We start from the raw sequence: 97616 nt of genomic DNA, 5'->3' as shown, positions 1-97616 counted from the left end.
TGTGTCTTCTACAACATCATGTAAAAAACCGCAAGCGACACTGACCGCATCCAACTTTAGCTTAGCTAAAATCCCTGCCACTTGAATCGGATGGATGATATAGGGCTCCCCTGATTGGCGAAATTGCCCTCTATGTCGATCTACTGCATAGAATAGAGCTTTTTGAACCAAGACAACATCTTCTGATGATAAATACTTTCTAGTAAGAGCGACCACTTGATCGCCCGTCAAATTCACTTCTTTTGGCATATTCTCTCTCCAGTTCTTCCTACCATTTTATCACTTTTAAGGCAATATGAAAACAAGGAAACACAGAAGAATGCAAAGCTTCTGTGAGAAATGGTCGATTTTTTTCAAACTGCGATTACATATAAGCCATATCCAGTAAATAGCAATTACCCTAAGTTTAGAAAAAGCCCGCCTTAAATAGGCGGGTTGTGATGAAAGAGGTGATGCTTTTCTGCATGTAGCATATCTCCGATAAATTCAACATAAGCATAAATGAGATAGCAAGCTGATACAACACCTAAAATAGCAATAAACAGCTCAAATAAGGTAGATAAAGACATGATGAACCTCCTCTCCTTACCAAGCAAAAGCAGTTTTCGCAATCTAGCCAGCAGATTTGTTTCCGTGCTTCCATCCTTTCTAGCCAAGCTAGATATTTCACTTATATTATACCAAAGTTAGGAGTTAAGAACAATAAAGACCAGCCCTATTAATGAAATTTTCCGACTACATCAACTCTGTCAGTACACTGACTGCACTGAGTGCGTAAAGTGGAGCTGTCTCTGTCCGCAAGATACGTGGACCCAGTCCTGCAAGTATAGCTCCTGCCTCTTCCAATGTGGCAATTTCTGCTGGAGACAGACCGCCTTCTGGACCAAAGACAAATAAAATTCGACTTCCTTTTTTAAGTCCTGTCACAGCCTTGACCAAAGCAGCAGACTCTCCCTCTTTGGCAGATTCCTCATAAGCTACAATGACGCAGTCAAACTGACTCAAACAATCTAAAAAATCAACTTTCTTCTCAAAAAGTCGGACTTCTGGAATCAGATTGCGCTTGCTTTGCTCGGCTGCTCCCAAAACAATCTTCTCTAGTTTGTCTGCTTTTTTAGCAAGTTTCTTACCATCCCACTTGGTAACAGACCAGTCGGACGGAAAGGCCCAGATAGCAGCTGCACCCAGTTCCGTCGTTTTCTGAGCTACCCATTCCAGCTTGTCTCCTTTGGGAAAGCCAGAAGCAACCGTCACATGAATCGGCAGCTCCGCGTTGTCTGGTAATTCTTCTACCAGATTCAACACATGGCGCTCCCTATCCGAAACTCTTGCTAGACGTTTAATACCATCCTCAAAAACCAGTACTACCTCATCATCTTCTACCAAACGCATAACAGAAAACATATGCTTGAGGGTATCTTTATCTCTGATAATGACAGGATTTTCAACCTGTCCTTTCACAAAATACTGCTGCATCTAACCTCCTATCACTCCTGAAATCTCCTTGGTTTTCTTAAAGACACAGGCATTCCACTCGCCCTGAATCATGTGGGTCTCAAGGAAAAATCCAGCAGCTTCTGCTGACTCCCGCACCAGATTCCATTTCTCAGAGATAATTCCGCTCATAATCAGGTAGCCCTCATCCTTAAGCAAACGGTAAGCATCATCCGTTAGATTTACCAAAATATCCGCCAGAATATTGGCTACAATGACATCAGCCTCGATTTCCACACCTCGGAGAAGGTCCCCCGACGCTACATGGATGTTCTCCATGTCAGGATTGAGCTCAATATTCTCCTGAGCCACGCGCACCGCCACCTCATCCAAGTCGTAAGCATAGATGTCCTTTGCACCCAAGAGAGAGCTAGCAATAGAGAGAACACCAGAGCCAGTCCCTACATCCAACACTGTTTCTCCGCCACGCAGAATCTGCTCCAAAACAAAGAGGCTCATCTTGGTTGTCGGGTGAGTACCCGTACCAAAGGCCATACCGGGATCCAGCTTGATAATCTTCTCTCCAATAGTCGCCTCGTAATCCGTCCAAGACGGCACAATCGTCAAGTCATGGGTAACACGGGCTGGCTCAAAATATTTTTTCCAATTGTCCGCCCAATCTTCCTCTGCCAGCTGCTGAGTGGTTAACTGGGTTTCTCCAATCTCCAAACCAAAATCCCTCAACTGAGCCAAATACTCTTTCACTTCCTGACGAATCATTTCAAGGTTCACTGTTTCTGGGTAATAAGCCGTAATGGCAACCGTATTCAGCTGCTTTACCTGAGGCAGCACCTCCCCAAAAGGACCAGCTTCCCCCAGATAATCCGCACTGTCATCAATCGCCACACCTTGACTGCCTAGGTCAATCAGAATATTACTGACCGCTTCTTCCGCCTCACGGCTGACCGTGATAGTTAGTTCTTGCCAAGTGTTCATGTGTCATTCCTTTCTTTTAATACTCTTCGTCATATAAACCATATCCATGCCCTCTTGCTCTGGTTCAGTATGCGTTTGATGATAGCCGCATTTTTCATAAAATTTGACCATAGGCTCATCTTGGAAAACCGTACACAAATCCCACTGAGTAATCGTAGGAAATCTTTTCTCTAGCAGGCGAATCCCTTCGTAGCCATAGCTTTTTCGCTGATATTGAGGCAAAATCGCAGCTGTACCAAGCCAACCTTTTGTTCGCTCATCGTTGGTTTGCAAGCGAAGAAAGCCAACAATTTCTTCGTCATCTTTGACAAAATAGTAAAAACTATTAAGACGTTCCACCAACTTCCACCTAATCCGCTCCCTATCTTCCAGATAAGGATCATACTGGTCATGATATTTTTCGTAGACAGCTTTAAAACTAACACGTTGAATACTGATAATGGTTTCTAAATCTGTAGCTTCTGCTTGTTCTATATGAATCATCTCTGCACCTCCAAATAATCTCCCAATCTACTTTTTAACTGTGAGATGACGTTTTCATCCGCTAATAATTCTTCTATATTTACTAATTTGTAGCCTTGTCCTTCGTCACCAAAGACAATCTGATCTATCAGTTCTTGACAGATAGAAGCCACCATGAAAACAGAAACTTTCTCAGGATGAACAAAGCCTTGATAACATTTGACCCATGTAATGGATTCCTCTTTGAGTTCAATGCCCAGCTCCTCAAAGACTTCTCTTCTAATGCACTCAAAAGGTGTCTCGTCCTTTTCTCTCCCACCGCCGGGAAAATCCCACATATTGGGATAAGGAATAGTGGGAATATCGTCTCTTAAAATGGTTAAAATTGTATCGCCATGCAGCAAAGCAATTTTACAGCCTGAGAAATCAAACGTTTGATACAAAACAGTCATATCACTCATTCTTCCCTACCTCCGTAAAATCAGTGATCTTCTTAGGCACGCTTGTATTTCAGTATCTAGGATAGGGATAAAAGTCCGTCTCTTTCAAATCTGCTCTGGCTTTTTCAAAAACTTTATTATTCCAGACAATTTCAAATTCCTCTGCCGCTGGATCTGCCAGAAAGTCCATGAGAGCATCTAATCCCTCTTCGGCCGTCTTCTTCAAGAAGTCCACAAAGTAGGTCAGGAATTCACGAGACAGGCCTTTCTTTGGCTCATAAGGAACAACTGTTAGATAATCCTCTGTTTCAAAGTGAGACTTAGCAGGATTATAAAAGAGAACGCTTTCTTCAAAGAAAATGTCTTCTGTGCTACTTTCTCCATCCACATCTAACAGTTCGATGCCATTTGCATTTTGTACTTCTAAGAGAAAGGACACTTCTACGGCATGATTCTTCTTATCCCAGTTTATCTCATAGTCAAATGGAAAACATTTCTCCATTTCTTCATTTAATATATCCAAAAATCCATATTTAACCATAGCCAGCCTCTCTCCAATCCTTTAAAATGTGTTAAAATAGATACAACTATAGTAACATAAATCAGAACAGTTGAAAAGAATACCAGTAAGGAGGAAAACGTATGCCAGACAATTTAGCGATTCGTATGCGGCCTAAAAATATCAATCAGGTCATCGGTCAGAAACATCTGGTTGGCGAAGGAAAAATCATTCGTCGCATGGTGGAAGCCAATCGCCTGTCTTCCATGATTCTCTACGGTCCACCAGGGATTGGCAAGACTTCCATTGCTTCAGCCATCGCTGGTACTACAAAATTTGCTTTTCGGACCTTTAATGCCACCGTTGATAGTAAGAAGCGCCTGCAAGAGATTGCGGAAGAAGCAAAATTCTCTGGTGGTTTAGTGCTGCTGTTAGATGAGATTCACCGCTTGGAAAAGACCAAGCAGGACTTCCTCCTCCCTCTTTTAGAAAACGGTCTGGTCATCATGATTGGCGCCACAACAGAAAATCCCTTTTTCTCTGTCACTCCCGCTATTCGCAGCCGGGTACAGATTTTCGAGCTGGAACCTCTGACAAATGATGATATTAAACAAGCCATTCAAACAGCCCTGACGGACACCGAACGAGGTTTTGATTTTCCTGTCCAGCTAGATGATGACGCTCTGGATTTCATTACCACTTCCACCAACGGTGACCTGCGCTCAGCCTTTAATTCTCTAGATTTAGCAGTTCTCTCTACCAAAGAGGATACTGAAGGGGTTCGCCATATCACTCTCGATATTATGGAAAACAGCCTGCAAAAGAGCTACATCACTATGGACAAAGACGGAGACGGTCATTATGACGTCCTGTCCGCCTTACAGAAGTCCATCCGCGGGTCTGATGTCAATGCCAGTCTCCATTATGCAGCTCGCTTGATTGAAGCTGGAGACCTTCCCAGCCTCGCACGACGCCTGACGGTCATTGCTTATGAAGACATTGGTTTGGCAAATCCCGATGCTCAGATTCATACAGTGACCGCACTTGAAGCCGCTCAAAAAATTGGGTTCCCAGAAGCTCGCATCCTCATTGCCAACATTGTCATTGACCTAGCACTTTCTCCTAAGTCCAACTCTGCCATAGTAGCTATAGATAAAGCTCTTTCTGATTTGCGACAAAATGGAAACTTACCTATCCCCCGCCATCTACGAGACGGTCACTACGCTGGTAGCAAGGAGCTGGGAAATGCGCAAGATTACAAATATCCACATAACTATCCTGGTAATTGGGTGCAGCAAGACTACCTTCCTGAAAAAATTAAAAATGCCGATTATTTCACTCCGAACGAAAACGGGAAGTACGAACGAGCCCTTGGCATGACTAAAAATAAGATTGAACAACTCAAAAACCACTAAAAAATCGTGGTATCGTTTGCAAAAAATCAATTTTTTCTCTTGAATTTTTCAAAAATTGTGGTATCATAATTATAGAAACGCTGTGGTGTACGACTTCACACTTAAGTGTTGACCGACTATTTTTTGTATTATTAGGGAAACAAAAGACTTCTAACAGCTTGCAGGCCGTTTCACGCGGAAGCAGCTTCAGTTAGAGCGAGTTGCCCACCTGCTTAATTGCGCGGGTTCAATACAAATCGTGAAGGTCCGGCACCAATACAGCTTTTTCTGTTGCCTCCTTAGCTCAGTTGGTAGAGCAGTGGACTCTTAATCCATGGGTCACAGGTTCGAGCCCTGTAGGGGGCATCTAATATTTACATACAAAAGCCTATCATATAGGCTTTTTTACTTACTCTCAACTATTTTTGCCCCATCATTTGCCCCACTTTTAAATCTATCTTTTCTTTTTGAATCAAATTACATCTTAACAAATAGTGTAAAGCCAGTTACTTTTGCTTTGATGCCATACAATATTTTCATGTAGAGAAGACAAATTTTATCTTCTCTTTTTATTTTCAAAATGATAAAAACTGATTTTCTTTTCATGAATCAGACTGAAATTTCCAAATTGTCCATTTATTTTATTGACATTTCCTATAAAAAATGTAGAACACTTCTATTATCAAACTATACTATATAGGGGGAGTATTGATATGAAATTTTCTAATTGTTTATTGCTATTCCTTGCAGGAGTTGTTTTTGTCCTTTTAGCACTTTTTCTATTTACAAACCCAGTAGCTAATCTTGTTGCTTACAGCTGGTGGATTGCATTTGGTTTATTGGTTGCTTCTATAGTGGCTATTTTAAGCTATTTCTCTGTGCCAAAAGAGCTTCGCTCACCTGTTTATCTTTTCCAAGGGATTGTTAATCTTCTCTTAGTTCTTTACCTCGTTGCCTATGGCTTTGTGACCCTGCCGGTTGTCATTCCAACTGTTTTAGGAATTTGGTTAATTGTAGAAGCCATTATAGCTTTCTTTAAAGGCAATCGTCTGGGATTGATTTTCCCTATTATTGGCAACCATATCATGTGGATAGCGTTGCTTGCATTTTTACTAGGTCTAGTGATTCTGTTCAATCCAGTAGCTACAAGTGTCTTTGTCGTTTATGTCGTTGCCTTTGCATTTTTAATTGCTGGTTTTACCTATATCGTTGATGCCTTTCGTAAATAATCTCGCTGCCATTTTGGGCATATTAAAATAGCTGGGAAGTTACATTCTCAGCTTTTTCATATCTTATTTGTCACTTTTTCGCATTCCATTCAGCATAGAATTGATCTAAGTATTCTTCCAAAAAACGATGCCTGCCCATGGCTAATTGCTTGGCATAATTTGTATTCATCAAATCTTTTAACTTCAACAACTTTTCATAAAAATGTAGAATTGCTGTTCCTTTATTGCTTCGATATTCTTCTACCGTCATATCTTCTCGTGGTCGCAAGGCAGGGTCATGAATGGGTCTGCCCGTATGTCCAGAATAAGCCATAGCTCGCGCTATTCCAATCGCTCCAATCGCATCCAAACGGTCAGCGTCTTGAACAATTTTCCCCTCCAAAGTGCTGACATTCTTCTGTTGATGACCACCTTTAAATGACATCGTTGAAATAATATCCAGCACATGAGCTATTTCCGCATCTGAAGCCTGATGATTCTGTAGCCATTGCTCAACCTTTTGCAAGCCCACCTCTTCATTCTCATTTAATTTCCCGTCAGCTATATCATGCAGCAAGGCAGCTAGCTCACAAATAAAAGCATCTGCTTGTTCTTGTTTGGCAATTTCTACAGCATTGTTCGTGACACGCACAATATGCCACCAGTCATGCCCGCTCATCTCGTCTTTCAGTTCAGCATAAACAAAATCTCTCGCTTCTTGAAGAATTTTCGCTTGTCTATCCGTTATCATCTGTCACCCTTTTTATTTATATACACAAAAATCTCGAAGCGATTTCGAGATTTTTTGATTGAACTCACTTTTCAAGCCCAATCGTTTTCATTTTTTGTTGAATTTGTTGATACACCTGATTCCAGTCATTTGGATTTGCAATATCTAAATCATCCGTTGCAATTCTCATTTTAGGACTATAATTGTAATCTTCATACCAATTTTGATAATGCTTGTAAAGCAGCTGATAGTAGTCAGCGAGCCCATTTTCTTCATTTGGTTGCTCATAATCGCGACCACGTTTTTTGATATTGTTCATAATATGATCGAAACTTCCGTCTAAATAAATCAACAAATCTGGCGCCTTCTTAGGCAAACCTTGGATTTCTTCCATCATATTGTCCAAAAGTTCCAAGTAGATATTGTACTCTTGCTCACTAATGCTACCTTTGAGGGTATTGATGTAAGTAAACAGAGCATCTTCATAGATAGAACGATCTAGAATATTGTTGTCATCATGATAAGCCGCTTTGATCATTTTAAAGCGTTTATTTAGAAAATAAATCTGCAAAGCAAAACCATACTTATCAGGATCTTCATAATACTTATCCAAAATAGGATTTTCTTCTACAGGCTCAAAAAAAGGCTGTGTTCCTAATTCCTCGGCTAATCGATAAGTGTAAGTCGTCTTACCTACCCCAATCATGCCCGCTAAAATAATCACTATCTTCCTGCACCTCCAAAATCTATCTAATATCAGGTCATCAGCTTCAGTAAAAACACCATATATTGTGCTAAAAAAAATAATAACACAATATATTGATGGCGTCAAGATATAAAACTTCTAAATGTACAAACAAAAATAACTTTGTACAAAGAAGCACGATTAGCTCTAATACAAGCATTATTTTTAGGATTCTCCATTTGTGACAGTAAATTTGATATGCGAATAATCTTTTTCTAAATCTTTTCCTTTCAAAAAAGCCGTCGCATCTTTTTTAATCTGAATGAGGTCAATTCCTTGCGCTTGTGCTGCAAATACACAACCACAATAACATTGGCGGTAAATGTCGTACTCCTCGCACATTTCGACTGAGCGCTTATAGCCTTGATTTTTCTTGAAATCACTAGGAAGATACTGCGTTGCATAAACTTTCTGTACTTCAATTCCAACGCTATTGATTGTCTGCGAATTTTTATGAGGGCTGATTGTCAAGGCACTTCCAAAATAGTCAAATCCCAAATCAACCGCCACTTGTGCCGTTTTATCCAAGCGATAATCATAGCAAACTTTACAACGATCGCCACCTTCCGGCTCTTCTTCCAAACCGTGTACTGTTCGGAAAAATTCTTGTGGCTCATAGGGGGCTTCTAAATATTGAACATGATTACCAGTATTTTCATTGAAATCGTGAACAAATTTTTGGGCAACATAGGCACGGCGTTGGTATTCTGCTTTGGGGTGAATATTTGAATTGGCAAAATAAACCGTCACGTCCGCATACTGGGTTAAATACTCCAGCGTATAAGTTGAGCAAGGTGCACAGCAGGTGTGCATCAAAATCGTAGGACGCTTCTGGTCTGCTTCCCAAACTTTGACCATTTTTTGCATCACGCGGTCGTAATTGATCTTTTGATTGGGATTCATCTTGCTCAAAACGTCTTCAACATCAATCATCGTTCTCTCCTTAGAAATGTATCACTATTTTACCACAGAAAGAGAGTGGAGACAAATGGACAAAAGAGAATGGCTTTTTCAAACAGCATTAATTTATCAAGCAAGAAAAATAAAGTTCTGGTTCTTTTGGCTCTCTTTGTATTGATTGTACATGTACCCAGCTAAAAACTTTAAAAAAAGTGAGTTTGGATTTATCAAATCCAAACTCACTTCGCTTTTTATATCCTTCAAAAGCGCGTTTGCGCTTCAACATAAAAGCAATCTCGTGCAACATTAAACATCGTTAAGAGCTGTATGAGAAAAACAAATCTTCTCTTATTCATCAAATAATTCGTTGATTTTCTAGCTTGTTTTACTCTTTAAACTCTCTATATCTTAAATTACATCATCCCGCCCATCATACTTGGATCCATTGCTGGAGTTGGACTGGCTGGTTCTGGTTGGTTAGCAACAACTGCTTCAGTTGTTAAGATGAGGCTCGCTACTGAAGCTGCATTTTGAAGGGCAGAACGAGTAACCTTGACTGGGTCAATAATCCCAGCATCAATCATGTTCACCCATTCACCTGTAGCAGCATTAAAACCAGTTCCAGCTTCCGAATTTTTCAAGCGGTCAATGACGATAGAACCTTCAAATCCTGCATTCAAAGCGATTTGGCGAACAGGTTCTTCTAACGCACGAAGAACGATGTTGCGACCAGTTGCTTCGTCACCTGACAACTCTAGCGCTTCAACGGCACTTAAAACATTGACAAAGGCTGTTCCACCACCTGAGACAATTCCTTCTTCAACAGCGGCGCGAGTTGCATTGAGGGCATCTTCAATGCGGAGTTTCATTTCTTTGAGCTCTGTTTCTGTTGCAGCACCAACTTTGATGACAGCCACACCGCCTGACAATTTCGCTAAGCGTTCTTGGAGCTTTTCACGGTCAAAGTCAGACGTAGAACTTTCGATTTGGGATTTGATAACACCCACACGGTTTGCAATCGCTTCGGCATCACCAGAGCCTTCAACGATAACAGTGCTATCTTTGTCCACAGTCACTTTTGAGGCTTGTCCAAGCGCTTCAATCGTTGCATCTTTCAATTCCAGACCAAGATCTTCTGTAATTACTGTACCACCAGTCAAGATAGCAATATCTTCTAACATTGCTTTACGACGATCCCCAAATCCTGGTGCCTTCACAGCGACTACATTGAAAGTACCGCGGATTTTATTCAACACAAGAGTTGGAAGAGCTTCACCGTCTACATCATCTGCGATAATCAAAAGCGGACGGCTTGTTTTCAAAATACTTTCCAGCAAAGGAAGAATTTCTTGGATATTAGAAATCTTCTTATCTGTAATCAAGATATATGGATTATCTAAATCAGCAACCATTTTTTCATTATCTGTTACCATGTATTGAGAAAGATAGCCACGGTCAAACTGCATACCTTCCACAACATCAAGCTCTGTTTCCATTCCTTTTGATTCTTCAATAGTGATGACACCGTCGTTGCCAACTTTTTCCATAGCTTCAGAGATGTATTCTCCGACTTTTTCACTGCGTGATGATACGGCTGCAACTTGCGCAATGGCTTCTTTATTAGAAACCGGAACAGAATTTGCTTTTAAGGCTTCAACAGCTGTTGCAACAGCTGTTTCAATACCACGACGAATGCCGATTGGGTTTGCACCAGCCGTTACATTTTTGATTCCTTCACGGACAATTGCTTGCGTCAACACAGTCGCAGTAGTTGTTCCGTCACCAGCGATATCATTGGTTTTTGATGCAACTTCTGACACCAACTTAGCTCCCATATTTTCAAAATGATCTTCGAGTTCGATTTCTTTTGCAATGGTTACACCGTCGTTTGTGATGAGTGGTGAGCCAAATGATTTTTCAAGAACGACATTGCGTCCTTTAGGGCCTAAGGTTACTTTAACGGTATCTGCCAAAATATCTACACCACGCACCATGGCGCTTCTTGCATCTGCTGAAAATTTAATATCTTTTGCCATTTTTACAATTCCTCTTTCTATAAATTTTTATTTATTCAACAATCGCTAAAATATTTGCTTCATTGACAACGAGGTACTTTTCTTCGCCGTCTTTGACTTCAATTCCCGCATGGCTTTCAACGAGAACGGTATCACCAGCTTTTACGCTTGGAGCAACGAGTTCACCGTTGAGTGTACGAATTCCATCCCCGACAGCTACAACTTTTGCTGTCTTTGTTGCGTCTTGTCCTGCACCTGCAATGACAAAACCACCAACTTTTTGTTCTTTTTCTTCTACTTTTAAGACCACACGGTCGCCTAATGGTTTAAGCATTTGTTTACCTCCAATATCTTGTTTTAGCACTCTACAAGTGCGAGTGCTAATATTTACATTTTCTATTGTATCACTTGGTCAGAAATAGTCAAGAAAAAAACTCTGTCAAACGACAAAGTTTTTAGGGGGAAAGCAAATAAATTTTTATCGAACCAATCTTAATTTTTCTTCAAAATCATCAATGACTCTTTGAAGATTCAGTCGTCCTTTGTAAATACCATAACCAAAGACAAGCATGGCTAATATTCCCAACACTGCTAGGATTATTCCAAGAACAAAGGCAATGAGATTGGTTTGACAGAAGAAATAGATCAGAACAAGACCGATACTAGCAATAGTAAAGAAGAGACTAAACCAACGTCCGAGATTTTCAATCATGTGTTTTTGATATTGAATTTCCGTTTCATATCCTTGAATCAATTCTTGTTCTGTCATAATTTTCTCCTATTTTTAGTATTTCAATCCTGGGTTGAAGAATCCAACCAATACACCAAGGAAGGCTACTACAACGAGAAGTAACATTACTTTAATTGGTGAAAGGTTTTTCTTCGCCATCAACCACCAGCAAAAGACGATAAACAAAGCTGTCAATAGACCTGGATAGACACCGTCTAATTGATCTTGTAGTACCAAGAAAGCTTTTCCTGAAGAGTCTTTCAATTTGAAAGCTGTCTTAACAGGTACCCATGTCGCTGCAACAGCACCGATAACCATACCACCAATGATAGAAACAGACTTACGGATAGCTTGTCCTTGAGGTCCGACAAGAAATTCAACTGCTTTGTCACCAAGTTCATAGCCTTTAAAGTAGGCAAATTTCATACCGAAGTAAGCGAGCAAGTTCCAAACAACGATATAGAAAATTGCACCAAGTGGTGAGCCACCATTTGACAAACCGAGAGCAATACCTAGTATAATCGGAATCAAGGTACCAACAATCAGTGAATCACCAATCCCTGCAACAGGTCCCATCAGACCAGCACGAAGACCGTTGATTGTTTCATCATCTACTCCATCAGCCCCATTCGCACGCGCTTCTTCTAAACCTGCTGTAATCCCTACAATCAATGCACCTAATTGCGGCTCCGTGTTAAAGAATGCGGTGTAGGTGTGCATTGCTTTTGCTTGATCTTCTTTTTTAGAATATAATTCTTCCACGATTGGCAGCATTGAAGCTAGGTAGCCAAATGTTTGCATGTGTTCTTGTGAGAAGCAAGTTAAGTTCCCATAATACCAATGATGGAAAGATTTTCCTAATGTTTTTTTCGTTAATTTAACCATTTTAAATATCCTCCTCATCGTCGTCATCATCAAAACTTGCACTTGAAGCTGCTTGTGCTCTTACATTTTTAGCCATTTGAATTTCATAGAATAATACTGCGAAAATCAATGAAATTACTGCACAAGATACAAGGTTAAGTCCTAGTGAAGCTGCTAAAGTAAATCCAACAAAGAATGGAATGAAATCAACAGCTTTTTCAACGATTTGTTTTAAGAGGATGGCAATTCCGACACATGGAAGGAGAGAGCCGACTGTAAAGAGGGTTTTCATTGGAATACCATCCAATGGAAGAGCTGTTTTTAAAGCAGTAACCGCATCGGCACCTAATTTACACATAATAAGCGTTGGAAAGAATGAGAATACTAAATGGGAAATCCATGGGAAGCCCCAGTCTACCATGTACAGGCGTTTAAATTCACCTTTTTCAACAGCTTTCCAACCAATATGTTGCCAAAGCAAGTTCATAGTAGCGGTACCATAGAAAAGAACTGTACCGACTGTACCAACGAGTGTTCCCATTGATTTAGCCAAGTTAGCAGCGTCTGCAGAGTCAAGTGATAGTCCTTGCGATTGAATGGCAACCATTGCCAGAGGAATCCCAATATAAGAAACCGCACGCACGTCAGCTGAAACCGTACCACCAGGTGTTACCAAAGCGATATAAACGAGCTGCATAGCAACCCCACAGATGATACCTAATTTCACATCTCCTAGGATCAGTCCTGAAACTAAGCCACCTACAAGTGGGCGTCCAAGAGTATAGTTACCAATAGAAGTACCACCTAGGCCAGGCATGGATGATAGACAGGCAAATAACCCTAGTAAAGCGGCTTGAAACCACGAAATTGTCATAATAAAGCCTCCTTAATGCTTATTATATTTTGTTAAAAACCAAATTTAGACTTGAAATCGTCCCAATAGCCAATAGACACATCTGGTAAGAGTTGGAATTTTACTTTATAGCCAGCTTTTTGAATTGCTTCAAGCGCTTCAGCTTCTTCCTGTGTAATGGATTGGTTGTTTCCTAATTTAGTAGCGCCTGGACGATCATTAGCTGGACCAACAATGATTTCTTTGACATCACCAGGAACAAAACCCTGATCAACTAGTATTTCTTTCATGTCAATTGGATTTTTAGTAATCAAGAAATAGCGACTATCGGAATCCAATACCTTTTGTGATTTTTCTTTCCATGCTTCTTTTGTCCAAACGAATGTTTTTTTATCAGAAGCTGCTTTGTAGGCTTGTTTCAAAACTGTATTTCCTGCTGCAGCATTATTGACAGCAACTAAGCCGTCACAAGGATATTCTTTTGCCCAACGAGTTACTGTTTGACCGTGAATCATACGGTCATCAATACGTATAAATGAAATTGTCATGATAAATCTCCTTTTTAATCTTTTTTAAATATCGTCTTCATCCTCTTCGTCACTAGCAACTACATCAAATTTTTGCAGCGCTGCGGATGCTTCTGAGAGAATGGCTTGTGCCAATTCTTTTCCTTCCAACATATCTTTCATCACTAAGCCTGTGAGTGCCATTGTCAAATTGAGACCACCAAGTACGACTGCAGTGTTTAACTTGCCAAGTTCTGATAAAACATTGCAAGCTGTTGTCAAAGGGCTTCCTCCGACAATATCTGCTAATACCAAAACCGTATCTTCTGTTCCCAGATTTGCTAACGCTTGACGAAAGTCAAGAGCGAAATCATCAACGGATTTGCCCTCTTTCAGACCTACTGCAATGACTTGGTCGGTCTTATCCCCAGCGAACATCCTCAAAGAGCTTTGCACACCTTCTGCTAGTCCACCATGACTGACTAGTACTAGATATTTCATGTTCTTTCCTCCTTCATTTCCTAGCCTTATTTTACTAAATCTGGAACCGGTTTCACATTGTCAAATGTCACTTTGTAAAGATGACATTTGTTAGTTAAAATATGACAAATGTCATATAGTTTTTCAAAAGAAAAATAGGCAGCTTTGAGCTCAATCTCTCATCTGACTATTTTGATATTTATTCTTCGTTAAATCTCTATTTGCCTGTTTCTTCTATTTCCCTTTGAATGCTTGGTAAGATACTGTCTATTTCATTGTTTTTGAGAGCATTTCCTAGTAAATAATCTAGGCGTTCCAAAGAATGATAATCTAAGTCTCTGCTAATATCTAACACCGAATGCTTCATCATATGATCCAGTCGTTGCGATGTCAGCGAATCCAGTCCAAAGTCATCTGCCTGTAAAATCTTTTTCGTCTGACTGCTTTTAACAACTGATAACAAGACTGATGTCCCCTGCGACTTTTCAAATAGTTCTTGCTGATTTTTTTGATTTTGACACAATAATTTCATAAATTCCCAAGCTAATTTATCCTGTTTTGTCTTTGAAGACATAGCAAAAAGAGATGTTTTCACTTGGGTCGCAGGAATGCCCGCTTTAGCGGCCGGCATAGGAATGCAGGTCCAAGAAAATCTAGAATATTTTGCCACATGGTAGGGATAGGGTTTGTAGGTTCGATATTGAGCCAAACTCATTGGATAAAAGGCGACCTTACCTTCATCAAAATCATTTGACGTTACCTTGTACCGTTGATTTAATGAATCCAATTTACTGATAAAGGAGAGTGCCTGATGCATTTCTGCGCTATCAACATTGACACCACTTTGATTTCTCAGATGACCATTATAAGCTACTAAGGCCTGCTTCCAGGTATAATCCGTAATACCATACTGGTCAATCAGACCGTCCCCGTTTGTGTCCTTTGTGACTTTTTGACAAATCGCATACAAGTCTTCTAAAGTCCAATTAGAGTCAGGAATCGAAACTCCTTCCTTTTCCAGTAAATCCTTATTGACACACATCATGACAGGATTGCTTTCAATCGGTAAAGCATAGCTATGCCCTTGATATAGTCCTGCTTGGTAAGAAACCGGATAGTAAGCTGCAACGTCTTTTTTACTGAGCAAAGAATCTAAGGATTTGAAGGCACCAGAAGCCGCTAACATCGAAAAATCATTTTCAGGAACCATAAACACATCTGGCTGTTCACCTTTTAAAATTTTTTCAGCTAGCCAGCCGTCGTAATCTTTCTTAGGAATACCACTCTCATAGACCACTCTAACTTGTGAATGTGACTTTTCAAATTGTCGAATAATATTGTCTAATATTCTATTTTCACGGCTATTTGGGACATCCCAGCTGCTGCCTGCATACACTCCAATTCGCAACATTTTCTTCTGAGTAGATGTCCATAAAACAAAGCTAAGGGGCACTAAAAGGAGAGCCGAGATGAACATCGTCAAATACCTCATCCGCCACTTCATTTGTCATTGTCCTTACTAAAATCACGTTGGGTAACACCTGTCTGCACAGCCCAAATAGCTAATTGCGTGCGATCTCGCAAATTTAATTTCGTCAGAATGCCTGACAAGTAATTCCGCACTGTCCCTTCAGACAAGAACAACTTCGCTGCAATTTCCTTGTTTGATACTCCAAAGCCAATCTGCTGAATAATCTTCCACTCAGTCTGACTCATGTCTTCTACATTTTCTTCCGCAACAGAAATTGCAAAATTCGACTGCGCCATTTGTGAAAAGATTTTAAACACTTTGCTAGCAATGTTCGGATTAATCATAGCTCCGCCTTTGTGAACCGTTTGAATAGCTTGATACAATTCTTCAGTAGAAACTCCTTTTAAAATGTAACCAGAAGCTCCGTATTTCAATGCTGAAAAAATGAAATCATCGTCATCAAAAGTTGTTAAAATGATAATTTTGATATCTGGATAGTGCTCCTTGACCGCTTTTGTACAGAGAACGCCATCCATAACAGGCATTCGAATGTCCATCAAAATCACATCTGGATGTATATGGTGAAGTTTTTCGAGCACTTCCTTACCGTCACCGACTGTTCCCACCACTTCAATATCTGAATGAGCCGATAAAATAATTTGTAAAGACTCACGAATCAAGGCTTGATCATCTGCAATTAAAACTTTAATCATTCTTTCCTCCTATTTTCGGAATTTCAATATGAGTATAGAAACCGTTGCGATTTTCAAAATGAACACTCCCACCAATAATCGCCAAACGCTCCTGCATTTGTTTGAGACCATAACCATAGTGAAGCTCGTCAAAGCCGACCCCGTCATCTTGAATGGTCATGATATAATTTTCTTTTTCCAATAATTCAATCCAAATCGTCTTGGCGTGTCCATGCCGCACCGAATTTGTAATGGATTCTTGAATCACCCGAAAGACAATATCTTCTTTTGCAACATCCAAATCAATCGTGTCCCATTCATAGAGAAAATGGATTTCTAAATTAGAAATGGCTTCGTACTCTCGAATAATTTTAAGCAGTGCTTCTTTTAAACTATTGTTTTCTAGAGCGCCAGGACGCATTTTATTGAGCGAGCCTCGCACATCGCGGATACCGTCTCGCACAACCACAGAAACATTTTCCAACTGCTCCTTAGCACGATTTTTGTCAATATCCACCAATACTTTAACCGCATCAATCCCAGCTGAAATTCCTGTCAAAGCATGCCCTAATGTATCATGGATTTCTCTGGCAATCCGCTTTCTTTCACGGTCTTCCGCAATTTTTTCAGATAAGGCTAAATAACTATTCAACTCGCGATTGGCTTGTGCCGCCATCCGCAATTCTTCTTCAATATGATGTTTTTCGGTCATCGCAGATAAAATATAGAATAGTAGAGAAATCATAAAGACAACTAGATTCAGTGAAAAGAGAAAATTCTTTCCAAAAAGGAGAGCCATGCGAATCGATTCTGGACAAAAGCGAATGTAGGTATCTAACGAAGGCAATTTGACAAAAAGCGACATTAAATCATAGTTGGATAAGAGCAACATGGTAAAACTCAAAATGATAAAGGAAAACCAGTATTTCCGATCTTTTGAGGTGTTAAATTCTTTGGAACCATAAAAAATATCTGCAAAAACTAAGAGAATCAGACCATTATAAGAAGAATGCAAGACAGAAAAGATAACTAACATCAGCAAAATCTCAATAATAGTTACTTTATCATAAACGGATAGCTGATTTGGATGCTTCTCACGGTAATAAAAAACCAACAATAAGCAAGCATAAAAAGCAATAGACATCCAAAAGCTAAAACTCGGCGATCCTGGTATAGCATCTAAACGTCCTAACAGTGAATGAGCATATCCTTTTGCCACTACATAATTCGTTGCAAAAAGATAAATAGAGGCATTATAAACAATGGCAATAAAATTGATGACCATTAAAGCAATCTTGCTATAAAAAATACTTTTATTTTGTCTCATTATTGCCACCCTGTAATTGTATATTGAGCGATATTCTCTTTATTTACTAAATGAACAGGAATGAGATATTCCTCTTTGTAAGCTTGATGTTTCATCATGCGCTCAATCACTTCTGTCACCTTTCTGCCCATTTGAATCGGAGACTGAGCAACCGTCCCTTGAATATCATTGGTATTTGCCAAGAAATTTTTAATATCAGGTGAGCCATCTACGCCATAGATTGCAATCTTGTCTGTCACACCTTGATCTTTTATAGCCGCAAGAGCTCCGATAGCTGCACGATCATTTAAAGACATGACCACATTAAATTGCATCCCTTCATTCAGGGCTTTTTTTACTTGAGGCATACTTTCTTCTGTTTGCCCCAATGTCTCTCGCTCAGAGACCACCTGATAAGCAGGATGCCCTTTAATCGTGTCTAAAAATCCTTGAATTCGGTCCATCGCAGACACAGCGTTATGATGTTCCAATAGTAAAATCTTCGCACTTGACAATCGTTTCATCATATCGTTTGCTATCAACACACCGGCTTGATAATTGTCTGACACAATAGTAGTATCAACTTTAGCATCTTTGCTAACAGGTGCATCCACAACAATAATCTTGATTCCCGCTTTTCTGGCTTTATTTAAAGAAGTCAGAATCTTTGGACTGTCACTCTTAACTGGGTTTATAACAATCACATTTACTCTTTCTTGAACAAAATAATCAATCTGCTGACTTTGCTTGTCTTCGTCTAATTCTGGGTCCCGCACATAAAGTCGACTTCCTTGTTGATTGGTTTTTTTCTCAATTTCAGCATTTAAGGTTTTATAAAAATCATTGTTCATCGTCATATAGGTCGCTCCTATCTTGACTTGCTTGCTATCTGATGAATTCCCTTTTACATAGAGGAAAACTAAGCCAGCCAATACAAGGACAAACAGAGAAAATAATAGATATTTACGATAATAGCGACATTGCTTTTTTCCCTTACCTACTCCCATTTTTTCTCCTTATTAACACCAGTCTCAAACAGAAAACTCTGTTTTATCTAGATTTATTATATTATATTTATACAAAAAAGCAAAACCTCGTCAAGAAAAAGCAGTGTAAGAAACTTGAAAAATTCCCCTCACTTTCTTGTTTTTAAGCTCAAATTGAAATCAAATACAATACCTTCTCAGACTGTTAACTTCTATCTTGCGCATGTTATTCGTACTTTGTTGAAAGCATAAAATGTTGACTTTTTCGCTGACTAGAGACAAATAGACTGGATGTTGTCCAGCCTAGCTTGTCTTTATTAAAATGGCAATTCCTCTTCTTCCAGAACCAAGTCTGCCAAATCTGCACCAGCATTATTCTCACGAAGAGCTCGCTGTGCACGGCTTTCTAATAGCTGAAAGCCATTGCAAAGTACTTCTGTAACATAGTGGGTAACATTGTCCTTCTCATAGCGGCGAGTGCGAAGTTCACCATCTAGCGAAATCAAGCTACCTTTACTTGCATAACTTGCTAAGGTTTCAGCTAACTTGCCCCAAACAACGACATTGACGAAGTCTGCTTCTCGTTCGCCATTTTGCCCTTTGTAGCGACGATTGACAGCAAGGGTTGCACGCGCCACAGATTTATCATTAGCTGTTTTGTTTAACTCTGGTGTATTCACCAAGCGACCGATTAAAATTACTTTATTATACATTTTGCTTTCCTCCTAACTATTTATTCGTAAGAGAAAAGAAAAAATCGTGAAAATTCACGATTAAAAACTAATTTATTGCTTACCCTTGCCAATGCTTAGCTGGATCAAAGGCTGTTCCTACTACTTCTGAACTTGCTAATTCAATAATCCCACGTTTTTGCGGAGCATTGGGCAATTGTAATTCACGAGGGCTGCACATCATACCAAAACTCTTTTCTCCACGCAACTCACCAGGAAAAATCAAGTTTCCTTTTGGCATCATAGCACCCGGAAGCGCCACAATCGTCTTGAGACCTACTTTAGCATTAGGCGCACCTGCTACGATTTGAACCACTTTATCTGCTGCTACTTTTACTTGACAAATATTAAGGTGATCACTATCTGGATGAGCTACCATTTCCACAATTTCACCTACTACAAATTTTGGGGAAAGATCATTGACTAATTCTGGTTCAAAACCTGCTTGGCTCAATTCTTGATTCAGAATTGAAATTTCTTCATCTGTCAGAAAAACTTGCCCACGTTCGGTAATATTAAAAAGATTAGAAACCTGAAAAATATTCCAAGCAACTGTTTCTCCATTGTCCAAACGATAAATACGCGCTACGTTTCCCTTGCGTTCAGCAGCTAACTTAACTCCTTGACCGTCTGCAACAATCACCATCAGCACGTCTCCAACGTGCTCTTTATTATATGTAAAAATCATTATTTCTCCTATATGTTCAGTTTAACTGGGCTAAAAATTCATTGATTTGCGTCTTCGTTTTTCGCTCGCGATTAACAAAACGACCAAATTCTTGTCCATTTTCTAGGACTACTAGGCTAGGAATCCCATACACATCCCACTTTTTGGCAACTTCCATATAATCGTCACGATTGACCTCAACAAAGGTAAAATCAGGATTTTCTGCTTCAATCTCAGGCAAAAAAGGTTTAATAAAACGACAATCTCCACACCACTCGGCTGTGAAAAAGAACACAATCTTTCCTTCGCGTTTCACAAATGATGCCAATTCTTCTATATTTGCTGGAATCATCATTGTTCTTCCTCATAGGTCAATTCACCGTTTTCATACACAAATGTGAGGTGTCGATTATCTTCATACACCACACCACCAACCAATCGATGCTCATCTGACTTGTATAATTGCACATATAGTGTGGCAATATCGCCTAGCTCAGACAAACTTTTCCGAATTTCAGCAACTAATTGCTCACGCCACTCAGCTTCTTTTCGTTCGTCCAACGTTTTTTTAGTCGCATAAGCTGCAATCCCTACTCCCGCAAGTGCAGCCGTTGTTAATAGAATCTTTTTAGCTTTCATGACAATATTTTAACACAAAAGATAAATTGGGACAAATCGAAACACTACTGTTTTTTATCTTTGAATGCTACCCAACTATGATAGAAAATGATAAAATAAGAACAGAAAGAAGGTTAATGATGTCAGAATTATTTTCAAAAATCAAAGAAGTAACAGAAATTGCTGCCGTTTCAGGGCATGAAGCGCCTGTTCGCAATTATTTGCGTAAAAAAATCACTCCTCATGTAGACGAAGTCATAACTGACGGCTTAGGAGGCATTTTTGGAGTGAAACATTCAGAAACTGTTGATGCACCGCGTGTCTTAGTAGCTGCCCACATGGATGAAGTTGGCTTCATGGTGAGTGAAATCAAACCCGACGGAACTTTCCGAGTCGTTCAAATCGGAGGTTGGAATCCACTGGTTGTCAGCAGCCAACGCTTTAAATTATTTACTCATACAGGAGACGAAATTCCTGTTATTTCAGGCTCCATTCCACCGCATTTGACACGTGGAACAGGTGGACCAAGTCTACCAAGGATTGAAGACATCGTTTTTGACGGTGGGTTTGCTGATAAAGCGGAAGCTGAAAGCTACGGGATTCGTCCCGGTGACACGATTGTGCCAGACAGTTCCGCTATCCTCACAGTCAACGGCAAAAATGTCATTTCTAAAGCTTGGGATAATCGTTACGGCGTCCTCATGGTAAGTGAACTGGTTCAGGCACTTTCTGGACAAAAACTTGACAACGAACTCTATGTTGGGGCAAACGTCCAAGAAGAAGTTGGCTTGCGTGGTGCTCATGTTTCAACGACTAAATTTGACCCAGAAGTTTTCCTTGCGGTGGACTGTTCGCCTGCTGGCGACATTTACGGAGATCAAGGAGCTATTGGAGAAGGGACTCTGATTCGTTTCTTTGACCCAGGTCACCTCATGTTGCCAAATATGAAAGATTTCCTTCTAACAACGGCAGAAGAAGCAGGCATCAAGTATCAATACTACTGTGGCAAAGGTGGAACTGATGCCGGCGCCGCTCATCTCAAAAACGGTGGTGTGCCTTCTACAACAATCGGTGTCTGCGCACGTTACATCCACTCTCATCAAACACTCTACGCAATGGACGACTTTCTACAAGCTCAAGCTTTCTTACAAGCTCTTGTTAAGAAATTGGATCGTTCAACCGTTGATTTGATAAAAAACTATTAAAAAATGCATATTTGAAAAGGCTGTAGACAGTGATGTCTCAGCCTTTTTCTGCTCTCGTTTTTTCACTTATTGTTTAATCCCATTAACTTACGTAATTCGGGGATTCGTTGCAACTGTGGGACAATGAGCATTGTCACAACTACTCGTAAAGGAATTTCAAAAACAGACCATGCCCGAGTAGCGTATAGTGCAACAAAGGGTACTCCATATTGTAAATGGAGAGCTAAGGGCGTTAAGGTAAAGGTCCCTACTCCCATAACAGCGACAGTTGCTAGTGTCACCCAAAGCCAGTCTTTCTTCCGTTCAAATCGTAATTCTTTGCCATAAAAGAAATAACCATAGAGAATACCTTGCAAGGCTTCAATCAATGTAAACCAGATAATGAATGGTTGCCCCTGACTCAAAAAGAAAAAGGAAAGCATATCATATACGGCAGAAACCAGACCAGATAAAATCGGACCAGCGACACTTCCCATAAGGGTATAACCAATGAAAGCTGGGCTCAGCTTCAACAAACGAGGGATGACAAAGATTGAAAACTTCTCTAAGACAAAGCAGAGAGCTACAATCATAGCAAGGGCAACCAAAAGTTGCACCGACAACTTAGGCGAGTTTTTTCTCATATTCGCTCCTTTTCTTTCGGGAGCCGTCAAAATGACAGCGGATGCAATGGTCTACCGCACAAATGTTTCGTTGTATGGCAACATCCCATCCATACACACTTAACGCAGACCACTTACTCTGTGCAAATGAATTGCTCTTTCATTCTATCACATTTTAACTATTTAGAAAACCTCCTTTTACCTATCGCTTATTAGATATTTTCTCACATTTGCAAGGAAATAGAGAGAGCCTGTGATGAGCAGCAGCTCTCTCTCTCCATGCTTGACTTTTTTGTATTGCTCCAAATAAGGCAACCACTCTACATATGCTAACTTTTCTCGCTTTGCCAAACCTTGCATTTCTTCTGTTGAAAAACTCCGTGAATCCTCAAATGTAGTGAGAAATAATTGAGATTTGGAAACAGTTTTTAACAAAGCAACCATTTCATCCAAGACCTTGGTCTGAATACAAGAAAATAAAATGTGCTTTTGATAATCTGGGAAATAGCTTTCTAGGGAAGCTATCAGAGCTTTCATTGCATGAGGATTGTGCGCACCATCTAGCAAAATCAACGGTGCATTTGTAATTTTCTCCAAGCGAGCAGGCCAATACGTTCGTTTCAATGCCCGTCGCACCTCATTTTCACTCAACAATGATAAACCTTTCACGCTGCAATATTGATCACACAGTTCAATCGCCAGTCCCGCATTTTCAACCTGATGAATGCCCAAAAGAACAGTTTGATAGTCTTCTTTCTGCCGAAAGGCATTGGAAAAGAGGAAGTTTTCTCCCTCTTCTAAAACTTGCACAGACTCCACCTGATAATCTTTCCCATAGCGGACATGAGAAGCCTGATGTTGCTGAGCAATAGTGTGAATAACTGCCAGTGCTTCTGAAGAAATCTTGCCTGTCACCACTGGTACCCTCTCTTTGATAATACCTGCCTTTTGCACTGCAATGTCTGCCAGTGTGGTACCTAAAATAGCCATGTGATCTAGTCCGATTGTCGTAATAGCTGTCAAATCCGGTTGACACACATTAGTACTATCCAATAAACCACCCAGACCTACTTCCATTATGACCACATCTACCTCTTGCTGGCAGAAATAATCATAAGCCAATGCTGTGATAATCTCAAACTCTGTTATTTCCTGCAATATCGTATCATCTGCCTGCTTTTTTAATAACTCTTGATAAGATTGCAATAAAGAATAAAAGTCTTCGTCTGAAATAGGCAAGCCATTGACTGCAATTTGCTCATTATAATGAGTAAGATAAGGCGATGTAAATGTTCCAACACACAACTTCTTTACTTGCAATAGCTGACGTAAATGCGCAATCGTTGAGCCTTTTCCATTGGTACCTGCAATGTGAATGACCGAGATTTGTAAATGAGGATTACCTCGCAATGCTAATAGTCGTCTTACTCGTTCTAAGCCTAAATGCGGCTCTTTTGTTTGGTATTGGTGCAACCATCCTAACTGTTCTTCCTTTTGTATCATTGTCCTTCTCATCCAATCTATAATGCTCTCATTTTATCATAGAAGTGGGATTTCTACAAAAGGAATTTACCAAAAAATGATCAAGAAAAGAAGAGAAAAGCTATTGCGCACCAAATGACTGAAAACAGAGAATTCCAAACGAGGAAGCGGCTTGGGAATAAAGAGCGAAAACAGAAACCCTAAGCCCGTATAAACGATAAAACAAGCCAAGTCAGCTGGATTTCGTAAAAGGATAAATAACAAACTCCCTATCACAAAACTCGTTCGTGCTTGGTCTTTTGAAACTAAAAAATGAATAATAAATGACCATACTTCAGGCACCAGAGCTATCACATCAACACCCAACAAAAAAAGAGAGGAGTGGATGAATAGGCTCATAAATAATTGTTGACTTTCTGAAACAGTTGCCGCCCCTTCTAAAATCATCAGATAAACTCCTATCGCATTGATAAACACCATCATGAGATAAGATAATCGCAGTAGAGGCCAATAACGAGCCGTTAAGATTTCTGATTTAAAATCTGTTAACTCTCTGGAAAAATAGCGAAAATAAAGCAAGCCACAAGAAAATAGAATGAACAAAAATACAAAACTTGACTGCTGAAAGGTCAATGTTTTGGACAACGGCGTCGTCAGCAATACCAAGGCAATCTGTGTCAGAACGATTAGCAAACTCATTTGAAGAATATTTTTTATCTTTCTCATTTCAACTCCTTTTTCTACCTTTTTAGTATAAAATATTTCAAAGGTTTCCTCAGAAGATGCCCTAAAAAGTTATTTTTTATCTTCAAATAGTAAAAAATGAAAGCAAAATAAAATACATTTCCCTCAACAGTCCTTCTTTGTCCCACACCAACAAGTCAATGCAAAGTACCAACTCAAAAAAACAGGCAAAATCTCTTTTGGATTGTCTCCAATTAAGATTTTTCCTGTTTTTTGAATGATAATTTAGCTCTTGTTTTAGATCTATTTATTTATCTTCCTTCGTTAAAATTGCAAGTGTTTCAAGAAGATTGTCAACATGCACTTCAATGGTATCACCTGTCGCTTTAATTTTGACTTCAACGATGCGGTCAGCAGCTTTTTTCCCGATCGTCACACGGATTGGTAGGCCAATCAAGTCACTATCGCTGAATTTCACACCAGCGCGTTCATTACGATCATCTGTCAAGACCTCGTAGCCAGCTTTGAGCAGCTCCGCTTCTAGTTGTTCTGTCAAAGCAAGAGCTTCTTCATCTTTGACATTTACAGGGATTAGATGCACATCAAATGGTGCTAATTCTTTCGGAAAATTGATTCCCCAGACATAGCGATAATCTCCTTTTGGTGTCTTATTGACAAAGAGACGAGCGTGTTGCTCCATAACAGCTGATAAGAGGCGACTGACACCAATACCATAGCAGCCCATTACGACAGGAACTGCACGACCATTTTCATCTAAAACAGTCGCATTCATGCTTTCTGAATAACGAGTTCCTAATTTAAAGATATGTCCAATTTCAATGCCGCGTGCAAATTTCAAAACGCCTTGTCCGTCTGGTGAAACTTCTCCTTCACGCACCTCGCGAATATCTACATATTCTGCTGTGAAGTCTCGCCCTGGATTGACACCTGTCAAATGATAACCGTCTTCATTCGCACCAACAACTGCATTGCGAACGTCCTCCACCTTGCGATCTGCGATGATTTGAACATTTTCTGGAAGATGAACGGGTCCAAGAGAACCAAAGTTTGCACCAAACAGTTCACGAACTTCTTCTTCGCTTGCCGGTTCAAAGAAATCAGCACCCAAATAATTTTTCAACTTCACTTCATTCAGTTGATCATTTCCGACAAGCAGAGCCACGATAGGCTTTTCGTCAGCAATGTAAACCAAGGTTTTGATTGTTTGACTTTCATCAACATGAAGAAAAGCAGCGACTTCATCAATTGACTTGCAATCTGGGGTTTCTACACGCGTTAATTCCTCTTCTGCTACAACACGATTGCTTGGTTTGTATTCATTTGTTGCCATTTCAAGGTTTGCAGCATATCCTGACTCACTCGAATAAACAACAGTATCTTCACCAGACACCAACCAGCTCGTCAATTCTTCTTTTATCGCTTCTTGTACGTCTGTCGGAATTTCATCAAAGCTAGTGACTGACTTGTCTAGAACAACCCAGCGCGTAAGGTCGATACGGTCAGGTGTAATGGCCATAAATTCTTGGCTATCCTTTCCACCCATAGCACCACCGTCACCGATAATCCCTTTGAAATCAACCTCACTTCGTGTAAAAATATTCTCGTAGGCCGTCTTATACTCATCGTAAGTCACATCTAGGCTATCATAATTAGCATGGAAGCTATAACCGTCTTTCATGATAAACTCACGTGTCCGCAATAAGCCATTTCGAGGACGCTTTTCATCACGGTATTTAGCCTGAATCTGATAAAGATTAAGCGGTAATTGCTTATAAGATTTTACAGAATCCCGTACAATTGCGGTGAATGTTTCTTCATGAGTGGGTCCCAAGATAAAATCTGAACCTTCGCGATTTTTTAATTTATAAAGATCTTCACCGTAGGTATCATAACGACCTGATTCACGCCAAAGGTCGGCACTAAGGAGGGCTGGAGCTAACATTTCGACCGCACCGATTTTTTCGAATTCTTCTCGCATGATTTTTTTTACTTTTTCAATCACGCGATTAGCCAATGGTAAGTAAGAGTAAACACCTGCTGAAATTTGGCGGACATAGCCCGCACGCAGCATAAGTGCATGACTGATGACTTGTGCATCACTAGGCATTTCACGTAGTGTTGGGATTAACATTTTACTTTGTTTCATAAATTCTTCCTTTTATTTATTATTTAGAATTCACCTTTTAAAAGAAGGTTCTCATAATATCATTCCAGGTCACCGCAATCATTAGGAGTACCATAACAGCGACACCTGCCAACGTGACATAGGTTTCTGTTTCCTGTTTCAATGGCTTGCGACGAATGGCTTCAAGAAGATTGAGCACACTCTTTCCACCGTCAAGCGCTGGGATAGGAATGAGATTAAAAATACCAATATTTAGAGATAGCATAGCTAATAAAGCGATAACACTTTCAATTCCGCCTTTAGCAGCGTCACTACTGGCTTTGTAAATCGCCACAGGACCGCCTAGTTTATTGATGTCTGGGTGGAAAATTAAATTTTTTAAAGCGTCAAAGATGCGGAAACTAGCGTTCCAAGCCATGCTAAACCCACCCGCGATCATAGACGGAAAATCTGATTTCAAGCCCGGCATCACTCCTAATAGATATCTTCCTTGCTCTTTTTTAGGCTTAACTGTCAGCTCTCGAACTATATTTCCGCTTTTAACCGTCACATTTAGTTCTGACTGCCCTTTACTGTTTTTCGTCTCAGACTGAACAGCTTGAGTCAAATCCGACCAATTCTTGATTTCTGCTTGACCAACTTTTAAAATCTGGTCGTTATTTTTTACACCAGCTTGTGCCAAGGCACCGTCCTGTAAGACACGAATGTGATTTGTATTGGGATTGGCAACGCCACCCTGCATGAAAATCAACAACAGAAAAGCTACAATCCCCAAAATGAAATTGTTCATCGGTCCTGCAAAGTTGGTAATGAGGCGCCCACCTAAACTAGCATTTTGATACTGCACATCAAGCGGAGCAATCCGAACCTCTGTACCGTCTTCTTCTACGATTGTTGCGTCATGGTCAACCGCATAGGTCTTTTGTTCATCTAGTACCAAACCAGTGATTTCAAGCTTATCTTCCAAATCAAAGCCTGTCACATTCATGGGCAAAGCGGTTTGATCAATTTTCTTGCCCGAAAGGTTGATTCGGACGACCTTACCTGCTTCATTTAAAGTCAAACTAGCAGGTGTTCCGGTTTTAATCTCGGTCGAATCTTCGCCCCAACCAGCCATACGAACATAGCCACCCAGCGGTAACATCCGAATGGTATACGCCGTACCGTCTTTTCCGATATGAGCAAAAATTTTCGGGCCCATTCCAATAGCAAACTCCCGCACCAAAATGCCCGATTTTTTCGCAAAATAGAAATGTCCAAACTCATGAACAACTACAATAATTCCAAAAACAATGATAAAGGTGATAATTCCTATAATACCAGACTGCATTACACCAACCTTTCTACTTTCTGACATGATCATCTTACTGAATTGCACCCAGCAAATCAAGATTACTTCACTCGGCTTAAGATTTCCTTATAAAGTTCATTCACAAAGAGACTGGGATGAACGCTCCCCAGACTCTTACAATATATTATTTTTACAACAAAACGCAGTGGTGAGAAACTCTGTTAACTTTAGTCAATTTAGAGTTCCTATGCACAATTGATTAGGTACTTTAGTGCCAATCAATCACTGTCGAGTGGCAGTTCTAATCCCTTACTAGGGAAAGAACAACAACTATCCTAGTCAACTGTGCAGAGGGGAGTAACAAAATAAACTTCTTGCGAAATATTGATTTTTTATCTCATCTTCTCAGATTTCATTTTTCTGTGAGTGATTACAAAACAATCACGTTAGTCTGTCCCACTTCATTTTACCATTCTCATTAGAACAATCCAAAGAAATGCATCAAGGGAAAGACAAACAGCATGCTGTCAAAACGATCTAACACACCACCATGTCCGGGTATAAATTTACCAGAATCTTTGACTCCAAAATGGCGCTTAATCGCACTTTCTACCAAATCCCCAAACTGTCCTGCAATACTAAAGAATACTGTGGAAAGAAGCATGACAAACATATGATGAGGTGCGGCAACGTTTCTATCAAACAACATAAAAATAAATGTTACAAGGACTGCTGAAGCAATGCCTCCTAGGCTGCCCTCAACAGTTTTATTTGGTGAAACATGAGGAGCTAAGCGACGTACGCCATATCTCCGTCCGACCAAGTAAGCTCCGCTATCCGTTGCCCAGACGATAAACAAGGCTAAGAGCACTTTGTCAAAACCAGCTACCCGTGCATCTAGCAAAGCATTGAAGCCAATTCCCACGTAAAAACTCGCAGCGATTGGATAAGCCGCATCTTCAAAACTGTAATTTTTCCCTAGAACAGTTGAGCCTAATAGAAGAAAAACAACTAAACTATAGGCCACAACATTTCCATCTACCGGCAAAAATTTCAAATAGTTTTCGAGTGGAATCGTCAGCACAAAACCTGCTAACATGGCTAAGACACCTTCTAGTGTGGTACTTCTCAGCCCTTTCATTTGCAGCAATTCATGAACACCCAACATGGCTAGAAGCCCCATTCCAATTTGCAGAAGAGCGCCTCCTATCATCAAAACTGGAATGAAGATAGCAAGTGCCACTCCGCCAAAAATAACACGTCTTTGTAAATCCTTATCCATAAATTCTCCTACACACCGCCAAATCGACGATTTCGTTTACTATATTCTTCAATAGCTGCTTTCAAAGCTTTCTCATCAAAATCCGGCCATAAAATGTCTGTAAAATACAGCTCACTATATGCACTTTGCCAAGGTAAGAAATTACTCAAACGCAATTCTCCGCTCGTTCGAATGACCAAATCCGGATCGCGCAATAATCGAGGTAGACTGCTGGTTTGTAGATAATTGGCAATTATCTCTTCATCAATCTCGCCCGGACTGAACTTGGCGTCTAACACATCTTGAGCAATCATTTTAACCGCCTGAACAATCTCAGCACGACCACCATAATTCAAGGCAAAATTCAGAATCAAGCCTGTGTTGAGCCGCGTTAATTCTTCTGCTTTGCAAAGCGCATCATACGTTGCCTTAGGCAGCCGCTCCGTATCCCCAATCATTTGAATTTTTACGTTATTTCTATGCAACTCAGGCACATAACGGTCGTAAAATTCAACCGGCAAGTTCATGATAAAGCTGACTTCTTTTTCAGGACGCGACCAATTTTCTGTGGAGAAAGCGTAAACCGTCAATACTTGGACACCCAACTCTTTAGCTGCAATGGTAACGTTTTGCAAAGCTTCCATTCCAGACTTGTGTCCGAAAACGCGCGGCTGCATTCTCTTTTTAGCCCAACGACCATTCCCGTCCATAATAATACCGATATGTTTTGGTATTTGTAACGGAACTTCAATTTTTTCTTTTTTCTTAAAACTAAACATCTGCTTGTTTTCCTAATAAAGTTTTACATTTCATTATATCATAAATCCTCTAAAAATGGGATTTATGCTAAATTTCAGATAAAAAAGAAGCCGAAACATAAAAATTTTAGCTCCAACTTCTTTTTCACATTATTTTACGATAAAAATTAAATGCTTTATCTTTTTTAAATTCCTATTCTGCTAAGGGAATATTTATTACTTGGTTAGCTTGGGCGTCAAAATAGCTAATTGACAACGTCAAAGTAGTAAAAGAATTATTCTTAAAAGTTGTAAAAGAAACCTTTCAAACAAAAATAAAAAGAACTGGAGAAACTCCAATCCCTTTTTCTAGCTTAAAACACTACTATTCTTCTTCAATAGCTGTATCTTCTGACATATCAACACTTCCGTCTGCACCAGCAACTGCTGTGATTCCCTCTGTGAGAGGTAATACGGTCTTGATAGCTGTTAATTCAAATGTCAAGTAAACACCGTCTACATCAAGGACAACTGTTTTCTTTTCAGTATCGACTTCATCAACCGTACCATACAAGCCACCAATCGTAATGACTTCATATCCTTTTTGTAGTTTGTTCAAGCTTTCCATCCGTTTGTCTGCTTGTTTCTTTTGAGAACGTTGCATGAAGAACATCAAGCCCATCATCACAACCAACATGATTAAAATTGAAAAACCGTTACCCATTTTAGTCTCCTTTAGATTTCATATATTATCTACTATAGCAGATTCCTAAAGAATTTACAAGGAAGGGCTGAAATTTCTAAAAGGATTCCTCCTTAAACCTGACTAGCAGCGAATTCTTTTGACAGTATGCTCTGCTTTTTCCAAAAAGCGTAAAAAGTCAGCATAAGCGATATTGAGCGTTGTTGTATTGACAAAAGGATGAAAACCCACGGTCAAGTTCGGATCAACCTCCCGTCCACAATCAGCTGGACTTTCTTTTCCTTATCAAAAAGCAGCCCAAAGGGTGTAACCGCACCTGGCTCTACCTGTAAAAGCTCCTCCAGCTCCTTATCATTGGCAAATGATAATCGTTTTTCATCAAGGATTTCTGCCAAATGCTTGATATCTGCCGTTTTTTCGTCCCGCAAAATGACCAAATAAAATTGACGTCCCTTTTTATTTTTCAAAAAGAGATTTTTGACCTGTTGCCCCGGTAAGACAATTCCTTTTTCAGCTGCCTCAATAACGGAAGAAATTGGTTCATGATCCAGACGATTATAAGAAATTTTCAATTCATCCAACAGCTGATAAATCATACTTTCCTTTGTCATCTTCACACCTCCGAGATAAAATTTCCTATTTTCATTATAGCATTTCTAGTTAGAAAAACCGAAGCAAAGCAAGCCTCGGTTCTTCTTGATAGTTACTATTTCAAATTTTTCACAACTTCTACAACATGAGCAACGGTGAAGCCATATTCTTCCATTACCTTAGCAGCTGGGGCAGAAGCACCGAATTTGTCAATACCGATAACAGCTCCGTCAAGTCCGACATATTTGTACCAAGACTGGGTTGCAGCCATTTCGATAGCAACACGGCGACGAACTGCATTTGGTAAAATTTCTTCTTTGTAAGCAGCGTCTTGTGCATCAAAGATGTCTGTTGACGGTACGCTGACAACACGAACCTTTTCTCCTTGTACTTCCAACTCTTTAGCAGTTGCAACAGCTAAGTTAACTTCAGAACCAGATGCCAGAAGAATTGTATCAAAACCATTTGCTGTTTCATATACAACATAAGCTCCTTTCGCCACCTTGTCAAAGTCAGTTCCAGCTTCAATTGTCAAGTTTTGACGTGTGAGAACCAAAGCTGTTGGAGTTGTTTGACTCTTGAGTGCCAAGTACCAAGCAGCCTGTGTTTCACGTGCATCTGCTGGGCGCAAGACATTAAGGTTTGGAATTGCACGAAGACCTGCTAAGTGCTCAATTGGTTCATGAGTTGGACCATCCTCACCAACTGCAATTGAGTCATGCGTAAAGACATAAGTCACAGGTAAGCCTTGAAGGGCTGATAAGCGAACAGCCGCTTTAACATAGTCTGAGAAGACAAAGAACGTACCGCCATAAACACGAAGTCCTCCGTGAAGTGCCATACCATTCAAAATAGTACCCATAGCAAATTCACGCACACCGAATTGAATATTGCGGTTAAGACGGTGGGCATCATCTTGCAAGCCATCTTCTTTGATGTAAGTCATATTAGAATGAGCGAGGTCAGCAGAGCCACCAAGGAAAGTTGGGAGAACTTTTGCGGCAGCATTCAAAGCATCTTGGCTAGAATTACGAGTAGCTTGTGAAAGACCTGTTTCTTTTACTGGGAAATCTTCTGGTTTGATCTCAACTGGATCTTTTCCAGCAATAATGGCAGCAACTTCATCAGCTAAGTCAGGATAGGCTTGTTTGTATTCTTCAACGAGTTTTTCCCAAACATCATAGGCAGCTTTGCCGCGTTCTGCAACATTAACCCGATAATCTTCGTAGACTTCTTCTGGAATTTCAAATGGTGCGTAATCCCAAGCAAGAGCTTTGCGAGTAGCGGCTGCTTCTTCTGCACCAAGAGGAGCTCCATGAACAGCATTGGTTCCCTGTTTATTTGGCGAGCCATAGCCAATGACCGTTTTGACTTCAATCAAGGAAGGTTTGCCAGAAACTTTTGCGGCTTCAATCGCTGCATTGATCGCTTCCAAGTCTGTTCCGTCTTTAACCAAAGCTGTGTGCCAACCGTAAGCATTGTAACGGTCACGAACACTTTCTGTAAAGGAATCTTTCGTTTCTCCGTCCAAATTGATGTCGTTTGAATCATAGAGAACGATGAGCTTATCTAGCTTTTGCAGTCCAGCATAAGAAGCTGCTTCAGCAGACACACCTTCCATTAAGTCCCCGTCACCACAGATGACATACGTATAGTGGTCAAAGATCGTATAGCCTTCACGGTTATACTTAGCAGCTAGGAAACGTTCTGCTTGCGCAAAACCAGTTGCCATAGAAATTCCTTGACCAAGTGGACCAGTGGTCGCATCTACACCAGCCGTGTGTCCAAATTCTGGATGTCCAGGCGTCTTAGAACCCCATTGACGGAAGTTCTTGATTTCGTCCATTGTGACATCTTGAAAACCAGACAAGTGAAGAAGTGCATAGAGCAACATAGACCCATGACCTGCTGACAAGATAAAACGGTCACGATTGAACCAATTTGGTACTTCTGGATTCACACGCATTTGCTTGGTAAACAAGTCATAAGCCATCGGTGCTGCACCCATGACAACACCTGGATGCCCAGATTTTGATTTTTCAATAGCATCAATTCCCAAAAAACGAATGGCATTGACAGATAAATTTGACATTGAATTCTCCTTTTATAATACTACCCTTTCAGTAGCAATTATTCTACACTATCATTATATGAAAATTATCCGCATATCGCAATGTATACGGATAATTCCCACTTAATTTTTTATAGTAAAACCTTGAATTGAATGTTTGAATCATGCTCAAAGCAATCATCAAAGCCACGTGGGTGATGATATTCAATCCTGTCTTTGTCTTGCGGATAGGTATATTTACCACCGACTTCCCAAATGAATGGATGGAATTGGTATTGCAAGCGCTCTTTGCGCATTTTCCAGAGGGCAAGAATCTCATCTGTCGAAGCCATGAAGTTAGACCAAATATCATAATGAACTGGAATAATAACTTTGGCACGCAGATTTTCAGCCATACGAAGCAAATCAATCGAAGTCATCTTATCTTGAATACCGATTGGGTTATCACCATAGTTATTAATAGCCACATCAATCTTGAAATCTTTTCCGTGTTTGGCAAAATAATTTGAGAAGTGCGAATCTGCACCATGATAAATCGTACCGCCCGGTGTTTCAAAGACGTAGTTAACTGCCTTACGCGCCATTTCTTCGTCAGTTACAGCAAGCCCTTTCAGCTCACCGTCTCGAGCATCCGCACCGTCAACTGGAAGTGTCACTAAGCAGGTCCGGTCAAAGGATTCCACAGCTGTTCTACAATCATAGGAAACTGCCCACTTCTCTGGAAAATTATGCTTTTGTAGCTGAATCATCTGTTGCTTCCTCAATGACTAATTCACCATCTTTCAGGTCAGCTAAGAGATGTTTCACATCCAAATGATCCAGATGATAATCTGTTACTTTGTCACGGATTTGTTGTTCAATCACACGGCGAAGCGGACGAACACCCATGACTTCATCGTAACCTTCTTCTGCTAGATAAGCTTTTGCGGCATCTGTTACCGTCAGAGTGATGTCTTTCTTAGCAAGCGTTTGGTTGACTTCATCCAGCATCAATTCTACAATTTCAGCCAAGTCTTCCTTACCAAGGTGTGAGAATTCAATAACCGCATTGAACCGGTTCAAGAATTCTGGACGGAAGTATGGTTTCAACCGATCCATAATTTTCATATCCTTTTCCTCATCACCAGTAAAGCTTTCATAGCCAAATCCTGCGTTAGAAGTAGCAATAATAACTGTATTCTTAAAGTTGACAGTATTTCCTTGACCGTCTGTCAAACGTCCATCGTCCAAGACTTGCAATAACAGCGTGATGACTTGCGGATCAGCTTTTTCGATTTCGTCCAGCAAAATGATCGAGTATGGATTGCGACGAACACGTTCTGTCAATGTATTGCTATTGTCGTCGTAGCCCACATAGCCAGCTGTTGTACCAATCAACTTCGACACAGCCGTGCGGTCAGAGTATTCAGACATATCCAAACGAATAATCGCGTCTTTTGTACCGAACATATCAAGCGCTAATTGTTTTGCTAGTTCTGTTTTTCCGACCCCAGTTGGTCCGACAAAGAGGAAGCTACCAATTGGACGATTGCCTTCATCAAAACCTGCACGATTTCTCCGAATAGCACGTGCCACCGCTTCAACCGCTTCATTTTGTCCAATGACTTTGGTCTTTAAGCGCGCATTCATCTCTTTCAAGCGCTCAATATCGCTGCTGCCCATTTGAGAAACAGGAATACCCGTCATGCGTTCTACAGACTCTGCCACATCATTGACAGTCGCTGTCACTTTCATATCTTCCGTATGATTTTCAATTTTCTTTTCCAGCTCTTCAATGCGCATCTTGGCATTCAAAGCCGTTTCAAAATCTTCTTTTTCAACAGCAGCTTCTTGTTTGGCCTTTTGCTCTGCGATTTCACGTTCTACTGCATGCACATCTGTAACGGGGTGTTGAGCTGCTAAGTGAGCCGCTGTCACATCCACTAGGTCAATTGCTTTATCTGGCAAACTGCGTTGCGGAATATATTGAATCGAATAATCCACAGCCGCTTTTAACACTTCATCTGGCAAGATAACATTGTGGTGTTTTTCGTACAAATCACGAATTCCTTGCAAAATCTTATAAGTATCCTCTGCAGACGGAGCATTTACTTTTACTTCATTGAAACGGCGAGCCAAAGCCGCATTTTTCAAAATGGTATTGCGGTATTCATCTTGCGTCGTCGCACCAATCACAGTTAAATCCCCGCGAGAAAGAGCTGGTTTCAAAATGTCTGCCAAACCTTTAGAGCCGCTGTCTCCACCTGTGCTTCCAGCACCAAGGATTTGATGAATTTCATCAAAGAAGAGAATGACATTGCCGGCTTCTTTCACTTCAGACACCAAATTTTGAATATTTTCTTCAAAGCTACCGCGATATTGCGTACCTGCTTCTAATCCAGAAATATCTACAGAAATAATTTCCTTATTTTTAATAGCAGCAGGGACATCGCCGTTGACAATCGCTTGTGCCAAACCTTCGACAACTGCGGTCTTACCAACCCCAGCATCTCCGACTAGCACTGGATTATTCTTCGTCCGACGAGACAGAATTTCAGCTGTTTCTTGAATTTCCTTATTGCGCCCAATAACGGGATCTAACATATCTTGCCGCGCTTCTTCTGTCAAATTGCGACCCAATTTTGCTAAAATGCCATCTTGTTTTGGAGCACCTGTTTGTCCCTGCATTTGCGGATTTTGATTTTCTACTGCTTGTTTCGGCAGTTTCCCCGTTGCTCGGTATTGTGCAAATTCTTCTGGTGTTACTTCACGTCCATTGATGAGATAACGCCGATTTTCACTATTAAAACCGCCCATTCTTCCCATCAATTGATTGAAAAGATTATCCATATTATCAAAGTTGTTGTAGTTGTTATTCATATCTGTACCTCATTTGTTATTTTACATAATTTTAATCCTCTCCCAAAATAGAGATGAAATCCTTTTAACTGAACACAGCTAATAATTTCATCTTGTTTGAGCGAGTGTAACGGACTTTCTTCCCGTTTACAAATGTAATTATATACTACAACAACAAAAAAGTCAATAGATTTTTAGAAAAAATTTACATAATTTTTGCGTTTTTATTTTTTAAAATTGCTTTAATATTAGTCTTTCTAGTTTAAAATTTTATATTTTACATAATTTTTTAAAATCAGACTTCTACTTTATCTCAATGGAACAAAAAATCACCAAGTCAACACTTGATGATTCTTCATAGGTATTATTCAACTGTCACAGACTTAGCTAAATTCCGTGGTTTATCTACGTCAAGTCCACGATGCAAAGTTGCAAAATAAGCAATCAACTGTGTTGGCACGACCATAGAAATTGGTGATAAATATGGATGAACAGACATTAAAACAATATCGTCTCCTTCTTTTGCTACATTTTCTTCTACAACGGTCAAGACATTTGCACCACGCGCCACCACTTCTGATACATTCCCACGAGTATGACTGGCCAATTGCTCATCGGACGAAATTAAGGCGATTACTGGCGTACCGTCTTCAATCAAGGAAATCGTTCCATGTTTTAACTCTCCCGCAGCAAATCCTTCACACTGGATATAGGAAATTTCTTTTAATTTCAAGCTGGCTTCCATGGCAACATAATAGTCTTGCCCTCGACCAATATAGAAAGCATTGCGTGTTGTAGCGAGCAGATCACGCACTTTTTCGTCAATACTGTCTTTTTCAGATAGCGTAGCCTCAATGGCTTGCGCCACAATGGATAATTCATGCACTAAATCAAACTGCTTTGCTTTTTCATTGCCATTGGCATCGCCAACTGCTTTCGCAAGGAATGCTAGAGTCGCAATTTGTGCTGTGTAGGCTTTTGTAGAAGCAACTGCAATCTCTGGCCCTGCATGAAGTAACATCGTGTGAGTCGCTTCACGAGACAAAGTTGAACCCGGTACATTGGTCACCGTCAAACTTGGAATTCCCATAGCATTAGCTTTGACCAAAACCTGACGGCTGTCGGCTGTTTCGCCAGATTGGCTGATCAAGATAAACATTGGTTTCTTGCTAAGCAATGGCCATCTGTAGCCCCATTCAGAAGAAATCCCCAATTCAACCGGTGTGTCTGTCAATTCTTCCAGCATGCGCTTGGTCGCAAAACCAGCATGATAAGAAGTTCCAGCCGCCAAAATATACAAGCGATCGGCTTCTTGAACAGCTTTGATAATAGCTGGATCTACTGAAATTTGCTCATTCTCATCCGTATAGGCTTGGATGAGTTTACGCATCACGGTTGGTTGCTCATCAATTTCCTTCAACATGTAGTAAGGATAAGTGCCTTTACCAATGTCAGACAAATCAAGCTCTGCTGTATAACTTTCACGCTCAACAGGATTGCCATCATAATCTTGCACTTGGACACCGTCTTTTGTCACAATAACCAATTCTTTGTCGTGAATTTCCATAAATTCACTTGTTTCACGGATCATTGCCATAGCATCCGAGCAGACCATATTGTAGCCTTCTCCTAAGCCAACCAAAAGAGGGGATTTATTTTTGGCAACATAAACTGTATCTGCATCTTCTGCATCCATCAAAGCAAAGGCATAAGAGCCTTCGATAATATGAAGAGCCTTTTTGAATGCTTCAAGAACTGATAAATTCTCTTCCTCAACAAATTTTCCAATCAAGTGAACCGCAATTTCTGTATCCGTTTGACCTTTCAAGTCATGTCCAGCAAGATAAGTGTTCTTGATGTCTAGATAATTTTCAATCACACCATTATGCACCAAAACAAAGCGTCCCGTTTGAGAAGTATGCGGATGCGCATTGCTTTCGCTTGGTTTTCCATGCGTTGCCCAGCGTGTATGTCCAATACCAGCAGTTCCAGCCACGTCAATCCCGATTTTTGCACGAAGATCAGCTATGCGACCAACTGATTTCACCAAACTAGATGTTTTCCCATTAGTCACAAAAATCCCAGCCGAATCATAACCCCGGTATTCTAATTTTTCTAGACCTTGCATTAAAATATCTGTTGCATTTCGATTTCCAACAACTCCAACGATTCCACACATACTATTATTTATAGCAAACAACTTTCAGAAGTCTACTATCTCCTCCTTCGTTTTATAAATTGGTATAGTCTAATCATAACTATCCAAAACAAGCGAAGTCAGTATATAATTTTATTATGAATTTGTCAACAAGAAAATTGGTATAGTTCAAAAAGAAAGTATAGAGGAAATCAAAAGACTTTTAAACAGCTCATTCTCCTACCTGTACGGTTGATTCAGACATCTTTATTCACATATTATATTTCAGGAACATTAGGCAATCACTTCATCAATATTTTTGCTAACTAGAAATGAAAAAGACTGGATTACCCCAGCCTCTTCTAAAATATTATGACTTGTAAATTCCAAGTTTTATTTTTGGTTTTTGAATCGCTCAACATCACGTGCAATGACTAATTCTTCATCTGTAGGAATAACAAGTACTTTCACCTTAGCAGCATCACTTGAGATGATACCTTCAGCTCCACGTACATTTTTTCCCGGTAAAATATCACAACCAAACCAAGATAGACCTGAAATAACAGCTTCGCGCACCTCATCAGAATTTTCTCCGATGCCAGCTGTAAAAATAATCGCATCCGCACCATTTAAAACAGCAAAATATTGACCGATATGTTTTTGAATGCGATCAACAAAAATGTCAAAAGCCAGTTTACAATTATGATTGCCTTCATGCATTCCTGCAATAATGTCGCGCATATCACTTGATGTTTCAGATACTCCTAGAAGCCCAGACTGTTTGTTTAAAATATAATTGATGTCTTCTGGTGTATTAAAATCTTCTGTATGCTCTATCAAATAAGGAATGATAGCCGGGTCAATATCCCCTGTGCGAGTTCCCATCATCACGCCACCTAGCGGAGTAAAGCCCATTGAAGTATCTACAGAAATTCCTTTATCAACCGCTGTAATAGAAGCGCCATTCCCAATATGACAAGTAATTAGCTTCAACTCTTCAAGTGGCTTACCAAGCGTTTTGGCGGCTTCCTTGGCAACATACTGATGACTTGTACCATGAGCGCCATATTTGCGAACCTTGTTCTCCGTATAGTACTTAGTCGGTAATGGATAACGATAGGCTTTTTCTGGCATTGTTGTATGGAAAGACGTATCAAACACAACGACACTTGTAATGTCTGGCAACAATTCTTTAAAGGCACGAATTCCTGCTGCATTTGCTTTGTTATGAAGTGGTGCAAGAAGCGCTAATTCTTCTACTTTTTGAATCACTTCTTCGCTATCAACAAGTGCAGATTCTTTAAAGTATTCACCACCTGCAACGACACGATGTCCAACACCTGTGATTTCTTCATAGGATTTGATAATACCAAAGCGCATCAAGTCATCTAACAAAATTTTTACAGCTTGCGTATGATCATCAATATCTAAAATTTGCTTTTCTGCACGACTATCAAATTTTACTGTTGAAATGGAGTCCTTGAGACCAATCCGTTCAATCAGCCCTTTGGCAATAACCTTTTCAGCTGGCATTTCGTATAATTGCCATTTTAGACTTGAACTTCCAGCATTGATTGAAATTGTTTTTGACATAAATTACCTCTTTTAAGCGTTTTCATTTATTATATCAAAAACTTGTTTAAATTTCACTTTCTTGGCTCCAATTTTGAAACTTTTCGCTAAATGTCAATAAATCCGCTTGATTCTGCAAATCAGATAAAGCATAAACAAATGGTTGGATAGCTTGTTCATCTTGCTTTTTCAGTACAAAAATTGTTTTAGCGTATGCTGCATTTCCAAAAAGAGACTCTGGTAACGCAATCATTGCAACTATTTGTGCATGCTTTTGTAGCCATTTCTTCAATAAATCACTTTGCGAACTAGTCAATAAATCATTCGGTGCAAGGAAAATAGCATAACCATCCGATTTGAGATACTTGAGCGATTGTTCCATTAACAAATGATGAGCATAAGTATGCTCCTGTCTACTAGCCACTTCATAGCGCATCGCAATGTTATCATCAGGATAAAAGCCAACTGGTAAATCACTGATAATCACATCGCTTTCTTTCAATACTTGCGGACGCACTGCATCACCTTGCACAAAACTAACTTTTGCATCCATCACATCTGCGATACTGGCTGATATATCAATTAGCAGATCGTCCAATTCCAGTCCTAGATAATCCACATTTTTCTTTGTATTATTGAGAATGGTCTCTGCTAAATTCCCCATTCCGCTACCAATTTCCAAAATATCAATGTGTTCTTTTTTACTCAATTGGTCAATGAGAAAAGTTAAGATAAACCCGATAGAATCTGGAGTAAATTGATGATTGGCTTGCAAAGGCTCTGTTTGAGCTGCTTTCATCAGCAAAAATTGGTAGGCTCGACGCCATTCTTCTTTACTTAATTTCAACGCTTTCAGTTTTTCATTGTTCTGCCGAACACTATCTAGTTCGATATCCCCGTCCAAATAGCTGCCATTTTGCTCTATCAAAGCATCATAAAAGCTCGTTAAAAGATCATTTTGGATTTCTTGGACATTTTCTAACAAGAGCGTATAAGCCTGTTCAATTTTTTCAAAATTCATAGTATCCTCCGCTCCCTATCATACCAAAATTTAGTTTTTTTTGCGAGTGTACTCTGTTACATGCACACCATTTATTTATTCAATCTTTTATCCATCTGCTTTTCTTTTTCAGCTGGAAAAGAAAATTGATAACGGCGACCAGTCTTCATTGTTACTGTCAGGATGAGCTCTTTCTCACTCTTTTGGTCTCGGACATACCCTTTATCAAATTCCCTTTGCTTAGAATTTTCGTTAGCTAGAAGAGCCATTGCATAAGCCTGTATTCGTTCTCGGTTTAGGGTGAAATTCCTATGATTAGCAGTTTGCCGATGAAGGTAAAATTGCAAAAGCAAGCTAAAAACTGCCGCCATAAAGAGTGCATAGAGCATAATGCCCGCTTTAACTTTCTGTTTCCACACGATAGACAAACTCCCTTTCCAATCCTCGCCTAAACGTCAGTCTAACATGAATCAGCTCATTTTTCTGTGAGATTTCTGCTTTTTTTACATCATAAACCATCGGCTGGTAACCTTTCCCATTCGCATTGGTTTTTCTGAAATCCTGTCCACTTGACTTTCCAAATGCAATCACCTTGCCGTCCTGTTTCATATATAAACGATTATTCTCCACCTTTTCAAATGAAGAACGAGCCAACTCTGCTTCTAGTTGATCTGCAAACAAAAGCCATTCTCGTTGTTCACTGTGTTGACGAGCTTGGACTTCAGAAGCTAGAAGGCGCGTCATAGATTGAAACAGCAACACACTTCCACTAATGACAAAGAGGGCAATCAGAGCCTCTAAAAGGGTAAAAGCTTTCACTTTATTTGCCTTGAACACCGAGAATCAGCTCCTTCCCATGATAAATCTGAATACCTTGTTGACTTGTTTCAACACGCACTTCAATACCGTTCATTGTCAGATGACTTTGCTTTGTTTGCAAAGCCATTTTAGCTACCCTTAAAACTTCTTCTTCTCTAAGCAAGTCATTTTCTGCTTTTCGAGACTGGTGAATTTGTCCCAACAACAGGGTCACAATTGTCGCAAAAACAGCCAAAGCCAGCAGCGCCTCTAATAAAATCGTTCCTTTAACGTGTTGTTTTCTTAAATTTCCCATTTCCTAGATATAATTGATACGTAATTGTCTGCTTTTTTGTCTGAAAGACAATCTTTCCGAGCGATGAATTGCCTCCAGCCTTATCAAAATGAAGCGTCAAATCTTCTGGCGCTTGAATCGAGCGAGGAACCGCCAAATGGTTGTAACCATTGGAAATCCTCTCGCGAGAAAAATTCATGTCCAACTGAATTTGAGCTGAACTACTCAACTTCTGACTTTCCCGATAAAAATGCTCAAACTCCAGAAAGAAAATCTTCTCTTCCACCTGTTCAAAAGAAGAACGAACAGAGCCCGACACCGCAAGCAATAAGAAACTCGTTATAAATAATGTCAGCAAACTTTCCAAAAGCGTAAATCCCTTAATCTGCAACAGAACGAGCTTCTTTTGTATGTTTCGCATAGTAAGCCTTATAAGATGCTGCCTGCTTGTCTGTAATCGTGCCTTCGTTGACTAATTTTGAGAGTGTCGCTTTTTCATTGGTGTGATTGACCTCAAACAGCTCCGCTTGGCTTTCCACAACTTTTACCACCGCTGCATTTCCTTTTTCCGTTACAGCTTCTTTTTGCTTGGTCAAATTCGGTACAAATAAGAGCATCAAAACACTGATGATAAGAAGTACGACTAACATTTCTACTAAAGTAAAACCTTTAACCTTCAAACTTTTTAATTTTTTCATAATTGAACCTCCATATTTTGATAAATTGGCAGCAACATGGCTGCATACAACAATACAATCATTAGAGCCACAAAGACAAACACTAGTGGTTGAATGACATTCATCGCTTGATGAACACGTTTAAAAAATGTCTCCCATGTTTTTTGGGCATAAACTTCTAATTCACACCCCAATTTGGATTTCACTTCACCGTATTCAATTATCAAGCCCAATTCCTTTTTAAAAAACGGATAATATTTCACTACTTGTGAAAATTCCTGACCATTTTGCAACGCAATTTCTAAATCTTTTCCAATTTCTTGAAACATAGCAGAGCGTTGCCCTTGCATCATTTGAAAAATCTGACTAAGTTCTAAACCTTGACCAATCATATTCCCCCATTCTCTCGCATAATAAGCTGTCAAATAGGTTTGAATAAAAGTTCCACAAAAAGGAAGTCGAGCCAAGAAGCTAAACACTACTATTTTTGAGCTTTTTCTAAACCAATAAAAACCTATCGCTAACAAAACAAGGACTACTACTAGTGAACCCAGAAAAATTTGCGGCAACTGACTAATCAGCTGCGTTGCACTATTTTGGCGTTCTAACTGCGGAAGTAAATAATTGCGCAGCCCTAACATAATGAATACTAAAAAAATAAGTAAAATGAATGGATAAGTGGCTACCTCAATTAACTTTTTCTTGACTTTTGAGACATTTTCCAAGTATTCCTCAATCTTAGTCAGGCTGAGTGAGAGATTCCCATGTAGCTCTGCCAGTGAAAGCTGAGTGACAACACTATCTGAAAATCCTAAACTAGCCATAATTTCTGAAAAAGGTTTTCCTGTTGCTAAACCCTCTTTCATCTTTTCCACATAGGTTTTTTCTAGGAGGGCACTCCGCTTCAAAAAATCAATCATTTCTGCTAAATGAAAGCCGCTAGAAAAAAGATTATTCAGCAACTCTACGACTTTTTTCTGCCTAACTATGGATAATTTTTTCCGTTTCTGCCTGCTCAAAAGTGACATGTCCTGCTGCATAAAGCTGATCAATCTGCTTATTCCAGTCACTTGGCTCATGCTCTTGATACCTTTCACTGACAAAATCCACTATTCCTCCTTTCGCAATTAACCGTTGGTAGCAAATTCCTTGCAAAACAATTTTCAGCTCTGCTTCTGTCACTCCCAACTCCAGCAACCGTTCATAGACACCTCGTACGCTTTTAGCATGAATAGTTGAAAAAACAGTCACTCCCGTTAAGCTAGCTCGAACAACTGCCCTTGCTGTCTCCGCATCACGAATCTCTCCGATAATCAATAAATCTGGTCGATGCCGAAGAGAAAGTTTAATCAAACTTTCATAAGTTAAACCAATCGCTTCGTTCAGCTGCAGCTGTAACATCCCTGCTTGTTTGATTTCAACCGGATCTTCAATTGACATGATTTGCTGATCGGCAAAACGCTCTTGAGCCAACTGGTGCATGAGAGTAGTTTTACCACTTCCTACCGGTCCCGAAAAAAGATAAAGCCCTCGTTGTTTGAAGCGTTCTTTTAACTCTGGGATTTGAGCAAACCAAAACTTCAACTCTGCCTCTTCATCATGCAATAAACGAATCACCAGACTTTCGTATCCACGATAATCCCCTACTGTTGACAGTCGTAATGACGTTTTCTTATCACCATATTGATAATCACAAGATCCTAACTGGCTTCTACGTTTTTCGCCGACATTCATCCCAGCGGTAAACTTAAAATGACTAATTACTGCTGCCATCTCTTCAAATGCATACTGTTGGATAAAGCGCCGTTCATCTCCAATTCGCATGTATAGCTCATACATATTTTCCCTTGGAACAAAATAAATGTCCTGAGCCTGCTCTTTTTTAGCTTGGCAAATAATAGCCTGTGCAATGTTTTGAACCATATCTCCTCCTCACTTTATACTATTCGCAGAAGAAAATAAAAAATGGTGAAAAAATCACCATTTTGCAAATTATTTAAATGTTAGAGAGCAGGCACGATGTTCCTCTTCACTATTTTGTTTATTGTAACCCGGCTGCATTTTTTCTTTGGGAATAACAGTATCATTTTCTAACAGAGCGAGAGAATGATACTGCTGAACAGAGTCGCCACATTCCTCGCACCAACGCAAATCTCCTGCATCCCAAAAAATAGACATCAAATCACTTCGACTTTTGTAGAAAGGAAAAGCATCTGCCAACTTCAGCCATTGGAGTTTATAATATTTTAAAGCAGCATAATAGTTATCAAAATGCTGTACTGATACGATATTAGCTTCCCAGCCATCGAAAAACCACCACGGTTCATCTTTGCCATACATTTCAATAACACGATACACCTGCTTCACCTCCCTTTGTTCTGTTTATTATACCGAAAATGTCATAATTTTCAATAAATATGCTCCATTATACAAGTTTTTTCGCCATTTGCTCAAAACTGTAGAAAAAAGTGTCATTATTCTGATTAGTCGTTTTTCATTCATCAGATAAGAAAACGAGACTTTTTCTAAGCCTCGCTCCCAATTTATTAATACAAATCAAGATAGTTATCTACTTCCCATTGGGAAACAAAAGTGGCATAGCTTGCCCATTCGATGCGTTTTGCTTCTACAAAACTTGTATAAATATGGTTCCCAAGTGCAGCTTTTACAACTTCATCTTCTGTCAGTGCTTTCACCGCATTATGTAGAGTAGAAGGAAGGTCTGTAATACCCGCTTCTTTGCGCTCTTCTGCTGTCATGACATAGATATTTTCTTCAATCGGAGCAGGTGCTTCAATTTTATTTTCAATCCCATGAAGTCCAACTTCAAGAAGAACAGCCATAGCAATATAAGGATTAGCCATTGGGTCAACAGAACGCAATTCCAAACGTGTTCCCATACCGCGTGAAGCTGGCACGCGAACAAGTGGAGAACGATTCCGTCCTGCCCAAGCAATATACACAGGAGCTTCATAACCCGGAACCAAACGTTTATAAGAGTTGACAGTCGGGTTCATGATAGCTGTATAATTGTAAGCATGCTTAATCAGACCACCAAGGAAATAATAAGCAGTTTTTGATAATTGCATGCCATTTGGATCTTCTGGATCAAAGAAAGCATTCTGACCGTCTTGATTAAAGAGCGACATGTTACAGTGCATACCTGAACCAGCAATACCAAATTTTGGTTTTGCCATAAAAGTAGCGTACAAACCATGCTTGCGGGCAATTGTCTTAACAACCAGCTTAAACAACTGAATCTTATCACAGGCACGGAGAACTTCATCGTATTTAAAGTCAATTTCGTGCTGACCGATAGCTACCTCATGGTGACTGGCTTCTACTTCAAATCCCATTGTTGTAAGGACATTAACGATTTCACGGCGAGTATTGTCAGCCAGGTCAGTCGGAGCAAGGTCAAAATAGCCACCCTTATCATTTACCTCAAGAGTTGGATCACCATTCTCATCAAGTTTAAATAAGAAAAATTCTGGCTCAGGACCTAAATTAAAGGATTTGAATCCTAATTCTTCCATGTGACGTAAAGCGCGTTTCAAATTTCCACGCGGATCCCCTTTAAAAGGCGTTCCTTCCGTCGTATAGACATCACAAATCAATCCTGCGACACTTCCATTTTCGTCTCCCCAAGGGAAAACAGTCCATGTATCCAAGTCGGGATACAGGTACATATCTGACTCATTGATACGCACAAAACCTTCGATAGAAGAACCATCGAACATCACTTTGTTGGATAAAACTTTATTCAGCTGTTCATCTGTCGCTGGAATTTCAACGTTTTTCATCGTTCCCAGAACGTCTGAAAACATCAAACGGATAAAGGTAACATTTTTTTCTTTCACTTCGCGACGAATGTCAGCTACTGTAATTGGCATGAGTATCTCCTTATGAAATTTAAAAAAATTGATATTGGTCAATGCATACGACCAAATGGTGGAAGGGAAGAAGCAAAGCGACCTTGTTGTAAAATGTCTTTATGAAGGGCTCGACGAACGTCTTTCTCACTCACCGGCTTCTTGTATTTCGCTTCGCGCTCGGCATATTTTCGCTTAATCGCAGCAATATTGTAACCTTCTGAAATGTAATCTTTAATCTCCAACAAGCGATCCATATCATTTAATGAATACATGCGGCGATTTCCTTCATTTCGATCAGGCTTGATCAATTCTTGATCTTCATAATAACGAATCTGACGTGCTGTCAAATCCGTCAATTTCATAACGCTACCAATGGGAAAAACAGCCATATTGCGACGAAATTCTTTTTCCTTCATTGCAAATTCCTTTCTTATGCTCTATTATAATCTGAAAAAATTTCTATGTCAAGAACCCATGTTATATTTTCTGACATTATTCTTCGTTTTTTAATTTCAATACTTTCCGCAAGCGATCCACATCAGAATTGACCAGCATGGCAACGAAAACCCCCATGAAAGTCTCAAAGACACGTGCAAATACATATAAAACCGTCTCTCCTGTTGGAATAGATAAAGTAATAATCAGCATGGCAGAAACACCACCAATCACTCCCGCTTTGTTGTTCATAGCAACATTTGTCATAATCGTTAACATCGTACAAATAGGAACGACCAGTAAGGTCACCCAAAACTGCTCATGAAACAGGTTATTGATGAGAAAGAAGAGCAAGGCATACAAACCACCAATACTATTTCCTAAAATACGAGAGGTTCCAAAATGGACGCTCTTATCAAAATCTTCACGCAAACTGAAAACAGCTGTCAGAGCACCAATCTGCAATCCTTTCCAACCAAAAAGCCCAAAGATAAGAAGAACAATAAAAACCGCGACCCCCGTTTTAAAGGTTCGCATTCCTAATTTAAATTTCGACTTATCAAACTTATACTTTTTAAAATAACCCATTCACGCATTTCCTTTTACCTTTATTCTAACATATTTTAGAGAAAAGATAATAATGATTACAAGAAATGAAAACAATTTCTTTTCATTCTAAAAGGTTGAAGCTTGTGCCACAAATCCTAACTGCAACCTTCAAGTACTGCTGTGAGCAATCAGCTACTGCAGTCATCATTTATGATTACATAAATTTGAGACTGGAAATTTTTTGTTCCAGTCTCCTTTAGAATTATTGTTCCGTAAGTGCTGCAAGAGCTGGCAGTACTTTATCTTTACCTCCACTGATTTTCTTAGCTCACTTCGTTTCGCAGAAAATCTAGCGTGTGCACTAGAAAAGAGCTGACATCTAGCTCTTTTCATCTACTTATAGCGCAATAGCTGAATGGCAGTTCACTTCGCTAAGCTCGTGACCAACCTATTCAACCTTGCAGGGTTCAACTCTTCCAGTGGATGAGTTGAAGTTGTCCCCTAAAAATCAGAAATGAGACTCAACGAAATCATAGATCTCTGACTGACCGCCTTATTTTTCTGTAAGAGCAGCCAATCCTGGCAATACTTTACCTTCAAGAAGCTCCATGCTTGCGCCTCCGCCTGTAGAAATCCATGAGAATTTGTCTGCACGACCAAGGTTGATAGCTGCCGCTGCTGAGTCACCACCACCGATAATAGATTTCACGCCTGGTTGTTTCACGATAGCATCCATGACACCGATTGTACCAGCTTGGAAGTCAGGATTTTCAAAGACACCCATTGGACCATTCCAAACAACTGTTTTCGCACCAGTTAATTCTTGGTCAAATTTAGCGATTGATTTAGGACCGATATCCAAACCAAGGAAGCCAGGATCTACTGCTTCACCGTCAGTATCTTTCACTTCAGTGTAGTCCGCAAAAGCATTTGCTTCTTTCGAGTCAACTGGCAAAATCAATTTACCGTTTGCTTTTTCAAGCAGAGCTTTTGCAACCTCCAACTTATCTTCTTCTACAAGTGAGTTACCGATTTCGATACCTTGTGCTTTGTAGAAAGTATACGTCATACCACCACCGATAAGCACTTTATCAGCTTTTTCAAGAAGATTTTCGATAACACCAATCTTGTCTGATACTTTAGAACCACCAAGGATTGCTACGAATGGACGAACTGGATTTTCAACAGCTTCTTTGATATAAGCAATTTCGTTTTCAAGAAGGAAACCTGCAACTGCTTTCTCAACGTTTGCTGAGATACCTACGTTAGATGCGTGAGCACGGTGAGCTGTACCAAATGCATCATTTACAAAGATACCGTCTCCAAGGCTTGCCCAATATTTACCAAGTTCTGGATCGTTTTTAGATTCTTTCTTGCCGTCAACATCTTCAAAACGAGTGTTTTCAACAAGAAGAACTTCACCGTCTTTAAGGGCATTGATAGCTGCTTCAAGCTCTGCTCCACGAGTTACTCCTGGAAGGAAAGCAACATCTTGACCTAATTTTTTAGCTAAATCAGCCGCAACTGGTGCAAGAGATTTTCCTTCTTTATCAGCTTCTTCTTTCACACGTCCAAGGTGAGAGAAAAGAATAGCACGTCCACCATGTTCAAGGATATACTTGATTGTTGGAAGAGCAGCTGAGATACGGTTGTCGTTTGTGATAACTCCGTCTTTAAGCGGCACATTGAAATCAACGCGAACAAGGACTTTTTTGCCTTTCAATTCAACGTCTTTAACAGTAAGTTTTGCCATGTTACAAAAACTCCTTTTTCTATTTTATACGAAACTATTATATCATATTTTCTAAAAGTTTTCTTGATATAAAGAAAGTTTTCACAAAATAATTTGACTAAAATATGAAATCTAAATACGAAAGAGCCGAGAAGGCTCGACTCTTTATTATTCTACTGGAGTAGTTTCTTCCACAGGTTCTGTTACGGTTGTATCTTCGATAATTTCGACTTCATTGACAGCTTGCGGTTCAAGGTTACGGTAACGAGCCATACCTGTACCAGCTGGGATGATTTTACCAATGATAACATTTTCCTTGAGACCAAGCAAGTGGTCTTTCTTACCACGGATAGCCGCGTCTGTGAGGACACGAGTGGTTTCTTGGAAGGAAGCAGCTGACAAGAAACTATTTGTTTCAAGAGATGCTTTAGTAATTCCCATGAGGACTGGGCGAGCAGTCGCAGGAACACCGCCTGAGATAACTACATCTCGGTTAGCATCGGTAAAGTCTGTAATATCCATGAGTGTGCCCATAAGAAGATCAGTATCTCCCGGATCCATGATGCGCACCTTACGAATCATTTGGCGAACCATTACTTCAATATGCTTGTCACCGATTTCTACCCCTTGACTGCGGTAAACTTTTTGCACTTCAGCTAGCAGGTAAGTCTCAACAGACAAGACATCACGAACAGCCAATAAATGTTTCGGTTGGATAGAACCTTCTGTTAATGCTGCCCCGCGAGAAACTTGGTCACCTACAGCCACTTTCATACGAGCTGTAAATGGTACAACGTATTCTCCTTCACCGGTTGCACCCTTGACAAAGACTTTCTTAGTCCGAGTAGAAGCATCTTCTTCAATTGCAGTCACTTCGCCTTTAACTTCAGTAATAACTGCTTCCCCTTTCGGATTGCGGGCTTCAAAGATTTCTTGGACACGAGGAAGACCTTGTGTGATATCGGTATTAGAGGCAACACCACCCGTGTGGAAAGTACGCATTGTAAGCTGTGTACCAGGTTCACCGATAGATTGGGCAGCAATCGTTCCGACTGCCTCACCGACTTCAACCGCATCACCCGTTGCCAAGTTGATACCGTAACAACGACGGCAAACTCCATGACGTGTATTACATGTAAAGACAGAGCGAATAGTGACTTCTTCGACACCAGCGCTAACAATCTCATGCGCCATATCTTCTGTAATCAATACGTCTGGACCAACGATGACTTCGCCTGTTTCAGGATGTTTAACAGATTTCTTCGTATAACGACCAATCAAGCGTTCTTCTAATGGCTCAATCATTTCTTTACCATCAGTAATTGAGCGGATAACAAGACCACGATCGGTTCCACAGTCATCTTCACGGATAATCACATCTTGCGCCACATCAACCAAACGGCGAGTCAGATAACCTGAGTCAGCTGTTTTAAGGGCTGTATCAGTCATCCCTTTACGAGCACCGTGAGTAGAGAAGAACATTTCCAAAACAGACAAACCTTCACGGAAGTTAGATAGAATAGGCAATTCCATGATGCGGCCATTAGGAGCGGCCATCAAACCACGCATACCAGCAAGTTGTGAGAAGTTAGAAATGTTACCACGGGCTCCAGAGTCCATCATCATAACGATTGGGTTCTTAGAATCTTGGTTGGCAACCAAACGTTTTTCCAATTTTTCACGAGCTGCACGCCATTCAGCAGTAACTGCATTGTAGCGTTCATCGTCTGTAATCATACCACGGCGGAATTGTTTGGTGATTTGTTCCACACGTTTGTGAGACTCTTCGATAATTTCTGCCTTATCTTCAACGACCGGAATATCAGCAATCCCTACTGTCAAGCCTGCTAACGTTGAATGATGATAGCCGAGATCCTTCAGACGGTCAAGGAAAGCAGATGTTTCAGTTGTACGGAAACGTTTGAAGATTTCAGCAATGATATTTCCAAGATTTTTCTTCTTGAATGGTACATTTAATTCTAGCTTACTGATAGCTTCTTTGACATCTTGACCAGATTCTAAGAAATACTTAGCTGGCACACCTTCTGCCATGTTTGAAGCATTTGGCTCTTGCAAATATGGCAATTCATCTGGCATGATATCATTAAAAAGAATCTTACCCACTGTTGTCAAGAGGATCTTGTGTTTTTGATTTTCTGTCCATGGTTTGTTTAAACTATCCGTTGCAATCCCAACACGCGTATGTAAGTGAACATAGCCATTACGGAGAGCCATTACAGCTTCATCACGGTCTTTAAAGACCATTCCTTCTCCTTCACGACCAGCTTCTTCCATAGTCAGGTAGTAGTTCCCCAAGACCATATCTTGTGAAGGGGTTACTACTGGCTTACCGTCTTTTGGATTGAGGATGTGTTCGGCTGCCAGCATGAGAATCCGTGCTTCTGCTTGAGCTTCTTCTGACAAGGGCACATGGATAGCCATTTGGTCTCCGTCAAAGTCGGCATTATAAGCCTCACACACAAGTGGGTGCAAACGAAGAGCCTTCCCGTCAATCAAGACTGGCTCAAAAGCCTGAATCCCTAATCTGTGAAGTGTCGGTGCGCGGTTAAGGAGCACTGGGTGTTCTTTAATCACATCTTCTAAAATATCCCAGATGCGTTCATCATTCCGTTCCACCAAGCGTTTAGCAGCTTTGACATTTTGCACAATATCACGCGCGACAATTTCACGCATGACAAATGGTTTGAAGAGTTCAATAGCCATTTCACGTGGCACACCACATTGGTACATCTTGAGTGTCGGACCTACCGCAATAACCGAACGTCCTGAGAAGTCAACCCGTTTTCCGAGCAAGTTTTGACGAAAACGTCCTTGTTTCCCTTTGAGCATGTGGCTCAATGATTTGAGCGGACGGCTTCCTGGTCCAGTAATAGGACGACCACGACGACCATTGTCAATCAAAGCATCAACCGCTTCTTGCAACATCCGCTTTTCATTTTGCACGATGATTCCAGGAGCATTTAGTTCCAAAAGACGTGCCAAACGATTATTCCGATTGATAACACGACGGTAGAGATCATTGAGGTCAGAAGAGGCAAAACGTCCACCGTCCAACTGAAGCATTGGACGTAAGTCTGGCGGAATAACTGGCAAGATGTTTAAGACCATCCATTCTGGCTTGTTACCAGATTTTTGGAAGGCATCTAAAACATCCAAACGACGAATAGCCTTGACACGTTTTTGACCAGTTGCCGTTTTTAATTCATCTTTGAGCTCTGCAATTTCTTTTTCCAAATCTACTTGTTTCAAGAGATCTTGAATTGCTTCAGCACCCATTTTTGCAACAAAGGAACCTTGACCATATTCTCGTAAGCGTTCACGATATTCCCGCTCTGTCATAATGGATTTATGCTCAAGTGGCGTATCTTTTGGATCAATCACCACATAAGCTGCAAAATAGATGACTTCTTCAAGAGCACGAGGGCTCATGTCCAAGGTCAAGCCCATTCGGCTTGGGATTCCTTTAAAATACCAAATATGAGAGACAGGTGCTTTCAACTCAATATGTCCCATACGTTCACGACGAACTTTGGTACGAGTTACTTCAACACCACAACGATCACAAATGATTCCTTTATAGCGAATCCGTTTATATTTTCCACATGCACATTCCCAGTCTTTCGTAGGACCAAAGATGACTTCATCAAAAAGTCCTTCGCGTTCTGGTTTTAGTGTGCGGTAGTTAATTGTTTCAGGTTTCTTCACTTCTCCATAAGACCAAGAGCGGACTTTACTAGGAGAAGCTAGGGTGATTTGCATACTTTGAAAACGATTTACATCAACCACTATTTCTTACCTTTCTTTATTATCTATTGAATCAGTTCTTATTCTTTCCCTTCAGCATCAAAAGCGGCTTTTGCTTCTTGTGCTGCTTTTTCACGTGCTTTTTCAAGATCGTCTACATGAATCACATCATCATCCATGCCTTCATCCAAGTCACGAAGTTCGACTTCATTGTCGTCTTCATCAAGGACACGCATGTCAAGACCAAGTGATTGCAATTCTTTTACAAGGACACGGAAGGATTCTGGAACACCTGGTTTTGGAATGGGCTTACCTTTGGTAATGGCTTCATAAGCTCTCAAACGACCATTGATGTCATCTGACTTGTAAGTCAAGATTTCTTGAAGGACGTTAGAAGCACCGTAGGCTTCAAGAGCCCAAACTTCCATTTCTCCAAAACGTTGTCCACCAAACTGCGCTTTACCACCAAGAGGTTGTTGCGTAACGGTTGAATAAGGACCAACAGAACGGGCATGGAGCTTATCATCAACCATGTGGTGGAGTTTGATCATGTACATGACACCAACGGATACACGATTATCAAATGGCTCACCAGTACGGCCATCATAAAGGATTGTCTTAGCATCGCTATCCATGCCAGCTTCACGAACGGTTTCCCAAAGATCATCTGAGCTAGCCCCGTCAAAGACTGGCGTTGCAATGTGGATACCAAGGTTGCGAGCAGCCATACCGAGGTGCAATTCCATAACTTGTCCGATATTCATACGTGACGGCACCCCAAGAGGATTCAACATGATATCAACTGGTGTCCCGTCTGGAAGATACGGCATATCCTCAACTGGAACAATGCGGGAAACAACCCCTTTGTTTCCGTGGCGTCCGGCCATCTTATCTCCAACGCGGATTTTCCGTTTTTGAGCGATATAAACACGTACCAACATGTTGACACCGGATTGCAATTCATCACCGTTCGCACGAGTAAAGATTTTCACATCACGGACAACACCTGCACCACCGTGTGGTACACGAAGGGAGGTATCACGCACTTCACGAGACTTATCACCAAAAATTGCATGAAGCAGGCGTTCTTCAGCGGATAAATCTTTTTCACCTTTCGGCGTTACTTTACCGACAAGAATGTCGCCTTCTTTTACCTCAGCACCAATGCGGATAATTCCCATCTCGTCAAGGTCTCTCAAAGCATCTTCCCCGACGTTTGGAATTTCGCGCGTGATTTCTTCAGGTCCAAGTTTTGTATCACGTGTTTCTGATTCAAATTCTTCCAAGTGAACAGATGTGTAAACATCGTCTTTCACTAAACGTTCACTCATGATAACGGCATCTTCAAAGTTGTAACCTTCCCATGTCATATAAGCAACGATTGGATTTTGTCCAAGCGCCATTTCACCTTTTTCCATAGAAGGTCCATCTGCGATAAAGTCACCTTTTTCAACTGTATCGCCAACTTTTACCAGCGTGCGTTGGTTGTAAGAAGTACCTGAGTTAGAACGGCGGAATTTCGTAATATGATAGACATCAAGCGAACCGTCTTCACGACGAACTTCAACTTTGGCTGCATCAGAATACACAACTTTACCGTCGTGTTGGGCAATAATCGCCGCACCAGAGTCATGAGCTGCTTGGTATTCCATACCAGTACCAACATATGGTGCATGCGGATCAATCAACGGTACCGCCTGACGTTGCATGTTGGCACCCATGAGAGCACGGTTTGAGTCGTCATTTTCAAGGAAAGGAATACATGCTGTCGCAACCGCAACTACCTGTTTAGGCGACACATCCATGAAATCCACCTGATCTGAAGGAAATTCTTGGTTATTCCCTTGGTGACGTCCCATGACAATTGCTTCTGCAAAACGACCATCTTCTGTTAATTTAGAATTTGCTTGCGCTACGATAAATTCATCTTCTTCGTCCGCTGTCAACCAAACGATTTCATTAGTGACCAGACCTGTTTCCCGATTCACTTTACGATACGGCGTTTGGATAAATCCATATTTATTCAAGTGCCCATAAGAAGACAAGTTATTGATCAAACCAATGTTTGGTCCTTCAGGTGTTTCAATTGGACACATACGTCCATAGTGGGTGTAGTGCACGTCACGCACTTCATATCCAGCACGGTCACGAGTCAAACCACCAGGTCCCAAGGCTGACAAACGGCGTTTGTGAGACAATTCAGACAGTGGGTTGTGTTGGTCCATGAACTGAGACAATTGAGATGAACCAAAGAATTCTTTAATCGCTGCTGTGACTGGGCGGATATTGATGATTTGTTGCGGTGTCAACACTTCATTATCTTGCACACTCATGCGCTCGCGAACATTACGCTCCATACGAGACAATCCAAGACGTACTTGGTTAGCAAGCAATTCACCAACGGCACGAATCCGACGATTTCCCAAGTGGTCAATATCATCCACACGACCAAGTCCTTCAGCGAGGTTCAAGAAGTAATTCATCTCAGCCAAAATATCTGCTGGCGTAATCGTATGAACACGATCTCCCGGGTTAGCATTACCAATAATAGTTACCACACGATCTGGATCAGTTGGCGCCACTACTTTGAATTTTTGAAGAACGACTGGATCTGTCAACACGGCTGCATCATTTGGAATATAAGTGATTTTATTCAAATCACCGTCCAAGTATTCTGCAATACTATCAATGACATTACGCGTCATAACCGTTCCAGCTTCAACCAAGATTTCACCTGTTTCTGGATCTACCAAAGGCTCTGCAATCGTTTGATTTAACAAACGTGTTTTAATGTTTAATTTTTTATTGATTTTATAACGACCAACTGCCGCCAAGTCATAACGATGTGGATCAAAGAAACGAGCGACCAATAGACTACGTGAGCTATCAGCTGTTTTAGGCTCACCTGGACGAAGACGTTCATAGATTTCTTTCAGCGCTTCATCTGTACGTGAATCCATTGGATTTTTGTGGATATCTTTTTCAATCGTGTTGCGAACGAGATCGCTATCACCGAAAATATCAAAGATTTCATCATCACCAGAGAAACCAAGTGCACGAACAAGTGTCGTAAACGGAATCTTACGGGTACGGTCAATCCGAGTGTAGGCAATATCTTTTGAGTCCGTTTCCAACTCTAACCAAGCTCCACGGTTTGGAATGACGGTGGAACCATACCCAACCTTCCCATTTTTGTCTACTTTATCATTGAAGTAAACACCTGGAGAACGAACGAGCTGTGATACGATAATCCGCTCACCACCGTTGATGATAAATGTTCCCATTTCTGTCATGATTGGAAAATCGCCAAAGAAGACCTCTTGCGTCTTGATTTCGCCGGTTTCTTTATTGATTAAACGGAAAGTCACAAAAATAGGTGCAGAATAGCTGGCATCATGGATACGTGCTTCTTCTAAAGTGTATTTAGATTCTTTAATTTCATAACCAACAAACTCTAGCTCCATTGTATCTGTAAAGTTTGAGATAGGAAGTACATCTTCAAATACTTCTTTCAAACCATGGTCAAGAAAATCTTTGAACGAATCTGTCTGGATTTCAATCAAATTTGGTAAATCAAGAACTTCCTTGATTCTTGAAAAACTACGACGAGTACGGTGTTTCCCGTATTGAACTTCATGTCCTGCCAAGTTTTTTACTCCTTCTTCTTTCTACATTCTCTATTACATGATAGAGTAGCAATTTTCATTTGTCCTTTTTGAGTAATTTTCAGAATCTTTAAGTTTTGATGACAAACGACAAAAATCCCAAAAACAGACACAAAAAGAGCAGCTAAATCTGACTTTAAAAGTATGATTTAACTGCTGTAAGCTTTATATGGACAATATTTCAAATAAAGCAGACGACAAATTATTAGTAATATTATACCTTATTTAACTCTGCTTTTCAAGTTTTTTACTTACTGAAAGTGTTTTTATTTAGCGTCCACCTAAAAGTGCTGCCCAAGCTTTTTGATAATCACTATCTGTACCACCGATTCCAAATTTATAGGTGGTCATCGGAGCACCGTTTTTCGCCCAGTAACTAGTAACTGTCTGTCCGGTCAGGTTCATACTGCGACCATTGACTGTTACTGTGCCAGCTCGTTCACCCGTCGCTTTAAGAACATTAGACTTAATGACACTAGAGTCTAGGTTGAACTTATCACCAACTCCCCAAATATTTGGGTCGGCTTGATAAATTGCATTTACTAGTTGAGCCATATACTGCGCATTATTATTGTAACCCGTCAAAGCTGCCATTGAAGCATTATTGTCATGACCGATCCAACCACCTAACGTTAATTTAGGAGTGGATACCATGAGCCACATGTCACCATTGCTGTTGGTCGTACCCGTTTTTCCAATCCAATCAGCACTAGCTAAACCGCTATTAATCTGCGTTAAACGAGATTTGAAGGTCGTCGTAGCACCCGAACTCAATACCCCACGCATAAGACTTTGCATAATCGTCGCCGTTGCCTTAGAGTAAACCTGAACAGGTTTTGCTTTATGTTCATAGACAACTTTCCCGTTTTTTGTCGTAATCTTTTCAATCATATAGCGCTCTTGGTATGCCCCATTATTGGCTAAAGTTTGGAAACCATTGGTGTGTTGGGCGACAGATACTTCAATACCTCCTCCCATTGGCAGACTTTCAATATCATAATTTTCAATTTGATAGCCCATTTTCTCCATGTACCCTTGAACATTAACTCCTTTGTCACGAAGCAATTTATAGGTCCAATAAGCTGGAATGTTCCAAGAAGTATTCAAAGCTTCCTGCAAATCCATCATGGCTGTACCACGGCTATCTACGTGCATAATTGGCTCACCGCTAGAGAAATTTGCAGGGTAGTTAGACAGCATGCTGGCACTTCCCATAAGCCCTTGGTCTATGGCAATACCATAGGCTAAAATCGGCTTAATGGTTGAGCCTGGTGAGCGCTCTGTATCAAATGCATGGTTGTTCTGGTTAGAAGCATAATCACGTCCTCCAACAAACCCCAAAATAGCTCCTGTACGATTATCCATGAGGACATTTCCAGCTTCGACTACACCTGTTCCATCATCTAAGACACTACCAAAATTAGCTACTGCATTTTGCATTGCATTATGCACATTCTTATTAATAGTTGTGGTGACAGTGTAGCCGCCTTCACTCAACTCTTTCGCAGCTAGTTCTCTGTAAGCTTTCACTGTTGCATCATTTTTCAACTCTTGCTGTGAAACATTGTCACGTTTGATTAAGTAATCATACATTGCTTTTTGAGCTTCTTTCATCGCAACGTAATATAGATAGTCATGTGTTCTTGCTGAAGTCGTATCACTTGGTAAAAAGTCTCGTTTTAAATCATAATCTTTATACAATTGGTACTCGTCTTTACTAATCGCACCTGTCCGGTACATATTGTAAATAACATTTTTCGCACGATTGAGACCAAAAGTCATATCTTTAGCACTTTTCAGGCTACCGTCAGCTGCATAAGGAGAGTAAACAATCGGACTTTGTGGTAAACCGGCAATAAAAGCTGCTTGAGGAATTGTCAATTTGCTGGCAGGAACTCCAAAAATTCCTTGTGCAGCTTCTTCCACACCAGCAATATTTTGCCCTTTGTTATTTCTCCCAAACGGTGCCACATTCAAATAAGTCGTTAAAATATCGTCTTTGCTCATGTAGCGTTCTAAAGCCAGCGCATCAATGATTTCTGATGCTTTACGACTAAAGGTTGGAGCATCGCCGACAACTTGTTGCTTGATTAACTGTTGTGTTAAGGTAGAACCACCACTTGAGGAACCAATCCCTACAACAGAGCCTAGTGTTGCCCGCAAAACAGCTTTCGTAACAACCCCATGATGCTTGTGGAAATTTTCGTCTTCCGTAGCAATGACTGCTTTTTTTACATTAGCAGAAATAGATTTGCTAGCTACTGATATTCTTAGTAAATCACTATCAATTGCTGAAATTGAACTACCATCAGCATATTTTAATTCAGAAATAGCCGAGATGTCTTGGATTTTTTTGATGAGCTCTTCTTTTTTAGGAGTTTCAACCTTATCGAAGATTCTTGCACCATAACCCAATGCAATACCTCCACCAAACAAGCACCCTAAAAAAACAAGCACAAAAAAGACATTTGATAATAATTTCAGAGTACGAAGGACAGTTCCACCAATACTCAAAATTGTCCAGTTTTCCTTTTTATTTTTGCTAGGACGATCTGTTTGAAAAAGTTTCTCAAACAATTGTTGTATTTTTTCTAAAACTTGTTTAAACATTCTTTCTCCTTGGGCTTTCTGTGCCTATTATAGCAAATTTATGAAACTTCTGACAACAAGAAAGGCAAGCCTTGGCTGAAATCATTGTTTTTTTCATTATTTTTGCGATTTTACTATATTCTAGTGCTTGTTTGTGATACAATGTTACAATAACTAGAAATTTTATAAAGGAGAGACAGATATGCACATTTTTGATGAGCTAAAAGAACGTGGTCTGGTTTTTCAAACAACTGACGAAGAAGCGTTGCGCAAAGCCTTAGCGGAAGGAAATGTTAGTTTTTATTCTGGCTATGATCCAACAGCTGACAGCCTGCACCTCGGTCATCTTGTACCAATCCTTGTCATGAAACATTTACAGTTGGCAGGTCACAAACCCTACGCTCTCGTCGGCGGTGCAACTGGCTTAATTGGCGATCCATCATTTAAAGATACCGAGCGGAGTTTACAAACAAAAGACACAGTTGAGAGCTGGGTACGGAGCATTCAAGCGCAAGTATCTCGTTTTCTTGACTTTGAAAATGGTGACAACAAGGCTGAAATGGTCAACAACTACGACTGGTTCTCTGATATTAGTTTTATTGACTTTCTGCGCGATGTCGGAAAATATTTCACCGTCAACTACATGATGAGTAAAGAATCCGTAAAAAAACGAATTGAAACAGGGATTTCTTATACCGAGTTTGCTTACCAAATCATGCAAGGCTATGACTTTTTTGAGCTAAATCGCCAATACGGTGTCACTTTACAAATCGGTGGTTCTGACCAATGGGGCAATATGACTGCTGGTACTGAATTGCTTCGTCGGAAGGCAGACAAAACAGCTCACGTTATTACAGTGCCCCTTATCACAGACGCAACCGGTAAGAAATTTGGTAAGTCAGAAGGCAACGCTGTATGGCTCAATGCTGATAAGACCAGTCCTTACGAAATGTACCAATTCTGGATGAATGTCATGGACGCTGATGCCGTTCGTTTCCTTAAAATTTTCACTCTTCTTCCGCTTGATGAAATCGAAGAAATCGGGAAACAATTTGAAGCAGCTCCACATGAACGTTTGGCACAAAAAATCTTGGCGCGAGAAGTCGTTACACTCGTGCATGGCGAAAAAGCCTACAAAGAAGCACTCAATATCACCGAGCAGCTTTTTGCCGGAAATATCAAAAATCTTTCTGTCAAAGAGCTGAAACAAGGGCTTCGCGGCGTCCCAAATTATCAAGTGAAAGCAGATGACAATCTCAATATCGTAGAACTTTTGGTAACGGCTAGCGTTGTCAATTCTAAACGCCAAGCGCGTGAAGATGTCCAAAACGGTGCTATTTATGTCAATGGCGATCGCATTCAAGACCTTGACTATACATTAACGGACGCTGACAAATTGGAAAACGAACTCACCGTTATCCGTCGTGGTAAGAAAAAATATTTTGTTTTGACTTACTAAATAGGAAAAAGAGCAATCAACTACTACATCGTTGGTTTATTGCGCTATATACTTTGAAGCTGGAGACTTTTCGCTCCAGCTTCTTTTCATTCTCACTTAGCAAAAAGCATATTGTCATAGTGCTTGTTTTAGCTCCAACCGCTTTAAAAGTGTGGTTCATTTTAAAATTCCCTTTCTTTATCTACTTGTCAAAGCATTTCTCACATGTTACACTAGTCAGAGAAATTTATGAAAGAGAAAACGCATGAAACCCAAACTTAAACGCTTTGAAACGGCTAAGCTTTTTTCTTGCCCTTTTTGTCAGCAAGCCTTGTTTTTATCAGAAAATAGTCTCAAATGCAAAAATAAGCATTCCTTCGACTTGGCAAAGTTTGGCTATGTCAACTTGGCTCCACAGGTGAAGCAATCAAAAGACTACGATAAATCCAACTTTCAAAATCGACAATTGATTCTCGAAGCAGGATTTTACCAGCCAATTTTGAAGAAATTACTAGAAATTTTATCATCTTTACCACAACATGGTAATCTGCTGGACATTGGTTGCGGAGAAGGCTATTATGCTCGAAATTTGCAAGCACAATTACCAGATAAACATATCTATGCATTCGATTTGTCAAAAGAGTCTATTCAACTAGCAACCAAAAGTGACCACAGCCTGACGGTAAATTGGTTTGTTGGAGATCTGGCGCACATCCCTATTCAAGATGCTAGCATGGATATGATTTTAGACATCTTCTCTCCTGCCAATTACCAAGAATTTCAGCGCGTCTTGCAGAAAAACGGCTTGCTCATTAAGGTTATTCCTAGCAGCCAACACTTGCAAGAAATTCGTAGTATCGTTGCCGAGCAATTAACAAACACAAATTATTCCAATCACAAAATCATTGAGCATTTTGAAGAAGCCTTTACCATTACAAATTCTTATGACGTTGCAGCTACTTTCAACTTGAGAGAAAACGAAAAAGCGGCACTTCTTCATATGACACCGCTTCTTTTTAATATTGACATTGATAAAATAGATTGGTCACCATTAACTGACATCACGATTGCTGCAAAGATTTTAGTTGGTCAACAAATATAAAGCAAAAAGAGGTGAAAACAGATTGCTGCGAGATACAGCAGTCTATTCAACCTCTTTTTATACGCCTCGATTAAAAGCTAACCAAATCATTCCCAAAGCTAAAACAATATAAGCAATCAACGCCAATAACCGTTGTCCCACTTGATAAGCTCTTCTTTCCCCGCGGACTGGGAAAATAACAGCACAGAGAGCGCCTCCGACTGCACCACCTAAGTGACCTGCCAGACTAATTCCCGGTGTCAAACTCAATACCAAATTCATAACTAGAAGAACTAAGTATGACTGGCCGAGTTGCTGAATGTAAGGATTTCGCACCGCGTAGCGCAAAGTAATAATAGCACCAAAAATCCCAAACAAAGATGTAGAGGCACCTGCAGCCACAGCACTTGGAGTGAAAAAGAAGACAAAGACATTTCCTAAAATACCAGACATCAGATAAAGAAACAGAAAATTCCACGAGCCAAAAATATGCTCAGCTTGTCGTCCGATAAAATACAGCGTAATCATATTCATCACAAAATGCTCCAAGCCGATATGAACAAAAATCGCCGATACCAAGCGCCAAATCTGACTTGGAAAATATTGAATCGTTCGACCATTCATTGCCCCAAATTCATAAATCGTTTGGGTACTAGCATAATTAAAGCCACGCAACAGAAACATTGCTAGGAAAACTCCTGTCGTGATAAGCAACAATAAGCTCGTTACTGGATAACGTTTATCATAAATTTTATTCACAAATCAATACCTCCTGAACGGGAATATCACAATCATCTGGTTGAAAATCAACTAACTGGTAAGGATAAATTGTACTTACTGTCATCCCTTTAAAATCAGCCAAATAGCGGTCATAATAGCCACCTCCATAGCCAATACGATAGCCTTTTTTGTTAAAAGCAACACCTGGAACATGAATCAAATCAATATGAGATTTTTCCACCGTTCGTTCACTTCTTGGTTCCCAGATACCAAAAACAGTCAATTCCAAGTCATTTGGATTATAATCTACAAAAGTCATGCGCCCTTCGGGATAAGTCTTAGGGACCAAAACCCGCTTGCCATCTGCTTGAGCCTGCCTGATGAAAATCCTTGTATCAAACTCGTGTGGCAAAGATAAATAAGTAGCAACTGTTCTAGCTTGTTGATAAGCAGAAGATTCCAGCAAGTACTGAGTGAGCAAAGCATCTCTCTGCTGTTTTACTATCAATTCCTGCTCTTTCATTTTCCTGACTATAGTTTTGCGCAAATCTGCCTTCATTTATCTTCTCCTCGATCAGAAATATTATCAACATTCCCAGCCCATTATTCATTAACTTTTGCACTTAAAAACTTCCCAAATTTTTCAATAGCAAAAGGCAGCGCTGCTTCATCTGGCGCCATTTTAGGATGATGAAGTGCGTAAGGACTATCAATTCCCAGCCAGAACATCACACCCTTGACTTTACTGAGCAGATAGCCAAAGTCCTCACCGGTCATTGCAGGTAAAATATCAATCATGTGCACACCGTTCTCTTTTTGGAAAAAATTCATGCATTGAGCAGCTAATTCTGGATGATTTTCCACAGGAAGATAACCGCCTTGTTTCAGCTCCAACTCAAGCTCTACACCAAAAGACTGCGCTACTCCTTCAGCGATTTCCCGCAGGCGTTTTTGAGTGAGCAAATTCATCTCCTGCGTCAACGTTCGAATGGTTCCATGCAAAAAAGCAGTTTCAGCAATCACGTTATTCGTTGTTCCAGCATGGAATTCACCAAAGGTGACGACAGCTCCTTCAATCGGATCTACATTGCGACTCACAATGGTCTGAACCTGAGTGATAAAATAGCTAGCTGCTACCAAAGCGTCATTAGCATTATGCGGAAATGCAGCATGACCACCCTTGCCCTTAAAAGTTAATTTAACTTCACAAGTCCCTGCAAAAAGTGTACTAGTATTCGTAGCAATATCTCCTACCTTGAGGTCAGGTCGCACATGAAGCCCATAAAATTCATCTGGCAACCAATCGCCAAAGGCTCCATCTTCATACATCAGCATGCCCCCAGCTTCATTTTCCTCAGCTGGTTGGAAAAGAAAAAGTAGATTATTCTTAGGCTGCTCAGTAGTTAATTTCTCCAACAAACCCAGAGCGATTGTCATGTGCATATCATGCCCACAGGCATGCATACGTCCCTCATGTTGACTAGCAAAGGCAAGCCCTGTCTCCTCAACAATCGGCAAACCGTCAATATCTGTCCGCCAGCCAATCGTCTTAGTAGGTGTACTGCCTTTGATAAAGACTAAAATTCCCGTACGCCAGGTCCGAATCTCAACGAAATCCAAGCCAGCAGTCAACTCATCAATTATTCTCATCAGATAGGCATGAGTCTTATACTCTTCCAGTCCAATTTCCGGAATTTGATGCAAGTCTCGGCGAATTTTTTGATAATCAATCATACATTTCCCTCTTTAAAGTGTCCGAAGAGCGTCTTCCAATGCTGTTTTCTGCTGGGTTTGTTCATCAATTTTCTTAATCACACGCGCAGGCACACCGGCTACAACAACATTTTCTGGCACATCTTTCGTCACAATAGCCCCTGCAGCGACGACAGAACCATTGCCAATCTGCACTCCTTCAATAACGACAGCATTGGCCCCTATCAAGACATTGTCCCCCACTCGGACAGGATCTGCGCTGGCAGGCTCAATGACACCGGCAAGAACAGTCCCAGCACCCACGTGGCTGTTTTTTCCAACAATAGCTCGACCACCCAAAACGGCTCCCATATCAATCATCGTTCCAGCACCAATTTCAGCTCCGATATTGATAACAGCTCCCATCATAATCACAGCATTATCACCGATTTCCACCTGGTCGCGGATAATAGCTCCTGGCTCAATCCGAGCATTGACCTCACGCTTGTCTAACAGCGGTACGGCAGAATTTCGAGCATCCTGCTCCACCACATAGGTTTTATTCTCTTCTAGGTTAACCAAAAGAGGTTTAATTTCCTCCCAGTCACCAAAGAGAACATTGCCCAATTTGACAACTGAATTCGGCACTTCGCCCGCTAGTTTTCCTTCAAAAGTCACTTTTACATTTGTCTTTTTCTTAGCATCCGCTATAAACTGAATAATTTCCTGAGCAGTCATTTTAGTCGCTGTCATAGACATCCCTCGCTTTGATTTAGTATTAAGGGTTATTATAACATAAAATCAAGCATTTCATCATATGAAAGCAAAAGAGAGTGGGACAGAAATCAGTAGTTTCGTAGAAACTTGATTTCATCGTCCCACCTCCGCACGGTTGAGTAGGGCTGTAAAAGTTGATTTATCAACGTATTAGAGTCCACTCAACCACTGCGTCTTATAATTCTAACTATATAAAACAAAGGAAGCTGGGCACTTTTGTCTCAGCTTCTTTCGTTAAATTTATTGGATGTTCTTCAACATATTTTCGATGTGCTCAATAGATTTTTCACGTCCAAGCAGGTAAATGGTGTCTGGTAATTCTGGACCGTGCATTTCGCCTGAAACAGCGATACGAATTGGCATAAAGAGGTTTTTGCCTTTGATACCCGTTTCTTTTTGCACCGCCTTGATTTGTGGGAAGATATTTTCTGACTTGAAGTCTTCATCACTCATAGCTTCCAATTTTTCTTTGAATGCTTTCAAAACAGTCGGTACCGTTTCGCCTGCCATAAACTCTTTTTCTTCTGCCGTTAGCTCTGGGAAATCTTCAAAGAAAAGGTCTGTGAGCGGTACGATTTCATCTACAGACTTCATTTGTGGTTTGTAAAGTTCAACTAATTTTTCAGCTTTGTCAGTCAAACGACCAGCCGCTTCCAAGTAAGGTTTCGCCATATCAAAAATGGTTTCAAAATCCGCATTTTTAATGTATTCATTGCTCATCCAGTCTAATTTCTTTTGGTCAAAAGCAGCCGGAGACTTGCTGAGACGATGTTCATCAAAGAGTTGGATCAATTCTTCACGAGAGAAGATTTCATTTTCACCGCCAGGATTCCAGCCAAGGAGGGCAATAAAGTTGAAGACGGCTTCAGGCAGGTAGCCTTTCTTACGGTAATCTTCGATAAATTGAAGCGTGTTTGTATCACGTTTGGACAATTTCTTACCCGTTTCGGAATTAATAATCAAGGTCATGTGACCAAATTGTGGCGCTTCCCAACCGAGCGCTTCGTACACCATGAGCTGCTTAGGGGTATTGGCAATGTGGTCATCTCCACGAATGACATGGGAAATTTTCATCAGATGGTCATCCACCACAACCGCAAAATTATAAGTTGGATAACCGTCTTTTTTCTGGATAACCCAGTCACCACCGATGTTGCCACCTTCAAATTCAATCTCACCTTTGACAAGATCGTTCCACTTGTAAATACCAGATTCATTGACCACAAGACGGACTGTTGGAACAATGCCTGCTGCTTCACGATCTGCGATATAAGCTGCTTTTTCATCTTCAGACATTCCCAGATATTCATTGATGTAACGAGGTGTTTCTCCAGCAGCTTCCTGACGCTCACGCTCTGCTGCCAGCTCTTCCTCCGTCACATATGATTTATAAGCCAAGCCTTTTTCAAGTAACTCATTGATATAGCTTTGGTAAATGTCCAAACGTTCAGACTGGCGATATTTTTCATGCGTTTCTGGACTCTCATCCCAATCAATTCCTAACCAACGCAGATTTTCCAACTGCGAACGTTCCCCGTCTTCCACATGGCGTTTACGGTCAGTATCTTCAATCCGAATGATAAAAGTTCCGCCGTAGTGACGAGCGTAAAGATAATTAAAGAGCGCAGTCCGCGCATTCCCAATGTGTAACAGTCCCGTTGGACTTGGTGCATAACGCACACGAATTTGATTCGCCAATTGTATGTCTCCTAATTTTTATCTTATATTTTCAACAGGAAAAACCTGTTTTTATTTCAAACGTTACTATTATACCACATAGTTGTCGAAAAGAAATAACAGAAACGATGAAACTTTATTATTCTTCCAATCATTTACAGAATTTCCTTAGCAATGTAGAAGCCACCGTCTGTCTCACCTATCAATTCACCGCTCAGTTACACTGACTTACCCAAACACCTTCTTCAACACTTCACCAATCGTTGTTACACCAATAACTTCAATAGTTTCGGGAATGTTCAATCCGTTCAGAGAGTTTTTAGGAGCGTAAACTTTGGTGAAGCCTAGCTTAGCAGCTTCATTAATGCGTTGCTCAATGCGATTAACACGGCGGATTTCCCCCGTCAGACCGATTTCTCCAATAAAACATTCTTGTGGATTCGTTGGCAAGTCTTTATAACTAGAAGCAATTGCGACAGCAACAGCTAAGTCAATGGCTGGCTCATCCAATTTGACACCGCCTGCTGACTTTAGGTAGGCATCCTGATTTTGCAATAATAGCCCTGCTCGCTTTTCCAAAACAGCCATAATCAGACTGGCGCGATTAAAGTCCAATCCTGTCGTTGTCCGCTTGGCATTGCCAAACATGGTCGGCGTCACCAAAGCCTGCACTTCCGCAAGGATTGGACGCGTCCCCTCCATGGTCACCACGATAGAAGAGCCTGTTGCTCCATCTAAACGCTCCTCTAAGAAAAGCTGGCTAGGATTGAGCACTTCAACCAGACCACCTGACTGCATCTCAAAAATGCCGATTTCATTCGTAGAGCCGAAGCGGTTTTTGACCGCCCGCAAAATACGAAAAGTATGCTGTCGCTCACCTTCAAAATAAAGTACCGTATCCACCATGTGTTCCAAGGTTCTAGGTCCAGCCAAGGTACCTTCCTTGGTCATATGACCCACGATAAAGGTGGCAATATTGTTGGTTTTTGCCAACTGCATCAGCTCCGCTGTCACTTCTCGTACTTGCGAAACCGAGCCTTGCACACTAGAAATTTCTGGCGATAGAATCGTCTGAATGGAGTCTATAATCAAGAAATCTGGCTTAATTTTTTCAATCTCAGCACGAATCTGATGCATATTGGTCTCGGCATAAAGATAAAACTCACTGTCAATATCGCCTAATCGCTCCGCACGCAACTTAATCTGCTCAGCAGACTCTTCCCCACTGACATACAATACCGTTCCCTTGTGAGAGAGTTGGGTTGAAACCTGCAATAAAAGTGTCGATTTCCCAATACCGGGATCTCCTCCGATTAGAACTAAACTTCCTGGCACCACGCCGCCACCCAAGACGCGGTTAAACTCATCCATATCTGTCTTGGTACGGTTGACATTGATAGAAGTCACCTCCGCTAACTTCATCGGTCGACTTTTTTCACCCGTCAGCGAAACACGCGCATTCTTAACCTCTGTAACTTCTACTTCTTCGACAAAAGACGACCAAGCACCACAATTCGGACAACGCCCCAGATACTTGGGCGAATGGTATTCACAATTTTGACAAACAAATGTCGATTTTTTCTTGGCTATGATAGATTCCTCTTTCTTAATGCCCAGTGCTTCCAAAACCACCTGTCCGCACACCATCTGCTTCATCATTATCAGCAAGCAAAAACGGCGCAAAGACAGCTTGAACGATACGGTCTTCCTCTTCTAAAACTACTTCTTGCTCTGTAATGTTCTGCATTTGCGCAAAGATATGACCTTCATTTCCCGGATTGCCATAATAATCCCCGTCAATAACGCCCACAGAGTTAATCAAAACTAATCCTTTTTTACGTGGATTAGATGAACGATCATAAAGATAAAGCACTTCACCAACCTGCATATAGGCCTTGACACCTGTTGGCACTAATTTAATCTCTTTTGGCGCAATCACTGTACGCTCTGCCACTTTTAAGTCATAACCAGCCGCATGAGCCGTCTCACGCTTTGGCAGTAAATTTTTATTTTTAAAGCTTGAAACAAGCTCAAAACCACGAATTCGCATATTTTTCTCTTTTCTACATTTGCTTCCCCTATTATACTAAATTCGTAAACAACACGCAAAATGCAGGTCATTCTTCAACCTGCACTTTTGAAGTTATTTCAGTTCATTCAAAAATCGAATGACTTGCTCGTTGGCATCCACCTCAGCTTTCACTCCAAAAGGAACAATTGCTCTTGGGGTAGCATGTCCAACATTTAAGTTATATAAAATAGGAATATCTGTATCAATGACATCAAGCAGGATTTGTTTATATTCTCCATAATAAGTTTCATCCATTGGTTTTCCAACAAGTACACCATTTAAAACAGAAAAAATCCCTGTCGCCTTTAAGGCTTCTAGCATTTTTCGATATAAAATTGGTTCTGGTTTTTCCTCACTGGTTTCCAACAAAAGAATTTTTCCTGCCCACTCTGAAAGACTAGGAAAGAGCTGGTATTGAGCACACAGTTCAATGGCACCTTCATATCTTTCATCAAATATCTGATAGAGCGACTCCAAACAGCCTCCTAAAATTTCCCCTTCAAATGTTGCCTTCCCTTTCAGCAATTCAAAACCTTGATTTTCATGACGAATCCGTTTCGTTCCTAAGGCTTTTTCACTAAAATCCGTCCTCTCATCATACCAGACATTGCTCGGTCTAATTTCTGAGATAGTCCCTGTTCCAATCAGTTCCTTAAAATATGAAAGCGTATAAGGCAGCATTTCTTCCTCTAACTCACAAACATCAGCAAGAAATGACTGACCATAAAAAGTTTTCATTCCCAACTTATGAAGCATGAGGTGATTTATAGTGGTGTCTGAAAAACCTAAAAATACTTTCTGATTCACAACCTTTTTTAACTGTTCATCTTCAAACAAATAGGGTAACAATCGATACGTATCATCTCCACCAATAGCACATAAAATCATATCAATTGAAGGATCTTCAAAAGCTTGAATCAAATCTTGCGCTCTCGATTTAGGATGGTCTTTCAGATAATCCATTCCCTTTTGTGCATACTCTAAAAACGTCACTTCAAGTCCCAAGTCTTTTAAACGCTTTAATCCTAGATCAACCTCATGCCTAACGAAACTTTCTCCTATAATCCCGCTTGATAGACTAACGATTCCAACGTTCTTTATCATCCTATTTCCTCCCTTACTGATAATTTGAATCATTATATCACAAAATACAATCAACTAAAATGCTAAATGACCAATATTCACAAAACAAAACATACTAAGATTAGGAGTGAGGAAATCTCCGACGGGAGATGGTACTCACTGCTTTTTCTTTATGTTAAAGTAGAGGTGTCTTGTTAAGTCGAGGGTCTTTTTGACGCTAGATGTCGTACACAAAACTGGCAAGACACCTGTTTTAGGAAGAATGTTATCAAAGTATGTGGGACGCTTGACGTCGTGTATTGAAAATGACATCACTAAAACAAGGAATCATTCAAGACAAAGAGGTAATATCATGAGGGTTGTTTTCGGAATTGATGTGAGCAAGGCAAGTTCAGAGGTAGCGATTTTAGTGAATGGGGAGAAAGTTCATGACTACACCATACCCAACGATACCATTGTATTTGCACGTCTCTTGAGCGATTTAAAAACCATTCAACTCCCTGAAATCATCTTTGAGGCACTGGGGTCTATTCACGGCGCCTTCAGGCATTTCTGGAGGAGAATAACTATGCTTATACACGGCTCAATCCTCTGGAAGCTAAGAAGCAATTGGATAGCCTGCGAGTTCGTAAAACGGATAAGATTGACGCTGAAAAACTAGCACAATCTCAATTTGTGCTCAATCGTAAGCCAACCCATGTTCAAGAGGAGGTTTATCAAGATTTGCGGGATTTGAGTCGTTTCTATCAGAATCTGACAGAGGATACCGTTCGTACTAAGAACCGCCTTCACAAAGTACTGCAAGTGACCTTCCCAGAAATAGAGTCTATTTTATCAGCGCCAACAGATGAACAATACTGGCAGCTGGTGAGGGCATTCCCAAGTAAAGCTTTCGCCCTGGAGATGTCTGAGATGGAACTGACTGCCATCATTCGGCAGTCTACAGCCAAACGCATCTCTGACAAGCGTGTCGCTTATCTGGTGGGGAAACTCATTGAACTAGCCAAACAGTCTTATTGTGCTACCAAGAAAACCTCTCCAATAATCGAAGAGGTTCGTTACTATGCAGGAGAACTCCAACGATTGACCGAACGCAGACAGACTATCTTAGACAAAATGGTAGAGCTGGCCAAACCTCTACCAGAATACGAGATTCTTCTCTCCATTCCTGGTATCGCTGAAACAACAGCCACCTCTATCATAAGCGAATTAGGAGATATTCGCCGTTTTCAGTCTGCCAATCATATTGGAATTGATCTGAGGCACTACGAATCTGGAAACTTTCTGGCTCAAGAACACATCACCAAGCAGACTTTTATGAGAAACGAAAAAGACAATCGCAGACGACTTCAACTAAGCCTCATACGATTGCCTCAATGCATCGCCTCATAAGGACAATGTATTACCTCATTACGCATAACAAACTTTACGATTACACTTTAACCCAAAATCATTAAAGCCGTCTATGCTCTATTATTGTAACACCTTACAAAAAATTTCGCTAGGTATGGTATTGATTTTGTGTACTCTTTTTCCAATCAAAAGAGCCGAAAAGAGCTAGGATAAACTATTAAAATCAAATCAATCATCAATTCTTTGACTGAAAAACATTGAATTGCTTGACAAATGGTAGAAAAATAACTCCATAATCTCTGCAGTGGTGTTACCCACTACAGAAATTATAGAGCCAAAAAAGTTTGGAACTCCCCATCCCAAACTTTTTTACATCCCAAATCCTGTCACTGTCACTCCTAAAAGACGCACACCTTTTGTCTGCTCGTCCAAGCTATCATAAATCTCATGTGCAATGCGCTCAATCTGCTCCGCATCTTGCGTTCTTGTCGCTAAGCTCTGCCTTTTTGTCAATGTTGAAAAATCCGCATAGCGAATCTTCAGAACAATCGTCCTACCAGACTTTCCATGTTTTTTTAAGCTACGAGCTACCTTTTGTGATAAAAGGGTCAGCTCCTTTTTTATGTCGTCTTCGTTATGGAGCAATTTCCCATAAGTTCTTTCCTTGCCTATAGACTTACGAATACGGTTGACTTTTACTGGTGAATTGCTGATTCCTCTTGCTTTGCGATAAAGGTCAAATCCAAATCGACCAAACAAGTCAATCAAGGTCATCTCAGGAATTTCTAATAAATCTGCTCCTGTATAAACGCCCATATCATGCAGCTTTTCCACCGTCTTTTTTCCAACACCGTAAAACTTTGCCACATCCATTTGAGAGAGAAAAGATTCTGCTTCTTCTGGCAAAACAACTGTCAAGCCGTGAGGCTTTTCATAGTCACTAGCCATTTTTGCCAAAAATTTATTGTAGGACACACCAGCTGAACTGGTCAAATGAAGCTCTGTCCATATCTCGTGCTGGATTAGCTTGGCTATCTTGACAGCAGATTTCATACCTAACTTATTTTTGGTCACATCCAGATAGGCTTCATCAATACTGATTGGCTCAATCACATCTGTATATCGTTTAAAAATGGCTCGAATTTGCTGGCTGACTGCCTGATATTTTTCATAATTTCCCGAAATGAAAACCGCCTGTGGACAACGCTCATAAGCTTCTTTGGAGCTCATAGCTGAGTGAACACCAAAAGTTCGTGCCTCATAATTGCAAGTCGAAACAACGCCTCGTCCGCCTGTCAAGCGAGGGTCAGCTCCGATGATAACCGACTTGCCTTTTAGTGCTGGATTGTCTCTTTCTTCTACGGAGGCAAAAAAGGCATCCATATCAATGTGAATGATTTTCCGAGACGTATCATTGATTAAGGGAAAAATTAACATCAATACAGCTCCTTTCTTGACTCTTTTCTTTTCTCCATTATACAATTTTTATCATTTTTTCCAAAATATTTGAAAATATGCTGATTTTTTCAAAAATATAATACAATTTACGCTGATTTTTTAATCTGTATTATAAAAGAAAGTACTTTTATGACCAGATTCCATTTGTGGAAACGATTACTATATGATATACTTATTTTATAAATGTAACAGATTTGTGTTACTAGAAAGATACAAGAGGAAAAAAACATGGTTGTTAAAACTGTTGTCGAAGCACAGGATATTTTTGACAAAGCCTGGGAAGGCTTCAAAGGGGAAGATTGGCGCGAAAAAGCTAGCGTATCTCGTTTTGTACAGGCAAACTACACTCCTTATGACGGAGATGAAAGTTTCTTAGCTGGTCCAACTGAACGCTCTCTTCACATTAAAAAAATTATCGAAGATACAAAAGCACATTATGAAGAAACACGTTTCCCAATGGATACACGTGCTACTTCAATCGCTGATATTCCAGCTGGATATATTGACAAAGATAATGAATTGATTTATGGTATCCAAAATGATGAATTGTTCAAATTGAACTTCATGCCAAAAGGTGGTATCCGTATGGCGGAAACTGCTTTGAAGGAACATGGCTATGAACCAGATCCTAAGATGCATGAAATCTTCACAAAATACGTAACAACTGTAAATGACGGTATTTTCCGTGCCTACACAACAAATATCCGTCGTGCACGTCACGCACACACTGTAACAGGTTTGCCAGATGCTTATTCACGTGGACGTATCATTGGTGTTTACGCACGTCTTGCTCTTTACGGTGCAGATTACTTGATGGCAGAAAAAGTCGAAGATTGGAATGCTTTGACAGACATTGATGAAGAAACTATTCGTCTTCGCGAAGAAGTCAACCTTCAATACCAATCATTGAAAGAAGTTGTCCGCCTGGGTGACCTTTACGGACTTGATGTTCGTAGACCTGCAATGAATGTAAAAGAAGCTATCCAATGGGTGAATATCGCTTTCATGGCTGTCTGCCGTGTCGTAAATGGTGCTGCTACTTCTCTTGGACGTGTGCCAATCGTTCTTGACATTTATGCAGAACGCGACCTTGCTCGTGGTACTTTCACAGAATCAGAAATCCAAGAATTTGTTGATGATTTCGTCTTGAAACTTCGTACTGTAAAATTTGCTCGTACAAAAGCATACGATCAACTCTACTCAGGTGACCCAACCTTCATCACAACATCTATGGCAGGTATGGGAAATGATGGTCGTCACCGTGTGACAAAAATGGACTACCGTTTCTTGAATACACTTGACAATATCGGTAACTCACCAGAGCCAAACTTGACAGTTCTCTGGACTGACAAACTTCCTTACTCATTCCGTCATTACTGCATGCACATGAGCCACAAACACTCTTCTATCCAATACGAAGGTGTAACGACAATGGCAAAAGACGGCTATGGCGAAATGAGCTGTATCTCTTGCTGTGTGTCACCACTTGACCCAGAAAATGAAGAACAACGCCATAATATCCAATACTTCGGTGCTCGTGTAAACGTGTTAAAAGCTCTTCTTACAGGTCTTAACGGTGGTTACGATGATGTTCACAAAGATTACAAAGTATTTGACATCGAACCTATTCGTGATGAAGTCCTTGACTTTGATACTGTTAAGGCAAACTTTGAAAAATCGCTCGATTGGTTGACAGATACTTACGTAGATGCATTGAATATCATTCACTACATGACAGATAAGTACAACTACGAAGCTGTTCAAATGGCCTTCTTGCCAACCCATCAACGTGCTAATATGGGATTTGGTATCTGTGGATTTGCCAATACAGTTGATACATTGTCAGCTATTAAGTATGCGACAGTCAAACCAATCCGTGACGAAAATGGTTATATCTACGACTACGAAACTACTGGCGAATACCCACGTTGGGGTGAAGACGATCCTCGCTCAAACGAATTGGCCGAATGGTTGATTGAAGCCTACACAACTCGTCTGCGCAGCCACAAACTCTACAAGAACGCTGAAGCAACTGTATCACTTCTTACAATCACTTCTAACGTTGCCTACTCTAAACAAACTGGTAACTCACCGGTCCACAAAGGGGTATACCTCAACGAAGATGGTTCAGTGAACTTATCTAAATTGGAATTCTTCTCACCAGGTGCGAACCCATCTAACAAAGCTCGTGGTGGTTGGTTGCAAAACCTTAACTCACTAGCCAGCCTTGACTTTGGCTATGCAGCAGATGGTATCTCTCTCACTACACAAGTTTCACCTCGTGCTCTTGGTAAGACTCGTGAAGAACAAGTGGATAACTTGGTCACAATTCTTGACGGTTACTTTGAAAATGGAGGACAACACGTCAACTTGAACGTTATGGATCTTAAAGATGTCTATGATAAGATCATGAATGGTGAAGATGTTATCGTTCGTATCTCAGGTTACTGTGTCAATACCAAATACCTTACTAAAGAACAAAAAACTGAATTGACTCAACGTGTCTTCCACGAAGTGCTTTCAATGGATGATGCCCTTAGCTAATTCAATTCTATTCTCAAAAACCAGTTGGAAATTCCAGCTGGTTTTCTTCTTTTTTATGCTATAATAGAGATATTGTTAGTTAAAAGAAAAGGGTGTACAGATGGTGGAGAAAAGAGATGTAGAAAGGGAAGACAAATTTAATCTGACTGTTGATGTCCTGATGTTAGCAGGTACGCTTCTGCTTCAAAGTGGTTCTGAAATTTATCGGGTTGAAGATACCATGATTCGGATTGCTCATTCTCAAGGAATTATGGATTGTAATGCACTCGCAATGCCAGTTGCCATTTTCTTTTCAATTGAAAACACCAATATTTCGCGTATGAAACGGATTACTCACTCAAATTATAATATTGAAAAAGTATGTGATGTCAATCAAGTATCACGTGAACTGGTTAGTGGAGATATCACTCTTGAAGAAGCGTTTGAGAAATTAGCCCAGCTAAAAAAGAAAAAAGCGCCTTATACAAATAAACAGCTAACGCTAGCTGCTACTATTAGTGCCCCTTTTTTCTCTATCATGTTTGGTGGCAATCTCTATGATGCACTCGGAGCTGCTCTTGCGACCTTCTTTGGCTTTGCCTTTTCTCTTTCGGTCAATAAATACGTGCGCATTCCTTTTGTCACAGCTTTTGCCGGAGCTTTTATTTTTGGTCTGCTGGCACAGATCTGGGCGCGCTATTCTGGCTTTCCTTCCAGTGCGGACTTAATCATCGCTGGTGCTGTCATGCCTTTTGTTCCCGGTATTGCTCTGACCAATGCCGTGCGTGATTTGATGACCAATCATCTCAACTCCGGAATGAGCAAAATCTTTGAAACGCTGTTGATCACTTTGGCACTCGGAGCTGGCACTTCCGTAGCTCTCGTCTTAATGAAATAAAAGGTGAATCCATTGACTGTCTTACTACAAGCTGCAGCAAGTTTTCTTGCAATTGTAATGTTCTTAATCGTTTTAAATGTTCAAAAAAGCATGCTCATTCCAGGAGGAATCCTTGGAATGTTCATCTGGCTTTTGTATTATGTATTAAAAGGTCCAACAAATGTGATTATTGCTACGTTTATCGCAGCTATTATCGGATCTTGCATTAGTCAAGTGTTGAGCATTCTCTACAAAACGCCTGCGGTCGTCTTTATCTTGGCTATTTTGGCTCCTCTGGTTCCGGGCTACCTTTCCTATCGTACAACCGCCTTTTTTGTCACTGGAGATTATAGTCATGCTATGGTTAATGCTACCTTGGTAGTGATTTTAGCCTTGGTCATTTCAATTGGAATGGCAAGTGGCACGGTGGTGCTCAGACTCTACCATTATCTGCAAAAACACCGTTCTTCGTAATTCAACAAGAACAACTAAACTGTCTAAAGCCCTTCTTATCTTAAGATGGCTTTTTTCTCAGTTTCCACTTGAATTATGATAAAATGGAATAGAATAAGTTTGATATCAAACCGAAAAATATATAGAGGTAATGATGAACATTGGAATTGATAAAATTGGCTTTGCGACAGCCAATTACGTATTAAAATTAGAAAATTTGGCAGAAGCGCGTAACATTGACCCGGAAAAACTAAGCAAGGGACTTTTACTAAAAGAAATCAGTGTCGCCCCAGTCACAGAAGATATTGTAACCATGGGGGCGAGTGCAGCAGCATCTATTTTGACCAACGAAGATAAACAGGCTATTGACATGGTGATTGTGGCCAGTGAATCTGGAATTGACCAAAGCAAGGCTTCTGCTGTTTTTATTCATGGTTTGCTTGGAATTCAGCCATTTGCGCGTAGTTTTGAAATGAAAGAAGCATGCTATAGTGCTACTGCCGCACTGGATTATGCAAAACTACACGTTGAAAAACATCCAGACTCAAAGGTCTTGGTCATCGCTAGTGACATTGCCAAATACGGGATTGGAACACCGGGCGAGCCAACACAAGGCGCCGGTTCGATAGCTATGCTCATCACTAGTCATCCACGAATTCTAGCCTTCAATGAGGACAATGTCGCTCAAACACGAGACATCATGGACTTTTGGCGACCAAACTATTCGACAACGCCGTTTGTCAATGGCATGTATTCTACGCAACAGTATTTAGATAGTCTAAAAACAACTTGGGCAGAGTACCAAAAGCACAATCAAGTGTCCTTAAAAGATTTTGCAGCAGTTTGCTTCCATTTGCCTTATCCTAAATTAGCTTTAAAGGGTATGAAAAAGATTATGGATAAGAGTTTGCCAATTGAGCAGCAAGAGCAACTACAAGCGAATTTTGAGCAATCCATTCTTTACAGCCAAAAGGTAGGGAATATCTACACGGGCTCCCTCTTTTTAGGTCTCCTTTCCCTACTTGAAAATAGTACGACACTCAAAGCAGGTGACCGCATTGCGCTCTTTAGCTACGGAAGTGGAGCTGTATCAGAAATCTTTAGTGGGCAGCTCGTAGCAGGCTTTGAGCAACAGCTTGAAACCAATCGTATGGAAAAACTTGACAGCCGAACGACTCTGAGCATTCCAGATTATGAGAAGGTATTTTTTGAAGAAGCAAAACTAGATGAAAATGGCTCTGCTAGCTTCACAGGCTATGAAAATCAAGACTTTGCCTTAGCAAAAATCGTAGAACACCAACGTACATACATCAAGGTGGAAAAATAATATGAAGATAAGTTGGACGGGCTTTTCAAAAAAATCGCTTCAAGAACGTTTGCAAATTTTAAAAGACTATCACTTACTAAACGAGGATAATCAAACAAACCTTGAGCATAATCACATGCTCCCTCTATCAACAGCTAACCAAATGAGCGAAAATGTTTTGGCGACATTTGCTCTGCCCTACTCTTTCGTTCCTGATGTTGTGGTAGACGAGCAAGTTTATCAGGTACCTTTCGTAACAGAAGAGCCCTCTGTCGTTGCGGCTGCCAGCTTTGCAGCAAAAATTATTAAGCGCTCTGGGGGCTTCAAAACGACTATTCACAATCGCCAAATGATTGGACAAGTTGCTCTCTATCAAGTAGCAAATATCGAAGTAGCTATAAAAAATATCCAAAACCACAAGCAAAAATTGCTAGAGCTGGCCAATCAAGCACACCCATCAATTGTCAACCGCGGAGGTGGTGCGCGTGATTTACGTGTAGAATGGCTAAATGACGAAGCTGAATTTTTAGTCGTTTATCTAACAGTTGACACCCAAGAAGCTATGGGCGCCAATATTCTCAATACCATGCTAGAAGCGTTGAAAACACCATTAGAAGAGTTGACTGACGGTGAAAGCCTGATGGCAATTCTATCAAATTATGCAACAGAAGCCTTGGTAACTGCCACCTGTGAAATTGATATTCGTTTTCTCAGTCGAAATAAATCAGAAGCCATTGACATTGCTAAAAAAATCGTGCTAGCAAGCCAATTTGCCAAGCAAGACCCATATCGTGCCAGCACCCACAATAAAGGCATTTTCAACGGAATTGACGCTGTCGTATTAGCAACAGGAAATGATTGGCGAGCGATTGAAGCAGGCGCGCATGCCTACGCTAGTAGAAATGGTTCCTATCAAGGATTAACTACTTGGTCAATCAAGGAAGCCACTCAAACGCTCTGCGGAGAGATTACTCTTCCTCTTCCCATTGCTACAAAAGGGGGCTCCATTGGGCTCAACCCTACGGTGGAAGTTAGCTTCGATTTGCTAAAACAACCAACCGCCAAAGAGTTAGCCAGTATTATTGCGTCTATCGGCTTAGCGCAAAATTTTGCAGCTCTAAAAGCGCTGGTCAGCACCGGTATTCAGCACGGTCACATGAAGCTACAAGCCAAATCTCTAGCTCTTTTAGCAGGAGCTAAGGATACAGAAATCGCTCCTCTGGTTTCTCAGCTCATTTCTGAGAAACATTTTAGTCTCAAAAGAGCACAAGAAATTTTAGAAAACATTCGTCAAAAATCATAGAAAAAAAGAATCCGATAAGTGAAAAAACTCATCGGATTTCGTTATTTAGTTGACCTTGTGCTTCTCGCAAACGTCTATACAAAAGATAAGGCACTTGTCTTAGCTCTCTCAAATTTTGGCAACCAAGTGCACACATAATCAAGCACAAATCTTCTTTCCAACTGTTTACAATCGTGATGACTTCATCCACCGAATGCGTTTCAATCAATTCTAACATGGTGCGTGAAAGTCCTACAGCCTTAGCTCCTAACACAAAAGCCTTCACCATATCAAGCGGCTGCCGTACGCCACCACTCACCAAAATATCCATTTTATCCATCATCGGCTGAGCATTTAGTAAGGCTTGGAGTGTCGATTGCCCCCAATCATTGAGATAGTCTCGATTGCCACCGCGCCTGTTTTCAATATAGGCGAAGCTCGTTCCGCCACGACCAGAAAGATCAACCGTTCGAATACCGAGGTCATAAGCAGTTTCGATCGTTGCCAAATCCATACCAAAGCCAACCTCTTTCAACACTACCGGGACTGTGCTTTGCTCAGCATAATCTTTTAAATGTGCTCGCCAAGTTTTAAAAGAGCGTTCTCCTTCTGGCATGAGCAATTCTTGCATGAGATTGACATGCACTTGCAAAAAAAGAGGATGAAGGTCTGTGATTGCCTGCTGCCCTGAGGAATACGGCTTATCCAGTCCAATATTCGTTGCAAGGAGCAGGTTTGGCCTATCTTGCTTGACAGTATATGAGTCATCTGTTGGATTATTCAAGGCAGCACTGTAAGAGCCTGTGACAAAAAGAATACCGCAAGCTTCTGCAACTTGTGCCAAGCGCTGATTGATGCCCTTCCCTTTCTCACTTCCACCTGTCATAGCATTGATGTAAAACGGAAATTCCCAATCTCTGCCTGCAAACTGCGTCGTCAAATCAATCTCGTCCAAATCATACTTAGGAAGCGAGCAATGAATAAGCTCCATGTCATCAAAACTATTATAAGGCGAATCGTACTCAAGCGCATATCTTATGTGTTCGTCTTTGCGATTTTTATTCATCCATTCCCCACCTTTCCTTATATAAAAGGTCAATTCCTGCCCCCCGCCAACGTTCCACTAAAATTTGACTATCTGTCTCGCTAAATGACAATGCTATGCCGCAGTCACCACCGCCAGCACCGCTACTCTTTGCCACACAGTCCAATCCTTGACTGGCTCTTTTTAAAGCTCTCAGTTTTTCATTGTAAATAGCGGGGCTAAGTTCCGCCAATAGGTGGCTAACCTTTTCTAGGCTTTCTTTCATAATTTCTTTCTCACCAGCAAGCAGCGCCTTCTCCAGTCGAAGAACTTCTTCTTGTGTTTGTGTTAGAAAACTGGATGAAATTGCTGATTTGACCTGATTGATAAGATCTCTAGAAATAGCTGGTTCTTTTGTCCAGCCTACAAAAAAATCAAATGTAAGTTGTGGTTGGATTCTCCGAATGACAGTTCCCCAATCCTGAGCTAATATACTTTTTAAGGGCGACTCATTGATCTGCTCCGCTATTCTTTTGCGGTCAAAAGATTGGTAATAAATCAAATCTTCATAAGCGATACAAGCCACATCTCCCATTGAGCCATTGTCCCCACGTTTAAGAAGGACATAGGCTGCCAGCTTAAAGGTTTCCTCAGCAGATAACGCCAGACCATACAAGGCCGTTATTGCTCGTATGGTTAAAACTACGACACTCCCACTAGAGCCAAGACCAAATTTTTTTCCATCTTGCTCCATTTTTCCAGTAATGGTTAAGAAAAAGGGACGTAGTGAAATGGATCGACTTTGTAAAAACTCATTCATAACAGCAACTGTATCCTGAATGAGACTGTACTCATCATCAGGTGTCAAATCCACAGTATGGTCAAACATATCTGAAAACAACTGATAACGTTCAGCAAAATGAATTTTTCCCGTCATATAAATCGGAATATTTTTCAGAATCGCGCCTTGTCCCGCTGTCAATACAGAGTATTCCCCTGCCAAATACAATTTCCCACATGTTCTTACTGTTTTAGTCATCTGGCAATTCCTTCGTTTTAGAGACAATGAGGCGGTATTTTGCTGCAAATATCGGCACCAAATGCTCCAAATCTTCTTCCAAACACAGCACTTTTACATTTGGTCCTGCATCCATGGTGAAATAACAACGCTCTCCTTGACTGCGTAATTGTTTGATGAAGTCCATTGCTTCATAGCTTTTTTCGGTCAGGTAAGAAAACGCTGGCGTTGCTGTCTGAGTGGTAGCATGCATGGCAAGCGCATTTTTTTCTGTTAATTCTCCCACCTTAGCAAAATCATTGTTAGACAAATAAGTCAACATGGCTTTATAATCTTCTTCGGACTGTCTCACCCAATCACTAAATATCGTGGAGGTTTCTGCACAGCGTTTCATTCCCTCACGACTTGAAATCGGCTTTTTCTGATCATACAAAACCAGCATTATCATCGCTAATTTCAAATCTGTCTTTACTGGATAAATCTCTCCGCTATCCTTGTCCCAAGCTGCAATCGGTCCATAAAAACTCCGTGAGGAAGACCCAGAAGCTAATTTTGCTTTTTGTACTTGCTCTTTTGTGGACAAGTGCAATTCAAAAAAGTCATTACAAGCCTTAACAAGCGCAGACAAACCGCTTGAACTAGATGAAAGCCCCGCTGCTGTCGGCATATTATTTTTTGTATCAATTCGTACAAAACCAGCTCCTTGAGGACGAAAACGATCTACAATATTGCTCATTTTTTTATGTTCAGCTTGATCTTGCAGAACACCATTGATGTAAAATTCATCTGACTGGGCACTCACTGGTAAGCTAGACAGAGTTGTTTCTGTGTACATATTTTCCAAGGTCAAAGAAATACTGCTCGTTGCAGGAATTATCTTGACAGTATCTTTCTTACCCCAATATTTGATAATGGCAATATTGGCATAAGACCGCACCTTTACAGACTTTCGATCCATGTGTTTACCGCTCCTTTCTCCCTCAATAAATCAGCCAAACTGACAGCCTTTTCTTTGCTCGCCACTAGAGCGATAATGCAGCCACCTAGACCACCACCACTCATTTTCGCACCAAGCGCTCCATTTTCTTGCGCTGTGGCAACAAGTCGATCGGCTTCAGGGCAACTCACGCCTAGATTTTTTAAGCTGAGATGAGCTTCTGACATGGCTATCCCGATTCTCTCTAAATCTTTTACTTTCAAAGCTTCTTCAACTTCATTGGTTAATTTTCCAAGCTGATGAAGATGTGGCAAAGCGGTCATTCCGAGTTGCTCAACTTCTTGGATAGCTTCCCGTGTATGCCCATAAATCCCTGTGTCTGCAATCACAAGATAGGCTCCGAGATTCGTCTCAAATTCTGAAAAACCAACATTTTTGATGAATTTAATAGCACGATCGCTCAAGCAAGTCTTAGCATCTAAACCACTCGGATTCATGTGGGCAATCATCTCTGCCCGATTGGCTAAAATCTCCAGAGTTTCCCTATCCAAGTCCTGTTCATAATAATCAAAAACAGCTCGAATCGCAGCAATACTCACTGCCGCAGAAGAACCCATTCCGCGTTTTTCAGGCACCATGGACTCAATCTCACAGCGAATATAAGCCTCTTGCACCCCTAGAAATTCCAAAGAAGCAAAAACCGCCATAGAAAGGGTATCTTCCTCATACAAAATCCACGCATGATCTGATGGCAAAATGCGACCAGTCACTTCAATATTAGTTAAAGGTAGAGCCAAAGCAGGGTAGCCATAGACAACGGCATGCTCCCCTATCAAAATAATCTTACTATGTGCCCGACCAACACCTACTTTTTTTGTCATAGTCTCTCTCTACATCACAATACTTCATCTATTATTTTAATATAATTCATAGAAAAAAGCGATCGTTAGTAGTCAATTCCTTTTATATTCCAAACTAATTTATTTCAACTTTTAAAACAGCGAAAAAGAGCAGGAAATCCAGCTCTTATCCTAACTGTCTTCATTTTACAGATTTTGTTTAATCAAATCCATGAGCTCATTGCGGTCTAAAATCCACTGCGCACGTTCGTCTTTCTCATACGTTCGGTTGGAAAGGAAGATGACCGCTTTCTGCTGTAAACGATTAAACATAATAAACGTTCCAGTATAGCCTGTGTGCTGCAACCACTCTTTGTCTAAATCCCAAGCAAGACTGCGTGTTTTTCCAATCTCCTTTGAGAAATTTTTTGTCAAAGTTGCTGCAAAGTTATCCTGTAAATAATGCTCCAAAAAGAGCTCCAAATCCCGAACTGTCGAAAACAAGCCTGCACTACCAGCATGTCTGCCCAACACATGCGCTTTGGGGTCATGTACAACTCCCGCCTTTACACCGCGAACCGTTGGCACCGCTTGCGCAACAGGTCCAAACGCTGTTTCTTTCATACCCCAAGGCTGAAAAATTTTCCGCTCAAAAATGTCACTCAAAGAAGAATGAAAAATTTCTTCTACCATAAAACCCAGCAATAAAAAATTTACATCAGTATAACGAAAATGCTTGTTATCAAGCACTTTCAAATGATTTAGCGCCTCTTTCAATTCGACCGCATTGAGTGCATCTCGATTGGGGATAAAGGGATCTAGCCCTGATGTGTGAGTAGCCAGCTGACCTACCGTGACAGAATTGTCATGAAAAGCGGGATAATATTGTGTTAGCGGTGCATCTAAATCTAGTTTTTCCTCATGGAATAGAACAGCCAAAATCGTTCCGACACCCACAACCTTACTGACGCTCGCTAAGTCATAGACCAGTCCTGCTTGAGTCTTCTCGCCTCGCTCAGGATTGCTCTCACCAAGATAATATTCTTTCCACTCTCCACGAGTATACAAAGCTAAGCTAGCTCCAGGATAGATTTGCTGTGCTATCTGTTCTTCGACTTTTGAGAGAATCTTGCTTGAACTCATACTGCTTCAATCCAAACTTCAATTTGGCTCTCATCTTTGGTCAGGAAAAATTTGCCCGATTTAGGTATAAAATTTTCTCTTCCTTGAAATAAATCACGCAATGCTTCCACATCAAATTGCTCAACTATAAATTTAATCATTGCCAAATCCCAAGTTTGAGTACTCTCCGTCAGCAAATCTGGTCCGCTTGCTGGTGAGAATGTTAGAATAGACTGATTTCCTAGCCATTCCTGATAAAAAGTGACTGCTTTTTCCTTATCTGGAGCATTGATATGAATCTGCTCTATAGTAAATTGACTGAGCCCAACAAAATCCTCTAGCGGCGTAAATGCTGGTGCAATCATCACTCTCTGCAAGGTTGTCCAATCTTCCTCGCTATGCAGTAAAAACGTATCTCCTTCCGGCGAAGTTGCTTCAAAAGCATAGCCATTATCACCTTGGTAAAGATAATCAACTTTGCTGCCACGCGCTAAAAGTGCTTCAATTTCTCGTGAATCGGCTACTTTAATAACAATTTTCGCTAATTTCTTAGTCCCAACAACTTTGCGAGTGCGCATACTGGGCGACTCCTCTAGCTGCAATTTTTCAACTTTTGTCTGATCTCCAAGGCTGACAAAAGCTCCTTCCTCTAGCAAATTTTTCATTCCTAAAGTTTGACAATAAAATGCAAGATTGTTTTTTCGATTATTGATTTTTAATACTGGTATCGTATTTACAATTTTATTTGTTGAACACATAAATTCCTCCAAGCCTTTCTATTTTAAATAATTTTTGTGTATTTTACAAATATTTATGTAAAAATAGAAAAAATTGTGCTATTACTGATAAATATTTTGTGCCACTACCAGCTCATTTGCCGACTCAACTTCATATTGAAGGTAAGACTGATAAGTTCCCGGCGCAATAATCCCACGCATATCTAAAATGGCTGTTCCAGCCTGTCCGATAATGCTATCGGCTAGCAGACAACAATTAGTAGACAGGATAAAATAAGTCTTAAAACGACTTGTTTTAAACTTATATAAACGAGCATTCAACTCATGCTTCAATTTATAAGCATACGTGCGCTTACCATCTTTCAAATTCGCCGGTGGATCCCACACTTCCAACAACTCATCAATCTCAGCCAACCGTTTCTCCACAGCTAGCTTTTGCTCATCTGTCAAAGATAACCCATAACCAAACAAGGTTTTTTTGCTTTCTTCTTTGCACAAGTCAATATAAGCATCTTTATCCACTTTAAACAAAACACCGTCTCCGATCGTACCAAACAAGCGCTCTGAAAAGACATCATAACTGCCATAAGAAATAACTTTTCCTTGATAGCAAATATCAACGTGACCAATCATCCCAAAAAGATTCTGGTCTGACGTATGGATCAGCACCTCTAAGTCAACGGGCTTTTCCTCGTCTCGGACACGACTATAAACCTTTTGTGGTTTCCTTTTTTCACCTTGCAAAAAACGATTAAAACGATTCAGTTGCTCTGCTGGGAAAAAGGCAGCGATAATGATAGGCAGGTTAATCCGAATACGGCGTCGAAGTTGTTTTTTCTCCACATCGGTGTTGAACATAAGACCGTCTCGAACGTTAGAAAAGCCTAGTAATATCAGATAAATACCAACAATCAAAAATTGCATCCTACCGTCCGTGCTGGGAGAAAAGACAGGTGTCAGGCCAATCCCACCATAGAGCAAGGTATCAAAAAGATAACGAAAACCACCTTTTAACTTATTCTGCCGATAAAGAAGATATGTAATACCATAGATTGCCGCTGTACACAGCTGATAACAGCCCAATATAATAATGACAATATTGACTGGCAGATTGCTGGCACGGTTAAGAAAGCCAACAACCAGCCCTACCAAAACATGGAGGAGGGCAGAACCAAGACTGATACGATTTTGCTTCACTAAGAAACGGAAAAAAAGATTGATAACTCCGACAAATAAAAAGTAAATGACCAATAAATCTAGGGCAAATTTTGTAAAATCAACACCGTTTGCAATAATAATAACGCCAAAAAGGATCGCCAAAATACCGAACAATAGAGTCCGTCTCCCACTTAGTTTATCTAATTCCATTTCATCTCTCCCAAATAAAAGGTAGGAATGAGACAAAAATTGCTACTTTGAAAAAAATCAGTTTTGCTGTCTCACTCCCATTACTGTTGTTATCCTTACTCTTTAGTATAGCATTTTATCTTAGCAAGCGTCTAGTCACTTATCCATTTTTTCGTTCAATCTTATCTCTTCGTTATCAAAAAACGGCTCGTAACGAACCGTTTCTTTTTTGACAACTTATCCATAAATTATCTTGTAAAGTGCTACTGCAGCAATACCGGCAAGAATTGGAGATACGACTGGCACCCAAGCATACCACCATTTTGAATCTCCTTTGTGCTCACCAAGAACTGATTTTGGAAGAATGAAATGAAGAATACGTGGACCTAAGTCACGTGCAGGGTTCAAACCTGGACCTGTAGGACCACCAAGTGACGTTACCAATGCCATGACAAGGAAACCAAGTGCTAAGTGGGCAACAGCAAGTCCGGCATTGATGTGAGAACCAATTGCAACTTTTCCTTGGATTTGAGTAGCATCCACTCCACGAGTAGCAGCATATTTAACAACTTCTGCACCAAAATAGTTTTTGGTCATGGCCATTGCTGCAAAGAACAAGATAAATGAACCAATAAATTCATTGACAAAGCCATTTATCATAGAAGCAGCATGTGATTTCTTGCTTCCGTCATCCGTATTTACAATAGTTGAGAATGATCCCAAAATCGCATTAGAATTTGTTGTTTGCAAATAGTAAGGGCGGTGACTTGCTACTACTAACGCTTGTCCAAATATCGCTCCCAATAATTGTGCAATAATGTAAGGCGCAACTTGTGCCCAAGGGAAGTATCCGCTAATCGCAAGTCCTAGTGTGAATGCAGGATTGATATGATTCCCTGATACATTTCCAAACATAAGAGCAGGAATCATAACCCCCATACCATAACCAACTGCAATCACCAACCAGCCACTTTGATGACCCTTTGTTCCCTTTAATTCAACGTTGGCAACAGCCCCGTTCCCCAAAATAATGAGAATTGCCGTTCCAAGAAATTCTGTGATATATTTCACAGTCCATGTGACATCCATTTTTATTCTCCTCTTTAATTAAAAAAATTTTAGACAAATCCTATTTTATCAGTTACAATGGATAATGTAAAGGTTATTTTTTGACAAAGTGTAAAAAAGGAGTAAAAATATGCGCTATAATCAGTATAGTTATACACCAGAAACAAACAAAAAAATGCTGGCTGAAATGGAAAGCATTGGATTTTCTTTCCACCCAGAGTATTCTGATAAAGAAAATTTAGAGACTTTTGTACGTAGAACTTTTTTTAATTATAAAAATACAGACTATGCTTTAAAGTCTTTGGTTGCCAATTCAAATACAGACTTACTCAGCTTTTTTACGTCCAATCAGGAATTGACAGCAGAGATTTTTTATACCATTATTTTTCAATTGCTGGGATTTGTGCCCTTTGTTGACTTTGACGATGTAGAAACATTCCGCAAGGACGTAAACTTTCCCATTACCTATGGAAATTTGCTCGAAAACCTCTATCAATTGCTCAATACGCGCACCAAAAACGGCAATCTCTTGATTGATAAGTTGGTAAGCGAAGGCTTGATCCCTGAAGACAATACCTACCACTATTTCAATGGTAAAAGTCTTGCGACCTTTACTAGCCATAATGCTATCCGCGAAGTGGTCTATGTGGAATCGCGCGTGGATACCGACGAAGATGGGCTGCCTGATTTGATTAAGGTCAGCATCATTCGTCCTCATTTTGATGGACAAATTCCTGCTGTCATGACTGCTAGCCCTTATCACCAAGGAACCAACGACAAAGCCAGCGACAAAGCACTTTATAACATGAATGTGAATTTGGTTAAAAAAGAGGCCGGAAAAATCACCGTCCATGACTCTGAAGTTTGCTTGGTTGAACCACAAGGTCAAGCAGTATTGGTGGAGCAAGCAGAAGAAACACTCGGTCATATCGGAACTTATACACTCAATGACTACCTTCTTCCTCGTGGTTTTGCTAATTTATATGTATCAGGTGTGGGAACCAAGGACTCTGAGGGGCTTATGACGAGCGGAGATTATTATCAAATTGAAGCCTATAAAAACGTTATTGATTGGCTCAATGGTCGTTGCCGTGCTTTCACAGACCATACCAGACAGCGAGAAATCAAAGCCACTTGGTCCAATGGAAAGGTTGCTACGACAGGAATTTCTTACCTTGGAACCTTGTCAAATGGACTGGCTACGACTGGCGTAGAAGGGCTGGAGGTTATTATTGCCGAAGCTGGAATTTCTTCTTGGTATAATTACTATCGTGAAAATGGCTTAGTGACAAGCCCCGGCGGCTATCCCGGTGAAGATTTTGACTCTTTGACAGAATTAACTTACTCACGCAATCTTCTAGCGGGCGAACGTCTTCGTCACGATGCCGAGTATCAAAAGAGCCTCAAAACATTAAAAGCAAATTTGGAGCGCGAAACGGGTGATTATAATCAATTTTGGCATGACAGAAACTATCTGATTCACGCGCACAAGGTCAAAGCCGAAGTCGTCTTCACTCATGGCTCCCAAGACTGGAATGTCAAGCCGCTCAATGTGTACAACATGTTCCACGCCCTGCCACAAGACATCAAAAAACATTTATTTTTCCACAATGGCGCTCACGTTTACATGAACAATTGGCAATCCATTGACTTTCGTGAATCTATGAATGCACTTCTCAGCAAGAAACTGCTGGGCTACAATTCCCACTTTGAATTGCCAACTGTGATCTGGCAAGACAATAGTCAAGCACAAAGCTGGTTGTCACTAAAGAATTTCGGCAATCAAGAGCACTACACTCATTTCAATCTAGGTAGTACTACTCAAGATATTCAAAATGCTTACTCTGAGACGGACTACAAGCGTTTCAGCAAGACCTATCAAACCTTCAAAAATGAACTCTTTGATGGAAAAGTCAATCAAGTGACCGTTGACTTCACCTTAGAAAAAGACCTTTTCCTTAACGGTCCCGCTAAGCTCAATCTGCGCCTAAAATCCAGTACCGATAAAGGCTTGATTTCTGCACAGCTATTAGATGTTGGACAAGCTAAACGCCTCACCCCAATTCCTGGCGTCCTTGCACCAAAAGTCATGGACAATGGTCGCGTTTATATGCTGGATCATTTAATGGAATTACCTTTCAAAGAGACACCGCATCGCGTTGTGACAAAAGGATTTCTCAATCTGCAAAACCGCAACGATTTGCTAACAGTTGAAGAAGTCACACCAGACCAATGGTTAGAATTTTCTTTTGAATTGCAACCAACCATTTACAAAATGAAAATAGGCGATACACTTCGCCTTGTCCTCTACACAACCGACTTTGAGCACACCGTCCGCGATAATACCGACTATCATTTGACCATTGACCTAGCAAACTCTAGCTTAGATGTGCCAGATATGATAAAATAAGATAATAACTATCGAATTTTAAGGAGAACCCAAACAATGATGAATATGCAATCGATGATGAAACAAGCACAAAAATTGCAAAAACAAATGGAAAAAGGGCAAGCCGAGCTTGCGGCGACAGAATTTGTTGGCAAATCCGCTCAAGATCTCGTGGTCGCAACTCTTACAGGTGACAAAAAAGTCGTCAAAATCGACTTCCAAGAAGCTGTTGTCGACCCAGAAGACTTAGAAACTTTATCTGACATGACAACTCAAGCTATCAACGCTGCCCTCGTAGAAATTGATGCCGCAACTAAGAAAAAATTAGGTGCCTTTGCAGGTAAAATGCCGTTTTAAAACAAATCTCAAAAAACTCACCCCCTCCTAATTCAGCTAAGAGGGGGCTATTTTATGTAAAATTAAAGAAATCAAAGGCTTTATTAAGGAGTAAGTCTGTATATTTTGGATTGTCTTTCAGCTCTTTAATGGAACTTTGCACCAGTTGAACATCATCCGTTATGATACCGTCAACATTCAAGCGGAAAGATTTTGCAATGCTGTTTACATCGTTGACCGTCCAATCATAGAGCAATTTATCTGCTTGCCACAACTTAGAAACAAAGTTTTCATCCAAAAAGAAGCAAGAATATTGATATTTTTTGCGACTTTTTCTTTCATCACATCTTTCATTCTATAAAAAAATCTCAGTTTCTTCAACCGAGATTCTCTCTATCGTCCAAACAATCTTGCAAAAAAACCTTTCTGCTCTTGTGCTTGCACTTTTTCTTTAGCTTCGTCCAATTCTAATAGCAAAGTTTCACGCTCACTCATGGCCTTAGCAGTCAATTGCTGCTGCTGGTCTAATTGCTTGTCTTTTTCAGCAATTTGCACATCTTTCACGCGCAATTGCTCATCTTTTTTAGCTAATTGAGCATCTTTTGCTTTTAACTGGTCATACAAACGCACAATTTCTGCATTTTTCTCATCTACCAAAATTTCCATGAGCTCACGTTGCTTGACATCTTCGCTGACCGGTTCATCTTCAAAAATCGTCTTTTTGTAAATTTCTTCCAGCTTTATCAAACCGCTGCGCGTCACAACGGTGACCCCTTTTTCATTCTTGTCGGTATCTTCGGGCGCAAGAGTTTTGACCCGATTGTTCATCGCCTGACGGCTAATCCCTAAAATCTCGGCTAGCTCGCTGACTGTCTTTTCAATTGCCATAATTTCCTCTGAAACTTTTTCTAGATATATACCTAAATCTTATCATATCAAGGCTTAACTGTCAAATTCGCTCTGGATTTCAAGGAATTTCATCACATTTATGATACAATAAATTTGACATATTCATTTAAAGAAAGAAGCACAATGAACCATTTTGATACAATCGTGATAGGCGGAGGACCAGCTGGTATGATGGCTGCTATTTCCAGCTCCTTTCATGGACAAAAGACACTGCTCTTAGAAAAAAATAAACGCTTGGGTAAGAAGCTCGCTGGAACTGGTGGCGGACGCTGCAATGTGACGAATAACGGCACTTTAGAGGATTTATTAGCTGGCATACCAGGAAATGGGCGCTTTCTCTACAGCGTCTTTTCCCAGTTTAACAATCATGACATTATGAATTTTTTCACTGACAATGGTGTTGCACTCAAAGTAGAGGATCACGGGCGCGTTTTCCCAACAACAGACAAATCTTTTACAATTATTGAAGCATTAGAACGGAAAATGAAGGAGCTAGGCGTCACCATCATGACCCAGACGGAAGTAGTTTCTGTAAAGAAAAATGCGGATTGCTTTATCATCAAGTCAAGTGAGCGCATTTGGAGCTGCGATCGATTGATTGTCACAACAGGTGGAAAATCTTATCCTTCAACTGGCTCTACTGGCTTTGGCTATGAGATTGCGCGCCATTTCAACCATACAATAACAGAGTTAGAAGCTGCAGAAAGCCCACTTTTGACAGATTTTCCACACAAGGCTTTACAGGGGATTTCATTAGCCAACGTCACCCTTCGTTATAATAAACACATCATTACCCATGACTTGCTTTTTACCCACTTCGGTTTGTCAGGTCCTGCCGCATTGCGGCTCTCCAGTTTCCTCAAAGGCGGTGAAACCATTTATTTAGATGTCTCACCACAGTTTTCTGCGGAAGATTTGGCAGCATTTTTAGAAAATAACCGAGAAAAATCGCTCAAAAATAGCCTCAAACAATTACTTCCTGAACGTCTGGCAGACTTTTTCGCGCAGCCATTCCCTGAAAAAGGCAAACAATTGACTGGAAAAGAAAAAGAAGAGCTCATTCAACAGCTCAAAGCTCTACCGATTCCTATTACAGGCAAAATGTCTCTAGCCAAATCTTTTGTGACCAAAGGCGGTGTCAGTCTTAAGGAAATCAATCCCAAGACTTTAGAAAGCAAACTAGTTCCTGGGCTTTATTTTGCTGGCGAAGTGCTGGACATCAATGCTCATACTGGTGGATTTAATATTACAGTCGCTCTCTGTACTGGCTGGGTCGCTGGAAGTGTGGAATACTAAAAATAGAGCAGATGCTACCATGCAGAATACTAGCATTTGCCCTATTTTTTATTTTACTTGTGAACGTATGCTTGGATAACATCTGCTACATATTGGGCTGTTCCAACTCCAAATTGGTCAATATTTTTCTTAAATTCTGGATTTGCCACATAGCCTTTTCCGATAAAAGCGAAAACTTCCAGAGAACAATCAAAGGCATAGGTATTCATTGCTTGAAATAACTGCTCGGCTTCTGATAAATTCTCTTGTGCCTCCACAGCTAGACCTTTTTGCATATTGTTAGCTAGATTGCTAAAAACTTTGTTAAATACTTCCGTCACCTCAGTTTCTTTGCCAACTTGTCGTGCACGAGACTCGTCCATTACTTCTTGACCGTATGTTTCAACCGCTTGATGATAATAATTTGCATGCTCATCGTAGGTAAATCCAACAAATTTTTCTTGTGTCGTCATTTTTCTTTCTCCTTTTTGAGCTTGAATTGTCTTTTGTAAGGTGGAAATCAAGGTATCCAAATGTTCCCTTTCCTGCTGCAAAAACTGCAGTTGCTTGTTCAAGTGAGGCAATAATTCCTGCCCTTCATGACCTAGCAGCTCTGCTATTTTCTTTAAAGAAAATCCAAGATATTTGTAAAATAAAATAATTTGCAGGCGCTCTAAATCTGCTTCACTATAAAGGCGATATCCGTTTTCAGACTTTTGCGGCACAAGCAAACCTATTTTATCATAGTGATGCAGTGTTTTGACAGAAACACCTGAAAGCTGCGCAGCTTCTTTGATTTGATACATCATTTCCTCCTTACAAATCTCATTATAAACCCTCCACTTAGGTCAAAGTCAATACTTTTTTAAAAATATTTTCCTCCCAATATAGTTATCACAAAGTACGACCTTGCTTTGCGCAAAAATCGCTAACGTTGCTTGCAAAGCAAATCTCAACACCATTCGCTTTTCAAGTGCGAAAGAGCATCTAATCACCCCTGCGGGGAGTGAGACTACCAACTCCCATTATACCTGGGAAACTCTAAGTGGATTAAAGGCAACAGAGATTTTCCAAACTACCACACTTTGTAATGATAACTACATAAACAAAAGCAGCTAAAAGCTCTTTTGTTCCAGCTGCCTCTATTAGCTACATCTTCTTTCACTTGTTGCAACTGCATCTCAAAACGAAAGAAAACATAGAAATAATAAGGATTTTCGCTTGTAGAATATCTGAATTTTATTGTATTATTTGTGAAATTTTGGTAATATATATATAATAATACAAAAGTACTTGTATGAGGAAAGTTAGTGTCTGGCTATCCTTAAAAATAAACAAAGAATAGAAAGGATTAAAATGTCAAAAAAGAAAAAAGACACACCGTTAGTCTTTCTAGTCTTGCTGAAGTGGTTAGCTGAACTGATTTATTTCGTAGGAATTGTGTTCGTTGCCGGCACAGCTCTCCTACTCTTAACATATAATATTCTCAATATACCGCTAGACTATATCCACATTGCAGCTTTAATTGCTTCTTTCATCTACATATTGGTTGGATTTTTAGTGGCAAATAGTTCCGAAGACATCGTAATCGCCAGCAATTATTTTAAAATCCTATCCGCGCTTGGTTACTTAGCAGTCATTAGCTACTTTGACAATCAACTATTTGATTATTTAAAAAATCCAGTCGTTGATATCTGCTTAGCCATACCATTTTTGATTGCCATTATTTATAAAAAATTTTATAGAAAAATGATTTACCGTGCTGTCTTTAAAAAACATCACTCTGTCTCTTTTTACAGTGAGTATTCAAATATTGAAGAGATAAAAGACTCGATGTTAGAAGCTGTCCGTGAAGCAGTCAAGGACGGTCACAAAGAAAATGTAGAAGTTGTCGGAAAAAATTTTAGGCAAGATGCAAAAGGAAATATCATCGGTATTTTCAAAATTTCACTAGCTCGTAAATTATTTAAAATCACTCAGCCAAAACTAATGCTGATCACCTTAAACTTTAATATCAATAATAATGAATAGGAGTCTACAATCATGTCAGAAATAGATAAACCCGTTTTAACACTAGAGCAAGATCGCTTCTTAAAAAACAAATCATTTGATACTTACAAAAAGAAACTTGAAGTGCTATCAAGAGCTTATAGCGCTAATGCCATGAAAACGATCAATGGCTTCTCATTAGATTCAGAAGAACAATACAAAGCACTGTTTGAAGCTGTATTTTCAGGTGTTTGGGACGTTGATACCGGCATGCGTTATGTCAACGTTACAGAAATCATTGGCGTATCTAGTTTCTTGGCTGGACAAAAAGATGAAAACGGCTACTATGTCCGTAATTCTAACGGTGAGATTGTCTGGGACGTTGTAGACATTGACGAAGCTGAACTTTTCACAGACGAGCAAATCGCAACCATTGTTCCAAAAGAATATCGTGGAAAAGCATTTGTCATTCGAGAGCTAGATGCACGCAAAGAATGGGGAGAAAAGCAACCTTCAGAAGACATTTCTGAAGAGGTACAGCCCGTTGTTGAAGAGGCAGTCGTTGATGTAAAGACAGAACCAGAACCAGAACCTGAGCCCGCACCAATTGTCCAACCAGCACCTACCGCTGAAACGAAGGTTAAACAACAAAAACCTATCGTAAAACCAGACCCAGTAGTAAAGCCACGTCCCATGACAAAATCTGAAAGACAACAACAAAAAAAAGATTACACAAAAGAATCCATTAAAATTATCAATGCAACCATTGACAGCCTCGGATAGTAACAATTTTCAATAATATTAAAAAGTTTGAGACAAAAAGATTTCAATTTTTAAAAATAAAATTCTTAATTATTAAGCCCTTCAAATCTATAATTAAATGCGAAAAGCGAACAAAGCAGAATTCTGATTACCAGAAAACTAGTTTTGTTCGCTTTTTATATTTGGGGTCGGACTTTTGTCCCAGCCTCTTTTGTCCTCCTTTCAATCTGAAAAGGATTGACTTAAATTTTAAAATAGATGCAAAATGAAACATTTTTGACTTATTGATCATATATCCAAATACACAATCAACAACGACATTATTATATTATAACAAAGAGGTTGAGACTCGGTCTCAACCTCTTTTTGTCGCTATGCCTAGCAAGAGTTAGGATAATCATCGTTAGGGACTTATTCTTCCTCTTTACGTTTCTTGAAGCCAAGCATTGACAATGCTGTAGCAGCAAACGCTAATCCTACCAATGCTGCACCATCATTTGTAGCTTCACCTGTTGAAGGCAAGGTTACTTGTGGAGTTACAGGTTGTTTTGGAGTAGTTGGCACTACTGGAGTAGGTGTTGGTGTAGGAGGTGTTTGCGGTTTTTCAGGTGTCTTAGGAGTTTCTGGCGGTGTTTGTGGTTTGTCAGGAGTCTTAGGCTTGTCTGGCGTTACCACTGTTACCGTATTAGAATTTCTTTCAACACCATTGATAATTTCAGTAAAGGTATTCTTCACAGTACCATAGTCAAGTTGTTTCACTTGCATGTAACCTGTAGCTTGGAATTCACTATTATCTGAAATACTGTTCAAGAAGGCGCTAGAGAATGAGTACACAACCGTTCTTGTCTTATGATCAACAGTTTGGTTGACAAACTTCGTCAAATCTGTACCCTTGGCAATCTTTTGACCATTCTTAAGAAGAATATCTGTCTTCGCAAACCATTTGTAAACACCGTTGTATTCTACTAATGGAGAGTAAGTGTCCTTCACTTCCATCTTTTCAATCGCTTGACCACGGTTAGCTGGCAAGTAAGAGGTTTCCAATTCAAAGTTGTAAACTTGTCCAACCTTAACTGTCTTACCACTCAATGAATTCTGGTCTTTTTGACCATCTTCAACAGTTGCTACAACATCTTTCTTCGGATTGATCTTCGGAATGTTGTTGGTTACAAGGTTTGTATCATGGATACCAGTAAAGTCAATTTGATAAGCCTTGTTATCGTACTTGCTAGCGTCCTTGATGTCTTTCTTAACTGTAGTTGGGAAGATTAGTTTGAGGTTGATACCTTTCAAGACATAATTGTTTGTGTAAGCAACTGGATCGTCTGAAGTGGTTACGGCAAATTCACCATCGATTTGCAATCCTTTTGCCTTGATGTAATCTTGAACTTTTTGTGGAGCTTCTGCTAGAGATTTGTAAATCTTGGTTGTGAAGCCGCTTTGTACTTTACCGTCTTCTGTTGTTACACGAACACCAGCCAAGTTAGGAGTGACATACTTACCAGAATATTTTTCAACCAACATTAAGCCAGCTTGCTTGTCTTTTTCGGTTACACCTGTAAGACCTTTGTATTGGTCGTTGTCGATGTTGATAGTGTAGATTTCTGTTGAGCCAGCCAACATTGTCTTACCATTGACATCTTCACCCTTAGCATTTGTACCTTTCTTAGTCGGTTCTGCTTTCACTTCCTTGTAGACATAAGTAACTTCGGTAACGCCTTTTGTAACTTTACCTTTTTCATTACCTTTTGTCTTTTCAGGAACAAGGTTGTACACTTTATCACCAGACTTAATCGCTGTCGTCTTGTGGTCTGTTGTATCGTAGTTTTCACCAACTTTAGCATGAGAAGTGTCCGTTACATCTTCTTTGATCTTCTTGCCAGATTCGTCTTCATAGTGAACGACTACATCTCCGAATACTTGTTTATATATATAAGTAACATCAGTATTGCCTTCAACGACTCGACCTTGTTCAAGTCCTTGAGTCTTTTCAGGAACAATTTCATAGGTACGACCATCTTTTGTGGTAATTGTCTTATGAGCGTGATCACGAGTGTCATAAACAGTATTGATTGTAGCACCAGTTGTATCTTTTTCAGGTTCTTTGATTACTTTTCCGTCTTCATCTTTATAATGAACGGTTACATCTCCAAGTACTTCGTCATAAACATAGACAACACGAGTAGTGCCTTTAACAATCTTACCGCTTTCTTGACCTTGAGTTGCTTTCGTATCAATGCGATAAACCTTACCATCAGCTGTAGTAATTCTAGTTGGTTTGTGATCTGTTGTATCGTAGTTCGTACCAACTTTGCTATCTGGCGTATCTACAACACGTGGTGCAATAGTATTACCTTTCTTGTCTTGGTAATCAACGACAACGTTACCGTATTCATCTGGAGTTGGTACGTCTGGTACAAGGTCATAGTAGTAGGTAATATTGGTATTGCCTTCAACAACTTTACCTGTTTCTGCACCTTGAGTGGCTTTCAAATCTAGTTTGTACTTCTTACCGTCAACTGTCGTAATTGTTTCTTTCCGTTGATCGGTTGTATCGTAGTCTGTTCCCACTTCTGAACGTGGCGTATCCGTCACCTTAGGTGAAATTGTCATACCGTCTTTGTTCTTGTACTCAACGGTAACATC

The 97616-nt window shown here is 40.3% G+C and carries 88 protein-coding genes, 1 tRNA gene, 4 pseudogenes and 1 riboswitch; of the genes and pseudogenes, 17 read left to right on the top strand and 76 right to left on the bottom strand.

Annotated elements, in window-relative coordinates; translation table 11 throughout:
* The 7 genes from HMPREF2634_RS04720 to HMPREF2634_RS04695 all read right to left on the bottom strand — a co-directional run.
* A partial coding sequence (locus HMPREF2634_RS04720) for an HD domain-containing protein (RefSeq protein WP_142350298.1) occupies nt 1-249 on the bottom strand: 249 nt, incomplete at its 3' end.
* 173 nt (nt 250-422) lie between these two features.
* Nucleotides 423-569, bottom strand: a complete 147-nt coding sequence (locus tag HMPREF2634_RS10000) for a hypothetical protein (RefSeq protein WP_003028899.1) — start codon at nt 567-569, stop codon at nt 423-425.
* A gap of 166 nt (nt 570-735) precedes the next feature.
* The gene (locus HMPREF2634_RS04715) at nt 736-1476 is read right to left on the bottom strand and encodes a 16S rRNA (uracil(1498)-N(3))-methyltransferase (protein ID WP_021001260.1); all 741 of its coding nucleotides are present in this window, start codon (nt 1474-1476) and stop codon (nt 736-738) included.
* Nucleotides 1477-2430: a 50S ribosomal protein L11 methyltransferase gene (prmA, locus tag HMPREF2634_RS04710; RefSeq protein WP_021001259.1), complete on the bottom strand. Its 954-nt coding sequence runs from the start codon at nt 2428-2430 to the stop codon at nt 1477-1479.
* Nucleotides 2431-2433: 3 nt separating this feature from the next.
* Nucleotides 2434-2913 carry a GNAT family N-acetyltransferase gene (locus HMPREF2634_RS04705; RefSeq protein WP_021001258.1) on the bottom strand — a complete coding sequence of 160 codons (480 nt, stop codon included), beginning with the start codon at nt 2911-2913 and terminating at the stop codon, nt 2434-2436.
* Nucleotides 2910-3353 carry an NUDIX hydrolase gene (locus HMPREF2634_RS04700; protein WP_021001257.1) on the bottom strand — a complete coding sequence of 148 codons (444 nt, stop codon included), beginning with the start codon at nt 3351-3353 and terminating at the stop codon, nt 2910-2912. The genes HMPREF2634_RS04705 and HMPREF2634_RS04700 overlap by 4 nt, the downstream gene beginning before the upstream one ends.
* Nucleotides 3354-3402: 49 nt before the next feature.
* The gene (locus HMPREF2634_RS04695) at nt 3403-3873 is read right to left on the bottom strand and encodes a DUF3013 family protein (protein ID WP_021001256.1); all 471 of its coding nucleotides are present in this window, start codon (nt 3871-3873) and stop codon (nt 3403-3405) included.
* Between the two features lie 101 nt (nt 3874-3974).
* Here HMPREF2634_RS04695 and HMPREF2634_RS04690 point away from each other — a divergent pair, with 101 nt between their 5' ends.
* The 3 genes from HMPREF2634_RS04690 (at nt 3975) to HMPREF2634_RS04680 (ending at nt 6454) form a co-directional block, all read left to right on the top strand.
* The gene (locus HMPREF2634_RS04690; protein ID WP_021001255.1) at nt 3975-5246 is read left to right on the top strand and encodes a replication-associated recombination protein A; all 1272 of its coding nucleotides are present in this window, start codon (nt 3975-3977) and stop codon (nt 5244-5246) included.
* A gap of 272 nt (nt 5247-5518) precedes the next feature.
* Nucleotides 5519-5591, top strand: a tRNA-Lys gene (locus HMPREF2634_RS04685).
* A gap of 347 nt (nt 5592-5938) precedes the next feature.
* A complete protein-coding gene (locus HMPREF2634_RS04680) occupies nt 5939-6454 on the top strand; it encodes a DUF308 domain-containing protein (RefSeq protein ID WP_021001254.1) in 516 nt (171 codons plus the stop codon).
* 70 nt (nt 6455-6524) lie between these two features.
* Here HMPREF2634_RS04680 and HMPREF2634_RS04675 read toward each other — a convergent pair whose 3' ends face one another.
* The 18 genes from HMPREF2634_RS04675 to HMPREF2634_RS04585 all read right to left on the bottom strand — a co-directional run bounded on the left by HMPREF2634_RS04675 (nt 6525) and on the right by HMPREF2634_RS04585 (nt 20748).
* Entirely contained in the window at nt 6525-7184 is a 660-nt protein-coding gene (locus HMPREF2634_RS04675) for an HD domain-containing protein (protein ID WP_021001253.1), read from the bottom strand.
* Nucleotides 7185-7248: 64 nt separating this feature from the next.
* Nucleotides 7249-7887: a deoxynucleoside kinase gene (locus HMPREF2634_RS04670; protein WP_021001252.1), complete on the bottom strand. Its 639-nt coding sequence runs from the start codon at nt 7885-7887 to the stop codon at nt 7249-7251.
* A gap of 186 nt (nt 7888-8073) precedes the next feature.
* Complete coding sequence (locus HMPREF2634_RS04665; protein WP_021001251.1) at nt 8074-8841, bottom strand: epoxyqueuosine reductase QueH; 768 nt, start codon at nt 8839-8841, stop codon at nt 8074-8076.
* Between the two features lie 380 nt (nt 8842-9221).
* Nucleotides 9222-10844, bottom strand: coding sequence for a chaperonin GroEL (groL, locus tag HMPREF2634_RS04655; protein ID WP_021001250.1), 1623 nt, complete (start codon nt 10842-10844; stop codon nt 9222-9224).
* Between the two features lie 31 nt (nt 10845-10875).
* On the bottom strand, nt 10876-11157 hold the full coding sequence (gene groES / locus HMPREF2634_RS04650) for a co-chaperone GroES (RefSeq protein ID WP_003026909.1): 282 nt from the start codon (nt 11155-11157) through the stop codon (nt 10876-10878).
* A 144-nt stretch (nt 11158-11301) separates the two neighbouring features.
* On the bottom strand, nt 11302-11592 hold the full coding sequence (locus HMPREF2634_RS04645; RefSeq protein WP_003026912.1) for a PTS fructose transporter subunit IA: 291 nt from the start codon (nt 11590-11592) through the stop codon (nt 11302-11304).
* Nucleotides 11593-11607: 15 nt separating this feature from the next.
* Nucleotides 11608-12438, bottom strand: a complete 831-nt coding sequence (locus HMPREF2634_RS04640) for a PTS system mannose/fructose/sorbose family transporter subunit IID (RefSeq protein WP_021001249.1) — start codon at nt 12436-12438, stop codon at nt 11608-11610.
* 1 nt (nt 12439) lies between these two features.
* Nucleotides 12440-13291 carry a PTS mannose/fructose/sorbose/N-acetylgalactosamine transporter subunit IIC gene (locus HMPREF2634_RS04635; protein WP_021001248.1) on the bottom strand — a complete coding sequence of 284 codons (852 nt, stop codon included), beginning with the start codon at nt 13289-13291 and terminating at the stop codon, nt 12440-12442.
* A 32-nt stretch (nt 13292-13323) separates the two neighbouring features.
* Nucleotides 13324-13818 carry a PTS sugar transporter subunit IIB gene (locus HMPREF2634_RS04630; RefSeq protein WP_021001247.1) on the bottom strand — a complete coding sequence of 165 codons (495 nt, stop codon included), beginning with the start codon at nt 13816-13818 and terminating at the stop codon, nt 13324-13326.
* A gap of 24 nt (nt 13819-13842) precedes the next feature.
* Nucleotides 13843-14277 carry a PTS sugar transporter subunit IIA gene (locus HMPREF2634_RS04625; protein WP_021001246.1) on the bottom strand — a complete coding sequence of 145 codons (435 nt, stop codon included), beginning with the start codon at nt 14275-14277 and terminating at the stop codon, nt 13843-13845.
* Nucleotides 14278-14473: 196 nt separating this feature from the next.
* The gene (locus HMPREF2634_RS04620; protein ID WP_041783988.1) at nt 14474-15760 is read right to left on the bottom strand and encodes an ABC transporter substrate-binding protein; all 1287 of its coding nucleotides are present in this window, start codon (nt 15758-15760) and stop codon (nt 14474-14476) included.
* Nucleotides 15757-16440, bottom strand: coding sequence for a response regulator transcription factor (locus HMPREF2634_RS04615; protein WP_003030916.1), 684 nt, complete (start codon nt 16438-16440; stop codon nt 15757-15759). Before HMPREF2634_RS04615 ends, HMPREF2634_RS04620 begins: the two co-directional genes overlap by 4 nt.
* Entirely contained in the window at nt 16433-17746 is a 1314-nt protein-coding gene (locus tag HMPREF2634_RS04610) for a sensor histidine kinase (protein ID WP_021001244.1), read from the bottom strand. Before HMPREF2634_RS04610 ends, HMPREF2634_RS04615 begins: the two co-directional genes overlap by 8 nt.
* Nucleotides 17746-18732: a sugar ABC transporter substrate-binding protein gene (locus HMPREF2634_RS04605; protein WP_003026932.1), complete on the bottom strand. Its 987-nt coding sequence runs from the start codon at nt 18730-18732 to the stop codon at nt 17746-17748. Before HMPREF2634_RS04605 ends, HMPREF2634_RS04610 begins: the two co-directional genes overlap by 1 nt.
* A gap of 296 nt (nt 18733-19028) precedes the next feature.
* Nucleotides 19029-19424, bottom strand: coding sequence for a single-stranded DNA-binding protein (locus HMPREF2634_RS04600; protein ID WP_003026935.1), 396 nt, complete (start codon nt 19422-19424; stop codon nt 19029-19031).
* A gap of 79 nt (nt 19425-19503) precedes the next feature.
* Nucleotides 19504-20130: a YtpR family tRNA-binding protein gene (gene ytpR, locus HMPREF2634_RS04595; RefSeq protein WP_003026939.1), complete on the bottom strand. Its 627-nt coding sequence runs from the start codon at nt 20128-20130 to the stop codon at nt 19504-19506.
* Nucleotides 20131-20146: 16 nt separating this feature from the next.
* Nucleotides 20147-20464, bottom strand: a complete 318-nt coding sequence (locus HMPREF2634_RS04590) for a thioredoxin family protein (RefSeq protein ID WP_003026942.1) — start codon at nt 20462-20464, stop codon at nt 20147-20149.
* Nucleotides 20461-20748, bottom strand: a complete 288-nt coding sequence (locus HMPREF2634_RS04585) for a DUF4651 domain-containing protein (protein WP_003026945.1) — start codon at nt 20746-20748, stop codon at nt 20461-20463. The genes HMPREF2634_RS04590 and HMPREF2634_RS04585 overlap by 4 nt, the downstream gene beginning before the upstream one ends.
* A gap of 119 nt (nt 20749-20867) precedes the next feature.
* On the opposite strand from HMPREF2634_RS04585, the gene pepA reads away from it, so the two are divergent.
* A complete protein-coding gene (gene pepA, locus HMPREF2634_RS04580) occupies nt 20868-21932 on the top strand; it encodes a glutamyl aminopeptidase (protein ID WP_021001243.1) in 1065 nt (354 codons plus the stop codon).
* Nucleotides 21933-21994: 62 nt separating this feature from the next.
* Here the strand turns inward: pepA and HMPREF2634_RS04575 are convergent, their stop codons facing one another.
* The 30 genes and pseudogenes from HMPREF2634_RS04575 to pbp1b all read right to left on the bottom strand — a co-directional run bounded on the left by HMPREF2634_RS04575 (nt 21995) and on the right by pbp1b (nt 59448).
* Nucleotides 21995-22555 (bottom strand): folate family ECF transporter S component, encoded by a 561-nt coding sequence (locus tag HMPREF2634_RS04575; RefSeq protein ID WP_021001242.1) that lies wholly within the window; start codon nt 22553-22555, stop codon nt 21995-21997.
* A gap of 33 nt (nt 22556-22588) precedes the next feature.
* Nucleotides 22589-22678: riboswitch (THF riboswitch) on the bottom strand.
* 54 nt (nt 22679-22732) lie between these two features.
* Nucleotides 22733-24037: a bifunctional folylpolyglutamate synthase/dihydrofolate synthase gene (locus HMPREF2634_RS04570; protein ID WP_003026955.1), complete on the bottom strand. Its 1305-nt coding sequence runs from the start codon at nt 24035-24037 to the stop codon at nt 22733-22735.
* A gap of 66 nt (nt 24038-24103) precedes the next feature.
* Nucleotides 24104-24742 carry a hypothetical protein gene (locus HMPREF2634_RS04565; protein WP_003026958.1) on the bottom strand — a complete coding sequence of 213 codons (639 nt, stop codon included), beginning with the start codon at nt 24740-24742 and terminating at the stop codon, nt 24104-24106.
* Nucleotides 24743-25007: 265 nt separating this feature from the next.
* Nucleotides 25008-26867, bottom strand: a complete 1860-nt coding sequence (locus HMPREF2634_RS04560) for a proline--tRNA ligase (protein ID WP_021001240.1) — start codon at nt 26865-26867, stop codon at nt 25008-25010.
* Nucleotides 26868-26904: 37 nt separating this feature from the next.
* On the bottom strand, nt 26905-28176 hold the full coding sequence (locus tag HMPREF2634_RS04555) for a M50 family metallopeptidase (RefSeq protein WP_070836361.1): 1272 nt from the start codon (nt 28174-28176) through the stop codon (nt 26905-26907).
* A 439-nt stretch (nt 28177-28615) separates the two neighbouring features.
* A complete protein-coding gene (locus HMPREF2634_RS04550; protein WP_003026966.1) occupies nt 28616-29419 on the bottom strand; it encodes a phosphatidate cytidylyltransferase in 804 nt (267 codons plus the stop codon).
* A gap of 8 nt (nt 29420-29427) precedes the next feature.
* Nucleotides 29428-30177: an isoprenyl transferase gene (locus HMPREF2634_RS04545; RefSeq protein WP_021001238.1), complete on the bottom strand. Its 750-nt coding sequence runs from the start codon at nt 30175-30177 to the stop codon at nt 29428-29430.
* 343 nt (nt 30178-30520) lie between these two features.
* Entirely contained in the window at nt 30521-30859 is a 339-nt protein-coding gene (yajC, locus tag HMPREF2634_RS04540; RefSeq protein WP_003026971.1) for a preprotein translocase subunit YajC, read from the bottom strand.
* A 102-nt stretch (nt 30860-30961) separates the two neighbouring features.
* A pseudogene (locus tag HMPREF2634_RS04535) lies at nt 30962-31449 on the bottom strand (prolyl-tRNA synthetase associated domain-containing protein).
* Between the two features lie 95 nt (nt 31450-31544).
* Nucleotides 31545-33521: a transketolase gene (tkt, locus tag HMPREF2634_RS04530; protein WP_070836355.1), complete on the bottom strand. Its 1977-nt coding sequence runs from the start codon at nt 33519-33521 to the stop codon at nt 31545-31547.
* 110 nt (nt 33522-33631) lie between these two features.
* Nucleotides 33632-34186 (bottom strand): annotated as a pseudogene (ulaG, locus tag HMPREF2634_RS04525) (L-ascorbate 6-phosphate lactonase); the annotation flags it as partial.
* Between the two features lie 40 nt (nt 34187-34226).
* Entirely contained in the window at nt 34227-36359 is a 2133-nt protein-coding gene (locus HMPREF2634_RS04520; protein ID WP_003026981.1) for an ATP-dependent Clp protease ATP-binding subunit, read from the bottom strand.
* Nucleotides 36360-36702: 343 nt separating this feature from the next.
* Nucleotides 36703-38517: a glutamine--fructose-6-phosphate transaminase (isomerizing) gene (glmS, locus tag HMPREF2634_RS04515; RefSeq protein ID WP_003026983.1), complete on the bottom strand. Its 1815-nt coding sequence runs from the start codon at nt 38515-38517 to the stop codon at nt 36703-36705.
* Between the two features lie 351 nt (nt 38518-38868).
* Complete coding sequence (locus HMPREF2634_RS04510) at nt 38869-40068, bottom strand: acetate kinase (protein ID WP_021001236.1); 1200 nt, start codon at nt 40066-40068, stop codon at nt 38869-38871.
* A 46-nt stretch (nt 40069-40114) separates the two neighbouring features.
* On the bottom strand, nt 40115-41068 hold the full coding sequence (locus HMPREF2634_RS04505; RefSeq protein WP_021001235.1) for a class I SAM-dependent methyltransferase: 954 nt from the start codon (nt 41066-41068) through the stop codon (nt 40115-40117).
* 71 nt (nt 41069-41139) lie between these two features.
* The gene (comGG, locus tag HMPREF2634_RS04500; protein WP_021001234.1) at nt 41140-41466 is read right to left on the bottom strand and encodes a competence type IV pilus minor pilin ComGG; all 327 of its coding nucleotides are present in this window, start codon (nt 41464-41466) and stop codon (nt 41140-41142) included.
* Nucleotides 41447-41884 carry a competence type IV pilus minor pilin ComGF gene (gene comGF, locus HMPREF2634_RS04495; protein WP_041783987.1) on the bottom strand — a complete coding sequence of 146 codons (438 nt, stop codon included), beginning with the start codon at nt 41882-41884 and terminating at the stop codon, nt 41447-41449. The genes comGG and comGF overlap by 20 nt, the downstream gene beginning before the upstream one ends.
* Nucleotides 41868-42161 carry a competence type IV pilus minor pilin ComGE gene (gene comGE, locus HMPREF2634_RS04490; RefSeq protein ID WP_021001233.1) on the bottom strand — a complete coding sequence of 98 codons (294 nt, stop codon included), beginning with the start codon at nt 42159-42161 and terminating at the stop codon, nt 41868-41870. The genes comGF and comGE overlap by 17 nt, the downstream gene beginning before the upstream one ends.
* Nucleotides 42133-42561, bottom strand: a complete 429-nt coding sequence (comGD, locus tag HMPREF2634_RS04485) for a competence type IV pilus minor pilin ComGD (RefSeq protein ID WP_021001232.1) — start codon at nt 42559-42561, stop codon at nt 42133-42135. The genes comGE and comGD overlap by 29 nt, the downstream gene beginning before the upstream one ends.
* Nucleotides 42521-42838 (bottom strand): competence type IV pilus major pilin ComGC, encoded by a 318-nt coding sequence (gene comGC, locus HMPREF2634_RS04480; protein WP_003028473.1) that lies wholly within the window; start codon nt 42836-42838, stop codon nt 42521-42523. Before comGC ends, comGD begins: the two co-directional genes overlap by 41 nt.
* Nucleotides 42835-43857 carry a competence type IV pilus assembly protein ComGB gene (comGB, locus tag HMPREF2634_RS04475; protein ID WP_041783985.1) on the bottom strand — a complete coding sequence of 341 codons (1023 nt, stop codon included), beginning with the start codon at nt 43855-43857 and terminating at the stop codon, nt 42835-42837. The genes comGC and comGB overlap by 4 nt, the downstream gene beginning before the upstream one ends.
* Entirely contained in the window at nt 43799-44740 is a 942-nt protein-coding gene (comGA, locus tag HMPREF2634_RS04470; protein ID WP_003027001.1) for a competence type IV pilus ATPase ComGA, read from the bottom strand. The genes comGB and comGA overlap by 59 nt, the downstream gene beginning before the upstream one ends.
* A gap of 69 nt (nt 44741-44809) precedes the next feature.
* The gene (locus HMPREF2634_RS04465) at nt 44810-45175 is read right to left on the bottom strand and encodes a DUF1033 family protein (protein WP_003027003.1); all 366 of its coding nucleotides are present in this window, start codon (nt 45173-45175) and stop codon (nt 44810-44812) included.
* A gap of 188 nt (nt 45176-45363) precedes the next feature.
* The gene (gene glnA, locus HMPREF2634_RS04460) at nt 45364-46710 is read right to left on the bottom strand and encodes a type I glutamate--ammonia ligase (RefSeq protein ID WP_003027006.1); all 1347 of its coding nucleotides are present in this window, start codon (nt 46708-46710) and stop codon (nt 45364-45366) included.
* Nucleotides 46711-46748: 38 nt separating this feature from the next.
* A complete protein-coding gene (locus tag HMPREF2634_RS04455) occupies nt 46749-47108 on the bottom strand; it encodes a MerR family transcriptional regulator (RefSeq protein WP_003028467.1) in 360 nt (119 codons plus the stop codon).
* Between the two features lie 76 nt (nt 47109-47184).
* A complete protein-coding gene (locus tag HMPREF2634_RS04450) occupies nt 47185-47715 on the bottom strand; it encodes an FUSC family protein (RefSeq protein ID WP_003032280.1) in 531 nt (176 codons plus the stop codon).
* Nucleotides 47716-48229: 514 nt separating this feature from the next.
* Nucleotides 48230-49429: a phosphoglycerate kinase gene (pgk, locus tag HMPREF2634_RS04445; RefSeq protein ID WP_021001230.1), complete on the bottom strand. Its 1200-nt coding sequence runs from the start codon at nt 49427-49429 to the stop codon at nt 48230-48232.
* Nucleotides 49430-49576: 147 nt separating this feature from the next.
* Nucleotides 49577-53215, bottom strand: coding sequence for a DNA-directed RNA polymerase subunit beta' (gene rpoC / locus HMPREF2634_RS04440; protein WP_021001229.1), 3639 nt, complete (start codon nt 53213-53215; stop codon nt 49577-49579).
* 38 nt (nt 53216-53253) lie between these two features.
* Nucleotides 53254-56820, bottom strand: coding sequence for a DNA-directed RNA polymerase subunit beta (gene rpoB / locus HMPREF2634_RS04435; RefSeq protein WP_003027018.1), 3567 nt, complete (start codon nt 56818-56820; stop codon nt 53254-53256).
* Between the two features lie 288 nt (nt 56821-57108).
* Nucleotides 57109-59448, bottom strand: coding sequence for a penicillin-binding protein PBP1B (gene pbp1b, locus HMPREF2634_RS04430; protein WP_057489558.1), 2340 nt, complete (start codon nt 59446-59448; stop codon nt 57109-57111).
* A gap of 181 nt (nt 59449-59629) precedes the next feature.
* Between pbp1b and tyrS the strand changes: the two genes are divergently transcribed.
* Nucleotides 59630-60886 carry a tyrosine--tRNA ligase gene (gene tyrS, locus HMPREF2634_RS04425; RefSeq protein ID WP_070836353.1) on the top strand — a complete coding sequence of 419 codons (1257 nt, stop codon included), beginning with the start codon at nt 59630-59632 and terminating at the stop codon, nt 60884-60886.
* A 244-nt stretch (nt 60887-61130) separates the two neighbouring features.
* Nucleotides 61131-61967 (top strand): putative RNA methyltransferase, encoded by an 837-nt coding sequence (locus HMPREF2634_RS04420; protein ID WP_021001225.1) that lies wholly within the window; start codon nt 61131-61133, stop codon nt 61965-61967.
* A 57-nt stretch (nt 61968-62024) separates the two neighbouring features.
* On the opposite strand, the gene HMPREF2634_RS04415 is transcribed toward HMPREF2634_RS04420, so the two are convergent.
* From HMPREF2634_RS04415 to HMPREF2634_RS04380, 8 genes are all read right to left on the bottom strand, one after another.
* Nucleotides 62025-62705, bottom strand: a complete 681-nt coding sequence (locus tag HMPREF2634_RS04415) for a rhomboid family intramembrane serine protease (protein ID WP_057489557.1) — start codon at nt 62703-62705, stop codon at nt 62025-62027.
* Nucleotides 62698-63225, bottom strand: coding sequence for a 5-formyltetrahydrofolate cyclo-ligase (locus tag HMPREF2634_RS04410; RefSeq protein ID WP_003027033.1), 528 nt, complete (start codon nt 63223-63225; stop codon nt 62698-62700). The genes HMPREF2634_RS04415 and HMPREF2634_RS04410 overlap by 8 nt, the downstream gene beginning before the upstream one ends.
* Before the next feature lie 44 nt (nt 63226-63269).
* Nucleotides 63270-64400 carry an N-acetyldiaminopimelate deacetylase gene (locus tag HMPREF2634_RS04405; RefSeq protein ID WP_021001223.1) on the bottom strand — a complete coding sequence of 377 codons (1131 nt, stop codon included), beginning with the start codon at nt 64398-64400 and terminating at the stop codon, nt 63270-63272.
* A 12-nt stretch (nt 64401-64412) separates the two neighbouring features.
* A complete protein-coding gene (dapD, locus tag HMPREF2634_RS04400; RefSeq protein ID WP_021001222.1) occupies nt 64413-65111 on the bottom strand; it encodes a 2,3,4,5-tetrahydropyridine-2,6-dicarboxylate N-acetyltransferase in 699 nt (232 codons plus the stop codon).
* Between the two features lie 264 nt (nt 65112-65375).
* On the bottom strand, nt 65376-66833 hold the full coding sequence (gene gltX, locus HMPREF2634_RS04395) for a glutamate--tRNA ligase (RefSeq protein ID WP_021001221.1): 1458 nt from the start codon (nt 66831-66833) through the stop codon (nt 65376-65378).
* A gap of 207 nt (nt 66834-67040) precedes the next feature.
* Complete coding sequence (radA, locus tag HMPREF2634_RS04390; RefSeq protein ID WP_142350297.1) at nt 67041-68459, bottom strand: DNA repair protein RadA; 1419 nt, start codon at nt 68457-68459, stop codon at nt 67041-67043.
* Nucleotides 68419-68862: a dUTP diphosphatase gene (locus HMPREF2634_RS04385; protein ID WP_021001219.1), complete on the bottom strand. Its 444-nt coding sequence runs from the start codon at nt 68860-68862 to the stop codon at nt 68419-68421. Before HMPREF2634_RS04385 ends, radA begins: the two co-directional genes overlap by 41 nt.
* A 93-nt stretch (nt 68863-68955) precedes the next feature.
* Nucleotides 68956-69987, bottom strand: coding sequence for a S66 family peptidase (locus HMPREF2634_RS04380; RefSeq protein ID WP_021001218.1), 1032 nt, complete (start codon nt 69985-69987; stop codon nt 68956-68958).
* A gap of 331 nt (nt 69988-70318) precedes the next feature.
* On the opposite strand from HMPREF2634_RS04380, the pseudogene HMPREF2634_RS04375 reads away from it, so the two are divergent.
* Nucleotides 70319-71423, top strand: a pseudogene (locus HMPREF2634_RS04375) (IS110 family transposase).
* A gap of 265 nt (nt 71424-71688) precedes the next feature.
* On the opposite strand, the gene dinB reads toward HMPREF2634_RS04375, so the two are convergent.
* Nucleotides 71689-72756, bottom strand: coding sequence for a DNA polymerase IV (dinB, locus tag HMPREF2634_RS04370; protein ID WP_021001217.1), 1068 nt, complete (start codon nt 72754-72756; stop codon nt 71689-71691).
* A gap of 249 nt (nt 72757-73005) precedes the next feature.
* Between dinB and pflB the strand changes: the two genes are divergently transcribed.
* The 5 genes from pflB to HMPREF2634_RS04345 all read left to right on the top strand — a co-directional run bounded on the left by pflB (nt 73006) and on the right by HMPREF2634_RS04345 (nt 79239).
* Nucleotides 73006-75321: a formate C-acetyltransferase gene (gene pflB / locus HMPREF2634_RS04365; protein WP_003027063.1), complete on the top strand. Its 2316-nt coding sequence runs from the start codon at nt 73006-73008 to the stop codon at nt 75319-75321.
* Nucleotides 75322-75421: 100 nt separating this feature from the next.
* Nucleotides 75422-76198, top strand: coding sequence for a threonine/serine exporter family protein (locus HMPREF2634_RS04360; RefSeq protein WP_003027066.1), 777 nt, complete (start codon nt 75422-75424; stop codon nt 76196-76198).
* Between the two features lie 3 nt (nt 76199-76201).
* Nucleotides 76202-76651 (top strand): threonine/serine exporter family protein, encoded by a 450-nt coding sequence (locus tag HMPREF2634_RS04355; protein WP_003027068.1) that lies wholly within the window; start codon nt 76202-76204, stop codon nt 76649-76651.
* Nucleotides 76652-76784: 133 nt separating this feature from the next.
* Entirely contained in the window at nt 76785-77957 is a 1173-nt protein-coding gene (locus tag HMPREF2634_RS04350; RefSeq protein WP_003027070.1) for a hydroxymethylglutaryl-CoA synthase, read from the top strand.
* A gap of 1 nt (nt 77958) precedes the next feature.
* Nucleotides 77959-79239 (top strand): hydroxymethylglutaryl-CoA reductase, degradative, encoded by a 1281-nt coding sequence (locus HMPREF2634_RS04345; RefSeq protein WP_003027073.1) that lies wholly within the window; start codon nt 77959-77961, stop codon nt 79237-79239.
* A gap of 28 nt (nt 79240-79267) precedes the next feature.
* Here HMPREF2634_RS04345 and fni read toward each other — a convergent pair whose 3' ends face one another.
* The 8 genes from fni to gla all read right to left on the bottom strand — a co-directional run bounded on the left by fni (nt 79268) and on the right by gla (nt 87331).
* Complete coding sequence (gene fni, locus HMPREF2634_RS04340; RefSeq protein WP_003027078.1) at nt 79268-80284, bottom strand: type 2 isopentenyl-diphosphate Delta-isomerase; 1017 nt, start codon at nt 80282-80284, stop codon at nt 79268-79270.
* Complete coding sequence (locus HMPREF2634_RS04335; protein WP_021001216.1) at nt 80277-81281, bottom strand: phosphomevalonate kinase; 1005 nt, start codon at nt 81279-81281, stop codon at nt 80277-80279. The genes fni and HMPREF2634_RS04335 overlap by 8 nt, the downstream gene beginning before the upstream one ends.
* Nucleotides 81274-82218, bottom strand: a complete 945-nt coding sequence (gene mvaD, locus HMPREF2634_RS04330) for a diphosphomevalonate decarboxylase (RefSeq protein WP_003027084.1) — start codon at nt 82216-82218, stop codon at nt 81274-81276. The genes HMPREF2634_RS04335 and mvaD overlap by 8 nt, the downstream gene beginning before the upstream one ends.
* Nucleotides 82200-83078, bottom strand: a complete 879-nt coding sequence (gene mvk, locus HMPREF2634_RS04325; RefSeq protein WP_003027089.1) for a mevalonate kinase — start codon at nt 83076-83078, stop codon at nt 82200-82202. The genes mvaD and mvk overlap by 19 nt, the downstream gene beginning before the upstream one ends.
* Before the next feature lie 165 nt (nt 83079-83243).
* Entirely contained in the window at nt 83244-84179 is a 936-nt protein-coding gene (locus HMPREF2634_RS04320) for a serine hydrolase domain-containing protein (RefSeq protein WP_070836350.1), read from the bottom strand.
* Nucleotides 84176-84916, bottom strand: coding sequence for a CppA N-terminal domain-containing protein (locus tag HMPREF2634_RS04315; RefSeq protein ID WP_059221261.1), 741 nt, complete (start codon nt 84914-84916; stop codon nt 84176-84178). Before HMPREF2634_RS04315 ends, HMPREF2634_RS04320 begins: the two co-directional genes overlap by 4 nt.
* 81 nt (nt 84917-84997) lie before the next feature.
* The gene (locus tag HMPREF2634_RS04310) at nt 84998-86263 is read right to left on the bottom strand and encodes a hypothetical protein (protein ID WP_070836348.1); all 1266 of its coding nucleotides are present in this window, start codon (nt 86261-86263) and stop codon (nt 84998-85000) included.
* 216 nt (nt 86264-86479) lie between these two features.
* A complete protein-coding gene (gene gla, locus HMPREF2634_RS04305; RefSeq protein ID WP_070836346.1) occupies nt 86480-87331 on the bottom strand; it encodes an aquaglyceroporin Gla in 852 nt (283 codons plus the stop codon).
* A gap of 109 nt (nt 87332-87440) precedes the next feature.
* On the opposite strand from gla, the gene HMPREF2634_RS04300 reads away from it, so the two are divergent.
* Nucleotides 87441-89720, top strand: a complete 2280-nt coding sequence (locus HMPREF2634_RS04300; RefSeq protein ID WP_070836344.1) for a Xaa-Pro dipeptidyl-peptidase — start codon at nt 87441-87443, stop codon at nt 89718-89720.
* A 36-nt stretch (nt 89721-89756) separates the two neighbouring features.
* A complete protein-coding gene (locus tag HMPREF2634_RS09915) occupies nt 89757-90056 on the top strand; it encodes a YbaB/EbfC family nucleoid-associated protein (protein WP_003027109.1) in 300 nt (99 codons plus the stop codon).
* A gap of 52 nt (nt 90057-90108) precedes the next feature.
* Here the strand turns inward: HMPREF2634_RS09915 and HMPREF2634_RS04290 are convergent.
* Both HMPREF2634_RS04290 and HMPREF2634_RS04285 read right to left on the bottom strand, forming a co-directional pair.
* Nucleotides 90109-90333: pseudogene (locus tag HMPREF2634_RS04290) on the bottom strand (glycerophosphodiester phosphodiesterase family protein); the annotation flags it as partial.
* A gap of 95 nt (nt 90334-90428) precedes the next feature.
* Nucleotides 90429-90923 carry a DUF536 domain-containing protein gene (locus tag HMPREF2634_RS04285; protein ID WP_003027119.1) on the bottom strand — a complete coding sequence of 165 codons (495 nt, stop codon included), beginning with the start codon at nt 90921-90923 and terminating at the stop codon, nt 90429-90431.
* Nucleotides 90924-91067: 144 nt separating this feature from the next.
* On the opposite strand from HMPREF2634_RS04285, the gene HMPREF2634_RS04280 reads away from it, so the two are divergent.
* Complete coding sequence (locus HMPREF2634_RS04280; protein WP_070836340.1) at nt 91068-92240, top strand: aminoacetone oxidase; 1173 nt, start codon at nt 91068-91070, stop codon at nt 92238-92240.
* Nucleotides 92241-92293: 53 nt separating this feature from the next.
* On the opposite strand, the gene HMPREF2634_RS04275 is transcribed toward HMPREF2634_RS04280, so the two are convergent.
* On the bottom strand, nt 92294-93025 hold the full coding sequence (locus HMPREF2634_RS04275; protein WP_070836338.1) for a MerR family transcriptional regulator: 732 nt from the start codon (nt 93023-93025) through the stop codon (nt 92294-92296).
* A 550-nt stretch (nt 93026-93575) separates the two neighbouring features.
* On the opposite strand from HMPREF2634_RS04275, the gene HMPREF2634_RS04270 reads away from it, so the two are divergent.
* Both HMPREF2634_RS04270 and HMPREF2634_RS04265 read left to right on the top strand, forming a co-directional pair.
* Nucleotides 93576-94250, top strand: a complete 675-nt coding sequence (locus HMPREF2634_RS04270; protein ID WP_003027129.1) for a hypothetical protein — start codon at nt 93576-93578, stop codon at nt 94248-94250.
* A gap of 12 nt (nt 94251-94262) precedes the next feature.
* Nucleotides 94263-94991 carry a hypothetical protein gene (locus HMPREF2634_RS04265; RefSeq protein ID WP_003027132.1) on the top strand — a complete coding sequence of 243 codons (729 nt, stop codon included), beginning with the start codon at nt 94263-94265 and terminating at the stop codon, nt 94989-94991.
* Nucleotides 94992-95381: 390 nt separating this feature from the next.
* On the opposite strand, the gene HMPREF2634_RS04260 is transcribed toward HMPREF2634_RS04265, so the two are convergent.
* A partial coding sequence (locus HMPREF2634_RS04260; protein WP_180363044.1) for an SspB-related isopeptide-forming adhesin occupies nt 95382-97616 on the bottom strand: 2235 nt, incomplete at its 5' end.

Source organism: Streptococcus sp. HMSC034B03, assembly GCF_001838575.1.
Classification (GTDB): domain Bacteria; phylum Bacillota; class Bacilli; order Lactobacillales; family Streptococcaceae; genus Streptococcus; species Streptococcus anginosus.
Note: the sequence above shows the minus strand (reverse complement) of the source record. Positions and strands in the feature narration are given on the sequence as shown.

Bases quoted from the DNA above. Each gene is read 5' to 3' on its own strand.
- mvaD (WP_003027084.1), bottom strand. From the start codon at position 82,218: ATGGATCGAAAGTCTGTAAAGGTGCGGTCTTATGCCAATATTGCCATT.
- HMPREF2634_RS04510 (WP_021001236.1), bottom strand. From the start codon at position 40,068: ATGTCAAAAACAATTTCAATCAATGCTGGAAGTTCAAGTCTAAAATGG.
- ytpR (WP_003026939.1), bottom strand. From the start codon at position 20,130: ATGATTTTTACATATAATAAAGAGCACGTTGGAGACGTGCTGATGGTG.
- HMPREF2634_RS04665 (WP_021001251.1), bottom strand. From the start codon at position 8,841: ATGATTGATGTTGAAGACGTTTTGAGCAAGATGAATCCCAATCAAAAG.
- comGB (WP_041783985.1), bottom strand. From the start codon at position 43,857: ATGCAGCAGGACATGTCACTTTTGAGCAGGCAGAAACGGAAAAAATTA.
- HMPREF2634_RS04635 (WP_021001248.1), bottom strand. From the start codon at position 13,291: ATGACAATTTCGTGGTTTCAAGCCGCTTTACTAGGGTTATTTGCCTGT.
- groES (WP_003026909.1), bottom strand. From the start codon at position 11,157: ATGCTTAAACCATTAGGCGACCGTGTGGTCTTAAAAGTAGAAGAAAAA.
- HMPREF2634_RS04420 (WP_021001225.1), top strand. From the start codon at position 61,131: ATGAAACCCAAACTTAAACGCTTTGAAACGGCTAAGCTTTTTTCTTGC.
- HMPREF2634_RS10000 (WP_003028899.1), bottom strand. From the start codon at position 569: ATGTCTTTATCTACCTTATTTGAGCTGTTTATTGCTATTTTAGGTGTT.
- HMPREF2634_RS04505 (WP_021001235.1), bottom strand. From the start codon at position 41,068: ATGAATTTTGAAAAAATTGAACAGGCTTATACGCTCTTGTTAGAAAAT.
- yajC (WP_003026971.1), bottom strand. From the start codon at position 30,859: ATGGGTAACGGTTTTTCAATTTTAATCATGTTGGTTGTGATGATGGGC.
- mvk (WP_003027089.1), bottom strand. From the start codon at position 83,078: ATGACAAAAAAAGTAGGTGTTGGTCGGGCACATAGTAAGATTATTTTG.
- HMPREF2634_RS04405 (WP_021001223.1), bottom strand. From the start codon at position 64,400: ATGATTGATTATCAAAAAATTCGCCGAGACTTGCATCAAATTCCGGAA.
- tyrS (WP_070836353.1), top strand. From the start codon at position 59,630: ATGCACATTTTTGATGAGCTAAAAGAACGTGGTCTGGTTTTTCAAACA.
- HMPREF2634_RS04625 (WP_021001246.1), bottom strand. From the start codon at position 14,277: ATGAAATATCTAGTACTAGTCAGTCATGGTGGACTAGCAGAAGGTGTG.
- HMPREF2634_RS04615 (WP_003030916.1), bottom strand. From the start codon at position 16,440: ATGATTAAAGTTTTAATTGCAGATGATCAAGCCTTGATTCGTGAGTCT.
- HMPREF2634_RS04610 (WP_021001244.1), bottom strand. From the start codon at position 17,746: ATGAGACAAAATAAAAGTATTTTTTATAGCAAGATTGCTTTAATGGTC.
- HMPREF2634_RS04455 (WP_003028467.1), bottom strand. From the start codon at position 47,108: ATGAAGGAAAAAGAATTTCGTCGCAATATGGCTGTTTTTCCCATTGGT.
- HMPREF2634_RS04310 (WP_070836348.1), bottom strand. From the start codon at position 86,263: ATGGAATTAGATAAACTAAGTGGGAGACGGACTCTATTGTTCGGTATT.
- HMPREF2634_RS04320 (WP_070836350.1), bottom strand. From the start codon at position 84,179: ATGAGTTCAAGCAAGATTCTCTCAAAAGTCGAAGAACAGATAGCACAG.
- HMPREF2634_RS04560 (WP_021001240.1), bottom strand. From the start codon at position 26,867: ATGAAACAAAGTAAAATGTTAATCCCAACACTACGTGAAATGCCTAGT.
- HMPREF2634_RS04300 (WP_070836344.1), top strand. From the start codon at position 87,441: ATGCGCTATAATCAGTATAGTTATACACCAGAAACAAACAAAAAAATG.
- gla (WP_070836346.1), bottom strand. From the start codon at position 87,331: ATGGATGTCACATGGACTGTGAAATATATCACAGAATTTCTTGGAACG.
- HMPREF2634_RS04600 (WP_003026935.1), bottom strand. From the start codon at position 19,424: ATGTATAATAAAGTAATTTTAATCGGTCGCTTGGTGAATACACCAGAG.
- HMPREF2634_RS04640 (WP_021001249.1), bottom strand. From the start codon at position 12,438: ATGGTTAAATTAACGAAAAAAACATTAGGAAAATCTTTCCATCATTGG.
- HMPREF2634_RS04550 (WP_003026966.1), bottom strand. From the start codon at position 29,419: ATGGATAAGGATTTACAAAGACGTGTTATTTTTGGCGGAGTGGCACTT.
- HMPREF2634_RS04450 (WP_003032280.1), bottom strand. From the start codon at position 47,715: ATGGGTTATTTTAAAAAGTATAAGTTTGATAAGTCGAAATTTAAATTA.
- HMPREF2634_RS04385 (WP_021001219.1), bottom strand. From the start codon at position 68,862: ATGCGAATTCGTGGTTTTGAGCTTGTTTCAAGCTTTAAAAATAAAAAT.
- fni (WP_003027078.1), bottom strand. From the start codon at position 80,284: ATGAATAAAAATCGCAAAGACGAACACATAAGATATGCGCTTGAGTAC.
- prmA (WP_021001259.1), bottom strand. From the start codon at position 2,430: ATGAACACTTGGCAAGAACTAACTATCACGGTCAGCCGTGAGGCGGAA.
- HMPREF2634_RS04380 (WP_021001218.1), bottom strand. From the start codon at position 69,987: ATGATAAAGAACGTTGGAATCGTTAGTCTATCAAGCGGGATTATAGGA.
- HMPREF2634_RS04350 (WP_003027070.1), top strand. From the start codon at position 76,785: ATGAACATTGGAATTGATAAAATTGGCTTTGCGACAGCCAATTACGTA.
- HMPREF2634_RS04570 (WP_003026955.1), bottom strand. From the start codon at position 24,037: ATGATACAAAAGGAAGAACAGTTAGGATGGTTGCACCAATACCAAACA.
- glmS (WP_003026983.1), bottom strand. From the start codon at position 38,517: ATGTGTGGAATCGTTGGAGTTGTTGGAAATCGAAATGCAACAGATATT.
- HMPREF2634_RS04630 (WP_021001247.1), bottom strand. From the start codon at position 13,818: ATGACAATTTCATTTATACGTATTGATGACCGTATGATTCACGGTCAA.
- HMPREF2634_RS04555 (WP_070836361.1), bottom strand. From the start codon at position 28,176: ATGCAGTCTGGTATTATAGGAATTATCACCTTTATCATTGTTTTTGGA.
- HMPREF2634_RS04690 (WP_021001255.1), top strand. From the start codon at position 3,975: ATGCCAGACAATTTAGCGATTCGTATGCGGCCTAAAAATATCAATCAG.
- pbp1b (WP_057489558.1), bottom strand. From the start codon at position 59,448: ATGTTTAAACAAGTTTTAGAAAAAATACAACAATTGTTTGAGAAACTT.
- comGA (WP_003027001.1), bottom strand. From the start codon at position 44,740: ATGGTTCAAAACATTGCACAGGCTATTATTTGCCAAGCTAAAAAAGAG.
- pgk (WP_021001230.1), bottom strand. From the start codon at position 49,429: ATGGCAAAACTTACTGTTAAAGACGTTGAATTGAAAGGCAAAAAAGTC.
- dapD (WP_021001222.1), bottom strand. From the start codon at position 65,111: ATGACAGCGACTAAAATGACTGCTCAGGAAATTATTCAGTTTATAGCG.
- HMPREF2634_RS04315 (WP_059221261.1), bottom strand. From the start codon at position 84,916: ATGTGTTCAACAAATAAAATTGTAAATACGATACCAGTATTAAAAATC.
- pepA (WP_021001243.1), top strand. From the start codon at position 20,868: ATGTCAGAATTATTTTCAAAAATCAAAGAAGTAACAGAAATTGCTGCC.
- HMPREF2634_RS04695 (WP_021001256.1), bottom strand. From the start codon at position 3,873: ATGGTTAAATATGGATTTTTGGATATATTAAATGAAGAAATGGAGAAA.
- HMPREF2634_RS04620 (WP_041783988.1), bottom strand. From the start codon at position 15,760: ATGAAGTGGCGGATGAGGTATTTGACGATGTTCATCTCGGCTCTCCTT.
- tkt (WP_070836355.1), bottom strand. From the start codon at position 33,521: ATGTCAAATTTATCTGTCAATGCCATTCGTTTTTTGGGAATTGATGCT.
- comGE (WP_021001233.1), bottom strand. From the start codon at position 42,161: ATGGGAAATTTAAGAAAACAACACGTTAAAGGAACGATTTTATTAGAG.
- HMPREF2634_RS04590 (WP_003026942.1), bottom strand. From the start codon at position 20,464: ATGATGATTCCAGCAAATATAGAAGAATTGGCATCATTTGTGAAACGC.
- dinB (WP_021001217.1), bottom strand. From the start codon at position 72,756: ATGTTAATTTTTCCCTTAATCAATGATACGTCTCGGAAAATCATTCAC.
- glnA (WP_003027006.1), bottom strand. From the start codon at position 46,710: ATGCCAATTACAGTAGCTGACATTCGTCGCGAAGTGAAAGAAAAAAAT.
- HMPREF2634_RS04520 (WP_003026981.1), bottom strand. From the start codon at position 36,359: ATGAATAACAACTACAACAACTTTGATAATATGGATAATCTTTTCAAT.
- HMPREF2634_RS04360 (WP_003027066.1), top strand. From the start codon at position 75,422: ATGGTGGAGAAAAGAGATGTAGAAAGGGAAGACAAATTTAATCTGACT.
- HMPREF2634_RS04585 (WP_003026945.1), bottom strand. From the start codon at position 20,748: ATGAAAGCTAAAAAGATTCTATTAACAACGGCTGCACTTGCGGGAGTA.
- comGC (WP_003028473.1), bottom strand. From the start codon at position 42,838: ATGAAAAAATTAAAAAGTTTGAAGGTTAAAGGTTTTACTTTAGTAGAA.
- HMPREF2634_RS04675 (WP_021001253.1), bottom strand. From the start codon at position 7,184: ATGATAACGGATAGACAAGCGAAAATTCTTCAAGAAGCGAGAGATTTT.
- groL (WP_021001250.1), bottom strand. From the start codon at position 10,844: ATGGCAAAAGATATTAAATTTTCAGCAGATGCAAGAAGCGCCATGGTG.
- HMPREF2634_RS04700 (WP_021001257.1), bottom strand. From the start codon at position 3,353: ATGAGTGATATGACTGTTTTGTATCAAACGTTTGATTTCTCAGGCTGT.
- HMPREF2634_RS09915 (WP_003027109.1), top strand. From the start codon at position 89,757: ATGATGAATATGCAATCGATGATGAAACAAGCACAAAAATTGCAAAAA.
- HMPREF2634_RS04705 (WP_021001258.1), bottom strand. From the start codon at position 2,913: ATGATTCATATAGAACAAGCAGAAGCTACAGATTTAGAAACCATTATC.
- HMPREF2634_RS04270 (WP_003027129.1), top strand. From the start codon at position 93,576: ATGTCAAAAAAGAAAAAAGACACACCGTTAGTCTTTCTAGTCTTGCTG.
- HMPREF2634_RS04280 (WP_070836340.1), top strand. From the start codon at position 91,068: ATGAACCATTTTGATACAATCGTGATAGGCGGAGGACCAGCTGGTATG.
- comGD (WP_021001232.1), bottom strand. From the start codon at position 42,561: ATGCGAAACATACAAAAGAAGCTCGTTCTGTTGCAGATTAAGGGATTT.
- HMPREF2634_RS04545 (WP_021001238.1), bottom strand. From the start codon at position 30,177: ATGTTTAGTTTTAAGAAAAAAGAAAAAATTGAAGTTCCGTTACAAATA.
- HMPREF2634_RS04605 (WP_003026932.1), bottom strand. From the start codon at position 18,732: ATGGGAGTAGGTAAGGGAAAAAAGCAATGTCGCTATTATCGTAAATAT.
- HMPREF2634_RS04335 (WP_021001216.1), bottom strand. From the start codon at position 81,281: ATGACTAAAACAGTAAGAACATGTGGGAAATTGTATTTGGCAGGGGAA.
- HMPREF2634_RS04345 (WP_003027073.1), top strand. From the start codon at position 77,959: ATGAAGATAAGTTGGACGGGCTTTTCAAAAAAATCGCTTCAAGAACGT.
- HMPREF2634_RS04285 (WP_003027119.1), bottom strand. From the start codon at position 90,923: ATGGCAATTGAAAAGACAGTCAGCGAGCTAGCCGAGATTTTAGGGATT.
- HMPREF2634_RS04680 (WP_021001254.1), top strand. From the start codon at position 5,939: ATGAAATTTTCTAATTGTTTATTGCTATTCCTTGCAGGAGTTGTTTTT.
- radA (WP_142350297.1), bottom strand. From the start codon at position 68,459: ATGGTGTGCGGACAGGTGGTTTTGGAAGCACTGGGCATTAAGAAAGAG.
- HMPREF2634_RS04265 (WP_003027132.1), top strand. From the start codon at position 94,263: ATGTCAGAAATAGATAAACCCGTTTTAACACTAGAGCAAGATCGCTTC.
- HMPREF2634_RS04715 (WP_021001260.1), bottom strand. From the start codon at position 1,476: ATGCAGCAGTATTTTGTGAAAGGACAGGTTGAAAATCCTGTCATTATC.
- HMPREF2634_RS04565 (WP_003026958.1), bottom strand. From the start codon at position 24,742: ATGAGAAAGATAAAAAATATTCTTCAAATGAGTTTGCTAATCGTTCTG.
- pflB (WP_003027063.1), top strand. From the start codon at position 73,006: ATGGTTGTTAAAACTGTTGTCGAAGCACAGGATATTTTTGACAAAGCC.
- HMPREF2634_RS04575 (WP_021001242.1), bottom strand. From the start codon at position 22,555: ATGAGAAAAAACTCGCCTAAGTTGTCGGTGCAACTTTTGGTTGCCCTT.
- HMPREF2634_RS04645 (WP_003026912.1), bottom strand. From the start codon at position 11,592: ATGACAGAACAAGAATTGATTCAAGGATATGAAACGGAAATTCAATAT.
- HMPREF2634_RS04275 (WP_070836338.1), bottom strand. From the start codon at position 93,025: ATGTATCAAATCAAAGAAGCTGCGCAGCTTTCAGGTGTTTCTGTCAAA.
- HMPREF2634_RS04410 (WP_003027033.1), bottom strand. From the start codon at position 63,225: ATGAAGGCAGATTTGCGCAAAACTATAGTCAGGAAAATGAAAGAGCAG.